The sequence below is a fragment of the Pedomonas sp. V897 genome (assembly GCF_051304405.1).
Lineage (GTDB): Bacteria > Pseudomonadota > Alphaproteobacteria > Sphingomonadales > Sphingomonadaceae > Pedomonas.
This window is the reverse complement of record NZ_JBPPGG010000001.1, coordinates 176,244-286,684: the sequence shown is the minus strand read 5'-3', so window position 1 is coordinate 286,684 and position 110,441 is coordinate 176,244. Positions and strand designations below refer to the sequence as shown.

The following is a 110,441-nucleotide window of genomic DNA, read 5'->3' as shown; positions in this document are numbered from 1 at the left end:
TCCGGGCCTGTATCAGCCGGTTGGCGTGCACTTTCCGCTGTTTCACGCCTGGCGGCCGTAAGGGCGCCAGGCCGGGCGCCCCCACCCCGGCCCGGCCATGCGTCAGCCGCATATTTTGTATGAGTTAAAGTTGCTGAGCTTTGAAATATTGTAGCTGTTGCGTCTGTTGCGTTGCGGTTCGTTTCTTAGCTTGGCTTTTGCAGAAGCAGCGTCGGCCAATCCCCGTTAAGCCGACGCTGCTTCAGCTCCAATCCCTGAGCATTGTAGGCGTTCAGCACGGCCTCCTCCTGGTTGGTCAGCAAACCAGCGAGGATAAGCCAACCACCCGCCGCCATGCTGCCGGCAATGTCCGGCGCCAGATCGATCAGCGGACCTGCCAGGATGTTGGCGGTCACCAGATCGTAGGGCGCGTTGGCGCGCAGCGTGGGGTGGTCAAGCCCGGCCGCGGGGAGGAAGGCGATCTGTCCCGCCGCCTCCCCAACCGGCACCCCGTTCATGGCGGCGTTCTCGATCGCCACATCCACTGAAACCGGATCGATATCGCTGGCGGTCACGCGCACCGTCGGCCAGCACTTGGCCATGGCGAAGGCGAGGATGCCCGAGCCGGTGCCGAGGTCGAGCGCGTTCTTCGGCGTGAATCCGTCCGTCGCCAGCGAGTCGAGCGTGGCCAGGCAGCCGCTGGTGGTGGCGTGCTGGCCGGTGCCGAAGGCCTGACCCGCCTCGATCTGGATGCCGATGAAGCCGGGCTTCAGGCTGTCCCGGGTGTGCTCCGCATAGATGTGAAAGCGGCCTGCCGTGATCGGCTGGAGGTGGCTCTGGCTGATGGCGACCCAATCGGCCGGATAGACCGGCTCGATCACCACATCCTCGCGGCGGGACGACGGCAGCAGCCCGAGCAGGGTCTCGATGTCCGCCTCGGTCGGCTCCTCGGCGAAGAAGGCCTCCAGCAGCCAGTCCTCCGGCTTGTGCGGATCGGGCTCGGAGGTCATCAGCACGGGCGGGAAATCGCGGCCGGCAAAGGCGGCCACGTCTTCCTGAAGCTGCTCGGCTTCCGTCTTGCGGCAGGGAAGGGTGAGTTTCCAGGATTCGGGTGTCGTGTTCTCAGTCATAACCTCGGACCTAGAGCGGAAACCGATGCGTTGGCAACACGCAATCTGGTTCGGATTCTTCAATTTGCAGGCGGGGCCGCGTTTCTGAAGCGCACGGGAAACGCGGCCGGAAAAACGAACGGGAGCGCGAGGGTCCGCGACCCTCGCATTCTCTTTCCTGAATCCCGGAGCCCGCTCAGGCGACAGTGACGAAACTGTCCACCACCCGCTTGGTGCCGGCCTTTTCGAACTCGATTTCCAGCTTGTTGCCCTCGACCGAAAGTACGCAGCCGTAGCCGAACTTCTCGTGAAACACCCGGGCGCCGACGGGAATGTCGGAGGTTCGGGCGGAGATCACCGACTTCTGCACGGGCTTGGCCTCGATGACCGCGCCGCCGCGCCGGCCGAAGGGCTGCTGGCCGCGCCCGAAGGCCTGCGCCCGGCCCCAGCCGGGGCCGCGTCCCGCGCCGCGCTGGAGGTGGGCGAAGGGATCGGTCTCGACCGTCGTCTGCTGCCACAGGCTCGCGCCGCCCGACATGGTCGACTCGAGGGTGATGTGCTCGGGCGGCAGCTCGTCGATGAAGCGGGAGGGGATGCAGGACTGCCACTGGCCATACACCCGCCGGTTGGCCGCGTGCAGGATGGTGGCGGAGCGGCGGGCGCGGGTGATGCCCACGTAGGCGAGGCGGCGTTCTTCCTCGAGGCTGGCGGTGCCGCCTTCGTCCAGCGCCCGCTGGTTGGGGAACACGCCTTCCTCCCAGCCGGCAAGGAACACCACGTTGAACTCCAGCCCCTTGGCGGCGTGGAGGGTCATCAGCGTGACCTTGTCGTTGTCGTCCTGCGCCTCGTTCTCCATGACGAGGGAGACGTGCTCCAGGAAGGCGGGCAGGGTCTCGAACTCCTCGATGGCGCGGGTGAGTTCGTTCAGGTTCTCGAGCCGCCCGGCTGCCTCGGGCGAGCGGTCCGCCTGCCACATGGCCACATAGCCCGACTCCTCCAGCACCAGCCGCGCCACTTCCGCGTGCGGCAGGTCCGGCAACTGGGAGCGCCAGCGGTCGAAGTCGGTGAGCAGGTCGGCCAGCGCCTTGCGCGCGCCGCGCGGCAGCTCGTCCGTCTCGATGATCGCCTGCGCCGCCCGGGTGAGGGAGATGCCCTCGGCGCGGGCGACCGCGTGGACCTTTTGCAGGCTCTTGTCGCCGAGACCGCGCTTGGGCAGGTTGACGATGCGCTCGAAGGCGAGGTCGTCATCCGGCTGGATCAGCACGCGCAGGTAGGCGAGCGCGTCGCGGATTTCGGCGCGCTCGTAGAAGCGGAAGCCGCCGACGATCTTGTAGGGCAGGCCGAGGGTGATGAAGCGGTCTTCGAACTCGCGGGTCTGGAAGGAGGCGCGCACCAGGATGGCGATGTCCTTCAGCGACGTGCCGCGCGCCTGCAGGCTCTCGATGCGCTCGCCCACATAGCGGGCTTCGTCCGCCCCGTCCCAGACGGCGACGACGCGCACCTTCTCGGAATAGTCGTCGGACTCGGTCCACAGCGTCTTGCCGAGCCGGTCCTGATTGGCGGCGATGAGGCCGGAGGCCGCGCCGAGGATGTGGGGCGTCGAGCGGTAGTTCTGCTCGAGGCGGATGATCTTCGCGCCGGGGAAGTCCTGCTCGAAGCGCAGGATGTTGCCCACCTCCGCGCCGCGCCAGGAGTAGATGGACTGGTCGTCGTCGCCGACGCAGCAGATGTTCTTGCGGGACTGGGCGAGCAGGCGCAGCCACAGATACTGGCTGACGTTGGTATCCTGATACTCGTCCACCATGATGTACTTGAAGCGGTGCTGGTACTCCTCCAGCACATCCGGGTGCCTGGTGAAGATGGTGAGCGTGTGCAGCAGCAGGTCGCCGAAGTCGCACGCGTTGAGCACGCTCAGCCGCTGCTGGTAGGCCGCATAGAGCGCGCCGCCGCGCCCGTCGGCGAAGGTGTACTTCTCCGCCTCCGGCAGCTTCTCCGGCGTCCAGCCCCGGTTCTTCCAGCGGTCGATGGCGCCTGCGAGCTGCCGGGCGGGCCAGCGCTTCTCGTCGATCTCGCTCGCCACCAGAAGCTGCTTCAGGAGGCGGATCTGGTCGTCCGTGTCGAGAATGGTGAAGTTGGACTTCAGCCCCACCAGCTCCGCGTGGCGGCGCAGAATGCGCGAGGCGACCGAGTGGAAGGTGCCGAGCCACGGCATCCCCTCCACCGCCGTGCCGATGATCTGGCCGATGCGGTGCTGCATCTCCCGCGCCGCCTTGTTGGTGAAGGTGACCGCCAGAATCTCGCCCGGCCAGGCGCGGCGGGTGGCGATCAGATGGGCCAGACGGGCCGTGAGCACCTTGGTCTTGCCCGTGCCCGCACCGGCCAGCACCAGCACGGGGCCGTCCGTCGTCAGCACGGCCTCCCGCTGCGGCGCGTTGAGGCCATCGAGATAGGGAGCGTTCAGGGGCGGTTCGGAAGTGGGCACGACGTTCATGTTTCGTCCCATAACCAATCTGCCCCCGTGCTGTCACGCCTGTAAGTGGGATTGTTACACCGGGAGGGAGAAGGAGAGGCGGCGCCGGGCCCTATTCCAGATCGATGCGGGTGGCGGCAAGGCGCGTCACTTCCCGCTCGTCGTGGGTGACGTAGAGGATCGGCAGGCGGAATTCGTCGCGCAGCCGCTCGATCAGGATGAGGATCTCCTCCTTGCGCGCCCGGTCGAGCGAGGCAAGGGGCTCGTCCATCAGCAGGAAACGGGGGCTGGACAGGAGCGCCCGGCCGATGGCGACGCGCTGGGCCTCGCCGCCGGACAGGGTGACGGGGCGGCGGTCGAGCAGGGGACGCAGGGCGAGCAGGTCGATCACATGCTCCGGCTCGACGTAGCGGTCGGCGGGCGGCGTCAGGGCGTAGCCGTAGAACAGGTTGGCGCGCACGCTCATGTGCGGGAACAGGCGGCCGTCCTGAAAGATGTAGCCGGCGCGGCGGGCCTCGGGCGGCAGGTCGATCCCCGCCGCGCTATCGAACAGCACCGTGCCCTGGATGACGATGCGCCCGCTGTCCGGCCGCAGCACGCCCGCGATCATGTGCAGGATGCTGGTCTTGCCCGCGCCGGACGGGCCGAACAGCGCCGTGATGCCGGTGCCGGCGGTGAAGGAGACGGCGATGCGCCGCGTGCCCAGCCGCCTGGAGACGCAGACCTCAATGGACATGGTACCGCCTTTTCTGGCGCAGGCGCTCGCTCAGGGATTCGGCGATGAACAGCGCCAGCATGGAAATGACGATGGCCAGCAGCGAGAGGCGCAGCACCTGGCTCTCCGCCCCCGGCACCTGAAGAAAGGCGAAGATGGCGAGCGCGAGGGTCTGCGTCTCCCCGGGAATGTTGGAGGCGAAGGTGATGGTCGCGCCGAACTCGCCCAGCGCCTTGGCGAAGCCGAGGACGACCCCGGCGCAGATGCCGGGCAGGGCCAGCGGCAGGGTGACGGTGAAGAACACCCGCCAGGGCCGCGCGCCCAGCGTGCGGGCCGCCATTTCGAGGCGGGGGTCGATGGTCTCCAGCGACAGGCGGATGGCGCGCACCATCAGCGGCAGGCCCATGATGGCGGCGGCGAGGGCGGCGCCGGTCCAGCGGAAGGCAAGGGTGACGCCCAACAGGGTTTCCAGCAGCTGCCCGACCGGGCCGGTGCGGCCGAACGCCAGCAGCAGCAGATAGCCGGTGACGACGGGCGGCAGCACCAGCGGCAGGTGCACGAGGCCGTTGACCAGCGCCTTGCCCCAGAAGCGGCAGCGGGCGAGCGCATAGGCAAGGCCGAACGCCACCGGCAGGCTGCCGAGCGTCGCCCACAGCCCCACCTTCAGGCTGAGGCGCAGCGCATCCATTTCGGCGGGGGTGAGGGACAGGTCCATGGGTTACCTCACCTCGAAGCCGTGCTTGCGGAAGTGGGCCTTGCCCGCCTCCGACAGCAGGAATGCGCGGAAGGCGCGGCTCTCCGCCGTCTCCTGCCCCCTGATGCCCGCGAGCACATAGCGGATCGGCGGATGCAGGTGCCCGGGAAACGTGGCGGCGACCACCACTTTCGCCGAGGCGGCGGCGTCGGTGGCATAGACGATGCCGGCGTTGGTCTCGGCCCGCTCCACGTAGACAAGGGCGGCGCGCACATTCTCGGCCCGGGCGATGCGCGGCGCGAGCCGCTGCCACAGACCGAGGGCCTCCAGCGCCGCCTTGCCGTAGCGCCCGGCGGGCACCGCCTCCGGGTCCGCCATGGCAAGGCGGCCATCGCCGAGGCGGGCGAGCCAGTCGGGTTTCGCGAGATCGGCCCGGAACGGGCGGGAGGCCGGGGCGATCAGCACCAGCCGGTTGGAGAGAAAGTCCTGCCGCGTGCCGGGGGCGATGAACCCGCTCCGCTCCAGATGGTCGACCCAGTCCTCGTCCGCCGACAGGAACAGGGCGGCGGGCGCGCCGCGCTCGATCTGGCGGGCCAGCGCCGGGGACCCGGCAAAGGCGAGGCGCGGGCGCGGGTGCCCGCTCCGGGCGTAGGCGTCGGCGGCGCTGTTCAGCGCTTCCTGAAGGCTGGCGGCGGCAAAGACGAGGGCAGGGCGGGCGCGCTCCGGCGCGGCCGGCAGCGGCGGGGCCAGTGTCACAAGCGCGATGGCCAGAGCAAGGACGGCCGCAAGGCCGATGCGCAACGTGCGGCCGGAACGGGAACGGCGGTGGATGTCACTCATCAGCCCGATCTATAGAGAGCGCGGGGCCGATGCGCCAGAGCCGCGGGACGGCGGCCGGGGGATCAGGTCAGCAGGCGGCTTCTTCCAGCCGGCAGTGGGCATCCAGCAGCGCCAGGAACCGCTGCCGGTCGATGGGCTTGGGCAGGTAGCCGGTCATGCCCGCCGCCGCGTAGTTGCCGGCCTCGTCTTCCTCCGCGTTGGCCGTCATCGCGAAGATGGGCAGGCTGGCATAGCGCTCGCCCAGCGCCCGGATGGCGCGGCAGGCCTCCAGCCCCGACATCTCGGGCATGCGGATGTCCATGAGCACCAGGTCGAAATGATCTTCCTGCACCGCGCGGACAGCCGCCACGCCGTTATCGACGACCGTGCAGCTGTGCCCCCCGATCTGCAACAGGGTCCTCACCAAGAGCTGATTGACCGGATTGTCCTCGGCAACCAGGACCCGCAACCGCCCTGCCACGGGTGCGGTAGCATTCCCGGGGACAGCCGGCTTCCCTGCCTCGCTTCCCTGAGATGCATACTCAACGAAGTACATCATCGACCTGCCACCCCCGTTGCTGTTGGCCGATAGAAACGAATGCACGCAGCTTAGCCCCCACAAGTTTGGGGATAAGATCATAGGAAACAGTCGTTTACAACCCTTCGGTGAGCGATTCGGTAGCTTTATGTAACGTTCTTATGAATATTTTATTTCTTTTGAAGAAGTCATTTCGTTAATAAAATGTTGATAATGATCCATTCATTTGGTGCTCATGACATAGGTAGTAGCAAGCTGATTCTTGTACCACCATATGTAGCGCTCCGTAAAACGGACCACGCAGGGTCAACAATTTCTTCCGCACGGGGCGTCTCGACGACGACAAGGGAGCCGGACCCGGCCCAGTTCCGGTCGATGAGCCGGGCGAGGGTGGGCAGAACCAGCCCCTTGCCGTAGGGCGGGTCCATGAAAATCAGGTCGAAGGGGGTATCGACCGGCGGAAGATCGGTGGCCGGGCGGTTGAGCACCTGAATGCGGCCGGTGGCCCCCAGCGTCGCGGCGTTCTGCTCGACAAGCCGGCAGGAGGTGCGGGCGCTGTCGACGAAGGTGGCGTGCTCCGCCCCGCGCGACAGGGCTTCGAGGCCCAGCGCGCCGCTGCCCGAGAAGATGTCCGCCACCCGCAGGCCCGCAAACCCGCCCAGACGGGCGGCCACCATGCTGAACAGCGCTTCGCGCACCCGGTCGGTCGTCGGGCGCACGGCATCATCGGGCGGGGACGTCAGCTTGCGGCCCCGCCACTGCCCGGCGATGATCCTCATGGCTTGCGGCCTCGCGGCTTCGCGCCGCCGCGCGGTTTGGAGGCGCTGCGGGGTTTGGGTTTGGCGGCCACCTTCGGCTTGGCCCAGCCCGCCTTGCGCTCCAGCTTGCGGCGGCCGGACGTGCCCGCCTCGGCGTCAGGACGCTCGCCCCGCGCCTCGGAGACCGGCTGGCCGTTGCGGCGCTGGGCCTGACGGGCCTCGGCGGTTCTGGTCTGGCGGCGCAGCGCGCGGACCGGCTCGGCGGCGGGCGCTGCCGCTTCTCCCTCGGGCCGTGCCGCACGCGCGGCGCGGCGGCGGGGCTCGCCCCGCGTGTCCCGGCCCTTCGACGGCGCGGCGGGGGCAGGGGCGCCCTCCGCCTGCGCGGCGGCCTCGCGGCGGCGATGCACCGGGGCGAACAGCTCCTCGCGGCGGCGGGGGGTGATGTCCTCGATCTCGAAGTCGCGGGGCGGCAGCAGCTCGCGCGGCACGCCGGGGATGGCGGCGGCGCTGATCTCCTGCACCTCGCCCTCGCGCAGGCCGTCGAGGGTGAAGGGGCCGTAGTCGGTGCGGATGAGGCGGGAGACCTGAAGGCCCAGATGGCCCAGGACGTTGCGGACCTCGCGGTTCTTGCCCTCGCGGATCTTCACGGCGATCCAGTGGGTGAGGCCGTGGCTGCTCTCCACCTCGGCGTTGATGGAGCCGTAGCGCACGCCGTCGATGGTGATGCCCTCGATCAGGTCCGCCAGCGCCGTGTAGTTGATGCGCCCGCGCACCCGGGCGCGGTAGATGCGCTCCACCGAATTGGCGGGCAGCTCCAGCCAGCGCTTCAGCTCGCCGTTGTTGGTGAGCAGCAGCAGGCCTTCGGTGTTGAAGTCCAGCCGCCCGATGGTGACGACGCGCGGCAGTCCCTCGGGCAGCAGGTCGAAGATGGTGGGCCGTCCCTCCGGATCGCGCACCGTGGTGAGGCACCCCGCAGGCTTGAAGAAGCGCCACAGCCGGGTGGGCTCCACCTCGCCGACCGGGTTGCCGTCAACGGTGACGCCCGCAAGGCTGGTGAGAATGGTGGCGGGGGTTGTCAGCACCGCGCCATTCAGGGCGACGCGGCCCTCGGCGATCATGCGCTCCACATCGCGGCGGCTGCCGACGCCCGCCCGGGCCAGAAGCTTGGCGATACGCTGCGGCTCGTGCGCCTCGAAGCGGGGCGCGGCAGAGGCAGGCGTTGCCTTGGCGGCGGGTGCGGTCTTTGCCCTGGCGACGGGCGCTGCCGGGGCGGCGGGGCGTTTGGTCCGGGGTCGTTGCTCCGCCGAATCGGGACGCGGGCCGGCCTTGCGATCCCGGGCGGGGGCCTGGGGACGGGACGGGGTGGAGACCGGAGGACGGGGCTTGCGCGACATGATGAACGGTTGGCTTTCTAGTTTCTGCGACGGGACGCCTGAGCGGACTTCCATAAGCCGAGATCGGGCGCATGTCTCGAAAAGACTCGATTGACCGGGCCAGATGCGTCTCTATAGTGCGCTGCGCCAAGTCCGGTGCCCCTGTGGTGGAATTGGTAGACACGCTTGACTCAAAATCAAGTGGCGGCAACGTCGTGCTGGTTCGAGTCCGGCCAGGGGCACCAAATCTTCCCGACATGCCTTCCTTATCGGCCGGTGCCCGACCCGGTCGTTGCGTGGCGGCGCGCCTTTCACCTTGACAGCAGGACACCCGGCGGACGGTCTCTCGACCCGCTCGCCCATTTCTGGCAAGTCTGCCAGCCGGTTTCGAGTCATGGAGTAGACAACGGATGCCCGTACGCGCCGAGCTTGCCGAGCAGGCAACCCTGCCAGTGCGCAATCCCCTGCCGGGGTTGGCCGCCATCATCCTGCACATGGGTTGCATCGGTGCGAGCCTGGGCATTCTGGCCCCGCTGACGGCGCTGCGCTTCAAGGATTGGGGCGCGGCCTCGTGGGAAGTGGGCCTCTCCGCCGCCATGACCGCGCTGGCGCTGCTCGTCATGCTGCCGGTGGTGGCCCGCCTGCCGCGCCTCAGCCCGACGGTCGTGATGGGGGCGGGCTGCGCCGTGGGCGCGGCCGCGCTCGTGGGCATGCAGCTGCTGCCCTACGTGTGGGCATGGATCGGCCTGCGGCTGGTCGCGGCCCTCGGCCTCACCATGCCCTGGCTGCTGGGCGAGAGCTGGGTGAACCTGGCCGCGCCGCCGCACCTGCGGGGCCGGGTGGTGGCCGCCTATGCCTCCGCCTTTTTCGTCGGCTTCTCCATCGGCCCGCTCACCATCGACGCGGTGGGCGCCAACGGCTGGCCGATCATCCTCATCGGCATTGCCTTCCTCGCGGGCGCGGCGCTGCCGCTGATCATCGCCCGCCGCTATGCCCCGCCCATCGCGCTGGAGGCGATCCGCAACCCGTGGCCGGTGCTGCGCCGCGCCAAGGTGGTGACGCTGGCCGCCTGCGCCGCCGGCCTGACGGAGAGCCTGTGCTTCGGCCTGTTCGTGATCTACGGCCTCGATCTGGGCTGGGGCACCTCCGCCGCGCTCCAGGCCTATTCGGCGCTGCTGCTGGGCGGTATCCTGCTGCAATACCCGTTCGGCTGGCTGGCCGACCGCTGGAGCAAGGGCCGGATGCTGGCGGTGGTGGCGCTGCTGACGATTGTCAGCGTGGTGGCGCTCTCGTTCGTCACGCTCCAGCCGACCATCGCCCTGTTCTGGTCCTTCCTGCTGGGCGGCGGCGTGCTCGGCTTCTACTCGCTGGGCCTGACCCTGCTGGGCGAGAAGTTCGAGGGCGAGGACGTGATCCGCGCCAACACCGGCTTCCTGCTGGCCTACCAGGGCGGGGCGCTGATCGGCCCCACCACGGGCGGACTGGCCATGACGTTTGCCGGACCGCTCGGCTTCACGGCGGTGCTGGCGGCGGTGGGTCTGCTGCTGCTGGCGGTGACGCAGCTGCGCTTCTTCAGGCGCTGACCAGGACGGCGGGCATGAGCCCGCGCAGGCTGTTGCCGAGGTAGAGGCGGCCGGAGCGCAGATCCTCCGGGTAGAGAACCGCCTCGCGGGCGCGGCCCGTCTCCAGGAGTTCGGCGCGCAGGACGCCCGGCAGGAGCCCCGAGGACAGGGGCGGGGTCAGCAACACGCCGTCCCGCTCCAGAAACAGGTTGGTGAAGGAGCCTTCCGTCAGCTCGCCCCGGGTGTTGAGGAACAGCACATCGAAACAGCCGGTCGCCTGCGCCCGCCGCTGGCGGGCCTCGTCCAGCGCCCGGCGGTGGGTGGTCTTGTGCAGGCGGAAGGGATCGTCCGGGCTGACCCGCAGGTCGGCGAGCGCCACCGTCACCGGCCCCTCCGGCGCGGGCGGCAGGGGCGCGGCCTGCACCGTGCAGCCCCGCAGGCGGCTCGCCAGCAGGCGCACGCGCATGGGGGCGGAGAAGTGCTGCGCCGCCTCCGCCAGCGCGGCGCGCCAGCCCTCCGCATCGACGGCAAAGCCCCAGTAGCGGGCGGAGCGGGCGAGCCGGGCGAGGTGCCGCTCCTGCCGGGCATAGCCGCTGCCGGGATGCCAGGCGAGGGTTTCGATAAGATCGAAAGGCGGCTGGTCGGCGGCGAGGAACCGCCCCTTCAGCAGACATTCCTGCCATTCGGACGCCGGGTCGCTGTCGGCAACCAGACCGCTGCCGAGGCCGATGCGGGCGGCGCCTGGCGCATCCACCATCAGGGTGCGGATTGCCACGTTGAAGCAGGCATCGCCGGGCGCGGCAGGGCTGCCGGGGGCGATCCAGCCGACGCTGCCGGTGTAGACGCCCCGGGGGAAGGGCTCCAGTTCGCCGATGATCTCCATGGCGCGGATCTTGGGCGCGCCGGTGACCGAGCCGCAGGGGAACAGGTGGCGGATCACGTCGAGCGCATCGAGCCCGGGGGCGAGGCGTGCCTCGATGGTCGAGGTCATCTGGTGGAGCGTCGGGTAGGTCTCGACCGAGAACAGCGACGGCACCCGCACCGAGCCGGGCGCGGCCACCCGGGAGAGGTCGTTGCGCAGCAGGTCGACGATCATCAGGTTCTCGGCCTGATTCTTCTCGTCGGCGGCGAGGGCGGCGGCGGCGTCGGCATCCGCGCCCGCGTCGGGGCGGCGGGCGGCGGTGCCTTTCATCGGCCGGGCAAGCAGGCGGCCCTCCTCAAGCGCGAAGAACAGCTCGGGCGAGAGGGAGAGCAGCCAGCGCTCCCCGGTCCACAGCACGGCCCCGTGGCGGGGGCGCTGAGCGTCGCGCAGGCGGCGGTAAAGCGCGAGCGGCGCGCCCTCGAAGGTGAAATCCGCCGGGAAGGTGAGGTTGATCTGGTAGGCGTCTCCCGCCGCGATGTAGTCGCCAACGCGCCGGGCGGCGGCGGCATAGGCCGCCGCGTCGATGCGGGGGCGGGCGGGCGGCGTCGGCGGGGCAGGGCGCTGCCCGCGCCACCAGACTTCCGCCGCCATGGGGTCGATCAGCCGGCAATCGCGGAACAGGCCGAACCAGGCCAGCGGCTCGCCCTCGGGCGCGCGATGGCGGGCGGCGAGGCGCGGCTCGAACAGCAGCCCCGCCTCGTAGGCGAGCCAGCCGCCCACATGCAGCCCCCGGGCGAGCGCGGCGCGCACGGCGGCGAGCGCAGGCTCCAGCTCGGCGGGCGTGCGCACGGCAATGGCCTCGGACAGGCCGGTGAGCAGACGCGACGGCGCGGCCTCCGGCCCGCCGGCGTCATCGAACAGGGCAAACGGCTTCAAGGGTTCAAGCGGCAACATCGGACAGCCCGATAGCCTGCAAGGCCCCGGACGGGCAAACGAAAAGGGCGGCCCGGACGGGCCGCCCCTCCGCCGGGCCGAAGCCCGATCGCTTGCAAGCGCGCCGCTTAGAAGCGGAAGCCCAGGCCGATCAGGGTCTGGTGCAGCTCGACGCCGCGCTCGTAGTTCGAGTAGCGGTACTCGACGTTGCTGAAGACCTTCTCGGTTAGGGCATATTCAACGCCCAGGCCGACGCGGACGCCGTCCAGCTCGATCGGCGAATTCTCGATGCCCTGGTTGGTGTAGCCGAGGAGGCCATACACCAGAGCCTTGTCGGTGACGGTGGAGCCGATGCGCGCAACGATCGACAGGTCACGGCCGACGCCGGTCTTGCCGCTCTCCTGGTACTCGGCGGTGATACCGGTGATGAGCTTGCCGAAGGCGTGGTCGTAGCCGACGTTCACGCCGTAGGTGAAAATGTCGTCGCCCAGGAAGTTCTCATCGGCCATGCCGATGGTGGCGCCGGCGCGGAAGCCGGTGAAGTCGGCAGCGAGAGCCGGGGTGACAGCGGTCAGCGCCAGAATCGACGCAACAACAAACTCCTTCATGTCTTTATCCTTCCGGTAAAGGTTGCGGGGGATGGGCGCCTTCCTGCCGGAGACGTTGCCAAGGTGCAACGCGAGGAATCGTTTGCAAGTAAATTCCGTGGGATAGATGTTGTAATCGGGCAACATTCGGTGATGTTGATGCTACTCCTTTTGTCTGCGCGAGTAGCAAGGGATGGGGCTTGCGGCTTGGAAAACCCCGGAGGGCGGCAAAACAAAACCCCCGGAGCGCGGGCTCCGGGGGCGGAAGGCGTGCCGGGCGCGGGGCGCCCGGCCGTCTGTGGCAGGCGCGTTACTTGCGGCCCGCCAGGACGAAGTTGCGGACGTCCTGCACCAGCTTGTCGAACGACGGGTGGTGCAGATACATCATGTGACCGGCCTCGTAGTAGGTGTAGGTCACGCGCTCCGGCACCAGGCCGTTGCTGGCCAGCGTGTTCTCCGCAGCGAAGAACGGCGTCGCCATGTCGTAGTAGCCGGAGGCGAGCAGGACGCGCAGGTCCTTGTTCTCGCGCATGATCTGGCCCAGGCCCTCGGCCACGTTCACGTTGATGTAGCCGCCGCGCTGCTTGCCGACCCAATCCCAGTTGCGGCCCGGATCGCCGGTCAGCACCTTGTACTCGCGGTCCATCTCCACCTTGAGGTCGGTGGTGAAGTAGTGGTTCAGCGCCGCCGTGTAGCTGGGCGCAATGCCGTAGCCGGACGGATCGTTGTCGAAGGTCTCGCCCGCCGCATCCAGATCCTTGCCGGTGTAGCGGCTGTCGAAGCGGCCCACGGTAAAGCCGCGGTCACGGCCGAACTGCTTCATGAAGCGGAAGGCGTTGATGCGCAGGTTGGTCTGCTCCAGATACTGCTCGGACAGGCCGGTCAGCTCGGAGAGGGTCTTGCGGATGCGGGCCCGCTCCTCGTCCGACAGGCGGTTGCCCTTGAGCAGCGCCGGCGCGTACTCGTTGATGGCGAACTGGCGCGCCCGCTCGACGTGCTGCTCGATCGTCACGTCCGACTTGCCGCGCAGGTTGTGATACCAGTGGGTCGCGGCGTAGGTCGGCAGGAAGCCGATGTAGGGGATCTCGTTGCCGGTCTGGAAGCGGGCGGTCGAGAAGTCGAGAATGGCCGAGATCAGCATGACGCCGTTCAGGCCATAGCCGTTGAAGCCGCCTTCCAGCACCTCGGCCAGCTTGGCGGCGCGGGTGGTGCCGTAGCTCTCGCCGGCGACGTACTTGGGCGAGTTCCAGCGCTTGTGCTGGGTGGTCCAGAGGCGGATGAACTTGGCAATGCTCTCCGCGTCCTGCTCGACGCCCCAGAAGTCCTTGTTCTCGGCCTTGCCGATGGCGCGGCTGAAGCCGGTGCCGACCGGATCGATGAACACCAGATCCGCGATGTCCAGCAGGCTCTTGTCGTTGTTCACCATGTTGTACGGCGGCGCGCCGTCGTCCTGGGCGTCAGACGGCAGGACCAGACGCTTCGGGCCGAAAACGCCCATGTGCAGCCACAGCGAGGCCGAGCCCGGGCCGCCGTTGAAGATGAAGATCACCGGGCGGTTGGTGGTGTCGCTCACGCCCTGGCGCAGATAGGTGGTGCTCCAGATCGCCGCGGTCGGATTGCCATCCTCGTCCCGCAGGTAGGTCTCGCCGGCAATCGCCTTGTAGCGGACGTCCTGGCCGTTGAAGCGGCCGGTGTGCTCGGTGGTGAAGACCTTGGGCTCGGGAATGGCCTTGTCGGCGGACTTCTCCGCAGCCGCTTCCGTCTTGGCCGGAGCCTTTTCGGCAGCGAAGGCCGGAGTGGCGGCGGCCAGAAGGGCCAGCGCCAGTAGCGAGGCACGATACTTCATGTTTTTTTACCCCCTGTTTTACGCTTCGAAACTGCGTGTACACTTTATTCGAAGCAGCGACAGTAATGCCCCTGGAATGACGGGGGCAAGCTGCTTGCGTAACAATTCGTCGGATGAGACGGGGCGTTTGTCTCAGGAATGGCAGGCGCGCGGACGGGATTGAAGCATAAGGACTAACAGCCGGAGCAGGGGCCGCGCCGGGCCCGACGCTCCGCGGATTTCAAGGTTCTCTTGTTGGGGGAAATCGCATGAAACGAATGATTGTGGCGGCCGCGCTGCTGCTGGCCGCGGGCGCCGCGCACGCCGACTATCCGGCCGGCGTGGTGGCCGACGGCCTGCCGCCGATTCCAGCGGAGCTGAAAGCCGGAACCGGCTCCTACCTCGAATATCGCAGCGCCACCTTCCTCGGCTGGCACCCCTTGACGGGCGGCGCGCTCCTCTACACCCGCTTCGGCAGCGTGCCGCACCTGCACGAGGTGAGCGCCCCCGGCGCCGCCCGCCGGCAGATCACCTTCGGCAACGAGCCGGTGGTGAGCGCCTCCTACGCGCCCGGGGGCAACGGCATGCTGGTCTATGCGCAGGACCGGCAGGGCGACGAGTTCTTCCAGCTCTACCGCCTCGACCCCGGCGCGGGCCAGCCGGTGCTGCTGACCGACGGCAAGAGCCGCAACCTGGGGCCGGTGTGGTTCAAGGACGGCTCGAAGATCCTCTACACCTCCACCCGCCGCAACGGCCGGGACTCGGACATCTACGTGATGGACCCGCGCGACCCCGCCACCGACAGGCTGGTGGCGCAGCTCGACGGCGGCGGCTGGTCGCCGACGGACGTCTCCGCCGACGGCACGCAGGCGCTGGTGCAGCGCTACATCTCGATCAACGAGAGCCAGATCCACCTGCTCGACCTCACCACCGGCCAGATGCGCCAGCTCACCCCGAAGGGGGCGGTGGCCTACGGCGAGGCCCGCTTCGCGCCCGACGGCACGATCTACGTGACGACCGACGCCGACGGCGAATTCCGCACGCTCGCCCGGCTTGACCCCGCAACCGGCAAGACCTCCCGCGTCTCCATCAACGACAAGTGGGACGTGGAGGAATTCGACATCGCCAGGGACGGCAGCTTCCTTGCCTATTCGATCAACGAGGCGGGCAGCTCGCGGCTGGTGATCCACCACCTGAGGAAGCGCATCGCCCCGCTCTCGCCCGAGCTGCCGAAGGGCGTGATCTCGCACCTGAAAATCGCCGACAACGGCGAGGTGGGCTTCTCCTTCTCCTCGGCGCGGATGCCGGGCGACGTGCTCTCGGTCAACCCGGACACGCTGGCGGTGACCCGCTGGACGGAGAGCGAGACCGGGGGCGTTGACACCTCCACCTTCGCCGAGCCGGAGCTGATCACCATCAGGAGCTTCGACGGGCTGGAGATCTCCGGCTTCCTCTACCGGCCGGATGCCAGGAAATTCCCCGGCAAGCGGCCGATGATCATGCACATCCACGGCGGGCCCGAATCCCAGATCCGCCCCGAGTTCCAGGGCAACTACAACTACCTCATCAACGAGATGGGCATCGCCATGTTCTTCCCGAACGTGCGCGGCTCGGAGGGCTACGGCAAGACCTTCCTCACCCTCGACAACGGCTTCAAGCGCGAGGACTCGGTGAAGGACATCGGCGCCTTCCTCGACGCGCTGGCGAAAGACCCGCAGCTGGACAAGAACCGCTTCGGAATCACGGGCCGCTCCTACGGCGGCTACATGACGCTGGCCGCGCTCACCCACTATTCCGACAGGGTGCGCGCCGGCATCGAGGTGGTGGGCATCTCCCACTTCGTCACCTTCCTCGAGAACACCCAGAGCTACCGCCGCGACCTGCGCCGCGTGGAATATGGCGACGAGCGCGACCCGAAGATGCGGGCGCAGCTGGAGAAGATCTCGCCGCTGACCAACGTCAACCGGATCAAGGTGCCGCTGATGGTGGTGACCGGCGCGAACGATCCGCGCGTGCCGGCCTCGGAGGCGGAGCAGATCGTCGCCGCCGTGCGCGCCAACGGCGGCCAGGCATGGCACTTCCTCGCCCGGGACGAAGGCCACCAGTTCAAGAAGAAGGAAAACCTCGACGCCCAGTTCTGGGCCAGCCTTCTGTTCTGGCAGACGTATCTGCTGGACTGATGCGAGAGGGGAAGGATTGCAGGAGGGGCTTGCCCCTCCTGCGACCTCCCGTTCGATTCAAGGGGGCCGCGTTCTCCCCGGAGGGCGCGGCCTTCTGAATCGGGCAGGGCGTGCAAGGGGGATTGAGGTCCGCCTGCTCTGATAAGTGCGAGGAGGGCCCGGCCCGTCCCCCCGTTGACAGGGGGCGCGGCCGAGGGCACCTCATGGGCCATGAGCACGCAACCGACCCCTCCCGTTCAGGTGACCGTCATTCCGGTCACGCCGTTTCAGCAGAATTGCAGCCTGGTGTGGGATGCCCGGACCAAACGCGGCGCCTTCATCGACGCAGGCGGCGACATCGACCAGCTGCTGGCGGCCGCCGAACAGCATGGCGTGACCATCGAGAAGCTGCTGGTCACCCACGGGCACCTCGACCACTGCGGCGCCACCGCCGAGCTGGCGGAGCGGCTGGGCGTGCCCATCGAGGGGCCGCACGAGGACGACCGCTTCTGGATCGACGCGCTGGAGCAGCACGCGCGCTCCTACGGCTTTCCGCCGGCGCGCCCGTTCACGCCCGACCGCTGGTTGAAGCAGGGCGACACCGTCACCGTGGGCGGGCAGACGCTGGAGGTGCACCACTGCCCGGGCCACACGCCGGGGCACGTGATCTTCTACCACGCGGGCGTGAAGCTGGCTTTCGTCGGCGACGTGCTGTTCCAGGGCTCCATCGGCCGCACCGATTTCCCGAAGGGCAATCTGGACGACCTCATCACCTCCATCACCACCCGGCTCTGGCCGCTGGGGAACGACGTGCACTTCGTGCCGGGCCATGGCCCCATGTCCACCTTCGGGCAGGAGCGCCGCCTCAACCCGTTCGTCAGCGACTTCGCCCTCAAGTCCAGGGCCTGAGACGCGCGTCGGCGGGAGTCTGGCGCTTTCCCGCCGGTGCGGGCGCGTGAACGTCCCGGCTGCTTGATCGTTTCCCCGCCAGGATCATGCGGGGAAATGAACCATTCGGGGAGACGCGCCGCCCATGCCCGTGCTGCTGTTTCTGGTGCTGGTGGCGCTCATCGCCACCTTCGGCTTCCGCGACACGCTCGCCGCCATTCTGGGCGGGGTGGCGGTTGTGCTGCTGATCGCGCTGATCCTGGCCGCCATTGCCGCCGTGGTGGGCTGGCGGCTGTGGCGGCGCTTCTTCGGCCGATACCGCTAGGGCGTCGCCCGGCCGGAGGCGCGGTTTGGAACCAGTTCAATTCCAGGCCGCAACAATCAGTCAAGATGCTGATTATGCTCGGAAATTTTGACGGCGCTCCGCTGGCGGCAAGCCTGGCTATTCGACCATGCCGGCCTTGCGCCCACCGGGGGAATCTCGCATCCTGAGCCCAAGCCGCACGGTTGGGCTCTCTCGCAAGGGTGCCAGCGTGTTATCTCCGGCAGCGTGTTTTCTCCAGCAGCGTGTTATCTCCAGCAGCGTGTGTCCTGGCAGTTTCGTGTCCTCAGCACCCGGTTGTTCCTGAAACCGTGTTGTTCCTGAAACCGTGTCGTTCCTGAAAACCTGTTGTCCTCAAACACCATCCCAAACGTCCTCAACACCTCCCAAAAGCATGTTGCTTCCCTGCGTTCGGGTTGTTCTGAAGGTTCGGTTTCGTCCCCAAACAGCGTTTCTTGCGGCCTGATCTCTCCCGAGACCGTCCCTGTTTCCAGGGCTGGTGGTCAGCAGACCAGCCCGGCAGGGGCGGTCTCCCGGAGAAGGAAGGGCGCTTTCGGCAGAAGCGAAGCGCGAAGACGCGCAGACCAAGGAAACAACAGACCAAACAGAAACACACAGGCCAAACAGATCGAAAAGGGCCCCGGAAAGAGAAGGACTCCGGAAAAAAGAAAGACCTGAAAACGAGAAGGGCCTGAAAACGGGAAGGTCTGAAGCAGGAAAGACATGAAAACCTGAAAACAGGAAAATCCCCAAAGCGCGGAAAACCGCAGAACAAGGCGCATCAAACGAGGCCATCATAGGCCGGGAAGGGGGAGGCAGGAGGCACAGCTTGTCGCCGCCGCCTGGGGCGCAGTTTGCCGATGCCGCGAGAGGCAGCGGGAGCGATGGCGGCAGGAGCGATACAGCACAGAGGCGATGCCGCGCGGTAGTACGCCGAGATTGCCGGGGCCAGGCGGCTGGCCCCGGACCGTCGGGACGTCCTCGGATCCGGGACGTCCTCAGATCCCGGACGTCCTCAGATCCGGGTGCCCTCGGGGCAGGGCATCCTCAGGGCCCGGGTCAGGGCATCCTCGGAGTCGAGGTCGAGGAGAGGCTCGGAGAGCCGAGCCCCCGAGAGCCGAGCCCGGCAGTGTCGTGTTCGGGAGAGTCGAGCCGGGAGAGCCGGCCCCGGAGCACCAGGCGGGCGCGGCCTCAGAGCTTGCGCACCAGGACGCTCGCCACGCAGATCCACGGGGGCGGAGGCGCGGCGACCGGCTGCACGCCCGGCACCGGCGGCAACACCAGGATGCGGTCCGGCTCGGCGGCGATCAGGCGGCCGAAGGTAAAGCGGCCGCCCGCCAGCGGGGCCAGCACGTCCTTGTGCAACGCTTCGGCATAGCGGTCCGGCGGCAGTTGGCTGAGCCAGATTTCGTCGCCGGCGCGGTAGTCGCCCTGCGCCACATCCACGATCATGCCGACCAGATTGTCCTGCACCAGCGGGGCGGTCAGCACCATGGCCCGGCGCGGCTGCTCCGCGCCGCTCGTGCCGAGCACGGCAAGTACCGGCACATCCGGGCGCCCCGGCAGGCTGACCAGCTCCGAGGGATCGACTCCAAGCGCGGCGGCAATGCGGTTCAGCCAGCCAACAGAGACCGTGCGGGTGCCGGTTTCCAGACGGCCGATGGTCTGGGCAGTCGTCGGCGGGGAACAGCGGGCGGCGACTTCGGCAAGCGTTAAGCCCTTGGCCTTGCGGACCTCGCGGATGCGCGTGTGCATACGACTCTCTTCCCTCACCGCACAGATACTCTTTCTACTATCACCTTTTTGACTGTCCTACAGAGCCCCGAGCCACTAGTCGAGTCGTCATAGTCCTTGACAGAAAATTTCGGCTGGAGGCTGAGATGATGGCACCAACAACTGTAAAGGCTGCGGTTGCATCCACGAAACCACATTCCGGCGTGACGGTCTCCCGGCAGGATGACTCGCCGGTCGCCTGGCTGAGTCGCCACGGCCATCTTTCCAGGCGTCAGGTGCTGGCAGCAGAGCGGCTGCAACAGGATTACCGCAGGGCCCGGCTTTCGCCCCGGACCACCCAGAGCTGGGACATGGTGCCGGCCGTGGGCGGGCGGCGCGGCCCGCAGGAGGTGCTGAACCCGACCGAGGCCATGCTGGACGCCCGCAAGCGGGTTCACGCCGCCATGGATGCGGTGGGGCCGGGGCTGGGCGACGTGCTGTGGCGGGTGGTGTGCGAAGGCGAGGGGATGGACGCAGCCGAGCGGGCGCTGGGCTGGCCCCGGCGCGCGGCCAAGCTGGTGCTGTGCCTGGCACTGGATCGCCTGGCGGACCATTACGACCCGCCGGCCCGTTCCCCTTTTTTGCGTGACTGATAGGAAAAAAGCTATTGACGATCGTCACAATCCTCTGCATAAATCGACTCACGATGGCGAAATGCGCCGAGACGGGCGGCGGTCCCCAGGGACCGGCCGCCCTTTTTCGTGGCCGGCGCAGGTTATCCGGCAGGGAGTCGGCAGGCAGGCGGACAGGCAACCGGCAGGGAGGCATGGCATGAGCGTGCAGGTGGACAGCGAACAGGCGGACGGCGTGGACGCGGACGGCGTGGACGCGGGCAGCATGGACGCGGAGGTTTCTTCCCCGGGGGCGTCTTCCCCGGGAACACCGGCACCCCGTCCGGCGCGGACCCGGGCGGCCGCCACCTGGCCGCTCGAGACTCGGGCGCGGTTCCTTGAGGCGCTGGCCGAGCTGGGTCAGGTGCGGGCGGCGGCGCGGGCGGTGGGGGTGTCGCCGCAGAGCGCCTACCGGCTGCGGCGCAAGTCGCCGGCCTTTGCCCGGGCGTGGCAGGACGCCATGGATCAGGCGCTCGACGCGCTGGAGGAAACGCTGCTCGACCGCGCCATGAACGGGGTGGAAAAGCCGGTTTATTACGGCGGCAAGTCCTGCGGCTCGGTGCGCCAGTATTCGGATGCGCTGGCCATGTTCCTGCTGCGGGCGCGCCGGCCGGAGACCTACGGGCGGAGCGCGGGCGTGGAGACAGTCTCGTCTTCCGGCTCGTCTTCCGGCCCGCCTGCTGCCCCGGCTCCCGCCCCGGCGCTCGCGCCCTCGACGGCTCCGTCCGTCCCGGTGCCAGACCCGGTGATGCTGATCGAGGCCCGGCTCAAGGCGCTGGCCCGGGGCGAGCTGCCACCGGAGACGGCGGGCGGCTGAAGCTGTCACTGATGACACTTTGCCAGAATCGGGTGGCCGGTGGTGGGGCCCCGGGAGTGGGGCCGTCAGGGGTGAGGCCGTGAGTCGGGACCGGCAGGAGTGAGGTTGGAGGCTGGGCCGCCTGTCTCTCCCGGAGGGGAGGGGCTCAGGCGGCACGCTTTCGGCTCAGGGTTTCGGCTGACGCTTTTGCACAATCATTTGGGGGCACGTCATGAACGGGTTCGACGACAGGACCGCATACCGGGACGCGGCGGACGCGAAGGCTTCGCTGGCCCAGCGCCTCGCCCGCCTGCCGGAGGCGGAGCGGCGCGCGCTGTGGCAGACGCTCGGCCCCGGCGGGGTTGCGGCGCTGCTTTACAACTGGCGGTTCTGGGGGCGCCCCGGGCAATTGCCCCCTCCCGGCAACTGGCGGTTGTGGCTGGTGGTGGCCGGGCGCGGCTTCGGCAAGACCCGCGCCGGGGCGGAATGGATCCGCAGCGTTGCGATGGCCCGGTGCGCGCCGTCCGGTGCCCTGCTCACGGCGCCGCTGGTGGTCCGCACGAACCGCACGACTCCGGCACGCGGTCCGGCGGGGTGGTTCCAACCGGCGGCGCGGCCCGATCCCAGCGACTGGCACTTGCGACACCTTGCCGAGATGAAACGGGAGGCGGAGCAGGAGGCGGGAAAGACCGGTGCCGCGTCTGGGACCCCCGCGTCGTTTGGTGTGGAAGGGGCGAGCCAGGATGACGGGTGTCACGAACGACACTTTGCCGCGATTGGAGACGGCCGGGGTGAGGCCGGGAATGCCAATTGTCATGTACGACACTTTGCCGAAGGAGAGGCTGGGACTGGTGACGAGGGACAAAGGGGAGAGGCATCGGGAGACGCCGGGTCTGCTGCCGTGGCTGCGGAAGGGGCGCGTTCGGCATCTGGATGTCGCCTACGACACTTTGCCGAAATGAAAGACGGGGTGGCTGACGAGGGACAGAGGGGAGAGGCATCGGGAGACGCCGGGTCTGTCGCCGTGGCTGCGGAGGGGGCGCATTCGGCATTCGGGTGTCGCATACGACACTTTGGCGAAATGAGAGACGGGGTGGCTGACGAGGGACAGAGGGGAGAGGCGTCGGGAAGTGCCGGGTCTGCTGCCGTGGCCGCGGATGGGGCGCGTTCGGCATTCGGGTGTCACACACGACACTTTGTCGGAGGAGAGGCGGGGTCGGAGTGCGCGGAGAAAGGGGGCGCAGCGTCGGGAAGTGCCGGGTCTGCCGCCGTGGCTGCGGATGGGGCGCGTTCGGCATTTGGGTGTCACGTACGACACTTTGCCATAAGAGTGGGTGGGACGGGTGACGAGGTGCAGGGGGGAGAGGCGCCGCGAAACGCCCGGTTGGCCTCCGCGCGCGGGACGTCCGTATCCACGGCTGGCAGTGCGTCGGATTCCAGGTTCTCAGGACCGGCAGCTCCCGCGGCTCCCACGGCTCCCGCCGCGCCCGCTGTATCTATGGCTCCCGCTGCGCCTACGGCTCCCGCTGTACCCGCAGCACACGCCACCCCCGCAGCTCCCACGGCTCCCGTTGTCCCTACGGCTCCCGCAGCACCCGCCGCGCCCGCGACAGGAGAGGACGGGCCGGTGCGGATCGCCCTGGTGGCCGCCACACTCGCCGAAGCAAGGGCCGTGATGGTGGAAGGCGAATCCGGCCTCCTCGCCATCTCGCCAGCAGAGGAACGCCCCAGATTCGAACCCTCCCTGCGCCGCCTCATCTGGCCCAACGGCAGCATCGCAACCCTCTATTCCGCCGACGCCCCCGAACAACTGCGCGGCGCCCAACACCACTTCGCCTGGTGCGACGAACTCGCCAAATGGCGCAACGCAGACGCCGCCTGGGCCAACCTGCAACTGGGATTGCGCCTCGGCCCCGACCCGCGCGTCATGGTCACAACCACACCACGCCCCACACCCCTCATCCGCAAACTGCTCGCCGATCCCGCCGCCGTCATCACCCGCGGCACCACGCGCGATAACGCCGCAAACCTGCCAGACAGCTTCCTCGACGCCATGACCAAAACCTACGGAGGAACCCGCCTCGGCCGCCAGGAACTGGAAGGCGAACTGCTCGACGCCGTGGAAGGAGCCCTCTGGACCCCAGACCTCATCGAAAACTGCCGAACCGATACCGCGCCAGACTTTACCCGCGTCGTCGTCGCCGTCGATCCACCCGTCAGCAGCGGACCCAACGCCGATACCTGCGGCATCATCGCCGCCGGTCTCGGAACAGACGGAATCGCCTACGTCCTCGCCGACCGATCCCTTCAGGGCGCAAGACCAGAAGGATGGGCCCGCGCCGTCGAGGCCACCGCCGCCGAATTCAACGCCGACCGCGTCATCGCCGAAGCCAATAACGGCGGAGACCTCGTCGGCCTCGTCCTCCGCTCAGTCAACGCAACCCTCCCGGTCCGACTGGTCCGCGCGGCACGCGGAAAAACCGCCCGCGCCGAACCCGTCGCCGCCCTCTACGAACAAGGACGCGTCCGCCACATCGGAACCTTCCCAAACCTCGAAGACGAACTGTGCAGCCTCCTGCCCGGCGGCGCATACGTCGGACCCAGCCGATCCCCAGACCGCGCCGACGCCCTCGTCTGGGCCATCACCGAACTCATGCTGACCCATACCGCCAGCCCGAGAGTCCGGTCCCTGTGAGGGGATTTTTTTCTCACAAGTTTTTTTGAGAGGATTTGTTTTGAAAGGATTTTTGAAAGGGATTTTTTGCAGGGGTCTCGGACCCCTGCACCCCATTCGTTTTGTCGGACGTGCGCGGGAAAGGCGGCGCAGCCAATTTTTTTGAGGAAGATGAGACGAACGTGTCCGGCACTGCCCGATTTTTTCTCACTGTGCGGCGGGAAAGGGCACGGCCGAATTTCTTTGAAAGAACGTCATAGGGACGCACCCAGCCTTTTTGTTGTGCGGCCAGGGAACAAGCGGGCGTGCAGCGCCAACCGAAATCGTCAGGGTCACGAATACAAAAAAAACAATGCCGGGAAAGCGCGGCGGCGGATGACGGGTGCGTCCCGAAAAACGATCGGGGTGCAGGGGTCCAAGACCCCTGCATTTTTTGTTCGCGGCCCTGTGGGCCGCTGGGGACTGAGTCCCCTGCATCTTTTTGTTTGCGGCCCTGTGGGCCGCTGGGGACTGAGTCCCCTGCATCTTTTGTTTGCGGCTCTGTGAGCCGCGGGGGGCAAGACCCCTGCATGTGTTTTCGCATTTTTCACAAGCGGCTCGCGGGGCCGTGGAGACCAGGCAAAAAAAAACGGGGGAGGTTCCCATGGAATTTTCGTTTCTGCCGTGGCGGCGCAAGGAGGCGTCGGTGCGGGAGCGGAAGGCGCGAGGGGCGTCGCCGCTGGCGTTGCTGACGGGCTGGCCGGCGGGGGCGTCGGTGCGCGGTTATGAGGCGCGGGTTCGGGAGAGTTATTTGCGCAATGCGATAGCGCAGCGGGCGGTTCGGCTGGTGGCGGAGAGTGCGGCGTCGGCGGTGTGGGTGAGCACGCCTTCGGGGCACCCGGCGCTGGGGTTGTTGGCGCGTCCCAATCCGTGTCAGCCGGGTGCGGCGTTCATCGAGGCGCTGGCGAGCCATCTGGTGCTGGCGGGCAATGCCTATGTGGAGGTGGTGCCGGGGCCGGACGATCTGCCAATGGAGCTGCATCTGCTGCGCCCCGAGCGGGTGACGGTGGTGCCGGGCCCTACCGGCTGGCCGCAGGAATATCGCCATGCGGTGGCGGGGCAGGTGGTGCGCTATGGTGTGGACCCGGTGACGGGGCGGGGGGATTTGCTGCACATCCGCGCCTTTCATCCGCTCGATGACCATTATGGTTTGTCGCCGCTGGAGGCAGCGCAACTGGCGATCGAGACGCACAACGCGGCGGGGCGGTGGAACAAGGCGCTGCTGGACAATGCGGCGCGGCCGTGCGGGGCGCTGGTGTTCGATCCCGGCCAGGGCGAGACGCTCAGCCCGGAGCAGTTCGAGCGGCTGCGGGCGGAAATGGAAGCGGGGTTCCAGGGGGCGCAGAATGCGGGCCGCCCGCTGCTGCTGGAGGGCGGGTTGAAATGGCAGCCGCTGTCGCTCTCGCCCGCCGAGCTGGATTTCATCGAGGCGCGCAACGCGGCGGCGCGGGAGATCGCGCTCGCCTTCGGGGTGCCGCCCATGCTGCTGGGTCTGCCGGGCGACAACACCTACGCCAACTACAGCGAGGCCAACCGCGCACTGTGGCGCCTGACGGTGCTGCCGCTGCTGACCAAGATTGCGGACAGCCTTTCGGCCTATCTCGGCCACTGGTGGGAGGGGCTGCGGCTGGACATCGACCGCAACGCGATCCCCGCGCTGGCGATGGACCGGGAGCGGCTGTGGCGGCAGGTCGCGGCGGCGGACTTTCTCTCCGCCGACGAAAAGCGCCGGGTGCTCGGCCTGTGCTGCGACGAGGCAAGTGACGGATAATTTTACACGTTCGCTCTTGCCTTCGTGGTCATTAACCATTCAAATTGTTGCAGGGCCGTAGATACGGTCGCTTGGCCCGGAACTTGCGTTAACGTTTCAGGCGCAAGGGCGCGAAGACCGCAAAAGAAAAAACGCAACGACGGGAAGGGTGAGAATCATGGCAGCTTGGCACAGGAAGGTGGCGGCTCTGGCGGGCCTGGGCATGATGGCGGCGTTCGGCCAGCCGGCGGTTGCGGGCCCGCAGGTGGAGTTCGACATTCCCGACGGGCAGGAGGTCAGTGCCGAGAAAATGGCGAAAGCGCTGCTGGAAGCGCTGGAGACGGCCGGCCCTGTGGAGCGCCCGCTGCTGCTCCAGGCGCTGGCGGCGGTGCTGGAAATGTCGCCGACGCAGCGCATCGCGGACGCGAAGGCGGACAAGGCCGATTCGGTGTATTAATCGACCGGTATTTGGTTAAATTTACCTCTGTTACGCAACAATTTACCATGATTTGCGGCGGAATACGGGAACAGCGCCGGAAAGCGGCGGTGCGGGGCTGGATTTAATCTTAAGATTCAGCCATAAGCTGGGACACACCTCCTTGCCATTTTCCCGAGGCCGGGGGTTCAGGGCCGGAGCACGCGCTTCGGCCCTTTTGCGTTTCTGGCGCACAGTTTCCCGTTCCGCCCGCGCGGGGGCAGAGGCCCCCTGAATACGCACAGGCCGCGTCGCACGGCGCATCACACCAGACACACGCGAGAGAGCACGAGCCATGGGCGGGGAACACAATCCGCCGGCAAGCCTGCGGTTTGCCGGATATGCCAGCATTTTTCACGAAGTGGACGCGGGGCGCGACGTGGTGATGCCCGGCGCTTTTGCCCGCGCGGTGCGCGCCGGGGGCGGCGGCGTGCCGCTTCTCTGGCAGCATGAGGCGCGCGAGCCGATCGGGCGCATCGAGCATCTGGCGGAGGACGGGCGGGGCCTGCGGGTAGTGGCGCGCCTTGACCTCGGCTGCCGTCGCGGCCGCGACGCGGCGAGCCTGGTGCGCGGCGGCGCGCTCACGGGCCTTTCCATCGGCTACCGCGTGCGGCGCAGCGTGATGGACAGCCGCCAGCGCGTGCGGCGGCTGCTGGATGTGGAGCTTCTCGAAATTTCCCTGGTGACCTTTCCCATGCAGCCGCGGGCGCGGGTGCTGGGGGTGGAGGGGGCGGTTGCGTCGGCGTCGAAATTGACACCTGTGGAGACGATACATGGACGGATATGAAATCAAGGGCGCCACGGCGCTGGAGGATGTGTTCGGCGCGGCCGGTGCGGACGTTGCCCCGGCGGGCGGCGATGGCGCGGCGCACGCGCCCGCGCACGGCGAGATCGAGGAGAAGATGGCGCAGCTTGCCCGCACCGTCGCGCGGCTCGACCGGCGGGTGGCGGATCTGGTGGGCGCGGCGCGCCGCCCGCTGCTGGGCGAGGCCAAGGCGGCTGGGGCCGATGATGTGCACCGGCAGGCCTTCACCGAGCGCTATCTGCGCAAAGGTCTGGAGACGGGCCTTGCCGGGGCGGAGGCAAAGTCGCTGAACGTCTCGGCCCCGCAGGACGGCGGCTACGCGGTGCCCGAGGCGATCGACCGGATGATCGAGACGCGGCTGCGGGATATTTCCCCGCTGCGCAGCGTCGCCTCCGTGGTGCAGGTGGGCACCGCCAACTACAAGAAACTGGTGGCGACGGGCGGCTTCGCCTCCGGCTGGGTGTCGGAGACGGCGGAGCGGCCGGAGACCGCCACGCCCGCCTTCGCGGAAGTCGCGCCGTTCTGGGGCGAGCTTTACGCCAACCCCGCCGCGACGCAGACCATGCTGGACGACGCGGTGTTCGACGTGGAGACCTGGCTCGCGGGCGAAATCGCACTCGAATTCGCCCAGCAGGAGGGCGCGGCCTTCATTGCGGGGTCTGGCACCAACCAGCCCAAGGGTTTTCTCACCTACCCGATGGCCGCGGCGAAAGACACCGCGCGCCCGTTCGGCACGCTGCAATATGTGGCGACGGGTGTTGCCGGAAATTTCCCCAGCACCGATCCGGCGGACAAGCTGGTGGATCTGGTGCACGCGCTGCGCCCGGCCTACCGGCAGGGGGCGGTGTTCCTGATGAATTCGGCAACGCTCGCCCGCATCCGCAAGTTCAAGGACGGGGACGGCAATTTCCTGTGGCGGCCCTCGCTTGTTGAAGGCCAGCCGGCTACGCTGCTCGGCTATCCGGTGATCGAGGCGCAGGACATGCCGGACATCGAGTCCGACAGCTGCGCCATCGCCTTCGGCAATTTTGCCCACGGTTATGTCATCGCCGAGCGCACGGGCACGCGCATCCTGCGCGACCCCTATTCCAACAAGCCGTTCGTCCACTTCTACGCCACCCGGCGCGTGGGCGGCGCGGTGGTGAATTCGGACGCCATCAAGCTGCTGAAGTTCTCGGCGAGCTGACGCGGCACGGGCAGAAAAAATCGAAGGAAAAAAAGAGGCCGCCCCCGGGCGGCTTTTTTCATGGGCGCTCACGGGGCGCGAGGGGGAGGCCGCGTGCCTTCCCCCCGCACGGCCTGTGAACAGCCGCAGCACGGGAGACGCGGCAATGACGGTCGCATGGCTTGAGGGACCGGCGGTGGAGCCGGTCGGCATCGAGGAGGCGCGCGCCTTCCTCCGCCTCGACGGCGAGGAGGAGGACGCGGCGCTGGCCGCCTTTCTCAAGGCGGCGCGGGAAGTATGCGAGGCCTTCACCGGCCTCGTGCTGATCGCCACCCGGTTCCGGGAGACGCGGGCGTTCGATCCCGCGGAGACGCGGGGCGTGCCGTGGAGCGCGTGGCGCAGCGTCCGCCTCTCGCGGGGGCCGCTGCGCCAGGTCGAGGCGGTGACGCTGATCGGCCGGGACGGCACGCGCACTGCGCTGGGGAGCGCCGACTACACGGTAGAGGAGGATGCGCGCGGGCTCGCCTGCCTGCGCATGACCTTCCTGCCGCCCGCGGGCGCGCGGCTGGAGACGGACTATCAGGCGGGGCTCGGCGCGGAGCCCGCCGGGGTGCCGGAGGCGCTGCGCCTCGGCATCCTGCGGCTGGCCGCGCACCTCTATTCCCACCGCGACAGCCCGGACGACGCCGGGCCGCCGCTGGCGGTTGCCGCGTTGTGGCGCCCGTTCCGCATCGGGAGGCTGGCATGAGGCGCGGGGACGGAACGCAGCGGGACGCCCGCCACAGGGAATTTCTCGGCCGGATGCGCGAGCGGGTGACGTTCGAGGCTTTTACCGGTCTCGACGATGGCCTTGGCGGCATGACGCGCGGCTGGCGCAGCGTCGCCAGCGGCTGGGCCGCCATCGAGATGGAGGCGGTGCGCAGCCGGGAGACCGCGCGGCAGCAACTCCAGCCGGTGCGCTACCGCCTGGTGACGCGCAAGCCGCCGGGCCTGACGCCCGCCTGGCGGCTGCGCTGGCGCAATCGCCAGCTCGCCATCCGCAGCATGGAGGACATCGCCGGCCGGCCCGACCTCCTGCTGATGCAGGCGGAGGAGGAGGCGCTGTCATGAGCACGCGGCTGACGGCGGCACTCATGGACAAGGGCGCGCAAGCCGGGCGGCAGCGGGCGCTCGACGCGGCGGAGGAAATCCGCGCCAATGCCGCCGCGCTGGCGCCCGGGCGGCTGGGGGAGGCACTGGCGGTGCTCCCGGCCGCCGACGGCGCGGACCTGACCGCGCCCGGCTACGCCCGCTTCGTGGAATTCGGCACGCGGCGTCAGGCGGCGCAGCCGTTCCTGCGCCCGGCGCTGGAGCAGGTGCGGGCCCGCGCCCGCTTCGGGGGAGACTGACATGGTTGCACCAGGATGGGCCGTGCAGCAGGCGCTCTACCAGACGCTTGCGGCACACCCGCCGCTGAGGGCGGCGGTGACCGGCATTTTCGACTACGTGCCGCGCAAGCAGGCACTGCCCTACATCACTGTGGGCGAGGCGGTGGAGACGGACTGGTCGGCCAAGGATTTCTCGGGACGCGAGCACCGGCTGAGCGTCCACGTGTGGTCCGGCTATCGCGGCATGGCGGAGGCAAAGGACCTGCTCGGGCTGGTCGACGAGGCGCTGGAGCACATGCCCGCCGCGCTCGACGGGCACCGGCTCGTCAGCCTGCGGTTTCTCTCCGCCCGCGTGATGGTGGACGCGGAGGAGGAGGTGCGCCACGGCATCGCCGACTATCGGGCGCGCACGGTGCGGGAGTAGGGCGCGAGGGATTTTCCCGGCACCGGACAATCAGATTCACGGCAACACGAACGGCGAAAAAAAGAGGGAGGCGGCGATGGCGGCCGAGAAGGGAAGTGCATTTCTGCTGAGGATCAGCAACGGCGGCTCGCCCGTCACGTACACGACCGTCGCGGGGATGCGGACAACGCAACTGGCAATCAACGCCGAGGGCGTGGTGGTAACCCACAAGGGCTCGGGCGGCTGGCGCGAAATGCTGCCGGAGGCGGGGGTGCGGTCGGTGTCGATCGCGGGCTCGGGCGTGTTCACCGGCTCCGCCGCCGAGGCGCGGCTGAAACAGAAGGCGCTGGCGGGCGCGGCGGACGACTTCGAGGTGGTGTTCGAAAGCGGCGAGGCGATGCGCGGGGCCTTCCTCATCACCCGCCTCGACTACGGCGGCGATTTCAACGGCGAGCGCACCTACACGCTGGCGCTGGAATCAACCGGCCCGGTGACCGTGCTCTGAGAGGGGAGGCGCAAGCCATGATGACGGACAGCCGGACTATGGACGTTCAAAATAGCGCCGCCAATCCGCTGCGGGGCGAGGCAACCCTGCGCCTCGGGGGGCGGGATTATCTGCTGCGCCCCACCTTCGCCGCGCTGGTGGCGGCGGAGGCGGAGGCCGGGCCTCTGTTTGCCCTGGTGGAGCGGGCGGCGGACGGGCGGCTGGGCCTTGGCGAAATGACCGCCGTGCTGTGGCACTGCCTCGCGGCGCGGCCGGAGGATCTCACCCGCGAGGCGTTCGGCGAGGCGCTGCTGGCGCAAGGGCTGGCGGCGGCGCTGCCCGTGTTTCGCCAGCTCGCCGTCGCCATCCTCGGCGGGCGGGCACCCTAACGGCCGATACAGACGGCGGAGACCTGGCGGCTTTCGGTGACGTCGAACACCACGTCGATCACCGCGCAGCCGGGGGCGTTGGGCGGCGGGAACACCTGCGCTGTCATCACCATGCGGATGGGCGGATTTTTGGGGTCCTTGTTCAAGAAATAGCGCCCGCGCAGGAGGTGGCGCCCGCCGTGGTCCTCCCCCGCATAGACGCGCAGGTAGCGGTCGCGCGGCGCAGAACCCGGCGGCAGCACCACCCGATTTTCAACGGCAAGCACCGTCGCCAGATCCGGCACCCACGGCTCGACAGCGGCGCGCGCGGGAGCGCGGGCCGGTGCCTGCGCCTGGGCGGCAGGGGCCTGGGCGGCAGGGGTCTGGGCCGGGGCGGCAGGGGCCGGGGCCGCGCCCAGCAGAACGACAACGGGAATGAGCCAGATGCTTCGCATGACACGCCTTTCCGAACGGAGCCGGGCCGCCAAGCCCGGGGGCGAACACGCCAGTCATCCTCCTGAATATTGGTCCGGGGACTTGTCCGCACAAGCGGGGCATTTCGCGGACATTTGCGCCGAGGCAGCGCGGGTGGCGACGGGGCTGCTCGGCTGGCCGCCGCAGGTCTTCTGGCAGGCAACGCCGCAGGACCTGTGGCTGGCGCTGGAGGGGCGGCTCGGCCACGGCGGAGGCGGCGGGGCCGCGTTCGGGCGGGCGGATCTGGCGCGGCTGATGGCCCGGTTTCCGGACGAGACGGCACAGGAGAGCAAAGGAGAGCCCCATGGCTGAGGAACTGGATACGCTGGTGCTGAAAATTCGCGCCGACACCGCCGCGCTCGCGCGGGACGCGGCGGACATGAAGGCCCAATTCGATGCGGCGGCGGGTGACATGGGCGAGACGCTGCGCCGCAACCTCAATTTCGACCTCCTGAAGGTGGGGGCGGACAGCGCCATGCGCGGACTGGAAGATGCGCTCGACCGGCTGATCCGCAAGGGCAAGCTGGGGCTGGAGGACATCAAGGCGCTGGTGCGCAGCATCCTCGCCGACATGGCGCGGGCGCTGTTCCGGGAGGTGACGGGCCGGGGCGGGGGCGGCGGGGGCGGCGGCGCGAGTGGCCTTGTGGGGCTGATCGGCCAGGGGCTCCAGCTTTTCGGCCTCAGCGGGCGGGCGAGCGGCGGGCCGGTGAGCGAGGGCCGCCCCTATCTGGTGGGCGAACGGGGGCCGGAAGTGTTCGTGCCGGAGCAGGCCGGGCGCATCACCCCCGCCTGGCAGGGCGGGGCGGCGCGTGTCGTCAACATTTCCATCAACGTTGCCGCCCCGCCGAACGCCTCGCCCCAGATGATGCAGATGAGCGCCCGGCAGGTGGCGCGGGCGGTGCGCCGCGCGATGGACGAGGCGTGAAATTCCGTCACGGGAATTTTCGACAAAATACGAAAATCGGGGGAGGCGGACATGCCGTACTGGCTGGCGCGCCATGAGGACCGGCTGGCGGAGGACTGGATCAAACGGTTCGACCCGCGCTTCTGGACGGTGAATTTTCCACGCCCTGCCATGGGCAGCGTGGTGACGACCGGGCCGGACAGCCTGCGCGTCGATTGCGTCTTTTACCAGAGGCAGGATCTGGCGGGCCTGATCTGGGAAAGCGAGGACCGGTGGGACCATCCGCTGCTCGCCTACGAGACGGCGCGGGATTATCGCGGGATGACGCTCTCGTTCCGCTGGCGGACCAGCGGCGCCATCGCTCCGTTGAGTGCGGTGTATGGGGCGACGCTCACCATCGAGGGGCGGGACCAGAGGGGCGCGCCGCGCACCTGGTATGTGCGGCTGTGGAACTACGCCACCGGCAGCGCGGCGGATGCCCGCATCACGCTGGATTTCGACCGGCTCGCCGGCGGCTTCATGCTGCCGGAGGAGGCGGACCCGGTGTGGGCGGGGGACATCGACCGCATGTTCTTCTCCATCGTGCCGGAAACATACGACGGCGGCAGCGGCGTGCTCACCCCGCCCGCCGAGGGGACGGTGATGCTGAGCGAGATCCGCTGCGAGGGGAGCGGGGCCAGCATCGGGCTGGGGGATGCGTTCGTGCCGCCGCATCGGCTGCGGATCGCAACCGGGTACGACGACCTCTACCACATGACGCCGGAGCGGGTGCTGCACAACATCGTGGCGCTCGGCTACCGCGACTGGATCAACCACTATGTGGGGATGAGCCATTATTTCCGCCTCGCGCGCGACGCGGCGTCGGGGCGGTTTGTGGCGCAGGGCGCGGGGTCTTCGGTGCTGAACGCGGCGGCGCGGCAATGGCACGCGGATTTCTACGCGCGCAGCCACACGTTCGGCTTCCGCGTCATCACCTCGCTGTCGTTCGAGCTGCTGGACGAGCATGCGCCGGAGGCCTGGAAGCAGAGGGACCACGAGGGCGCGCCCGCCCTCACCGGATGGGACCCGCCCTCGACGCTGCTCTCCCCCTGCAACGGTGCGGCGGTCGATTACCTGAAGGCGGTGGCGCGGGACTTCTGCGCCCTGGCGGCGGCAAGCGGCCTGCCGGTCGATTTCCAGATCGGCGAGCCGTGGTGGTGGTCCGGCCTCGGCGGGGTGCGGCGGCCCTGTTTCTATGACGCGGCGACAACGGCCGCCTACACGGCGGAGACCGGGCGGGCGGTGCCGACGCGCCACCGCTCGGTAACGGAAAATCCGGACGCGGCGCAGGCCCATTACCTCGACTGGCTGGGCCAGAAGCTGGGCGCGGCGACGCTGGCGCTGCGGGACGCGGTGAAGGCGGCGCACCCGGGCGCGCGGGTCGCGCTGCTGTTCTTCACGCCGCAGGTGATCGACGCGGGCGCGCCCATGCTGGCGCGGGTGAACATGCCGGGCGCATGGGCCTTCCCGGCGTTCGACCTGCTCCAGGTGGAGGACTACGACCACGTGACGGCGGAGAACTGGGGCGCGCACGAGCGCGGCATCGCGGTGGTGGACGCCCGCTTCGGCTACCCCCGCGCGGCGCAGCATTACTTCGCGGGCTTCGTGCTGGACGGCGCGGACCGGGCGCAGTGGCGCGCCATCGGCCGCAGCATCGGGGACGCGCGGGACAAGGGCTACGGCGAGGTGTTCGTGTGGGCGCTGCCGCAGACGCTGCGCGACGGCTTTGCCTTTTTCGACACAGCGCAGGAGGACGAGATGGACGGATTTCATGACGTGCGCTTCCCGCTGGAGGTGGGGATGGGCGCCAGCGGCGGGCCGGAATTCTCGACGACCGTGATCGCCACGGCCTCGGGCTTCGAGCAGCGCAACATGAACTGGGCGCAGGCGCGGGCACGCTACGACGCGGGGCTCGGCGTGCGCAGCGAGACGGACCTGGCGACGGTGATCGCCTTTTTCCGGGCGCGGCGCGGGCGCGCTTGCGGCTTCCGCTTCCGCGACCCGTTCGACTACGGCTCGAACGCGGCGGGAGACGGCGCGACGCCCTTCGATCAGGTGCTGGGGACGGGCGACGGGGTGCGCACCGGCTTCCCGCTCGTCAAACGCTACGGCGGGGAGGACGGCCACACCCGCCGCATCACCCGGCCGGTGGCGGAGACGGTGCGGGTGGCGGTCAACGGCGTCGAGCGCAGGGACGGCTGGGCCCTGGGCGCGGCGGGCGAGGTGCGCTTCGCCGAAGCGCCCGCGCCGGGCGCGGTGGTGACGGCGGGCTTCCTGTTCGACGTGCCGGTGCGCTTCGCCGACGACCATCTGGCGGTCTCGCTCGCCGGGTTCCGCGCGGGCGAAATTCCCTCGATCCCGCTGGTCGAGGTGAGGGAAGCATGAGCCGGGCCGTACCCACGGACCTCGCCGCCCATCTGGCCGGAGAGGTCACGACGCTTGCGCTGCTGTGGCGCATCGTCCGCCGGGACGGGGTGATCCTCGGCTTCACCAGTCACGACCGCGACCTGGAGATGGAGGGCGTGACCTACCGCGCCGTGCCGTCGTTCCTGCCCTCGGCGTTTGTCAGCAACGCGGACTTCGAGGCGGGCGACATCGAACTCTCCGGCATGTTGGCAAACGGCGCGGTGACGCAGGCGGATCTCGCCGCCGGGCGGTACGATTTCGCCCGGCTTCATGTAAGCCTCGTCAACTGGGCGCGGCCGGGCGACGGCGTTCTCGCGCTGGCGGCGGGAACGCTGGGCGCGGTGCGCTGGGAGGACGGCGCCTTCCGCGCCGAACTCTCGACCGACAGCGCCCGCTTCGCGCAGCCGGTGACGGAGCGCTTCTCCCCCGAGTGCCGCGCCGATCTGGGTGACCGGCGCTGCCGGGTGGACCTCGCCCGGTACCGGGTGACGGCGCGGGTGACGGGCGCCGCCGACCGCAGCCGCTTCTCGGCGAGCGGGCTCGTGGCGACGCCCGACTGGTACGCCTACGGCCGCCTGCGCTGGATCACCGGCCGCAACGCCGGCCTCGGGGCCGAGGTGCTGGGCAGCGGCGGCGGCGAGGTGCGCCTGCGCGAGCCGATGCGGGCGGACATAAACCCCGGTGACCTGTTCACGCTCACCGCCGGATGCGACCGGCGCTTTGCCACCTGCGCCGGCAAGTTCGGCAACGGCGCCAACTTTCGCGGCGAGCCGCACGTGCCGGGGCTCGACGCCATGCTGGATTATCCGGACGCGCGCTAGAGGGGGCGATCATGACAACGCGGGGGAAGGAGATCGCGGCGGCGGCGCGGGACTGCGTCGGCACGCCGTTCCGCGCGCAGGGGCGGGTGCCGGGGCGCGGCCTCGATTGCGCGGGCGTGATCGCGCACGCCGGGAAGCGCTTCGGGTTCGTGGAGGGCGACGAGACAGGCTACAGCCTCACCGGCAACGGCGCGCGGATCGAGCGGGCGCTCGCCCGGGCGGGCCTCGTGCGGGTGGAGTGCGGCGCAGCGCAGGTGGGCGACGTGCTGGTGTTCGATCTGGGCCGGGGGCTGCTGCATCTGGCGATCCGCAGCGAGCACGGACTCATTCACGCCCACCGGGGACTGGGGCGGGTGGTGGAGCACGGGCTGGACGATAGCTGGCAGGCGGCGCTGGTCGCGGTCTGGCGCTTCCCGGACCACCCGGCAGAGACGGGGGAGGGACGCCATGGCTGACATGGTGCTGGGCGCGGTCGGCGCGGTGGTGGCCGGGCCGATCGGTGCGGTGGTGGGTGCGGCGGTGGGATCGGTCGTCAACAGCACGATCCTCGCGCCAAACCGGCGCAGCGAGGGGCCGCGGTTGCAGGACCTGGCGGTGCAGGGCTCGTCCTACGGCGGGGCGGTGCCGCTGGTCTACGGCACCGCGCGGATCGCCGGGAACATGATCTGGTCCACCGGCCTCAGGGAGCATCGCAGCGAGGAGCGCCAGGGCGGCGGCAAGCGGGGCTCGGTGACGACCGTCTCCTACACCTACACCGCCTCCTTCGCCGTGGCGCTGTCAGGCCGGCCGATCCTCTCGGTGGGCCGGGTGTGGGCGGACGGCAAGCTGATCCGCGACGGCGCGGGGCGGCTGACGGTGGGCGGGCGGATGCGTGTCTACACGGGCAGCGAGCGGCAGATGCCGGACCCGCTGATCGAGGCGGCGCAGGGCGTCGGCAACACCCCGGCCTATCGGGGGCTGGCCTATGTGGTGTTCGAGGATCTGGCGCTGGAGGATTTCGCCAACCGTATTCCGCTGCTCACCTTCGAGGTGACGGCGGATGCGGGGAGCGCGGTCAGCGTCTGCGCCATCGCGCAGGACCTGTGCGCCCGGGCGGAGCTGGCGGCGAGTCTCGGCGCGGGCGCGGACCGGGTGCGCGGCTTCGCCCTCGGCCGGGTGAGCACGGCGGCGGAAGCGCTCGGGGCGCTGGCGGCGGTCGCGCCGCTCTATGCGGCGGAGAACGGGTCGGGCGGGGTGATGCTCTCCGACCGCGCGCCGCTGGGCGGACCGGTGGTGGCGCTGGATCATCTGGGCGCGGCGGCGGAAGGGGAGCCGGAGCCGCGCCAGCGGGGGTCGCGGGCAGGCGAGGCGGCGCTGCCGCGCGAGGTGAGCCTCGCCTACATGGACCCGGCGCGGGACTACCAGACCGGCTTGCAGCGGGCGCGGCGGCCGAGCGCCCCCGGGGGTGGCGACGAACGGCTGGAGGTGCCGGTGGTGCTCGACGCCAGCGCGGCCAAGCAGGCGGCGGAGCGGTTGCTCGCCCGGCGCTGGCGGCGGCGCGAGCCGCTGACGCTGGCGCTGCCGTGGCGGTATCTGGGCCTGACCGCCGGGGACGCGTTGACGCTGGAGGGGGAGACGGGCCGGCTGTGGCAGGCGCGGGAGGTGACGGTGGAGGCGGGGCGGCTGCTGGTGACGGCGGTGCCGGTCTCGCCGGAGGACGAGACCAGCAATGCGGTGGCGGAGCCGGGGCAGGTGGTGCCCCAGCCCGCAACGCCCCACGGGCCGAGCACGCTCCAGGTGCTGGACCTGCCGCCGCTCTCGGCCGCGCTGCCGGCGGGGCCGGTGCTGCATCTGGCGGCGGCGGGCGAGAGCGCGGGCTGGCGGCGGGCAAGCGCGGCGGTGAGCCTCGATGGCGGCTTCACCTACCAGGCCGCCGCCGACATTCCCGCCCGCACGGTGATGGGCACGGCGGTGACCGCGCTGCCGCCGGGCGAGACGGCGTTCTGGGACCGGGTGAACGCGGTGGAGGTGGCGCTGCTCGCGCCGGACATGGCGCTGGAATCGCGCGAGGCGGCGGCGGTGCTGGCGGGCGCCAACCTGTGCCTCCTGGGGCGGGAGCTGGTGCAGTTCGCCCGGGCCGAGCTGCTGGCGAACGGGCGGTATCGTCTCTCGGAGCTGCTGCGGGGGCGGCGGGGCACGGAGGCGTTCGTCGCGGGGCATCAGGCCGGGGAGCGGTTCGTGCTGCTGAGCGGTGCGGCGCTGGTGCCCTTCGATGCGGGGCTGGCCTCGCTGGGGCAGACGCTGCTGTTCAAGGCCATGAGCCCCTACGAGGCGCTGGAGGATGTGACGGCGCAGGCGGTGACGGTGCGGGCGGAGGGCCTCCGGCCGCTGGCCCCGGTGCATCTGCGGGCCGCGCGGGAGGCCTCGGGCGATATCCGCCTCGGCTGGGTGCGGCGCAGCCGCCAGGGCTTCGACTGGGTGGACGGCACGGACGCGCCGCTGGCGGAGGAGACCGAGCAGTACGACGTGCAGATCCTGCGCGGCGGGGCCGCCGTGCGGCAGTGGCGGGTGAGCGCACCCGCGGCGGTCTACACCCTCGCGGAGCAGATGACGGACTTCGGCGCGCCCCCGGCGACGCTGGAGGTGCGGGTGATGCAGGTGAGCGCGCACGTGGGCGCGGGCGCGGCGGCCAGGCGCGTGCTGGCGCTGTGACGCGCCCTCCGGGCGAAGGCGGAAAAAAACGGGGACGACGGGAAGGAGCACATCATGGCGGAGACAACGACGCGGCATGGCCTGCCCCTGCTTCAGGCGGGGCAGGCGCAGAAGGAGGTGACGCACAACGAGGCGCTGGCGATGCTGGACCTCCTGGCCCACCCGGCGGTGGAGGCGCGGGGACTCGCCGAGGCGCCCGCCGCGCCCGAGCCGGGGCAGGCGTGGATCGTGGGGGCAGGCGCGGCCGGCGCCTGGGCGGGGCAGGACAACGGCCTTGCCCTGTGGACCACCGGCGGCTGGCGCTTCGCGGCGGCGCGGCCGGGCATGTTGGCATGGGTGAAGGCGGACGGCCAGTTCGTCTGGTTCGACGGCGCGGCCTGGCAGCCGGGCGCGGTGCTGGCGGCGGGGCTGCCGGTTGGAATCAGGGGAGCAGGCGGGCTGGGAACAGGCGGGCAGGGGATGACCCCGATCGCCGACCCGACGGGCGGCGCGGTGATCGACGCGGAAGCGCGCGCCGCTCTGGTTCAGGTTCTGGCCGTCCTGCGGGCGAATGGTCTCGCTTCGTCTGGCCAGTAACAACCCGGCTACAGTTGTATACGTTCGTTACAAGCAATAATTGCTGGCGTGCCGCTATTCTGTGGCCTTCCTGCAACAGGGTGGCGGCATAAGGCGGCTGAGGCAACCCGTTGCTTCGATTGACCGATCCGGTTTCATTGACCCAACAACCCGTCGTCACTAAGTTCCCCTCCGAAATGTTCACGAAGAAAGGGGACATCATGCGCAAACTGTCAGTCGCAGTCATGATGACTACGACGCTTCTGGCGGGTACCGCCTTCGCGCAAGACGATGCTTGGTACCTTGGCCTCAAGGGCGGCGTTTCGATCATCGAGAACCGCACTTACTCGCAGCGGGACGTCGATGCCGATGCGTTCAAGACCGACCACAAGGCTCCGGGTTGGGCCGTGGCCGGCCAGGTCGGCTATGATTTCGGTGTGTTCCGCTCGGAGTTCGAGCTGGGCTACCAGCAGGGCAAGATGACCCACTTCTTCAATGAGGGTCTGCCGGAGCTGGGTAACACCGACTACTTCTGGGATGGCCGCGGCACCACCCGCGTGACCAGCTTCATGCTGAACGGCCTGTTCGACATCCCGTCCGAAGGCAAGACCTCCGCCTACGTCGGCGGTGGTGTCGGTATCGCCCACCTGAAGGCGAAGAACTATCGCGTCTCCCGCGATGCCGCTGCGTTCCTGAGCGACGGCGACACCGCCTTCGCCTGGCAGCTGATCGGCGGTCTGCGTCGTGCCCTGAGCGACCGCACCGACCTGACCCTGGAGTATCGCTACTTCAAGGCGACCAACGGTGACTTCCGCACCAACGGCGGCACCGCGGTCGAGGGTGGCTTCCGCTCGCACAGCCTGATGCTGGGCGTGGCCTTCAACTTCGGCGCCAAGAAGGAAGAGCCGGCTGCTCCGCCGCCGCCGCCTCCGCCGCCGCCGCCGCCCCCGCCGCCGCCGCCTCCGCCGCCTCCGCCGCCGCCGCCTCCGCCGCCGGTGCCGGGTCCGTTCATGGTCTTCTTCGAGTTTGACAAGGCCGATCTGACCCCGGATGCGCAGCAGGTTCTGACCCAGGCTGCCGAGGCCTTCCAGAAGGGTGGCCAGGTGTCGATCGTGGTTCAGGGTCACGCTGACCGCGCTGGTACGGACGCCTACAACCAGAAGCTGTCGGAGCGTCGCGCTCAGGCCGCCAAGGCGTTCCTGCAGAGCAAGGGTCTGCCGGCCGACGCGATCAAGACCGAAGCGTACGGCGAGAGCCGTCCGCTGGTCGATACCGCCGACGGCGTGCGCGAGCCGCAGAACCGCCGCGTGGAGATCAAGGCCGGTCAGTAAGGCCTGACATCGTCCACGACGACGACAAGACAGGGAAGCGCCCGGCCCACAAAGCCGGGCGCTTTCCTTTTGGCCTCAGCGCGCCCGGGCCGGGTGACGCGGGGCCAAACAAAAAAGCGCCCGCGAAGGGCGCTTTTTTGAAACTCTGTCTCCGGCTCGGCGAACCGGATCAGCGGGGACGTGCGATCAGTGACCGGCGGCCGGGCTGACGCTGGCCACCTCGGCCCCGCCGATGAGACGGGAGAGGGAGCGATAGACCGTGCTTGCCACCGAGCTCAGGCCATAGGGCGCCGCATTCATGGCGATCACGCTCACATCGGCGGCGGTGGTGCAGAACAGGTCCTTTTCCTTCACCGTGGCGTACTTGTTGTAGACCTGCGTGTTGATGCGGTCGAACTTGGCCTGGCCGCCGCGCTTGCGCACCAGCGTGTCATACACCTGCTTCAGCTCTGCCTCGTGCAGGCGAATGAAGGTGTTGTAGCGCGCGGGAAGGGCCAGCATCGGGTCGTGCTGGCACTGCAATGCCGCCACATTGAGGGCGGCGCGCATGTTCCAGATCGCCTCCAGCTCGGTCAGCGAAGCGTTGCTCACGGTCGCCGTCTGCTTGGGGCGCGGCGTTTCCTTGGCATAGGCCTGAGCGGAGACAAGCAGCCCCGCCAGCACAAGAGATGCGGTGATGGTCCTCATTGGCTGAGAAATACCCGAGCCCCGGCTGTCGTCAAGTCTGCTTGCGCGCAAATGAGACAGATTGCGAACCGTTCCGGGAAAAGCCCAGGTGGGCTTGCGCCAAGGGGTTGAAATCCCGCAGCAGCCGCCCCCGCGCGGCGCGGGGGCGGCCCTCAGCCAAGCAGGCGGCCGATCTCCATGGCCACGCCCATGTCGCCTTCCACGCGAATCTTGCCGAACAGGAACGCGGACTGGGCGCTCTTGCGGCCGGAGAGGATGTCGAGCAGGTCCGCGAACTTCACCTTGATGGTACAGTCGGCCGGGCCGTCCTCGTTGGAGATCTGGTTGGGCACGGCGGTGCCGTCGAAACGGATCAGGCCATCGGGGCCGAAGTCGAGCTTGATGACCTTGCGCAGGCCCATGTCATCGCGAACCTTGCCGCGCAGCTTCTCGGTCAGTTCCGCCAGGGTCATGGATGTCTCCACCGCTCGATCTCTCCCGTGTTCAGGGGTGCGCTCCGCACCGTCGTGTTCCGCCGCGCACGCTAATGGCACAGCGGGGTTCGGTCAAAATGGAATGACGCCTGAACCGCAGGGGCACACAACAAGAACTGCAAAAAAAAGAAAGGCCGCCCGGTCGGGCGGCCTCCCTTATCGCGTTTCGCGCGGCTGCTTACTCAGCGGCAGCGTCGGTCGCGTCGGCAGCAGCGTCAGCAGCTTCGCCAGCGGCGTCGGTCGCAGCGGCAGCGTCGGTCGCAGCAGCGTCGGCCGCAGCGGCAGCGTCGGTCGCAGCAGCGTCGGCCTCGGCAGCAGCGTCGGCGGCAACGTCAGCAGCGGCGTCAGCAGCAGCTTCGGTCTGCTCAGCAGCGGCGTCGGTGGCAGCCTGCTCACCACCGCCGCAAGCGGCCAGAGCAACAGCAGCGCCAGCAACCAGAGCGGCCGACTTCAGTTTCAGCAGAAGATCACCCATGTTTGACTCCTTGTTTTGTCAACGAGTGGTTTTGGTTAGCCCGTATTGTCCCCAAACCGCGCGGAACCTTAGCCACTATTTGTCAGCGTAACAAGCGGCTTAATGATCACTGCCTCCCCCTCTTTCCGGGCAATTTGTTCTGGTCCCGTCGGGAAGGAGAGATCCTCAGTCGCAACGCGGCCCTATCCCAACCTTTGCGATAACGCAATAGGAACAATGCTTATCCCTACTAAAATGATTTGGCTAAAAGTGTTAAGGCGGTAACTATCAGAAAAATCCCGAAAATCTGCCGCAGTCTGGCGGCCGGCAAGGCATGGGCAAGGCGTGCGCCGAGGGGGGCGAGGGCGATCATGGGCACCAGCATGAGGCCGAACGGCACCAGTTGGATGAAGCCGAAGTGCGGAGCGGTGCCTGAGTCGACGTTCCAGCCCGAAATGATCCACCCGACAAGACCGGGCACGGAAATGCACAGGCCAAGAGCCGCCGAAGTGCCCACCGCCCGGTGAACCGGCACGGCGAAGGCGGACAGGGTCGGCACGCTGAGCGAGCCCCCGCCAATCCCCATCCACGACGACAGCGCCCCGATGACGAAGGCGATGCCGCCCTGCGCCGGACGGCCGGGCAGGGTGGGGGCGATGACCGGGACCGGGCGTCCCCGCGCCAGGAGCATACCGACGCCCATGGCGACCACACCGAAGATGACGCCCAGCACATGGGTGGGCAGGAAGCCGGCCACCGCGCCGGCGGTCAGGCTGCCGAGGCCGAGGGCCGGGCCCCAGACCTTGAGGATGGCGAAATCCACCGCCCCGCGCCGGTGATGGGACCGGGCGGAGGACAGGGAGGTGGGGACGATCAGCGCCACCGACGTGGCGACCGCCGCATGCATGGCATAGTCGGGCGCAAGGCCCAGCACCGGGGCCAGAAAGCGCACCGCCGGGACGATGATGATGCCGCCGCCGACGCCGAGGAGGCCGGCGAGGAGGCCGCCCAGACTGCCGATGGCCAGGCTGAGCAGGATCAGGGTTACGGACATGGGCACTCCCGCAACGGCGCCCTTGCAGCCAAAAAGGGCGTCCGTTCGTAGCAAACAGGGCGTTAACCGTGCCGTAAGGGCTGCTCGGTCACAGTTCGTCGCACCTCATAGCCGGAACAGACCACACATGCACCAACGGTCGTACAAAACCATCGTCGCCCTGGCCGTCTGCGCTGTCGCAGGCGCCCTGGTGGCGCTGGCGGCCATGGCGCTGGCGGGGCTGGAAATGGGGCGGGCCATTCTCGTCGGCGTGCTGGCGGGGGCGTTGGCCTATGTGCTGCGGCTGATGTCCAGCATCTTCGGCGAGCGGGGGCGGATGATCGCCTGGGTGACCGAACAGGACCGCACCCTGCCCGAGCTGACCGAGCGTCCGCTGCGGATGGAGCAAAACGTCACGGCCCTGATCAGCGAACTGACCGCCGAACAGGCCCGCAAGACGGCGGCCCTGACGGCGGAGCTTGGCCTTCTGCGCACCATGATGGAGCGGCTGGCGAGCGAGGGGCGCTTCGGGGCGCGCGGGGGCGCGGCGGGCGCGTCCGGCGACGGTGCGGGCGAGGGGGAGCGCGCCGCCACCGACATCGCCGCCCTCCTGCGCTCGGCGCTCCGGGAGAGCCGGGTGGACCTCTATCTCCAGCCGATCGTGCGGCTGCCGAACCGGAAGGTGGTGCATTACGAGGCCCTGTCGCGCCTGCGCGACGAGGAGGGCCGGGTGTTCACCCCAAGCGACTATCTGGGCGAGGCGGCGGAGGCCGGGCTGGTCTCCCTCCTCGACAACCTGCTGCTGTTCCGCTCCATCAACCTGATCCGCAAGCTGGGGCCGCGCCGCCCGGGCGTCCGGCTGTTCTGCAACATGTCCGCCGCCTCGCTCGCCGACGAGACCTTCATGACCGAGCTTGCCGAGTTCCTGGGCCAGCAGCCGGAACTGCCCGGACGGCTGGTGTTCGAGGTGGCGGCGGGCGACCTGGAGTGGCTGCCGGAGAGCGCCGTCGAGCGGCTGGAGACGCTGGCGCGGCTGGGCTTTGCCTTCTCCGTTGACAATGTGACCGACGTGAGCGCGCTCGACAGCACGCGCCTTGCCCGGCTGAACGTGCGCTTCCTCAAGATGGACGCGGCGGTTTTCCTGAACGCGCCCATCGGCGCGCCCCGCGAGACGCTCGCCGAGACGCTGGAGCATCAGGGGGTGACGCTGATCATCACCCGCATCGAGACCGACCGCACCGCCGCGGAGGTGGTGGAACTGGGTGCCGCCTGCGGCCAGGGCTACCTGTTCGGCGCACCGCGCCCGGGGCGGGGCGTGGCCGCGCCGCCGCCCGACGTGGCGTCCGCCTCATCGGCACCGGGGGCGTAATTCCAGCTGTTTACCGGCTGGAAAGATGCGTGAGGGCAATCTGGGGTGTCGGGCACTGAGGACGGGGGGGACGGACTCATGCGGTTGAGAGCGCTGGGCTGGGGGATCACCGGTATTCTGGTCGTCTCCGGCTGTTTTGCGGGCGGGGTGGCGCTGGGCTGGCATCTGACCGGTGAGGAACGGCTGGCCGTGCTGACCGGCTTTGCGTTCGCCGCCCTCGGGACGCTCGCCTATCTGGTGGTGGTGCTGGAGCGCTTCTGGTCGGACATGGAGCGGCAGATCGCGGGGGCGGCCGGCATCTCCTCCGTGCTCTCCGGGCGCATCGACTGGCTGGAGCGGGAACTGGCGACGCTGGCCGACCGGCTTCAGGACCACGGCGGCGCGACGACCGCCGAGCTGACCGCCGAGGTTCAGGTGCTGCGCACCATGATCGAGCGGCTGGCCGGCACCCGCCCGGACGGGGCGGACAGCGAGGCCGAAGCCGCCCCCCGGGCGGACATGGTCGCCCTCCTGCACAGCGCGCTCCAGGAAAGCCGGGTGGACCTTTACCTCCAGCCGATCGTGGAGCTGCCCGGCCGCCGGGTGGTGCATTATGAAGGCTTCTCCCGCCTCAGGGACGTGAACGGGGCCATCATCAGCCCGTCCGACTACATCAGCGAGGCCGAACGCTCGGGCCTCGTCTCGGCGCTCGACAACCTGCTGCTGTTCCGCTGCATCAACCTGGCGCGCAAGCTGGGGCCGCGCCGCCCGGGCGTGAAGCTGTTCGTCAACCTCTCCGGCCGGGTGCTGGAGGATCAGCGCTTCCTCAGCGATCTGGTGAAGTTCATCTGCGCCCACCGTGGCCTCGCCATCCGGGTGGCGCTGGAAGCCGCCATGCGGGATCTGGCGCGGCTCCCCGCCGGCAGCCGCGAGCATCTGGCGCGGCTGAGCCGCCTCGGCTTCACCTTCTCCATCGACAATGTGACCGATCCGTTCAAGCTGGACCCGGCGTGGCTCGCGGACATGAATGTGCAGTTCGTCAAGGTGGACGCGGCGACCCTGCTGACCGCGCCGTGCCCGACGGACCGGGCCGCCTTCTGCGCCCGGTTCAGGGAGCGCAACATCACCCTGATCGCCACGCGGGTGGAGGACGAGGAAACCCTCGCGAAGGTGGCGACTCTGGGCGTGCAGCAGGCGCAAGGCTACCTGTTCGGCGAGCCCAAGCCGGCGCGGGCAGACCTGGACGCGCCGGTGCGCCGGTCGGCCTAGGCCGGGGACGATCCCGCCCCGCAGGCCGGGGCGCTGGCAGTGGTGAAGCGCGCCAGAAACGCGGGCAGGTGGCGGACCATGGCCGCATCCACGTCCGCCAGAGTCACGTCCTTGCCGAGCGCCGCGAGGCTGGTGACGCCGAACTCCGGCAGGCCGCACGGCACGATGCCGCCGTAGTGGGACAGGTCCGGCCGCACGTTGAGGGCGATGCCGTGCAGCGTCGCCCAGCGGCGCACGCGCACGCCGATGGCGGCGATCTTCTCCTCCCGCCCGTCTTCCTGCACCACCCAGACGCCGACGCGCCCCTGACGGCGCTCGCCCTTCACGCCGAACTCCGCCAGCGTGTCGATGATCCAGCCCTCCAGCGCGCACACGTAGGCGCGCAGGTCGCGCCCGCGCGCGGCGAGGTTGAGAATGGGATAGACCACCCGCTGGCCAGGGCCGTGATAGGTGAACTGGCCGCCGCGCCCGGTCTCGAACACGGGAAAGCGGTTCGGGTCCACCAGATCCGCCGGCTTGGCGCTGGTGCCGGCGGTGTAGAGCGGCGGGTGCTCCAAAAACCACACCAGCTCGCCCTCGCGCCCCTCGGCCACGGCGGCAGCGCGCGCTTCCATGGCGGCGAGAGCGTCCGGGTAGGGCACCAGGCCGGGGCTGAAGCGCAGCTCCGGGGCGGGCAGTTCCGAGGCCGGGGCTTCAACCGTGTGATCGGAATTTAACGTCTCTCTAACCATCTTGCGTCAGTCTGTCTCGCGAGCAACCACTGGACTGGGCCGAAGGAACCGGGAATGAGCGCCGTTGACAAGGTCAAACTGGAGATCTCTGTCGTTCTTGGCCGGACCAAGATGCCGATCCGGCATCTGCTGAAAATGGGGCGCGGCGCGGTCATCGACCTGGATGCGCGCCATGACGATCCTGTGTGGATCTACGCCAACGACGAGCTCATCGCCAGAGGCGAAATCGTGCTTCTCGGCGAGCGGATCGGCGTGACCATCGTCGAGCGGGTCCGCCGCGCCGCCTGAGGGCTGCAAAGGGCTGGGTGAGGGCTGCGGCTCCGGTCGCGCGGGTCAGGCGGAAGGCCGGGCCCGGTCTTCCAGAATCATGTCCGCCGCCTTGTCGGCGATCATCATGGTCGGCGCGTTGGTGTTGCCCGACACAAGGATCGGCATGATCGAGGCGTCCACCACCCGTAGGCCCTCGACACCGCGCACCCTGAGGCGCGGGTCCACCACCGCCAGATCATCGCTGCCCATGCGGACCGTCCCCACCGGGTGATAGACGGTCTCCGCCGCGTCGCGGATGGCGGCGAGCAGGTCATCCCGCCAGTGCACGGACTCGCCCGGCCACAGCTCGGTGACGCCGAACGGCGCGAAGGCCAGCGCGTTGCCGATGCGCCGGGCGATCATGACGCCCGTCAGCAGCGCCTCGATGTCGGCCTCCGCCTGGAAGTAGCCGGGGTCGATCAGCGGATGCGCCGCCGGATCGGGCGAGGCGAGACGGATCGTGCCGCGCGACAGCGGCCGCAGATGGCAGACCTGGATCTGGTAACCATGCGCCTCGATGGGCTGGGTGCTGTGCGGACTGATCAGGGTGCACATGAGATGCAGCTGGAGGTCCGGCACGGCGATCTGGCGGCTCGATTTCAGGAAGCCGCCGGCCGGGGTGGGGATGTAGCTGGCCACACCCTTGCGGGCCGTTCGCCAGCCAAGGTTGGCCAGCAGCCGGGGAAGCCTGGCGCGGTAGCGCTGGAGCGAGACCGGGGCCTCGCAGGTCCAGCGCAGGGCAACGTCCAGATGGTCCTGAAGGTTGGCGCCGACGCCGGGCGCATGGTGGGCGACCGGAATGCCCATGTCCTGCAGGTGCTCGCCCGGGCCGATGCCGGAGAGCATGAGCAGCTGGGGCGAGTTCACCGTGCCGCCCGCCAGCAGGATCTCCCCCGCCGCGCGGCAGACGATCTGCCTGTCGCCGCGCCGCACCACCAGGGCGGCGGCGCGGCCGTTCTCCAGCACCACCCGCTCGGCAAGGGCCTGGGTCATCACCGCCAGGTTGGGGCGGCGCAGCGCCGGGTGCAGCCAGGCCCGGGCGGCGGACCAGCGCTCGCCTCTGGCGGTGGTGGAATCATACCGGCCCAGCCCCTCCATCACCGGGCCGTTGAAATCGTCCGTCTCGGGCAGGCCCAGCTCGCGCCCGGCTTCCAGAAACGCATCCACCAGCGGATTGGGCAGGGAGCGGGTGGAGGTCTTGAGCGGCCCGCCGACACCGTGCCAGGCGCTCGGGCCCCGCTCGCTGTCCTCGGCGCGCAGGAAATAGGGCAGCACGTCGTCCCAGCCCCAGCCGGTGCAGCCAAGCCGGGCCCAGGTGTCGTAGTCGGAGGGATGGCCCCGGGTATAGATCATCGCATTGATGGAGGAGCAGCCGCCCAGCACCCGGCCGCGCGGCCAGTACATGCGGCGTCCGTTGAGCTGGGGCTGGGGCTCGGTCCAGTACTGCCAGGTGTGCGGCGAGCGGCCTGGCGGCACCAGCTGCACCACCCCCATCGGCATGAGAATCATCGGGTCCCGGTCATCGCCGCCCGCCTCGACGAGCAGCACGCGATGGCGCGGATCCTCGCTCAGGCGGTTGGCGAGCACACAGCCCGCCGATCCTGCCCCGACAATGATGTAGTCCCAGGCCCCCGACTCGACATCCGCCACGTCAAAGTCCCCCCGTCGATCTCCCCGGGATGATTTATATGATATGTATTATGCCTCCGAAACGATTTTCGACGAACCCATCGTTCCCGGGAAAACAGGCGATCAGGCCGTGGTGGCGAGCCCGCCATCGACGGGGATCACGGCTCCGGTGACGAAACTGCTGGCGCGCGAGGCCAGATAGAGGGCGATCCCCGCGATGTCGTGCGGCTGGCCGAGGCGGTTCATGCGGCTGCCGCTGGCCACCTTGTTCAGGTAGTCGTCGCCCAGACCCACCGTCATCTTGCTGAGGAAGTAGCCCGGCGCAATGGCGTTCACCGCGATCCGCGCGGGCGCGAGCTTGGCGGCCAGCACGCGGCTGAGGTGAATGACCGCCGCCTTGGAGGTGCAGTAGGAGGGCGCTTCCAGCTCCGAGACGTGCAGGCCTTCGATGGAGCCCACATTGATGACCCGCGCCCAGTCCTCGTCCGTGGCGGCGGCGGCCAGCAGCGGCTTCAGCTTCTGGGTGAGGAAAAACACCGACTTCACGTTGATGTTCATCACCTTGTCCCAGCCGTGCTCGGGGAAGTCGTCGAACGGGGCGGCCCAGGACGCACCCGCGTTGTTGACGAGCACGTCGAGCCGTTCCTCCCGCGCCGCCAGCTCGCCCGCCAGCCGCTCGACTTCCTCCATGCGGCTGAGGTCGGCGGGCAGGGAAATGCAGGTGCCCTCGCTCGAAAGCTCCGCCGCGAGGGCGTCGCAGGCGTCGGCCTTGCGCGACGTGATGTAGACCTTCGCACCGTTTTGCAGATAGGCCCGGGCGAAAATCTCGCCGAGGCCACGGCTGCCGCCGGTCACGAGCACGACCTTGCCGGCGACGGAGAACAGGTCGGTGATCTTCAGGTTCATGGGAGGCTCCTGCACAAGTGCCGGGGACATGGACGGAAAGAATAGCGCGAATTTATTGCATTTATGACATGAGCGCGTCCCTGTGACTGCTATGAATTCAGAGGGGGCGGACCTGGGGGAAATGGTGGGACGCCGGCGGCCGGCTCGCTTCTTTGGCCGTCCTGGGGCATAAGCGGGGCCTGACCATGAACGGGACGCGGCGAAGGTGCGCCGCAGACCAGGGAGCAGGATGTGACGAAGACCTCCGTATTGTTTGTGTGCCTTGGCAACATCTGCCGCTCGCCGGTGGCCGAGGGCGTGTTCCGGGATCTGGTGGCGCAGGCAGGGCTCGCCGACCGGATCGAGATCGATTCCGCCGGGACCGGCGATTGGCACATCGGCCGCGGCCCCGACCCGCGCAGCTGCGCGGTGGCGGCCCGCCATGGCATCGACATTACCGGCCTGCGGGCGCGCCAGCTCTGCCGGGCGGACTTCGCGCGGTTCCGGTTCATCGTGGCGATGGACGCGAGCAACCTGGCGGACATCCGGGCCGTCGCGCCCGCCGGTCACAGTGCCGAGGTGCGGATGCTGCTGGACTTCGTGCCGGGAATGGAGGGCCGGCCGGTGCCCGATCCCTATTACGGCGGGCCCGAGGATTTCGAGGAAACCTATCGCCTGGCCCGGCTGGGCTGCGAGGCGCTGCTGGAGACCGTGCGCGCCGCGCTGGCGGTGGGGGCCGCAGCGGAAGCCTGAGGTCAGGCGCGGCGGCGCGCGGCGCGGTACGGGCGGCGGCGCGGCCGGCAGGTGGCGGCGATGGTGAGTGCGGCAAGGCCGAGGAGGCCGATCATGCCCGGCTCCTCTACCTCGCCCGGGGGCGGCGGGACCCCGTTGCACGCCGGCAGGACCGGCCCGCCGCAACTGACGAACGAGCCCGCCTGAAGAAAGACGACGGAATCGAAGAACGGATCGGAGGAATCGGCGATCGAGAGGGTCAGGGTGTTGATGGCGTTCGGCACCACCGCCGCCGTCAGCAGAAAGACCCGGGTCAGCCCTTCGAGGTCCAGGTCCGTGACGCCCCCGTTGCGGTTGTCGCGAAACTGGTCGCAATTGGCCGCATTGTTGCCGAGGGCGTCGCCGCAGTTGACGGTGTCGATGGAGACGGGCGTGTCCGTGCCCGGCACCAGCGCGCGGTTGGTGCCGTTCACCTCCGCCGCGAACACGTCGTTGAACCCGATGCCGACCGAGAACTGATAGTCCTGCGAGCCGAAGACGTAGGCGAGGGAGATCGCGTTGCCCTGCGGCGTGAACTCGATGGTGAGCGTCGAGGCGTTGGTGGTGGCGAAGCCGCCGTTGTATTGCTCCAGACGCGGGTTCCCCAGGGCCAGGTTCTGGGTGTTGAACCCGGCGGGCAGGGTGGAGAGCGTGCCGCTGGTGAGCGCAACGCCGCTGTCGAAGCCGATGCCCGAGCTGTTGCCGCCGGTGAACAGCCCCGAGGCGACGGCGCTGCCCGTGTAGGTGGCGGAGTTGATGAGGATGCCGCTATTGGCGCCCAGAAGCGTGGCGGCCAGTTGCTCGGGCGTGGTCGCGGTGAGGTCGGTCAGGACGGGAGCCGCAACGGCAGGCGCCGCCACGCCGATGAGGGCCGCAACAGCCGCAGGTGCGAGCAAACGCATAGGGCATGTCCCTTGTCAGTCGACGTCGTGCTGCTGCGGGCGCTTCGCAGATGAGAAGGCACGCCGGAGGCGTTCCGCATGGCCCGTCGCCTGGGTGAAAGCAGCGGGGAGACCGTGCGGATTGTAGGGACAAACTGGCGGCGGAGCGTCCGGTTCCGCGCCAAAAAGCAGCAGGCGCCGCCACCGGATGGTGACGACGCCCGCCGTCTTCTCGACCTGTCGAAAGGATCGAGGGGGGTCAGTTCTTGGACTTGTCGACCAGCTTGCTGGCGTTGATCCACGGCATCATGGCGCGGAGCTTCTCGCCGGTCTGCTCGATCGGGTGCGCCGCCGCCAGCTTGCGGGACGCCTTCAGCTCCGGCTGGCCGGCGCGGTTCTCGAGCACGAAGTCGCGCACGAAGCGGCCCGACTGGATGTCGGCCAGCACGCGCTTCATTTCCTTCTTGGTCTCTTCGGTGATGATGCGCGGACCGGTCTTGATGTCACCGTACTCGGCGGTGTTGGAGATCGAGTAGCGCATGTTGGCGATGCCGCCCTCGTACATCAGGTCCACGATCAGCTTCATCTCGTGGAGGCACTCGAAGTAGGCCATCTCCGGCGCGTAGCCGGCCTCGACCAGGGTCTCGAAGCCCGCCTGCACCAGCGCGGTCAGACCGCCGCACAGTACGGCCTGCTCGCCGAACAGGTCGGTCTCGCACTCCTCGCGGAAGTTGGTCTCGATGATGCCCGAGCGGCCGCCGCCAACGCCCGAGGCGTAGGCGAGGGCGATGTCATGGGCGTTGCCCGAGACGTCCTGGTGGACGGCGATGAGGCACGGCACGCCGCCGCCCTTCAGATACTCGCCGCGCACGGTGTGGCCCGGGCCCTTCGGCGCGATCATGATCACGTCGATGTCCGCCTGCGGCTCGATCAGACCGAAGTGGATGTTGAGGCCGTGAGCGAAGGCCAGCGCCGCGCCCGGCTTCATGTTGCCCTTCAGGTCGTTTTCCCAGATGGCGGCCTGGTGCTCGTCCGGCGCCAGGATCATCAGGATGTCGGCCCACTGGGCGGCTTCCTTGTTGCCGAGCACCTTGAAGCCGGCGGCTTCCGCCTTCTTCGCGGAGGCCGAACCCGGACGAAGCGCGATCGCGACTTCCTGCACGCCGGAGTCGCGCAGGTTCTGCGCATGGGCGTGGCCCTGGCTGCCGTAGCCGAGGATGGCAATCTTCTTGCCCTTGATCAGATTCAGGTCGGCGTCGCGATCGTAGTAGACGCGCATGTTTCTTTCCTTCCCTTGTTTATTCCCGGCCCTGTTTCCTGGCCGTCTGAAGTTTCCGAAATTCCGAAGTTCCCGGGTGCCCCGTGACTGCTGCGCTTCCCCGGCTCTCAGGGGTGCGTGAGCGTGCTGGTGCCGCGCGCGATGGCAACGACGCCGGTGCGGACCACCTCGGCCAGACCCAGCTCCCGCATGAGTTCAATGAACGTGTTCACCTTCTCGGTGGAGCCGGTCAGCTCGAACACGAAGCTGCGGGTGGAGGCGTCCACCACCCGGGCGCGGTAGATGTCGGCGAGGCGCAGCGCCTCGACCCGCTTCTCGCCGAGCCCCGTCACCTTCACCAGCGCCATTTCCCGCTCCACGTGCGGACCCTGCACGGTGAGATCGGCCACCGAGTGCACCGGCACCAGCCGCTCCAGCTGCGCCTTGATCTGCTCGATGACCACCGGCGTGCCGGAGGTGACGATGGTGATGCGGCTGATCGACTGGTCATGGGTGACCTCCGCCACGGTCAGGCTGTCGATGTTGTAACCGCGGCTGGAGAAAAGGCCAATCACACGCGCAAGAACACCGGCCTCGTTGTCAACGAGGATGCTGAGGGTATGGCGTTCGATGGGGCTGTTCTGATGCAACATGGTTCATTCCTGGCTTTGGCGCGACTCCGTCTCCGGGGACTGCGCCGCCTGCAACGTCAGAAGCGGGGTGAATGCTCCCGGCCGGGTGCGGCCGGGAACCTGGGGACCGATCGCAATCAAACGAGCGCCTGAGCCTCCTCGGACAGCTCGCCCGACACCTGTTCGGGGCCGAGGATCATCTCGTTGTGGCCCGCGCCCGAGGGAACCATCGGGAAGCAGTTCTCCAGCTTGGCCACGCGGCAGTCCACCATCACCGGGCCGGGCGTCTCCAGCATCGTCTTGATGCCCGCGTCCAGCTCGGCGGCGGTCTCGATCCGCAGGCCGGTCCAGCCATAGGCCTCGGCCAGCTTCACGAAGTCGGGCAGGGCTTCCGAATAGCTCTCGGAATAGCGGCCCTCGTAGGTGAGGTCCTGCCACTGGCGGACCATGCCCATGTACTCGTTGTTGAGGATGAACACCTTGACCGGCAGGCGATACTGCTTGGCCGTGGACATCTCCTGAATGTTCATCAGGATCGAAGCCTCGCCCGCGATGTCGATCACCAGCGCGTTGGGGTTGCCGATCTGCGCGCCGATGGCGGCGGGCAGGCCGTAGCCCATGGTGCCGAGACCGCCGGAGGTGAGCCACTTGTTCGGCTTCTCGAACCCGAAATACTGGGCCGCCCACATCTGGTGCTGGCCGACCTCCGTGGTGATGATCGGGCTCTTGTCCTTCGTCGCCTCGTACAGCCGCGCGATGGCGTGCTGCGGCAGGATCACGTCGCCCTCCTGGCGGTAGGCCAGGCACTTGCGGTCGCGCCATTCGTTGATCTGGGCCCACCAGTCCTTGAGCGGACGGGCGGTGAGGCCCTTGGACTTCCAGATGCGGATCATGTCCTCCATGACCCGGCCCACGTCGCCGACGATGCCGATGTCCACCAGAATGTTCTTGTTGATGGACGAGCGGTCGATATCGACGTGAATCTTCTTCGAGTTCGGCGAGAACAGATCGACCCGGCCGGTGACGCGGTCGTCGAAGCGCGCGCCGAGGCAGATGAGCACGTCCGCGCCGTGGGTGGCGAGGTTGGCCTCATAGGTGCCGTGCATGCCCAGCATCCCGAGGAACGCGGGCGAGCGGGACGGGAAGGCGCCCAGACCCATCAGCGTCGAGGTGACGGGGAAGCCGGTGACGCGCTGCAACTCCTGAAGCAGCAGGGCCGCCTGCGGGCCGGAGTTGATGATGCCGCCGCCGGTGTACAGCACCGGACGCTCCGCGTTCATCATCAGCTCGATCGCGGCCTCGATGTCGGCAACGTCGCCCTTGATGGCCGGGCGGTAGGTCTTGTGCTCGATCTTGCCCGGGTTGCGGTAGACCGCCTTGGCAATCTGCACGTCCTTCGGAATGTCGACCACGACCGGGCCGGGGCGGCCGTGGGTCGCGATGTAGAAGGCCTCGTGAATCACCTCGCCCAGACGGGCGGTGTCCTTCACCAGGTAGTTGTGCTTGGAGCAGTGGCGGGTGATGCCGACCGTGTCGCACTCCTGAAAGGCGTCATTGCCGATCAGGTGCGTGGCGACCTGACCGGTCAGCACGACAATGGGGATGGAATCCAGCAGCGCGTCCGTGATGCCGGTGACAGCGTTGGTCGCGCCCGGGCCGGAGGTGACCAGCACCACGCCCGGCTTGCCGGTGGAGCGGGCATAGCCTTCCGCCGCATGGACCGCGCCCTGCTCGTGGCGGGCCAGCACGTGGCGGATGCGGTTCTGCCGGAAAAGCGCGTCGTAGATGGGAAGGACAGCGCCGCCCGGATATCCGAACACGACCTCCACGCCCAGATCCACCAGGGCCTGGACGATGATCTCCGCGCCGGGCATCGGCTCGCCGTACATGTCTCTTACTCCTTCCCGCGCCGTGACATCACAGCAGATAAACTCCTGACGCAGCAGGAAGGCACACGTCGAGCGCACCCCTCCGCTGCAAGGCAAACAGAGGGCTTGGGTATTGTTTCAAACTTTCAAAGTCAAGCCGTTTTCTTGGAATATTATTGCAATTTGCTCGATTTGAGTTTTCAGATCGTGCGAACGGACGAAATTCCAGTCGCGGCACTGATTGCGGAACCAGGTGTACTGGCGTTTGGCGTAACGCCGGGTCGCTTGCTGGGCGGCGGCGATAGCCTCTTGATATTCAAGACGTTTTTCGAGGAAGGCCGCAAACTCGGGCACGCCGACCGCTTTCATCACCGGCAACTCGGGTGCAAGGCCGCGCGCCAGCAATTTTCTGACTTCCTCCACCGCGCCCTGTTCGGCCATCTGCACGAGCCGCTGGTCGCAGCGTGTATATAGTATACTACGTTCCGGCAAGATGACGCAACGGAGGATCGGCCCCACGTCCGGCCGGTCCGCCAGCCCGCCGGTGGTCTCCTGCTGGAACTGGCTGAGCGGCGTGCCGGTGGAGAGGGCCACCTCCAGCGCCCGGGCGATTCGCTGGCGGTCGCGCGGGCCAAGGCGGGCGGCGGTGACGGGGTCGAGCCGGGCCAGCTCGGCGTGCAAGGCTTCCGGGCCCTCGGCGTCCATCCGCCCGCGCACGTCCGCCCGCACGGCCTCGTCGATGTCCGGCACCGGCACGATGCCATGCAGCAGGGTGCGCAGATAGAGCCCGGTGCCGCCGGTGAGGATGGGCAGGCGGCCCGCCGCCCAGGCGTCCTCCACCTCGCGGGTTGCCGCTTCCGCCCACCAGGCGGCGGAGCTGGCCTGGCTGCCGTCCAGCACGCCGTAGAGACGGTGGGGGGCGCGGGCCTCGTCCTCGGGCGAGGGGCGGGCTGTCAGCACGGACAGATCCCGGTAAAGCTGGAGCGCATCGCCATTGATGACGGTGCCGGGGGCCGTTTCCGCCAGCCATAATGATACTGCTGACTTGCCGCTTGCCGTCGGTCCGGCAATAAGCACGAGCGGTTTTCGGGCCAAAGGCCATTGGGCCGGCGTATTTCGGGAAAGGTTGCTCATGTCGATGTTGGTTGCCACGCTCGTCGCGCCCTGGGAAGGGCCCGTGCTCACTTCAACGCATCTCGTCCGGGCGCGGCAGGCCCTTGAGGCCGCCGGCGGGCAGGTCACGGACGAAGCCTGGCTGGAGCCGGAGCGGGCGGCGGACCTGTTCGTCTCCGGCCTGGACCGGGCGCAGGCCCGCGCCGCTGTCGAGGCCGCGCTGGCGGGCGAGACCGTGGACGCCATCGTGCAGGAGGCGGCCCACCGCCGCCGGCGGCTGCTCATCGCCGACATGGACTCGACCATGATCACCATCGAGTGCATCGACGAACTGGCCGACTACGCGGGCGTCAAGGAACAGGTGGCGCGCGTGACGGAAGCGGCCATGCGCGGCGAGCTGGACTTCGAGGGTGCGCTCGATGCCCGCGTCTCCCTGCTGGAAGAGCTGGAGGAATCGGTGCTGGAGCGCTGCTACGCGGAGCGCGTCGCCTTCACGCCGGGCGGGGCGGCGCTGGTCAGGACCATGGCCGCCAACGGCGCGCATACGGTGCTGGTCTCGGGCGGCTTCACCTTCTTTGTCGAGCGGGTGGCGGCGAAGCTGGGCTTTGCCCAGTACAAGGCCAACGTGCTCGGCATCCGCGATGGCAAGCTCACCGGCACGGTGGACCGGCCCATCATCACCGCCGCGGTCAAGCGGCAGACGCTGCTGGAGGAATCCGCCCGGCGCGGCATCCCGCTCGAGTCGTGCCTCGCGGTCGGCGACGGCGCCAACGACATCCCGATGATCGAGGAGGCAGGGCTGGGCGTCGCCTTCCATGCCAAGCCGAAAACCGAGGCAGCCGCCAGCGCCGCCATTCGCCACGGCGACCTGACGGCGCTGCTGTTCGCGCAGGGCTACCGCCGCGAGGACTGGGCGGCGGCGCGGTAAGGGAGATCCGGGCGTTCGGGAGTCTGAATCGGGGAATCGGGCAGGGGGCTCAGGACCCCTGCGCCCCGAGTGCAGGCGACTAAGGCTGGCGACGGAGGCTGGCGAATCAGAAGGTGCGCTTGGCGGCGAGCAGGCGGCGATAGGTGATGAGCCCGCTGCGCAGCAGGCGGGCGCGCCGCGCCCAGAGCTCGGCTTCCTTGCAGACCACATTGACCAGCTGGGCCTGGCTGGGCTGGGCGTAGAGGTGGGCCACGATCTGGTCCGCGCCCGCCCAGGTCTGGTCGATGAGCTGGACGTAGTCGGCCGAGAGATTGTCATCCACCCGCACATTGTAGCCGCTGCGCTGGAGAATCTCCCGCAGCTCCTCCACCTTCACCAGGGTCGGCTTGCGCGGCTCCCGGGCCACCCAATCCAGGTAGTCCGGGTGCTCCCGGGTCTGGTCGCCGGCGAGGAAATAGTCGGTGATGAGGCAGAGGCCATCCTGCTTCAGGCTTTCCTCGATTCGCACCATCAGGTCCTGCTTGTCCTCGACGAGCGAGAGGAAGCTGTCCACCAGCACCCGGTCGTACTTGCGCTCGAACGGCTTGGGCGCGTCGAGGTCGAGGAAGGTGAGGGACGCCTTCTTGGCCATGCCGGCGATGGCGGAAAGCTCGCTGCCGGCGGCCACCAGCGATTCGGAGGTCTCGTAGCCGGTCACCCACACGCCGAAGGCTTCCGCCAGCGTGCGGGCCGGGCCGCCAAGCCCCGCGCCCAGATGCATCATGCTCATCTCGGGCGTGAGGGTGAGCAGCTTGTTCATCGCGATCACATGCTCGGGGCCGCCCGGGCCGCAGAAGCCCCGGCCCCAGATGAGCTGGGCCACGTCGATGCGGTTCTGATCCCACGGGTCGATGGGCAGGATCGGGTCGGGCTCGGTCACCTCGCCCTGAAGCGGGGTGAGGATGGGCGGCTCCGGCTCCTTCTTCTCGGCAGGGGCGGGGGCCGAATCGGTGGCGTTGCGCTTCATCAGGCGCTGGGCCAGTTCCTCGGCGTCATACCCTTCCCACCAGGCCTTCAGGCGCACGGAGAGAGGAATTTTGGTGATCTTCTTGGCGGCGCTCATGGTGGAAGCCCGGAAATCCTGTCAATCAGAGGATGGCTGGGGGACGGCGGTGTCGCCCTCCCGCGCGCCGGTGATCTCGGAGCTGATAACCTGAAGGGCAAAGGTCACGGTATCGTCTCCCTGTATGAAGGCAAGGCTGATGCCGTCTTCCGTACGCCGGGTGACCGTGCCCGGCAGGCTGCCGGCAACCGGGTGTTCCAGACGAATGGCGGTGCCGGGATTCGGCCCCCGCCGCATCTCCAGAAAGGCGCCGGCGGCGGAGATATCCCGCAGGCGGCCGTTCAGCGGCCCGCCCGGCGTGTGCAGAATGCAGGAGCTGCGGGCCCAATAGCGCGGAGCGGAACGCCGATTCGTTCCCGGACTTTCCTGTGTCTGCTTCATGAGCCCCGCGAACCCTCTCAAAACGGCCATACCTTGCTGAAAGATAGCAAACAAACTCTTAATAGCGGCGGGGGGGATGGAGAGCGCAATGCCAATATATTCGGCAAGTCCCTGACTTCTCGCAGGTTTCGAACCGTTACGTGATGGCTTGCACAATCTTAATAGCTCGACTAACCATTATGGCATCACGGGCAACGGGGGGCTCGTGACCGCGGCTTCGGTTGAGCGCTTCTTCAGCGATCCCGAAGCCGCGTTTCGTTTCAGGCCCGCTCCGGTTTCCGGCCTTTTCCGCCCGTTCGCGACAACTGCTTCCCCCGGCGCTTCCCCCGGTCGAGTGGGGACACCCCGCCTGAGGGCCGGGCGGTAACACCTTCTTAATGGTCCGATTCGCATAGTTGCCCCGTACAGCCTCACGAACGGGGGAGGGCATGACCATGCGCGTCGTGGCATTTGCTTCGCAGAAGGGTGGGTCTGGCAAGACGACCCTCAGCGGTCACATCGCCGTCGAGGCCGAGCGCTCGGGCGCCGGTCCCGTCGTGATGATGGACATCGATCCGCAGGGGTCGCTGGCGGACTGGTGGAACGAACGGGAAGCGCCCGCGCCCGCCTTCGCCCAGACCAGCATCAACCGGCTGGCGGCGGATCTGGAGGATCTGCGCAGCCGGGGCTTCAAACTGGCGGTGATCGATACGCCGCCCGCCATCACCGTGGCGATCCAGTCGGTGGTGAGCGTCGCCGACCTGGTGGTGATCCCGACCCGCCCCAGCCCGCACGACCTGCGGGCGGCGGGCGCGACGGTGGATCTGGTGGAGCGCACCGGCAAGCCGCTGGTGTTCGTGGTGAACGCGGCGACCCCGCGCGCCAAGATCAGCTTCGATGCGGCGGTGGCGCTCTCCCAGCACGGCACGGTCGCGCCGGTGATGATCCACCAGCGCACGGACTTCGCCTCCAGCATGATCGACGGCCGCACGGTGATGGAGGCCGATCCCAACAGCAAATCGGCCAAGGAGATCGAGACGCTGTGGGGGTATCTCTCCGACCGGCTGGAAAAGAACTTCCGCCGTACCGTCTTCCAGCCGCGCCAGAGCGCGCAGCTGCCGGTGTCCTCACCCAAGGCGGGGTTCGGCCGCAAGGCCGTCAGCGCCTGACCGCAGGGAGACGAGAAGCATGTACGATCCCAAGCCTGCCGCATCGCTGACGGGCGATCTCCTGGTGCGCAAGGGGCAGGCCCGGCCTGCGCTCAGCCCCGGTCTGGTGCTGGACGGGGAGGACGGCACACCCGCGCCGCGCCGGGTGATCACTCTGCCGCGCCCCGAGCCGTCGCGCCCGGCCGAGACGGCAGAGGCGGGGGCGACCCGTCCGTTCCTCTCGCCGCCGCCGGGGAACGCCACCAATGAGGCGGGCGCCGCCGAGGACAGCCGGACCGCCGCCCGCCGCCGCGTCGCCTTCACCTACCGGCTCGACCCGGAGCGGCACCTGAACCTGAGGGTGGTGGCCATCTACAAGCGCACCTCCGGCCAGAAGATCCTGGACGAGGCGCTGGACCGGTACCTCGAAGAGGTGATGACCGCCGAAGGCTCGCTGGTGTTCACGCGGCCGGCTGCCCGCACCGCCTGACGGCGGCGCGTCTCCTCCCGAAACAGGCCCTCGAAAAGGAACAGGCCGGGCTCAGGCGAAAGCCGGGCTCTGGCGAAAGCTTGGCTCAGGCGATCTTTGCCAGCACATCGATGCCGTCGCGCCACAGGCCGCGCACCCGGCCCTGCACCGCCATGCGGTCGAACGGGGTGTTCTTCTGCACGGAATGGAGCTTCTCGGCCTCGATGCGCCAGGGCGCGCCGGGGTCCAGCAGCAGGAGGTCAGCGGGGGCGCCCACGGCCAGACGGCCGCCCTCCAGCCCGAAGATGCGGGCCGGTGCGCCCGAGAGCTTGTCGAGAAGCTGGTCCAGCGTCAGCGTGCCGTTGTGAACCAGCGTCAGGCTGGTCGCGAGCAGCGTCTCCGCGCCCACCGCGCCCGGGGCGGCCTGGGCGAAGGGGAGGCGCTTCTCCTCCTGGGTGCGGGGGTCATGCCCCGAGGCGATGATGTCGATGGTGCCGTCGCGCAAGCCCTCGATCACGGCCAGCCGGTCCGCTTCCGTCCGCAGGGGCGGGGAGAACCGGGCGAAGGTGCGGAAGCCGGTCAGCGCCACCTCGTTCAGCAGGAAGTGGGCGGGCGTGACGCCGCATGTCACCTTGACGCCCCGCTTCTTGGCCTGCCGCACCGCCTCGATGGCGGCGGCGCAGGTGACCTGCGCGATGTGCAGGCGCGCGCCGGTCGCCTCGGCGAGGCGGATGTCGCGCTCCACCATCAGGGTCTCGGCGAGCGTCGGGTGGGCGGGCAGGCCGAGACGCTGGGCGAATTCGCCCTCGGTCGCGCAGGTGCCCTTGACCAGGCCCGGGTCCTCGGCGTGGCTGATGACCAGCGCATTGAAGGCGGTGGAATATTGCAGCAGGCGCAGCATCACGCCCGTATGGGTGACGGCGCGCCGGCCGGTGGCGATGGCGACCGCGCCGGAGGCGAGGCCGAGGCCCACTTCCGCCAGCTCCTCGCCGAGGAGACCCCGGGTGGCGGCCACGAACGGGCGCACCCGGATGGCCTCGCGGCCAAGGCGGCAGGCGCGCTCGATGACCGCCGGGTCGTCCAGAACCGGGTTCTGGTCCGGCATCAGGCAGGTGGTGGCGATGCCGCCGGCGATGCAGGCGTCCACATCCACCTTGAAGGCGCGGGTGTCGATGAGCGCGGGGGTGAGAACCTGCCCGCCGCAGTCCACCACCGCCGCGCCGTCCGGCACGGTGATGGCGCCGACGGCGGCGATGCGGCCGTTCTCCACCAGCACGCCGCCGGTGGTATCCAGCCCGGAGGCGCGGTCGATCAGGTGGGCGTTGATGAATGCAACCGTGGTCATTTGCCTGCCTCCGTCGCCCAGCCCTCAACGCCGCGACGCTTGCGGGTCAGCACGTCCAGGCAGGCCATGCGCACGGCCACGCCCATTTCCACCTGCTCGGTGATGGCGGAGCGGGCCAGGTCGTCCGCCACCGCCGTGTCGATCTCGACGCCCCGGTTCATGGGGCCCGGGTGCATCACCAGCACATCCGGCTTGGCATGGCCCAGCCGCTTCTCGGTGAGGCCGTAGAAGTGGAAGTACTCGCGGGTGGACGGGATGAAGCCGCCCTGCATCCGCTCGCGCTGGAGGCGCAGCATCATCACCACGTCCGCGCCTTCCAGGCCCTTATCCATGTCGGTGTAGACATCAACGCCCAGCCGCTCGATCTCCGCGCCCAGGAGGGTGGGCGGCGCGACCACGCGCACCCGCGCCCCCAGCGCGTTCAGCAGCTGGAAGTTGGAGCGGGCAACGCGGGAGTGAAGGATGTCGCCGCAGATGGCGACCGTCAGCCCCTCGATGCGGCCCTTGCGGCGGCGGATGGTGAGCGCGTCGAGCAGCGCCTGCGTCGGGTGCTCGTGGCGGCCGTCGCCCGCGTTGACCACGGTGCAGTTCACCTTCTCGGCGATCAGCTGCACCGCGCCCGCATCCTGATGGCGGATGACCAGAATGTCCGGGTGCATGGCGTTGAGGGTCAGCGCCGTGTCCAGCAGCGTCTCGCCCTTGGCGATGGACGAGGCGCTCACGATCATGTTGACGCAATCCGCGCCCAGCCGCTTGCCCGCCACCTCGAAGGAGAGGAGCGTGCGGGTCGAGTTCTCGAAGAACGCGTTCACCTGCGTCAGGCCAGAGAGAATGTCATGGCGCTTGGCGGTGCTGCGGTTGGATTCGATCCAGCGCTCCGCCTCGTCCAGCAGGTAGGCGATCTCCCAGGGCTGGAGCCCCTGGATGCCGAGAAGGCTGGTGTGCGGAAACGGGTGAAGACCCGGCGGGGTCTGATGCGATGCGGGTGTATGCTCGGACATTTGATGCGGGCCTATACCGACTGAACCCCAAGGGGGCAAGGGGGCCTTGGCTGTTGGCTGAGGCGCTACCATAGGCCCCTCCGGCACCATCTGCCAGCGTCAGCGTGCAAATTTCGTGGGGGACGCGGGTGGTTGGGAATTCGTGACGTTTGCAGGAGGGGCGCGGACCCTCCTGGCAACCTCCCTTGAGTTTATCCGGCCGCGTTTCAGGAGCGCGCTGGAAACACGGCCGGATTCCATCCTGACAAGAAAAAGCCCGCGCCCTTCAGGAAGGACACAGCCCTGAAAACGACTGGGAGGTGCAGGAGGGGCAAGCCCCTCGTGCAATCAAGCAATCAAAGATCCGGATCCCCCCTCAGCACGCCGCCGCCAGCGCGTCGATGGCGCCCTGGAGGATGAAGGCGGCGGCGGCCTTGTCCACCCGCTCGGCCCGCTTGGCGCGGGAGAGGTCGGCGTCGATCATGACACGGGTGACGGCGGCGGTGGACCAGCGTTCGTCCCACAACAGGATGGGCAGGGCGGCCTGCGCACCCGCGGCGGTGAGCGCCCGGTCCAGATTGAGGGCGTAGGAGCGGATGGACTGGGTCTGGGGGGAGTCGCTGCCGTCCATGTTGAGCGGCAGGCCGATGACCACGCCCTTCACGTTCTGCTTGGCGAACTGCTCCCGGTACCAGGCGAGATCCTGCGTGAACTTCTTGCGTTGCAGGGTCTCGGCGGCGGTGGCGATGGTCCACATGGCGTCGCAGTAGGCAACGCCGATGCGCTTGTCGCCGATGTCGAGCCCGGCGAGGCGGCCGCCCTGCGGCAGCTGCGCGATGAACTCCTGGAGGGACTGGGTGATCATGGGGCACCGACACCGGACTTGAGGAACGCATCCACCCGCGTCTGCGCGTTGGCGCGGATGTTCGCCCAGAACAGGGCGTAATCGTAAACGTGATAGTTCATCCCCGGCATCACCTGGCGGGCAAAGGGCCCCTGCGGGTTCCGGGTGAGGTGGAGGATGCCGGTTGCGTCACAAGCCGCGCCGGTGAGGCGGGGCTCCACCGCCGCCATGGGCTGGCCCTTCTCGACGAAGGCCAGCGCGCCTTCGTTGGCGTCTGCCTCGACTCGGGTGGTGTCGGCGCGCCAGCTGAGCGGGTTGACACAGACCATGGGCGTGCCGGCGCGGGCAATGCCGGTTGGCCCCGGGGCCGCGCCGTAGGCGGCCACAACGCCGGACGGGTCGGCGGGGTCGCCGAAGCTCTGCCACGAGACGACGCAGCCGGTCGCCTCCGGCGTGGCGCAGGGCTGGAGGCCGAAGGGCTCGAGGTCGGCCGCGATGGAGATGGGCCAGCCGACAAGATAGGCCGCCACCATCTGCGCCCGCGCGGGGGAGGTGGCGATGCGGTGCTGGAGGACGGCCAGCGCATGGAGGCTGCCCTGGCTGTGGGCGGCGAGGATGAAGGGCTTGTCGCCGTGGGCGGCGAGGAAGGCGTCAAACGCGCGGGCCACGTCCTCATAGGCCAGCATGAAGGCCTGCACCTTGTCCGCCTTCTCCGTGAAGAAGGCGCCCAGCGTCGCCTGGCGGTAGCGCGGGGCCCAGATGCGCCCGACGCCGTTGAAGGCCGTCGCCTGGTGGCGGATCATCACATCGGTCAGCGCATTGGCTGCCGCATCCTTCAGCGGGGCGTTCCAGCGCGCCTTGCTCATGTAGGTGGTGGGCGGCACGAAGAACACGTCCACCTGCGGGTAGCTGGCGGGGGCGTAGCCCTCCGGCGTGTCCAGCGACGTGCCGGGGCGGGCCGGGTGGGCCGCCCAGGCCTCCAGCCGGGTGTAGTCGGGCGCCGGGTCCTGCGGGCTCTCGGCGAAGCTGATCTTGGGCTCGTAGGTGAGGCGCATCAGCTTGGGCAGGAACGCCTGCCAGACCACGAACCCGATGACAGCCAGCATGATCAGCCCCGCCACCACCCACAGGAACTTGATGGCAGGCGAAATCTTGCGCTTCGGCGCGGGTGTGGTCGGTGCGGATGTCGTCATGTTGGTGGCCACCTGTCGAGACGGGACTGTGCAACTCCTCTGGCGGCGGCAAGATTGGCAACAACGGTTTCCCGAAACAAGGGAAGGTTTGCGGGGGCGGTCGCACAGACGACCGGGGCGGCGCGGGATGCGATATCAGAACACCTTCTCGCCTGCGTTCGCGATCTGCTACAGGGGTCAGGAAAACGCCCGACGCGCGCGCCAGCCTTGAAGCGCGCGGAGCGGGCGTGCTATCCGCCCCCGGCACGAAGGGAGCCAAGCCATGGCTGTTGATGAAAAGACAGTACGCCGCATCGCGCATCTGGCGCGCATCAAGCTGGATGACGCCGATGTGGAGCCGATGATGAAGGAACTGAACGGTATTCTGGGCTGGGTCGAGCAGCTCGGCGAGGTGAATACCGATGGTGTCGAGCCCATGACCTCGGTGGTGGCGCAGAAGCTGCGCTGGCGCGAGGATGTGGTGAACGACGGCAACATCCAGGAAGACGTGCTCAAGAACGCGCCGGAGGCGCAGTTCGGCTTCTACGCTGTGCCGAAGGTGATCGAATAATGTCTGCAACTGATCTGACCGAACTGACCGTCGCCGAAATGCGCGACGGCCTGAAGGCCAAGCGTTTCTCCGCGGTCGAGCTGACGCAGGCGCACATCCGCGCCATGGAGCAGGCCCGGGTGCTGAACGCCTTCATCGTCGAGACCCCGGAGCTGGCGCTGGAGCAGGCCAAGGCCGCCGACGCCGCCATCGCCAGGGGCGAGGCGGGTCCGCTGGCGGGCATTCCGCTCGGCATCAAGGACCTGTTCTGCACCAAGGGCGTGCAGACCACGGCCGCCTCGAAAATTCTGGAAGGCTTCGTGCCGACCTACGAATCCACCGTCTCGGCCAACCTGCTGCGCGACGGCGCGGTGATGCTGGGCAAGCTGAACCTCGACCAGTTCGCCATGGGCTCGTCCAACGAGACCTCGGCGTTCGGCAACGTGCTGAACCCGTGGCGCGGCAAGAACGGCGAGCATCTGGTGCCGGGCGGCTCCTCGGGCGGCTCGTCGTCGGCGGTCGCGGCCCGCATCGTCGCGGCGGCGACCGGCACGGACACCGGCGGCTCCATCCGCCAGCCCGCCGCCTTCACCGGCATCTCCGGCATCAAGCCGACCTACGGCCGCTGCTCGCGCTGGGGCATCGTGGCGTTCGCCTCGTCGCTGGACCAGGCGGGGCCGATGGCCCGCACCATTCAGGACTGCGCCATTCTGCTCAAGTCCATGTGCGGGTTCGACCCCAAGGACTCCACCTCGCTCGACCTGCCGGTGCCCGACTTCGAGAAGGCGCTGACCGGCGACATCCGGGGCCTGAAGGTGGGCATTCCGAAGGAATACCGCGTCGATGGCATGCCCGCCGAGATCGAGGCGCTGTGGCAGAAGGGCATGGACTGGCTGAAGGCGGCCGGCGCGGAGATCGTCGACATCTCCCTGCCGCACACCCAATATGCGCTGCCGACCTACTACATCGTCGCCCCCGCCGAGGCGTCCTCCAACCTCGCCCGCTATGACGGCGTGCGCTACGGCCTGCGCGTGGTCCCCGAGAACGGCTCGCTGATCGACATGTACGAGGCCACCCGCGCCGCCGGTTTCGGCCGCGAGGTGAAGCGCCGCATCATGATCGGCACCTACGTGCTGTCGGCGGGCTACTACGACGCCTACTACGTGAAGGCGCAGAAGGTCCGCGCCCTCATCGCGCAGGACTTCGAGAACGCCTACAAGAGCTGTGACGTGATCCTGACGCCGACCGCGCCGAGCGCCGCGTTCGCGTTCGGCGCCAAGTCGGCCGATCCGCTCTCCATGTACCTCAACGACGTGTTCACCGTGCCCGCCTCGCTGGCGGGTCTGCCGGCGCTGTCGGTTCCGGCGGGCGTGGACGCGGACGGTCTGCCGCTGGGCCTCCACCTCATCGGGCGCAAGCTGGACGAGGAGACGGTGCTGAAGGTGGGCCATGTGATCGAACAGGCCGCCCAGTTCACGGCCAAACCGGAAAAGTGGTGGGTAAAATGAGCGAGACCAAACCCTATCGCATTCACGGCGCGACCGGTGACTGGGAGGTGGTGATCGGCATGGAAGTCCATGCCCAGGTCATCTCCAACGCCAAGCTGTTCTCCGGCGCCGCCACCGCTTTCGGCGCGGAGCCGAACGCGCAGGTGAGCCTCGTGGACGCCGCCATGCCGGGCATGTTGCCGGTCATCAACGGCGAGTGCGTCCGCCAGGCGGTGCGCACAGGCCTGGCGCTGGGCGCGCAGATCAACAAGTGGTCGCGCTTCGACCGCAAGAACTACTTCTACGCCGACCTGCCGCAGGGCTACCAGATCAGCCAGTTCCAGTACCCGGTGGTGGGCGAGGGCGAGATCGTCCTCGATCTGGAAGGCGGCCGCACCAAGACGGTGGGCATCGAGCGCATCCACCTGGAGCAGGACGCGGGCAAGTCCATCCACGACCAGAGCCCGACCCGCTCCTACGTGGACCTCAACCGCTCGGGCGTGGCGCTGATGGAGATCGTCTCCAAGCCCGACATGCGCTCGCCGGAAGAAGCGGGCGCATACCTGCGCAAGCTGCGCACCATCCTGCGCTACATCGGCACCTGCGACGGCAACATGGAGGAAGGCTCCATGCGCGCCGACGTGAACGTGTCGGTGCGCCGCCCGGGCGAGCCGTTCGGCACCCGCTGCGAGATCAAGAACGTCAACTCGGTGCGCTTCGTCATGGCGGCCATCGAGTATGAGGCCCGCCGCCAGGTGGACATCCTGGAGGACGGCGGCACCATCGATCAGGAAACCCGCCTGTTCGACAACGTGAAGTTCGAGACCCGCTCGCTGCGCTCGAAGGAAGAAGCGCACGACTACCGCTACTTCCCGGACCCGGACCTGCTGCCGCTGGAATTCGATGATGCCTTCATCGAGGAGTGCCGCGCGTCGCTGCCCGAGCTGCCGGACGCCAAGAAGCAGCGCTTCATCGATGAGCTGGGCCTCAGCGAGTACAACGCCAGCGTGCTGACCGCGGAAAAGGAAACCGCCGACTACTTCGAGGCGCTCCTCGCGGAAGCGGCGAAGAAGCAGGGCAAGAGCCTCGCCGACGTGGCCCGCCCGGCCTCCAACTGGGTGACCTCCGACCTGTTCGGCGCGCTCAACAAGCTGGGCAAGTCGATCGAGGAAAGCCCGATCAGCCCGGCACAGGGCGCGGAGCTTATCAGCCTCATCGCCGACGGCACTCTCTCGGGCCGCCTCGCCAAGGACGTGTTCGAGATCATGCTCGAAACCGGCAAGGGCGCGGCGGAAATCGTCGAGGAGCGGGGCCTCAAGCAGGTCTCCGACACCGGCGCCATCGAGGCCGCCATCGCCAAGGTGCTGGCGGACAACCCGGACTCGGTCGAAGCCTACAAGGGCGGCAAGGACAAGCTGTTCGGCTTCTTCGTCGGCCAGACCATGAAGGCCATGGGCGGCAAGGCCAACCCGGCCGTCGTCAACGAACTGCTCAAGAAGGCGCTGAACGGCTAAGCCGCTTCTCCGCTTTCGGACCATCAGGCCGTGCCCTGTCCTCAGGGCGCGGCCTTTTTCTTTTGTGGTTTCTTGTCTTTTGCGAGGGTCTCGGACCCTCGCGCTCCCTTTCGTTTTTTCAGCCGTGCAGGGGAAAGGCCGGGTGCGACCCGGTCAACCCATGAGGAAAGGGCCGCGCCTGTCGTCACGCGCGCGGCCCTGGGGAACGGAAGGGAGGTGAAGGAGGGTCCAAGACCCTCCGTCAAAAGGAAACAAAATAACTCCAAGAAATCAAGCGGGCCGTAAAAGTGCTTTTAGCAATATTGCTAACTGATTTTGGGGATTTGTACGTATCTATCCCGAATTCGTTTCCATGATTAAATGACTTGAATTGTATTTTGATTTCGCCTTAGCCTGATGGTGCTCCGTTTCCGAATTGGGAGGTTCTGAATGGCTCACAAGTTCGAGATTTACAAGGACAAGGCGGGCGAATACCGCGTGCGCTTCAAGTACAACTCCGAGGTCATTTTCGCGACCGAGGGCTACAAGGCCAAGGCATCCGCCCAGAACGCCATCGACTCCATCAAGAAGAACGGGCCGGACGCGCCGGTTGAAGACAACAGCTGAGCGCACCGGCTACCACTACCCCAGCAAGACGCCTCCCGGAGCCCGCTCCGGGAGGCTTTTCGTTTGCGGGGCGATGAATGGCTGAGCGCCGGGCCGCAAAAGACAAGGGCCGCACGCGTTATCCCGCGCACGGCCCTTTAAATCGAACGGGAGGTTGCCAGGAGGGTCCGGGACCCGCCTGCAATCAAGAAACAATCAACTGGAAACCCCGCCCATCTCACAAATCCGGGCCCATGACGCCTCGTCAATCGGCATGACCGACAGGCGCGGCTGGCGGACCAGCGCGAGGCTGGCGAGGGCCGGCTCGGCCTTGATGGCTGCGAGCGTGACCGGCCGGGGCAGGGGTGCGACGGCCTTCACGTCCACGAGGCCAGAGGCCGGGTCGTTGGGGTCCGGGTAGAAGGCGCGGGTGATCTCGACGATGCCGACCACCTGTCGCTCGTTGCCGGTGTGGTAGAAGAAGGCGCGGTCACCGACCGCCATGGCCCGCATGTTGCGAAGGGCCTGGGCGTTGGCGACGCCGTCCCACGCCGTCACGCCGGCTTCCGTCTGCTGTGCCCAGCTCCAGGAGTCGGGCTCGGTCTTGAGGAGCCAGTAGGCCATGCTGTTCCTCCCGTCTTACTGCGCCTGGGCGGCCTCGGCCTGGCGCTCGCGGTCCTGAAGCACCTCGGCGGGGGAGACCAGCTCCTCCTTCAGGCGCCTGGCGCGCTGGGCGCGGTAGACGCCGAGGGCGGTCGGCGCGTCGTTCGGAACCGAGACGCAGGAGGCCAGCGCCGCCTTCATCCAGTTGAAGCGCTGGAGCAGCACCTCGCCCTCGACCGTCTTGGCCGCCGCGCCTTCCGGCAGGCCGCTGGCGGTTTCCATCAGCTTCAGCATCCGCCACGCACCATAGGAGGGGCAGGAGAGGTTGCGCTGCTCGTCCATGTCGCCGAAGCGGGTCAGCACGACCGGCAGGCCGGTGATCTGGTCATCCAGCGCCGAGTCCTCGGTCACGACCAGCTCCACGTGGCTGCCGGTGCGGAAGCCGGTCTTCTCCGCGAACAGGCCGACGATCACGTCGCGCCCGGCGTTGCGGTCCCAGCGGTGCTCGAGGAGGATCATCTCGAGCGCGGTGTCCTTGAGCGGGTCGACCGCATACTGCCGCTTGATGAAATAGGCGGTCTCGGCCAGCGCGCCGGTCAGGCGGGTGACTTCCGCCTTGCCGTCCACAAGGCGCACCAGAACGGGCAGGGGATCGCCCTCCGGGGCCTTGTCGACGCCCTTCGGCAGGGCCGCGACCGGCAGGGACGGCGGGATGGTCACGCCCTCATCCTGCTTGATGACGTTGGTGGGGCGGACAGTGAACCCCGCACCGCCTTGCGCTTTCGTCAGCTCGCCGATGAAGACGGCGGGCGCACCGGTGAGGAAGTTCGCGCCCTCCAGCAGGGGAACGACCGGGCCCTTTTTCTCGGCGGGGTCGCGATAGGTGTAGGCCTTGGGCGCGAAGAAGTCGCCGGGCAGCTTGGGTTCCTCGGGGATCTGCTCGTCCGCCCAGCGCCACCACATGACGATGAGCGCGATCAGTGCTGCCACGATGACGCAATAGATCAGAATGCGTCTGCCCTCGGTATTGCCCATGTGCGTTTTCCGTTTTTTCTCGTTCCGTTCGTGGCTTCCATTCCTGCCCACTTGGAACGCGTGAAGCAACAGTCAACCGGCGGCGCACCCGCCCGGAGCGCGCCCCGCCGGCGTCGGGCCATCAATGAATTGGTATTAAGTCCCTCGCTCCCGGGGTTGGGTAGCGATGCAGGGTGAGAGACGAGCGGCGACGGTTTGAAATTACGGCGCGGCAGCCCATATAGATACCGTTTGCAGAACGACTTGTTCGAATTTTCCTCGATAATTTGGAGGTCAGCGGGGTTCGAGAGTGGGGATTGATGGATATTGCGGCTGATGCGGTTTCGCTGTTTCTGGATCTTGACGGGACGCTGATCGATATTGCGCCTCGTCCCGATGCGGTTCTCGTCCCGGACGAGCTGCACGGCCTGCTCCGGCAGCTGCACCGGCGTCTGGGCGGGGCGGTCGCGGTCGTCTCCGGTCGGCCGCTGGCCGATCTCGACCGCTTCCTGCCCCGCTGCCCGGTGCCGCTGGTGGCGGAACATGGAGCCGTGTTCAAGCTGCCGGCGGGGTACCATTTCCGGCTGGCCGCGCGCTACGCCGTGCCGCCCGCCATGGCCGCTTTCGTGCGGGAGGCGCTGGCCGGGCTCGACGGGGTTATTCTCGAGGAAAAGCAGAGCTGCCTCACCGTGCATTTCCGCCTCGCGCCGGAGCATCAGCCAGCGGTGCGGGCGGTTCTGGAACGGGCGCTCGACCGCTGGCCCGCCTACCGGATCAGCGAGGCGAAGATGGCCCTGGAGCTGAGACCCCGGGGGCTGGACAAGGGCACGGCCGTGCGCCGCCTGATGCGCTATCCGCCGTTCCGGGGGCGCAGGCCCGTTTTCATTGGCGACGACGCAACGGACGAGGACGGCATCCGCGCCTGCATCCTGCTGGGCGGGCAGGGCCTGCGCGTGCCGCAGGATTTCGGCGGCGGGCCGGAGGCGGTGCGGCGCTGGCTCTGGAGCCTTGCGTCGCAAGGCGCGGCGCAACCGGCGCAATATCCGCCGTAAGCGGGAACGGAGGGCCCCCGCGGGGCGTACCAGTACTCTGGCCAGCACCCAGGAACAAACCAAAGGAAGAAAAGGTGGCACGACTTGTAATCGTTTCGAACCGGGTGACCATCGGCGGCAAGAAGGGGCAGGCTCCGGGCGGCCTCGCCACAGCGCTCAAGGACGTGCTGACCCCCGAGACCATCTGGTTCGGATGGAGCGGCAGGAGGACGGAGCAATCCGGCCGCCTGACCCAGCATAACAGCGATGGCGCGCAGATCATCGCCATGGATCTGTCGGAGGAGGACTACAAGAAGTTCTACATCGGCTTCGCCAACAGGACGCTGTGGCCGCTGATGCATTACCGGCCCGGCCTGTTGCAGTTCGACCGGAGCGATTATGACGGGTACCTCAAGGTCAACCACCGCTTCGCCGACGCGCTGATGAGCATCCTGCAACCGGACGACATCGTCTGGGTGCACGACTACCACTTCATCCCGCTCGCGGCCTGCCTGCGGCAGCGCAACTTCGCTGGCCGGATCGGCTTCTACCTGCACATTCCCTTCGCCCCGCCGGCCCTGTTCGCGGTGCTGCCCCCGGGGCGGGCGCTGCTCTCGGCGCTGTGCGAATACGATCACGTGGGCTTCCAGACGGAGGCTGACCTCCATCACTTCCGCTCCTGCGTGCGGGATATCCTGAACTACTCCATCAACAAGGACGGCGTGATCTTCGGGCCGAACCGGCCCTGCATCTCCAGCGCCATTCCGGTCGGCATCGATACGGAAGGATTTGCGCACATGGCCGCCGAGGCGGAGCACCAGGCGGAGGCGGAGCGTCTGCGCGAGAGCATGGGCAGCAAGGCGCTCATTCTGGGTGTGGACCGGCTGGACTACAGCAAGGGCCTGCCGCAGCGCTTCAGCGCCTATGGGCGCCTGCTGGAGAAGCACCCCGAGCACCGCCAGCAGGTGAGCCTCCTCCAGATCGCCCCCAAATCGCGGGATGATGTGAAGGAGTATCGCGACATCAAGCGCCAGCTCGACCAGCTGGTCGGCCAGATCAACGGCCAGCACGCGGATTTCGACTGGGTGCCGCTGCGCTACATCACGCGGGACATGCCCCGCATGGTGCTCGCCGGGTTCCACCGCATCGCCCGCGTCGGGCTGGTGACGCCGCTGCGCGACGGCATGAACCTTGTCGCCAAGGAATTCGTGGCGGCGCAGGACCCGAACGATCCGGGCGTGCTGGTGCTCTCCCGCTTCGCCGGAGCGGCCGCCGAGTTGCAGGACGCGCTGCTGATCAACCCGTTCGACCCGGACGAGATCGCGGACGCGCTGCACGTCGCGCTCACCATGTCGCTGTCCGAGCGGCAGGCCCGGTGGCGGCGCATGTACGAGACCATCCGCCGCAACACCGCCTCGGCGTGGGCACAGACCTGCCTTCAGGCCGCCACCGGCAGCCGGCGCCTCACCATCTCCCCGGCGAGCCGCTACCACTGGCAGACCGACCAGCGCCTGGAAGCGCAGAACGAGGAAACAACCTGGCCGGTGCGTCCGGCCGTCTAGGCCCGCGCCAATTTCGCGGGACCGGACACGGCATGAGCGCGGGAGCCGCGTCTCCCCGTGCTCATGCCGTTTTCGTGTCCGGGCATAAGGCCTTGTGTCCCGCCGCCTTGTGTTCCGCCATGGACCCCGGCCAGCGTCACGGTGTTTCACCATAAAGGTCTGTTGCAGCGCAGGTTCGCAAGGAGGCGTCCGATGGCGGAACAGCAGTCACCGAGGCCGGGGTATCGCGCGGTCATTCTGCCGATCTCGGCCCTGCTGATGGCAACGGCCTTTCTCATCATGGGCAGCGGCGTGCAGGTGCTGGCGCTGCCCATCCGGGCCGAAATTCTCCAGTTCTCCAACATCACCATCGGCCTTCTCGGCACGGGCTACTTCGCCGGGTTCGTGGTGGGGTGCCTGTTCGACCCGCGCATCGTGCAGATGGCGGGGCACATCCGCACCTTCGCCGCGCTCGTTGCCGTCGCCTCGGCAGTGGTGCTGCTCCACGCCATCGTGCGCGACCCGATCATCTGGATCCTGTGCCGCTTCCTCACCGGCCTGTGCTTTGCCGGCATTTCGCTGGTGCTGGAGAGCTGGCTGCACGACTACGCCGACAACACCAACCGGGGCGTGGTCATGTCCACCTACGTCGGCATCAACCTGACCGTGATGACCATCGGCCAGATGATCGCCACCGGCTTCGAGCCGTCCCGCTTCGAGGCGCTGGCGATCTCGTCCATTCTGGTGTCGTTCGCGGCGGTGCCGATTGCCCTGACGCGCTCCGCCCAGCCCGCGCCCATGATGCAGGTGCGGCTGCGGCCGCGCTACCTGTTCCAGCTCTCGCCTGCCGGATTTGTGGGCTGCTTCCTCATCGGCATGGCACACGGGGCGTTCTGGACCTTGACGCCGGTGGTGGCGCGGTCGGCAGGCGGCGGGTCGGTCGGCTACGCCGCCTGGTTCATGAGCGCGGCGGTGATCGGCGGGGCGCTGGCGCAGGCGCCGCTCGGCAAGATTTCGGACCGGATGGAGCGGCGCGTGCTGCTCATCATCATCTGCGGCCTGTCCGCTCTTGTCGGTCTCGTTGTCATTCAGACGCTGGGCTCGTCCTACGCGCACTGGGCGGCCTTCTTCTTCGGCGCGGTGACGCTGCCCGCCTATGCGGTGGCCGCCGCCCACGTGTTCGACTTCACGCCGAAGGAGGACATTGTCGAGGCGTCCTCGGCGCTGCTCATGGTCAATGCGGCGGGCTCGGCCATCGGCGCGCCGGTCTCCGCCGGGTTCATCGACCTGATGGGCGGGCAGGGGCTCTACTGGTTCAATGCCCTCGTGCAGGTGGTGCTGATCGGCTACGTGGTCTGGCGCATGCGCATCCGCGAGGCGCCCTCGGAGGACATCAAGGTGGGGTACGACTTTGCCGCCACGTCGCCCGTTCTGTCCTCCTCCGCCAGTGATCTGGAGCGGGGGCTGGGGAATGGCAGGCGGTAATTAAGTTATTGAAATTATTGTAATTTAATAAAGAAGCTGGGGTGTTTGACTGCTAGACTGCCCTCCGACGGCCGCGCCGCTGCGATCCCGCGGCGGCGTAATCCCGCCGTCGGAAGGAGGTGATCGTTACGCACCATCCATTCATGGCCGTTGTCATCAGCGACCCTACGCTGATGATTGCCTTTGCGCTCCTGGTTCTCCGGATCGTGGAGGCGACCCGCCCGAAATAGGGTAGGGCAATCGGGTTCGGCGCTGAGGCACCGGATCCACCAAAGAGAAAGCCCGGACGCGGCAACGTCCGGGCTTTTTCCTTGTGCAGGTCGTGAGGTGAATCGTTACGCCTCATTCATGGCCGGGGATATGAATACCAGAACAGCCGATCGGGAGTAAGTCACTTCATGGTCTAACGCCCGGCGTGGCAATGGGTGCCCGGCTTATCCGGCGGCCTTGCGCGGACGGCCCGGTCTGCGGCGCGGGGCGGGTTCGGCAGCCTCGGCAGCCTCAAGCGTGTCGTTGTTGGCGGCCTTCGGGGGCCTGGCGGCCGCCACCGGCTTGAGCAGCGGCTTCAGGTAATGGCCGGTGTAGCTGCGCGGATTGGCGGCCACAGCCTCCGGCGTGCCGGTGGCGACGATCTCGCCGCCGCGCGAGCCGCCCTCGGGGCCAAGGTCGATGATCCAGTCGGCGGTCTTGATGACCTCCAGGTTGTGCTCGATGACGACGACCGTGTTGCCCTGGTCCACCAGCGCGTGCAGCACCTCCAGCAGCTTGCGCACGTCCTCGAAGTGGAGCCCGGTGGTGGGCTCGTCGAGGATGTAGAGGGTGTTGCCGGTGGCGCGGCGGGAGAGCTCCTTCGCCAGCTTGACGCGCTGCGCCTCGCCGCCGGAGAGGGTGGTCGCCTGCTGGCCGATCTTCACGTAGCCGAGGCCCACTTCCTTGAGCATGGCCAGCTTGTCGCGGATCGGCGGCACGGCGGAGAAGAACTCCACGCCGTCCTCCACGGTCATCTCCAGCACGTCGGCGATGGACTTGCCCTTGAACTTCACCTCCAGCGTCTCGCGGTTGTAGCGCTGGCCGTTGCAGGTATCGCAGGTGACGTACACGTCCGGCAGGAAGTGCATCTCGATCTTGAGGACGCCATCGCCCTGGCAGGCCTCGCAGCGGCCGCCCTTCACGTTGAAGGAGAAGCGGCCGGCCTTGTAGCCGCGCGCTTGGGATTCCGGCAGCCCCGCGAACCACTCGCGGATGGGCGTGAACGCGCCGGTGTAGGTGGCGGGGTTGGAGCGCGGCGTGCGGCCGATGGGGGACTGGTCGATGTCGATGACCTTGTCCAGATGCTCCAGCCCTTCGAGCGCGTCGTGCGCGCCGGGGATCACGCGGCTGCCGTTCAGCTTGCGGGTTGCGGCGTTGAACAGGGTGTCGAGCGTGAGAGTCGACTTGCCCGAGCCGGAGACGCCGGTGATGCAGGTGAGGGTGCCGAGCGGAATGGACGCGGTGACGTTCTTGAGGTTGTTCGCCCGCGCGCCGTGGATGGTGACGAACTTGCCGTTGCCGGGGCGGCGTGCCTCGGGCAGCGGTACCATGCGGCGGCCGGAGAGGTAGGCGCCGGTGAGGCTCTTCTCCGAGGCCATGATGTCCTGTGGCGTGCCTTCGGCGATGATCTCGCCGCCATGCACGCCCGCGCCCGGCCCCATGTCGATCACGTGGTCGGCGGTGCGGATGGCGTCCTCGTCATGCTCGACGACGAGCACGGTGTTGCCGAGGTCGCGCAGGCGCTTCAGCGTCTCCAGCAGGCGGTCGTTGTCGCGCTGGTGAAGGCCGATTGAGGGCTCGTCCAGCACGTAGAGCACGCCGGTAAGCCCGGAGCCGATCTGGCTGGCGAGGCGGATGCGCTGGCTCTCGCCGCCCGACAGGGTGCCGGAAGCGCGGGAGAGGTTGAGGTAATCCAGCCCCACGTTGTTGAGGAAGCCGAGGCGGTCGCCGATTTCCTTCAGCACCTTCTCGGCGATGGTCATCTGCTTGGGGGAGAGTTGCGCCTTCAGGTCCGCAAACCAGACCGCCGCTTCGGCCACCGACATCTCCGTGACCTCGGAGATGGTCTTGCCGCCCACCTTGACCGCCAGCGCCTCGGGCTTGAGGCGCGCGCCGTTGCACGCTTCGCACGGCGCGGACGCCTGGAAGCGGGACAGCTCCTCGCGCATCCACTGGGAGTCCGTGTCGCGCCAGCGGCGCTCCAGATTGTTGAGCACGCCCTCGAACGGCTTCATCACCTGATAGCGCTTGCGGCCGTCCTGGAACACCAGCGGTACAGCCTCGCCGCCCGTGCCGTACAGGATGATGTCGCGGACCTTCTTCGGCAGGTCCTTCCAGGGCGTGTCCGTCGAGAAGCCGAAGTAGTCGGCCAGGCTCTCCAGCACCTGCATGTAATAGGGCGAGGGCGGGTTGGACTTGGCCCACGGCAGGATCGCACCGCCCGCGATGCTCAGCTCCGGGTTGGGCACGGCGAGATCGGCGTCGAAGTAGAGCTTCTCGCCAAGGCCGTCGCAGGCGGGGCAGGCGCCGTGCGGGTTGTTGAACGAGAACAGCCGCGGCTCGATCTCGGGGATGGTGAAGCCGGAGACCGGGCAGGCGAACTTCTCGGAGAAGACGATGCGCTCCGGCTCGCCGTTCTCGTCGGTCTTGCCCGCCATCTCGGCAACGGCGAGGCCGTCTGCCAGCTTGAGGGCGGTCTCCAGCGAGTCGGCGAGGCGGGTAGCGATGCCCTCCTTCACCACGATGCGGTCCACCACCACGTCGATGTCGTGCTTGAACTTCTTGTCGAGCGCCGGAACATCGTCGATGTCGTAGAACTCGCCGTCGACCTTCAGGCGCTGGAAGCCCTGCTTGCGCAGCTCCAGCATCTCCTTGCGGTACTCGCCCTTGCGGCCGCGCACGATGGGGGCCAGCAGGTAGAAGCGGGTGCCCTCCGGCAGCGCCAGGATGCGGTCCACCATCTGGCTGACCGTCTGCGCCTCGATGGGCAGGCCGGTGGCGGGCGAGTAGGGCACGCCCACGCGCGCCCAGAGGAGGCGCATGTAGTCGTAGATCTCGGTGACCGTGCCGACCGTGGAGCGCGGGTTCTTCGAGGTGGTCTTCTGCTCGATGGAGATGGCCGGCGACAGACCCTCGATGTGGTCCACATCCGGCTTCTGCATCATGTCGAGGAACTGGCGGGCGTAGGCGGAAAGGGACTCCACATAGCGCCGCTGGCCCTCGGCGTAGATGGTGTCGAACGCCAGGGACGACTTGCCGGAACCGGACAGGCCGGTGATGACCACCAGCTTGTCGCGCGGGATATCAACATCGACGGACTTGAGGTTGTGCTCGCGTGCGCCACGGATCGAAATATGGGTCAACATGGTTGTGCTTGTTCCATATTTGTTCGTCGAACTCAAGGGGTCAGACGAAGGGCCCCGAAGGGGATGAGTTGCCGCGTGACGCCAATGCTGCGCCCCTCAGGAGACCGGCAGGGAAGGCTGTCGGATGGCGGGCTTCCGGAAAACCGCGCCCCCCGGGAAAAGTCAAGCGAGCCGGGGCGGCAAGGGCGGCAGGGTGCGGCGCTCCGTGGCCCGCTTCGGATCGCCTGCGCGCGGCGCTGCCGTGTCAGAAGCCCCGGTTCAGTTCCATCATGGGAATGGCGGAGCGGGGGTAGCCCGCGTCCTCGTCCACGCAGAACATCTCGACGCCGTCCCGCACCTCGACCCGGCCGGTGATGGGCCGGACCGCGCGGGTGCGCGCAGCCGCCATCACCTCCGCGACGGTGCGGTACTGGGCGAGCCACTCCAGGCTGAAGCGGGTGGGGACGATGATGAGCCACTTGCCGGCCTCGCCCTCGGCAATGGCCTGCGCCGGGCGAAGCCAGACCGAGTCCACCGACTCGCCGCCGTCGTGGGCGGCCGTCTGGTCCTGCGGCGCGGCGGCGACGTAGAACAGGGTATCGAAGCGCTTGGGCGACTCCGGCGGCGTGATCCAGCGGGCAACCGGCACGGCGCGTTCCGCCGCCAGCCGCAGCTGCTGGTCGCGGAGGAAATCGGCAAACGGCAGGGCACCCGAGGCGATGGGTGCGCGGTTGTGGCTGAGCGCTTCCAGCGCCTTGCCCGGGATCAGCGCGCCGTCGCTGGCCCGGTGGGCAAGCAGCACGCCCGCTTCCTCGTAGGCCTCGCGCAGCGCGGCGACGCGGCACGCCGCCTCGAACGGGTCGAGACCATCGAAGCCTTCCGCCAGATCGGTGTGCAGGAGGGCACTGTCCTGCGTGTCCACCTTGCCGCCCGGAAATACCAGCGCGCCCGAGGCGAAGCCGATGGAGCGGTTGCGCACGACCATGAAGACCTCAAGGCCTTCCGGTGTATCGCGGATCAGGAGAAGGGTGGCGGCGGGGACGGGGCGGACAGGCTGACTCATGACGCGAATAGTGGCAACAGCAACCGGGATATTCAAGGAATGGACCCATTTGCCGCAGAACGCCAGCACAGCCGCGCGGGACTGGCATTTGTCGCAGGGGCAAGTCGGCCTCTCCCCGGACGGGGAAAGGCCTGAACGGCAAGGCAAGAGCGCCGGGGTATGCGGTTACGCGCGCGGGACAGCCCCGCACTGGGCGCGGTCGAGCAGCAGGTGATCGGCCAGCACCAGCGCCATCATGGCCTCGGCCACCGGTGCGGCGCGGATGCCGACGCAGGGGTCGTGGCGGCCCTTGGTGACGACTTCGGTTTCCGTGCCGCTGCGGGTGATGGTGGGCACGGGCGTCAGGATGGAGGAAGTGGGCTTGATCGCCATGCGGACCACCACGTCCTGCCCCGTCGAGATGCCGCCGAGGATGCCGCCCGCATGGTTGCTGAGGAACCGGGGCTTGCCGTCCGGCCCGAGGCGCATGGCGTCGGCGTTCTCCTCGCCGCGCAGGCGGGCAGCGCCGAAGCCGTCGCCGATCTCGACGCCCTTGACCGCATTGATGGTCATCATGGCGCAGGCCAGGTCCGAATCCAGCTTGGCATAGACCGGCGCGCCGAGCCCGGCGGGCACGCCCGAGGCCACCACCTCCACCACCGCGCCCAGCGACGAGCCCGACTTGCGGGCGGCGTCCACCATCGCTTCCCAGCGCTTTGCAGCGTCCGGGTCGGGGCAGAAGAAGGGGTTCTCGTCGATGGCGGCATCGTTGAAGTTGGCGCGGTCGATGGCGTCGCCGCCCAGCTCGACGAGGTAACCGCGGATGCGCACGCTCTCGCCCAGCACCTTGCGGGCGACGGCCCCGGCAGCGACGCGGGCCGCCGTCTCGCGGGCGGACGAGCGGCCGCCGCCGCGATAGTCGCGGAAGCCGTACTTGGTGTCATAGGCCCAGTCGGCGTGGCCGGGGCGGTAGGCCTCGGCGATGTTGCCGTAATCCTTCGACCGCTGGTCCACATTCTCGATCATCAGGCTGATCGGCGTGCCGGTGGTACGCCCCTCGAACACGCCGGAGAGGATGCGCACCTGATCCGGCTCCTGCCGCTGGGTGGTGAAGCGGTTCTGGCCGGGGCGGCGCTTGTCGAGGAAGGGCTGGATGTCGGCTTCGGTCAGCGGCAGGCCCGGAGGGCAGCCGTCCACCACCACGCCCAGGGCGGGACCGTGGCTTTCGCCCCACGTGGTGAAGCGAAACACATGACCGAAGCTGTTCCAACTCATGCCTGATCTTCCATCCGTTGCAGCGTAGTGCCCTGCGAGCAGTTTACTTTCTTTTTTTGCAGGGGTCTCGGACCCCTGCACCCCATTCGTTTTACGGCCGTGTTTCCAGTGCGCTCCGGAAACGCGGCCCTGTTGCCCTGACTTCAGGAAAGGGCCGCAACCTTCATGAAGCGTGCGGCCCGACAAACGAAAGGGAGGTGCAGGAGGGTTATGGACCCTCCTGCAACAAGCCAACAAAGCGCCGTTACGACAGGGCGATGTCCGGTGCGTCCTCGGCCTTCATGCCGATGATGTTGTAGCCGGCGTCGACGTGGTGGATTTCGCCGGTCACGCCTGCGGCCAGGTCGGAGAGCAGGTAGAGGCCGGCCCCGCCCACGTCCTCGATGGTGACATTGCGGCGCAGCGGCGAGTTGAGCTCGTTCCACTTCAGGATGTAGCGGAAGTCGCCGATGCCGGAGGCGGCCAGCGTCTTGATCGGACCGGCGGAGATGGCGTTCACGCGGATCTTCTTCGGCCCCATGTCCATGGCCAGATACTTCACGCTGGTCTCCAGCGCGGCCTTGGCGACGCCCATCACGTTGTAGTGCGGCACGACCTTTTCGGCGCCGTAGTAGGAGAGGGTGAGCAGCGAGCCGCCATTGGGCATCAGCTCCTCCGCCCGCTTGGCAACGGCGGTGAAGGAATAGACGCTGATGTTCATGGTCAGCAGGAAGTTGTCGAGCGTGGTGTCAACGAAGCGGCCGCGCAGCTCTTCCTTGTTGGAATAGCCGATGGCGTGGACCACGAAGTCCAGCGTGCCCCAGCGCTCCTTGATCGCGTCGAAGGTAGCGTCGATGGAGGCCATGTCGGACACGTCGCAGGAAATGAGGAAATCCGAGCCAACCGATTCCGCGAGCGGACGCACGCGGCGCTCAAGGGCCTCGCCCTGGTAGCTGAAGGCCAGCTCGGCACCCTGGTCGGCCAGGGCCTTGGTGATACCCCAAGCCAGGGAGCGATCATTGGCGACGCCCATGATCAGGCCACGCTTGCCTGCCATCAGACCTGTCATTGTCGTGTGTCTCCGTTTTCAAGTTCGGACGTTGCCGCGTCAATGGCATGGCGGGCAAGCGGCGGTCAACTGAGCGTTTCTGCCTTCCGCAGCGTCTCGAGCCGCAATGCCGCATTCAGCTGGGCACCGAGCACCAGGCCAATACCCAGGACATAAAAGAACAGAAGGGTGATGATGATCCCTGCAAGGCTGCCGTAGGTCACATTGTACGAGCCCATCATGCCGAGCGCCTTCGGCAGCAGCTGGGTGGCGGCGATCCAGATGACGGCGGTGAGCAGCGCGCCCGGCCAATGGCGCGCGGGCAGCACCTCGCGCGGGGTGAGCGCCCGGAAGATGCCGTACAGGCCGAACACGAGAATGGCCGGCGCGACGCCGGAGCCAACGATCTGCATGAAGTCGGTGATGCCGGAGAGCCAGGGCAGGTAGACTTCCACCATTTTTCTGGTGGTGTTGAGGACAAACTGCGCGATCACCGACGAAAACAGCACCAGCGCCGAGGCGATGACCAGCAGCGCGGACTGGAGCCGCTTGTACCAGAGCGAGCGGGACGAAGTCTGGTCATAGGCCAGCAGCACCACGACGCGGACGGTCTCGATGAAATTGGCGGCGGTCCAGACCGCGACGATCGCGCCGAAGGTGAGCAGGCCGCGCTTGGTGGAGCCCGCCAGCACCTGATTGATGGGGGCGACCAGCACATCCGCCACTTCCGCCGGCACCGAGTTGATCAGCGTCTGGACGGCCCGCAACCCTTCGTCGGTGCGGCCGAAGAACCCGGCAAGGCTGACGCAGAAGATGAAGAAGGGAAACAGCGTCAACAGGCTGAGGTAAGCGAGGCTGCCGGCGAGAATGCCGCCGTTGTCGTCGAAGAAGCCGTTGAAGGTCTTGCTGACAACCCGCCCGGCCGGAGAGTCAAGCACGGCTGCCGCCAGTTCTCGCCACTTGGTCATAGGCCCTTCCGCGCCAGGGGGCTTCTCAGGACAAGCCCCAGGCACTGCGGGGATTGCGCCGCTTGCCCGCTGCCCAGGTTTCGGCAAAACGCTTCAACTCCGCGTCGGGCTCGCCCACATCGATCAGCACGCGCACCAGCTGGTCGCCCCGGGTGCCGTCCTTGCGGGTGAAGCCCTTGCCGCGCAGGCGCAGCATCTTGCCGGAGGTGGAGCCCGCCGGCACGCTCAGCATCACCGCGCCGTCCACCGTCGGCACCTTCACCTTCGCGCCCAGCACCGCCTCGTCGAGGCGCAGCGGCAGGTCGAGGATCACGTTGTCGCCCTCCCGCGTGAACAGCGCGTGGGGCAGGATATGCAGGGTCACGAGCGCATCGCCCGCGCCGCCCGGGCCGGGGTCGCCCTGGCCCGCCAGGCGCAGCTGCTGCCCCTCGACGAAGCCGGGGGGAAGCTTGATCTGGAGGGTCTTGCCGGTGCGCAGTGTCAGCCGCTGGGGCTCCAGCCGCGCGGCCGCCTCGAAGGGAATGTCGAGCCGGTACTCGTAGTTGCGGCCCTTGGGACGGGGCGCGGTGCGCGCCTCCGCACCCCCGAAGCCGCCGCCGCCGCCGAAGCCGCCGCCGCCAAAGCCGCCGAAACCGGCCCCGCCGCCCGCGCGCCGACGCCCGCCGCCGCCGAAGAACTGGGCGAAGATGTCCATGGGGTCGCCTTCAAAGGCGAAGCCGCCGCCCGCCGAGCCGGAGCCGCCCCGGCTCTGCCAGGCCTGCTCGAACGGCGACCGCGCCGCGCCGTCGGGGCCGATCTCGCCCCGGTCGTACTTGGCGCGCTTGTCCGGGTCGCCCAGAATCGCATAGGCGGCCGAGACCTCCTTGAACCGTTCGGCTGCCTTGGGATTGTCTGCATTCCGATCGGGGTGGAGTTCCTTCGCCAGCTTGCGATAGGCTTTCTTGATCTCGTCATCACTGCTGCCGCGCGCCACCCCGAGCACGCTGTACGGATCTCTAGCCACCGATGCTTCCTCGTCATGCTGTTGCATTAATGCAACGCCGAGCTCTCAAGGTAAGCATTCGGCGCGCCGTTGTGAAGGGCGGCCGGCGAAATCTTCCAGCCCGCCGGGGCACTTACGCGAAGGTCCGCCCTCCGGCCCGGTTCCGCCCGTCTATCCGCGCGTCACGCGCCAGCTGCCGTCCGCCTGTTTGCACGCGGTGCCCGAGCTGCTGGCTGCGCGGCCTTCCCGCAGCGTCACCGAGGTGGTGAAGTCGCGGCATTGCTGGCCTTCGGCGGTGGCGTAGGCGGTGCTGGTGGGCGAGACCGTGCCGCGGTTGCCGGTCTGCGGGTTCGACCAGGCGTAGGACTGGCCCACCGCGCCCTCGTTCAGCGCCTGCTGGGTGACGTTGGACAGCTCCTGCTGGTCGCGCCGGTCGAGCGCCTGGCCGATCTCGCCGCCCAGGTAGCCGCCCGCGATGGCGCCGACGATCAGGCCGATGGTGCCGCTGGTGCCGCTGCCGCCGATGGCCTTGCCCGCCACCGCGCCCACGGCCGCGCCGCCGATGGTGCCGATGCGCTCTCGATCCGCGTTTTCGCACGCAGACAGGGCGAGCGGAACGCATGCGATCAGGAAAAGTCTCTTCATGGTCGTTGCTCCCTCAACTCACAAAGGGGTAAACGCCCAAGGGCAGGATTAGGGATCAGACAGGAAACGTCATGGCCGAGACTCCCCACGCAGAACCCTTCGAGATTTTCCGGGACTGGTTCGCCGAGGCGCAGGAGAAGGAGCCGAACGATCCCAACGCCATGGCGGTGGCGACCGTGGACCCGGAGGGGCGTCCCTCGGTGCGGATGGTCCTGCTCAAGGCCTGGGACGAGTCGGGCTTTGTGTTCTACACCAACCTCGAGAGCCGCAAGGGACGGGAGATCACGGCGAACCCGAACGTCGCCCTGCTGTTCCACTGGAAGTCCCTGCGCCGGCAGGTGCGGATCGAGGGCAGGGCCGAGCCGGTGACGGCGGAAGAGGCGGACGCCTACTTCGCCTCCCGCCCGCGCGACTCCCAGATCGGCGCATGGGCGTCGAGCCAGTCGCGCCCGCTGGACAGCCGGGCCACCTTCCTTGGCCGCATCGCGAAGGAAGCAGCGCGCTTCGGGCTGGGCGCGGTGCCGCGTCCGCCGTTCTGGTCCGGCTTCCGGGTGGTGCCGGAGCGCATCGAGTTCTGGGAGGACCGGCAGTTCCGGCTGCACGAGCGGCGCTTTTTCGTGCGCACGGAGAAGGGCTGGTCCTGGACCTGGCTCTATCCCTGATCGCACGGCAACGGGCCGGAAAGTCCCTCTGAGGAAGGCTTGGGCATGAGCGAACCTGCGGACCTGCGGCACCGGGCCGCCATGGCCTCGGTGGGGCTGGCGATCCTGCTCACCGGCGCGAAGGTGGCGGCGACCATTGCGACCGGTTCGGTCGCCATGCTCGGCTCGCTGGCGGATTCGGCGCTCGACCTGCTGGCCTCGCTCATCACGCTGCTGGCGGTGCACATCGCCTCGACCCCGGCGGACGACAACCATCGCTTCGGCCACGGCAAGGCGGAGGCCATCGCCGCCCTGGTGCAGACCGGCATCATCCTCACCTCCGCCGTCGGCATCGGCTGGCGGGCGGTGGTGCGCCTCCTGAACCCGGAGCCGGTGAGCGCGCCGCTGGTGGGGGTGGGCGTCTCCGTCTTCGCGATCGCGGCGACGCTGGCGCTGGTGCTCTACCAGCGCTCGGTGGTGCGGCGGACGGGCTCCATCGCCATCGGCACGGACATGCTCCACTACCAGAGCGACCTGCTGCTCAACACCTCGGTCATCGCGGCGCTGGGGCTGGAGGCCGGTCTTGGCCTCACCGGCGCGGACGCCGCCTTCGGCGTGTTCATCGCCCTCTACCTCGCCTGGGGGGCGATCAGCAGCGCGCGCCATGCCGTCGACATGCTGATGGACAAGGAATGGCAGCCGGAGCGGCGGGCGCTGGTGCTCCAGCTGGCGGGCTCTCACCCGGAGGTGCGGGGCGTGCACGAGCTGCGCACCCGCAGCAGCGGCATCGACGACTTCATCCAGTTCCACATCTGGGTCCACCCGGGCATGACGCTGGAAGCGGCGCACCGGGTGGCGGACGAAGTGGAGGCGCGGGTGCGGGAGGGATTCCCCCGGGCGGACATCCTCATTCATGTGGACCCGGAAGGACATGTTGAGGAAAATGAACGGGGCATGGAGTTCATTCCCGATCCCGCTCCCGACCAGAAAGACCTGCGCCCATGAGGAAGCTGCCCTTCTACCAGATCGACGCCTTCGCCAACCGGCCGTTTGCGGGCAATCCGGCGGCGGTGATGCCGCTGGAGGACTGGCTCCCGGCCGGGACGATGCAGGCCATCGCCACCGAGAACAATCTGTCCGAGACCGCCTTTTTCGTCAGAACGCCGGGCGGCGCGGCGGACTATCACCTGCGCTGGTTCACCCCGGCCATGGAGGTGGAGCTGTGCGGCCACGCCACGCTGGCCGCCGCCTTCGTGATCCTGACCACCCTGGAGCCGGGGCGCGACCGGGTGCGCTTCTCGACCGAGCGGGCCGGGCCGCTCACCGTGACCCGCACAGGCGACCGGCTGAGCCTCGACTTCCCCGCCCGTGCGCCGGCGCCCATGCCGCCGGACGCGACGCTGGCCGCCGCCATGGGTGCGGCGCCGGACGCGTGGCTCACCTTCGGCAACATGCATCTCCTCGTCTACCCGAACGCGGCGGCCGTAGCCGCATTGCGGCCGGACATCGCCGCGCTGCGCCAGGCCTTCGACGGCTTCGGCATCATCGCCACGGCGCCGGGCGAGGGGGAGGTGGACTTCGTCTCCCGCTTCTTCGCGCCGGGGCTGGGCGTTGACGAGGACCCGGTGACCGGCTCGGCCCACTGCCTGCTCATCCCCTACTGGGCCGGGCGGCTGGGCAAGGACGCGCTGTTCGCCCGCCAGATCTCCGCACGCGGCGGCGACCTGTGGTGCCGCCTTGATGGCGCGCGGGTGGAAATCACCGGCCAGTGCGTGGAAGTGATCCGGGGAGAGTTTGTGATCTAGGGCCTTTGCGTGCGCTAGGGGACCGGTCAGGCGCGTCCCGAAACCGAAGGGCGTGCAGAGGGTCCGCGATCCTCTGCCAGAGCGTTCACGTCTCCCGTAACCATCGTCCGGCGGCGGCATCGTCCTCGGCCCGGGCGGCGACCCAGCGGGCGCCGTCGCCGCCTTCCTCCTTCTTCCAGAACGGGGCCTTGGTCTTGAGCCAGTCCATCAGGAACATGGCGGCCTCGAACGCCGCGTGGCGGTGGGCGGAGGCGATGGCGACGAGCACGATCTGGTCGCCCGGCGCCAGGCGGCCGTGGCGGTGGATGATGGTCCCGCCGAGGAGGGGCCAGCGGCCTTCGGCCTCGCGGGCGATCGTCTCCAGCTGGCGCAGGGCCATGGCCGGGTAATGCTCCAGCGTCATGGCGGCGATGGGCTGACCGCCCGCCATGTCGCGCACAAGGCCGGTGAAGGTGACAAGCGCGCCGATGTCCGTGCGTCCGGCCCGCAGCCGGTCGATCTCGGCGGCCACGTCGAAGTCGTGGGGCTGGATGCGCACCTCGATCATGCGCCGCTCAGCCCCCGGTGACCGGCGGAAAGAGGGCAACCTCGTCGTGCGGGGCGAGGGGGTGGGACTCGTCGGCGTAGTCCTGATTGACCGCGACCCGAATGGCGCGGCGGTCCGCCAGCGCGGCGGCGTAGCCGGGCCCGCGCGTGGCAAGCCAGTCGAGCAGCGCGCCGACCGTCGCAACGCCTGCGGGGAGCGCCAGATCTTCCTCGTCGCGGCCGATCCGCTCCCGCACCCAGGAGAAGTAGAGCAGCTTCATCCGAATCCCCCGGCAGGGCACAGCCCTCAGGTCATGTGCTTGAGGCCGACCCGCAGGTAGTCGTAACCGGTGATCAGGGTCATCACGGCGGCGAGCCACAGGCAGACAAGGCCGACTTCGCGCGCAGGCAGCAGGTTGCCGACCGCACCCTCGAGGATGAGCGCGCCGAGAGCGATCATCTGGAAGGCGGTTTTCCACTTGGCAAGGCGGCTCACCGGCACGGAAACGGACGCGCCCGCCAGAAACTCGCGCAGGCCCGACACCGCGATTTCCCGCAGAAGAATGATGATGCCCGCCAGCACGTTGAGGCCGCTGATCGTCCGCTCCGCGATGAGCATGACGATGACCGCCGCCACCATGATCTTGTCCGCGATGGGGTCGAGGAACTGGCCGAGCTTAGAGACCGTGCCATGCGCGCGGGCGAGGTAGCCGTCGAAATAGTCGGTGATTCCGGCCACGCAGAAGGTCACAAAGGCCAGCAGTGATCCGATCCAGGTCGGCCCCCACAGCATGAAGACAAGCAGAGGCACGGCCAGTATCCGGCTCAGAGTAAGAAGATTTGGCAGGTTTGTCAGCATCGGGCGCACATTAGGCGAGTCGGCAGCGCATCTCAACCATCAGTCGGGCTGACCTGGCAGAAATGCATGAAGCCGTGCCGGGTTGCGGAAAAAAGATCACGGCTGGCCGTCCCCCCGGTCCCGATGGGCGGGGGGTGGGGAGATAATGCTCGACTTGACGTTTACGTTAACGTAAAGCTGGATGTGAAGGAGCAGGTTGCATGAACGAGGCAATGGCGCCGGCAGGGGTTCAGCCGGCCGTGAGAACCTTCCGGGGACTGGAGTATCCCTTCGGCCGGTCGGTGCCCGAGCCGGGCATGCTGACGGAGGTGGCCGAGGGCGTCCACTGGCTGCGGATGCCTCTGCCCATGAGCCTCAATCATATCAACCTCTATGTCCTCGACGGCGGGGACAGCTGGACCCTCATCGACACCGGGATGCGCACCAGCGCCACCAAGGCGCTGTGGGAGCAGCTGCTGGCCGGGCCGCTGGCGGCCAAGCCGGTGGGGGCGGTGGTGGGGACCCATTTCCACCCGGACCATCTGGGGCTCGCCGGCTGGCTGTGCGCGCGGACCGGCGCGCCGCTGCTGATGTCCCGCACCGAATATCTGCTGGCCGCCATGCTCATTCTGGGGGCGCAGCCCGAGCCGCCGGAGGCGGCGATGCGCTTCTACGCCCGGGCCGGGTGGGGCGAGGCGGATCTGGAGACGTTCCGCAAGCGCGGCTGGAGCGGCTTTGCCCGGGTGGTGCACCCGCTGCCGGCATCCTACCGGCGGCTTCAGGCGGGGGACGTGCTCCCGGTCGGCCCGAACCTCTGGCGCATCGTCGAGGGGCGGGGCCATTCGCCCGAGCACCTCTGCCTTGTGTGCGACAGCCTCGGGGTGATGATCGCGGGCGACCAGGTGCTGCCCCGGATCACGCCCAACGTGTCCGTGACGCCCACCGAGCCGGAGGGCAATCCCTTGCGCGACTGGCTGGAGAGCATCGAGCGGCTGCGCGCCCTCGACCCCGGCCTTCTGGTGCTGCCGGCCCACGGCGAGCCGTTCCTCGGGCTGCACACCCGGCTCGACCAGATGGCGGAGGACCACGAGCGCAAGCTTGCCCGGCTGCTGGCCCATTGCGCCGAGCCGCGCCGGGTGGTGGATTGCTTCGAGGTGCTGTTCCAGCAGGTGATCACGGTGGACGATATCATGTCCGCCACGGGTGAAGCGCTCGCCCACTTGCACTATCTGGAATATTGCGGCCGGATTGAAGGCCGGGAGAAGGACGGGGTGATGCTGTACTCCGTCTGCTGAGACTGAGGGAAAGGAGAGGGGTGGCTATGACGGCATGGGAGCGGCCCTGGCTGGCAAACTATACGCACGGTACAGCCTGGGAGACGCCGTTCGAGGCGATGCCGGTGCATCACCTGCTGGAGCGCACCGCCAGCGAGAAGCCGGACGCGCCCTATCTCGAATTCCTTGGCCGCGTCTACACCTACGGCGAAGTGATGGACCTGGTGTGCCGGGCCACCAAGGGCTTCCAGAAGCTGGGGGTGAAGAAGGGCGTGAAGGTGGGCCTGTTTCTGCCCAACTGCCCGCAATATGTTGTCGCCTACTACGCCATCCTCAAGGCGGGCGGAACGGTGGTGAACTTCTCGCCCCTCTACTCGGCGGACGAGCTGGCCGTGCAGGTGGAGGACTCCGAGACGGACATCATGGTCTGCCTCGACGTGGCGAGCCTCTACGCCACCATCAGCGAGGTGCTGGAGCGCACCCGGCTCAAGTGTCTGGTGGTCGGCTCGCTGGCCCGGGCCCTGCCGCCGGTCAAGGGGATGCTCTACCGGCTGTTCCGCCGGCGCGAGCAGGCGGAGGTGCATATCGACTCGCGCCATGTGAGCTTCGAGACGCTGGTGGACAACGACGGCCGCCCCGCGCCGGTGCAGATCGATCCGGAGACGGACCTCGCCCTGCTGCAATACACCGGCGGCACCACCGGGCGGCCCAAGGGCGCGATGCTGACCCACGCCAACCTGACCATCAACGCCCAGCAGGTGGCGGCGGTCGATCCAGAATCCGCGACGGCCGAGCAGCGCATTCTGGGGGCGCTGCCGTTCTTCCATGTGTTCGCCAACACCGTGGTGCTGAACATGACCACGCTGGTGGGCGGCGAGATCGTCATGCTGCCCAAGTTCGAGCTGGGGCAGGCGATCAAGACCATCCGCCGCAACAAGGTGACGGTGCTGCCGGGCGTGCCCACCATGTACACCGCCATGCTGGGCCATGCGGGCCGGCAGCAGGATGATCTGGCGACGCTGCGGGTGTGCATCTCGGGCGGTGCGCCGCTGCCTGTGGAGCTCAAGACCCGGTTCGGCGAGGCGACGCCGGCGACGCTGGTGGAAGGATACGGCCTCACCGAAAGCGCGGGCGTGGTCTCGGTCAACCCGTTCCGGGGCGTCAACAAGGCGGGCTCCATCGGCCTGCCGCTGCCGGGCACGGACATCGTGATCGTGGACAAGGACGACCCGACCAAGGTGCTGCCGCCGGGCGAGGCGGGCGAGCTGACCATCGGCGGCCCGCAGATCATGCGCGGCTACTGGAAGCGGGACAACTCGGACGTGTTCGTGGACGGCCGCTTGCGCACCGGCGACGTGGGGTACATCGACGCGGACGGCTATACCTTCATCATCGACCGCCTGAAGGACATGATCACGGTGGGCGGCTTCAAGGTCTACCCGCGCACGCTGGAGGAAATGCTCTACCAGCACCCGGCGGTGCAGGAGGCGACGGTGATCGGCATCCCCGACGATTACCTGGGCCAGAAGCCCAAGGCCTTCGTGGTGCTGAAACCGGATCAGGCCGGCACGGTGGACGGCGAGGCCCTGCGCGCCTGGCTCAACAGCCGGGTGGCCAAGCACGAGCGGGTGGCCGAGGTGGAGGTGCGGGAGAGCCTGCCCAAGACCATGGTCGGCAAGCTCTCGAAGAAGGAACTGGTGGAGGAGGAACAGGCCCGCCACGCTGCGGCCAGGGCCGCCGCGGCGGCGCGGGAGCCGGAGCCGGCCTCCGCCGGGGCGGGCCGCTCGAAGGGCTAGGCTCCCGGCGGCGCGGCAAGCCTCGGGGCGCCCGCACCCGCATTTCATGCGTTCTACTGGCAGCCGATTGTGGCGTAACTGCCGACCAAGGAGAGGCTGCATGAAGCGCGCATTCTGCGGCGCGGTGCTGGCGGCATTTCTGGCTTTGGCCTCCTGTCTCGGGCCGGAGATGTTCGCCGGCGGCAACAGCATGTTCCTGAAGCTGGGGCCGGCGGCGGTGGGCTTTGGCAACCAGCAGGGATGGCTGGCGCTGAACTCGCTCAACTGGGCGGGCACGCCCTATGCGCAGCAGGGGTATCCGGTGATGAGCTACCCGCAGCAGGCCTACCCCCAGACCTATCCCCAGCAAACCTACCCGGCGGAGACTTACCCCCAGCAGACCTACCCGCAGCAGACCTATCCGACGGAGACCTATCCGCAGCAGGCGTATCCAACGGAAAGCTATCCGCAGGAAACCTATCCGGCGGAGACCTATCCGCAGCAGAGCTATGACGCCAACGCCCAGACGGCGGCCGTGCCCTCGGGGCCGGGCCTTGCCTCCCTCACGACCACCGACCCGGCGGCGACGGCGGCCATTGCCCAGGCGTGCGCCTCGGGCCAGCCGCTCGGCACCGTGACGGTGCGCCAGATGCAGCCGGACGGCAGCTACCGGGATATTCAGCTGAACGGCGTGAACCTGTCCTGCGGCGGGCCGTCAGCGGGCGGCGCGCCGGGCGAGGCGCTTCAGCCGGGCGAGGAAGTGCTGATGACCTTCGACAAGGCGGAGGTGGTCGCCAGCGGCAAGGTGGAGTCGAAATAAACCCGGGTCTAGCGGGTGCGGCGGCGCTGGCCGAAGACGGCGTCCGCGATAAGCAGGAAGATCACGCCGTTGAACAGCGTGCCCCACAGATCGATGGGGACGAGGCTGGGGGTGATGTAGCTGCCGGGGCTGGCGGCGGCGGCGTTCTGGAAAAACAGGATCCAGCCGATGAGCGGCGCGGCGGCGAGCGCGCGGCGGGTGCCGCGCCAGGTCAGCAGCGCGCGGCATTGCAGCCGGAGATAGACCGCGGCCGAGGCCAGAAGAACGACGAAGCTGATCACCATGTACAGCATGGCAATATCTATAAGAGTAAGAAATTAAATTTTTTATGAATAGAACCGCGTAAGCCGGAATTTGTAAAGATTCGATCCCGTAACTTGGCGCCGGGCGCTCTGGCGGTGCGGCAGTTTCTGCATAACGCACTGGAACTCAATCTTTTTTCGACGCGAGGGCGTATCGGGCGAAGGGTGTTCCGGTGCAAAAGACAGGGGCGCGCGGCCCGCAAAACGGTGCCTCAGGGCGGCTGGAGCAGCCCTGGAAGGCGTAAATCCCGGGGCGTCCCGAAAGGCTTGGGGTAACGAAAATCCCCCGGTGTCCGCCCTCCGGTGTCTGCCCTCTGGCGAATCGCGTCGCGGCCGTCCTCCCGTTCAGTTCTATTGCCAGCGAATCGATTTGGCTTAGTGTGCGCGTCAGCAGACTGTTGTGCGGAACGGTGCAGCAAGGGAGGGACGCGTGCGGACAGGCGTTACAGAGGTGGAAGTCGAGGGGCAGGATGGCCCCGCCGGAGTCTTCGCCGGGCGGACGGAGCCGGGGCACTGGTGCTCGGTCTATCAGACGGCGGTTGCCGCGCTGCTGGCGCTGGCGGCGCTGCTGACGGGGGCGAGCCCGGCCGCGGCGGGCGACCGGCCCGGCTTTCCCGCCTTTTCGAGCCGCTCGCCCGTGGTGGCGGTGCAGGGGGCGGCAGCGACCAGCCAGCCGCTTGCCACCCAGGTGGCGCTGGACGTGTTGAAGGCGGGCGGCAGCGCGGTGGATGCGGCCATCGCCGCCAACGCGACGCTCGGCCTGATGGAGCCCACAGGCAACGGTGTTGGCGGTGACCTGTTCGCGCTGGTGTGGGACCCGCGCACCGGGAAGCTCTACGGCCTCAACGCCTCCGGCACCGCGCCGCGCGGTCAGACGCTGGCGCAGCTCAAGGAGAAGCTGCGTGCGCGCAGCGGCGGTGCGGAACCGAAGGCCCTGCCGGCGGTGGGCAGCTTCACGGTGACGGTGCCCGGCGCGGTTGGCGGCTGGTTCGCCCTGCACGAGCGGTTCGGCCGCCTGCCGATGGAGGAGGTGCTCTCGCCCGCCATCGGCTACGCCCGCGACGGCTTCCCGGTCTCGCCGATGATCGCGGACCTGTGGGCCATGAACTTCCGCCGCTTCGAGCGCAACGCCGCCCACATCGAGGAACGGGGCAACGCCGCCGCCACCTACCTGATCGACGGCCGCACGCCGCGGGCGGGCGAGATCTTCCGCAACCCCGACCTGGCGGAGACCCTCAACCTGATCGCGCAGGGCGGGGCGGACGCCTTCTATCGCGGGCCGGTCGCGCGGGCGGTCGATGCCTACATGAAGCGGATCGGCGGCCCGCTGCGCTACGAGGATTTCGCCGCCTATCGGCCGGAGTGGGTGGAGCCCGTCTCCACCAACTATCGCGGCTATGACGTGTGGCAGATACCGGCCAACACCCAGGGCATCATCGTTCTGGAGATGCTGAACATTCTGGAGGGCTTCGACCTCAAGGCCATGGGCTTCGACAGCGCCGACCGGCTGCACGTGATGACCGAGGCCAAGAAGCTCGCCTTCGCCGACCGGGCACGCTACCTGGGCGACCCGGCCATGGCGCCGGTGCCCGTTCAGGGCCTGATCGACAAGGGCTACGCCGCCCAGCGCCGCGCCCTCATCGACATGAGCCGCGCCGCCCCGGCGGAGGTGGACCCGGGCAAGCCGATCTTCGAGCGCACCGACACCATCTACCTGACCGTCGCTGACAAGGACGGCATGATGGTCTCGCTCATCCAGTCCAACTATGCGGGGATGGGCTCGGGCCTGGTGCCGGACGGTCTGGGCTTCATGCTCCAGAACCGGGGCGCGCAGTTCAGCCTGGATGCACGCCACCCCAACGCCTATGCGCCGGGCAAGCGGCCGTTCCACACCATCATTCCTGGCTTTGTCACCCAAGGCGGCAAGCCGTGGCTGTCGTTCGGCGTGATGGGCGGCGCGATGCAGCCGCAGGGTCAGGTGCAGGTGCTCTCCAACATCATCGACTTCGGCATGGACGTGCAGACGGCGGGCGACGCGCCGCGCTGGCGGCATATCGGCGGGCCGGACCCCGGCAACGCGGATGAGGGCGCGCCCAACACGCTGTTCCTGGAGCACGGCTATTCGGACAAGACCATCGCCGAACTCCGCAAGCGCGGCCACGTGATCAAGGTGGGCGGCGAGGACGTGGGCGGCTACCAGGCGATCCTGCGCACCGAGGACGGCGTCTACTGGGCGGCCTCGGAGATGCGAAAGGACGGGCAGGCGGGCGGTTATTGACGCCCGCCGCTGCCGGTGAGGCCCCGGAGATCGGGTCTGGCGGCCTTGGCCAGCGCCTCGTTGACCATGGCCTCCAGTTCCTGCCGGCGGAAGGGCTTGCGCAGCAGCGGCATGTCGGGCGGACGGGCCAGTCTGTTCGCCTCCGACGTCTCTGTGTAGCCGGACATCAGCACCACCGGCAGATCGGGGTGCAGGGCGCGCGCCTGATGGATCACCTCCATGCCGTTGGGGCCGGGGCCGAGCAGCATGTCGGTGATGAGCAGGGCGATCGACTCGTCCGAGCGGAGGCGGTCGATCGCCGCCGCGCCGCTTTCGGCCTCCACGATGCGATACCCGGAACGCCGCAGCAGGGCGGCTGTCAGCGTGCGGATGTCCTCGTTGTTATCGACGACAAGAATGGTCGCGCCCCGGACCGGCGGCAGCGGCCCCCGTTCGGGGCCCCGCGCCAGCGCTCTGACGGCGGCCCGCTCGCGCGGCAGATAGAAGCACACCCGGGTGCCCTTGCCCGGCGCGGAGTCGAGTGTGAGGTGGCCGCCGATCTGCTTGGCGAACCCGTAGACCATGGGCAGGCCAAGGCCGCTGCCCACGCCGACCGGCTTGGTGGTGAAGAACGGCTCGAAGACGTGCTCAAGCACGTCGGGCGTCATGCCGGTGCCGTTGTCGGCCACGCAGATGAGCACATAGTCGGCCGTTTCCACGTCAGCGGGCAGGGACCGGTCCTCGTCCCGGTCCAGCCGGGTGTTGCTGGTGGAGATGGTGATGGTGCCGCCGTCCGGCATGGCATCGCGGGAGTTGACCACCAGGTTGATGATGGCGTTCTGCAACTGCCCGGGGTCGGCCCGGCACGGCCAGACCGTGGGCGCTGCATCGAAGACGAGGCGGATGGTCGGCGGCAGCGACCGGCGCATCAGCTCGGCAATCTCCGCCAGCACCCGGTTGGGGTCGACGAGGCTGATGTCCAGCGACTGCTTGCGGGCGAAGGCGAGGAGGCTCCGGGTCAGCCCGGCGCCCCGGTCGGCGGCGCCCAGCGCCAGATCGACGAAATGGCTCAGCTCTGGGTTGGCGGAGACATGGTCCTTCAGCAGCTCCAGGTTGCCCACGATCACGGCCAGCAGGTTGTTGAAATCGTGGGCGATGCCGCCGGTCAGCTTGCCGATGGCCTCCATGCGATGGGCGGATTGCACCTTCTCGTAGCCGGTCCGCAGCCGGGTGATGTCGGCGGCCGAGCCCACGACGCCGACGACCCGCCCGTTCGGGTCCACCAGCCGCTCCATCTGCACCGACAGGATATGCCGCTCCCCGTCCTCCAGGTAGTCGAGCTCGTCGGTCACGTTGCCGCCTTCGGCGATGACCCGGCGGCGCATGGCATCGAACCGCTCGGCGCAGTGCGGCGGGAACAGATCGTCTCCCGTCTTGCCCATGAGAAACTCGACCGTGTGGCCGAACAGCGGATTGAACACCCAGGTGAACTGCCCCGCCAGATCCAGGTTGAACACCGCGATGTCCGCGCCGTTCAGGGCGACGCGGATGCGCTGTTCGGTCAGGCGCAGCGCGTCCATGGTCTCGATGAGGTCGGTGATGTCGCTGGAGGAGAGGATGAGGCCGCGAATGTCCGGGTCATCCAGCATGTTGCGGGTGATAAACCGCTTCCAGTGGTAGTTGCCCCAGATGTCCGCGTAGCGGAAGGGGTCGAAGTTCACCGGGTCCTTGCCCTCGAGCAGATCCTGCCATTGCTGGTCGAACCGCGGGCGGTCCTCGGGGTGGATGTGAACGCGGAAGTCCGTGGTCCGCAGGGACTCGGGCGAGAAGCCCAGCAGATCGACCAGGGACTTGTTGTAGAACCGCAGGCGGCCGTCCGCATCGGCAACGGCAAGCGTGTCCAGGTTGTTGTCGATGAGGGCGAGGTAGAAGCGGCGGTTCTCGGCAAGCTCGGCCAGCTGCCGCGCCTCGCGCAGGCGCTGGCGGCGCACGTAGACGATGGAAGCGACAAAGGCCAGGATCACGCCCAGACAGAAGGCCGCGATGAGAATGGTCGTCAGGGCATCCATGGCATGGCCGCCTTTTTCTCTACCAGATGGAAGGGAGATAAAACGCGGGATGAAATGAAAGGTCTCCGCCCCGCCTCGCGCCGGGCACGGGGTGACAAAAGCCCCGCCGGTGGCGGGGCTGAAGGTGAAGTGGCAGCAGTGGTGCAGCAGTGGTGCAGCGGCGGCGCGCGGCTCAGACCGTGGGCTGGATCTCGCCCGATTTCACGCGCCGCATATAGTCGTTCACCATGCCCTTCAGCTGGGGCGCGAGCAGGTAGAGGCCGATGACGTTGGGGACCGCCATCAGGAAGAACATGCTGTCGATCAGGCTGACCACCCGGCCCAGGTCGAGCACCGCGCCGAACGGCAGCAGGGCGCAGTAAAGGAGCAGGTAGGCGGTGCGGTTGGCCTTTGAGTGGCCGAACAGGAAGCACCAGGACTGAAGGCCGTAGTACGCCCAGGAAATGAGGGTGGAATAGGCAAACAGAAAGACCGCGACCGCCAGCACAAGGGGGAACCAGGGGGCGACGGTGGCGAAGGCCGCCGAGGTGATGGCCACGCCCTCATGGCCCTGGGTGTAGGTGCCGGCAACCACGATGGCGACGCCGGTGATGGTGCAGATGAGGATCGTGTCGATGAACGGCTCGATCAGCGCCACCAGCCCCTCGGAGACCGGCTCGCGCGTCTTGGCGGCGCAGTGGGCGATAACCGCCGAGCCGATGCCCGCCTCGGTGGAATAGACCGTGCGGCGCATGCCGACGACAAAGGCGCCGATGGCACCGCCCGCCACGCTGTCCGCCGCGAAGGCCTCCCGGATGATGGTGGCGAGGGCGGCGGGGAGGGCGTCCGCGTTCAGCAGGAGGATGGCGGCGCAGCCCGCCAGGTAGAACAGGCACATGGCGGGCACCAGCCGCGACGTGACCTTGGCGATCCAGCCGATGGAGCCGACGACGACCGCGGCCACCGCAACCGCCATGAAGATGCCGTAGGCCCAGCCATTGCCAAGGCCGGTGACCGCGCTCACCTGCGCGTACGACTGGTTGACCTGCAACAGCGGAATGGCGCCGCCAAGGGCGCAGATGGCATAGAACAGGGCGAGGAACCGGCCCGTGCGCTCCAGCCCCAGCTGCGCGAGGCCGCGCGAGAGGGTGTACATCGGCCCGCCGCTCACCGAGCCGTCCGCGTGCTCCACCCGGTAGCGCAGGCCGAGCGTCACTTCCGCCATCTTCAGGGACATGGCGAACCAGCCGATGACGAACATCCAGAAGACCGCGCCCGGCCCGCCGATGCTGATGCCGATGGCCGTGCCCGCGATGTTGCCGAGGCCGACCGTGCCCGAAAGGGCGGTGGACAGGGCGGCGAACTGGCTGACCGTGCCCGGCGCGTCAGGGTCGTGGAAGTGGCCCCGGGCCACCCGCAGCGACAGCGGCAGCGCGCGCAGGTTCAGAAAGCCCAGATAGAAGGTGAACAGCACCATCGGGGCCGCCAGCCACAGGACGATGCCCTCCACCTCGACGCCGAACAGCGGGACCCGGGCAAAGACCCGGGCCGCCAGCGTATCGATTGCACCGGATAGAGCTGAGATGAGGGTAGACACGGAACAAAACTCCTCGCCTCTCGGCTATGTTCACTCAAGGTTAAGCCCAAGGGGCGATACCAGACACCGAAAACGGCGCCTGCTTGGTACGCTTTGGTATTGATCCGCTCTATAACGGCACTAGGAAACAGTGTCAGCGCAGAACATTCGCGCGGGATGGGGCAGGCTCGCGCATCATTCGAGGGAACATCCATGGCACGCAAGTACTTCGGGACCGATGGCATCCGCGGACTGACCAACACGTCGCCCATGACCGCCGAAATGGCCATGAAGGTGGGCATGGCCGCCGGTCACCGGTTCCTGCGTGGCAACCACAAGCACCGGGTGGTGATCGGCAAGGATACCCGCCTGTCCGGCTACATGATGGAAACGGCGCTGGTGGCGGGCTTTACGTCCGTGGGCATGGATGTGGTGCTGGTGGGGCCGATGCCGACCCCGGCGGTGGCGCTGCTGACCAAGTCCATGCGCGCCGACCTTGGCGTGATGATCTCCGCCTCCCACAACCCGTACCATGACAACGGCATCAAGCTGTTCGGCCCGGACGGCTACAAGCTCTCCGACGAGCAGGAGGAGGAGATCGAGGCGCTGATTGACTCGGATCTCTGCCAGGTGCTGGCGGAGCCCGCCAAGCTGGGCCGCTCCCGCAAGCTGGAGGATGCGCGCGGGCGCTACATCCACTTCGCCAAGTCCACCTTCCCGCCGCACCTGCGCCTCGACGGGCTCAAGATCGCCCTCGATTGCGCCAACGGCGCGGCCTACAATGTGGCCCCCTCGGTGTTCTGGGAGCTGGGCGCCGAGGTGGAAGTGCTGGGCGTGTCGCCCAACGGCTTCAACATCAACGACAAGGTGGGCTCGACCGCCCCGCAGGCGCTGGCCGCCAAGGTGGTGGAGACGGGGGCCCACATCGGCATCGCGCTGGACGGCGACGCGGACCGGCTCATCATCGTCGATGAAAAGGGCCGGGTGGTGGATGGCGACCAGCTGATGGGCCTCATCACCGACAGCTGGGCAAAGGCCGGCCGCCTGAAGGGCAACGGCCTGGTGGCGACGGTGATGTCCAACCTAGGGCTGGAGAGGCACCTGGAGCGCCAGGGCCTGCATATGCTCCGCACCAGGGTGGGCGACCGCTACGTGCTGGAGGCCATGCGCGCGCAGGGCTACAACGTGGGCGGCGAGCAGTCCGGCCACATCATTCTCAGCGATTACGCCACCACCGGCGACGGCATCATCGCCGCGTTGCAGGTGCTGGCCTGCATCGTGGAAGAGGGCCGGGCCACCTCCGAGGTGACCCGCGTGTTCGAGCCCTATCCGCAGCTGCTTCAGAACGTGCGCTTCAACGGCGGGCAGCCGCTGGAAAACGCCGAGGTGAAATCGGTCATCGCGGCGGTGGAGCAGCGGCTGAACGGGCGGGGCCGTCTGGTCATCCGCAAGTCGGGCACGGAGCCGCTCATTCGCGTCATGGCCGAGGCCGATGACGAAATCCTGGTCAAGGAGGCTGTTCAGGAGGTCTGTGAGGCCGTAAAGACCCATGCATGACTGACATGCATGACGACGATGTGGCCCGCCCGCGCGGGCGGGTGCTGATTGTTGCAGGATCGGATTCCGGCGGCGGCGCAGGGATTCAGGCGGACATCAAGGCCGTGACCGTGCTTGGCGGTTATGCCATGACCGCCATCGCGGCGCTCACCGCCCAGAACACCGAAGGGGTTTTCGGCATTCATGCCGTGCCGCCCGAGTTCGTGCGCCAGCAGATGACGCTGGTGCTGGACGACATCGGCGCGGACGCCATCAAGACCGGCATGTTGCTGAACGCCGGGATCATCGAGGCGGTGGCCGAGGAGCTGAAGGCGCGGGCGCAGGGCCTGCCGCTGGTGATCGACCCGGTGATGGTGGCCAAGGGCGGGGCAGGGCTGCTGGCGGATGATGCCGTCGAGGCGCTGCGGACGCGGCTGCTCCCGCTGGCGGCGCTGGTGACGCCCAACGTGCCCGAGGCCGAGCTGCTCTCGGGCCGGACCATCGCCACGAAGGAAGACATGATGGCCGCCGGCCGTGCGATCCTCGATCTGGGGCCGAAGGCCGTGCTGGTGAAGGGCGGGCACCTGAAGGGCGAGATCGTGGAGGACGTGCTGATGACGGCCGACAAGGTCATCGTCATCACCGGGCCGCGATTCGACACCGCCCACACCCACGGCACCGGTTGCACGCTGGCCTCGGCCATCGCCACAGGCCTCGCCCAGGGGCTGGAGCTGCACGGCGCCTGCGAGCGGGCCCGCCGCTATGTGGAGGAAGCCATCCGCACCGCGCCGGGGCTGGGCCGGGGCCACGGTCCGCTCAACCACCTGTGGCCGCTGGTGAAGCTGGCATAACCTTAATTTTCAACGGGTTATAGCGGAAACCTAATCCGGGATACGGGCTCAGGCCGGCCCGTCGCCTGACGCAGGGCGCGCCAGTTGGCGGGCGCAGAGGATGTCGGCGACGGTGAGGGCCAGAACCCCCGCGAACGCATAGGTCGCCCAGCGGCGCCGGGGGTTCTCCACCTGAAGCGCGGGCATCAGCGCGGCGAGGTCCGTCGCGTCGCCGATGACGCGGGTCCACATCCAGCGCGCCGGGCGGGGGGTGGAGAGCAGCCCGACGCCGTTGGCGATCTCGCGGATGCCGAAGGACTTGACCAGTTCGTGCTTGTCCGCGCCGATGCCGAGCGCGCGGGCGATCGTGCGGTTGGAGACGATCTCGGCAACGCCGAGGCCGATGCTGAACCAGCCCAGCAGCTTGGCGACACGTTCGGCATCCATGGCTGCAACTCCCTTTCAGGATCTCGCCCGACAGGCGTGTGAGAGCCTCAACGCGGGCGGGGCGCGGGAGTGCCGCGTGTGCGCCTCACTGGCACTTGCGCCAGCGGCCCATGTCCAGATGGAAGTGGTCCTTGTGGTAGGCGTCCGCCTCGGGACCGAGCACGATGGAGAAGTACCGGCAGGCGTCCCGGTGTACGTCCCGCAGGAAGGCGCGGACGGCGGCGTTGCTGCTGGACCAGTCCGCCTTCACCCGGATGCGGCGGCCATCGCCGAGGACGAACCCCGCCACATCGAGCGCATTGGCGCTGGCATGTTCCGAGACGGGCGCCGCGGACTGGCCATTGCGGTTGCGGCAGGCATAGCTGCCGAACGTCTCGATCTTCTGGACGCTCTGGCCGAAGTGCTTGCGGGCGGCGGGCATCACGCTCTCCCGCACCCACAGGTGGTAGCCGGCGATCATCGGGCAGGTGAGGGGCAGCTTGCGGTCCGGCAGCACCAGGGCGTCCAACATGCGCGACGTGTTGGTGACGACGCACTGGGGCGCATCCTGCCAGTCCTTCAGCGGCTCGACCGTCAGGCCCTTCGTCTGCCGGAGCAGCGACTGGCACAGGGCCGGGTTGGCGCGCAGCGCGGCGAGCTGCTGCTGGATAGTGGCGGTGGAGGGCGCGTTGAGGTCGGGCGCGGGCAGCGGCCGGGCGACCGGCGGACGCGGCAGAGGGCGGTGCTTCGACCCGCCGCCGCACGCGGCGAGAGACGCCAGCAACATGACCCCCAAGAGCCGGAGAACGGCTCTGCCCCCGAAAACAGCTGTAACCCGCATGACCCATGCGTAGCGAATCCTGGCCGGAAAGGGAACCGGCGCGCGACGGATCGCCGAGGGGGTGCCAACATGGTTTCCGTGGTCCGCTGCTTCCGAGTCGAGGCGTCGCCGGGCGCGCTGCAGGGGGCCGGTGGCGGCGCGGGCGGGGCGTGAAGGGGGAGTGGCGTGCTATGCCAGCGTGCCCCGGCGAGGCTGTCCGAAAGGAGAGGGTGGAGAATTTAAGTTGCTTAAATTAAACCCCGGAGCAGCCATGGGTCGGGATGAACTGAAAAATTAAAACACGTTTTATATCAAATCTATAAATTATAAATTTCAAGTTCCCTTTGAAGTTTCGGGCAGGGCCGGGCAATGGCGGGAAAAGAGGTCGCCCTGACCGTGTGGCGGGGGGCTCGCCGAAAATTTTCCGTTGACGGGTCGCTTCAAATCTGCGCTTTGGGCGGTGGGCCACGCCTCCCCAACGAGGCGCGTGCTCTCTGGAAGGAGAGAAACATCATGACGACGAATACCCCTGCCGCCACTGCGGCAGCGACCCCTGCCATTCGCCCCACCAATCCGAATTTCTCGTCCGGTCCGTGCGCCAAGCGCCCCGGCTGGACCGTGGACGCCTTGAAGGACGCGCCGCTCGGCCGCTCGCATCGCGCCAAGATCGGCAAGGCGAAGCTGAAAGCCGCCATCGACAAGACCCGCGAAGTCCTCGGCGTTCCCGCTGACTACCGCATCGGCATCGTGCCCGCCTCCGACACCGGCGCCGTGGAAATGGCGCTGTGGTCGCTGCTCGGCGCCCGCCCCGTCACCATGCTGGCCTGGGAATCCTTCGGCTCCGGCTGGGTCACCGACGTGGTGAAGCAGCTGAAGCTGGACGCCACCGTGCTCGAAGCCCCCTATGGCGCGCTGCCGGACCTGACCAAGGTCGATACGGACACCGACGTGGTGTTCACCTGGAACGGCACCACCTCGGGCGTGCGCGTGCCGAACGGCGACTGGATCAAGGACGACCGCCAGGGCCTCACCATCTGCGACGCCACCTCGGCCGCGTTCGCCATGGACCTGCCGTGGACCAAGCTCGATGTGGTCACCTTCTCCTGGCAGAAGGTGCTGGGCGGCGAGGGCGCGCACGGCGTGCTCATCCTCTCCCCGCGCGCCGTCGAGCGGCTTGAGACCTACAAGCCCGCCTGGCCGCTGCCGAAGATCTTCCGCATGACGAAGAACGGCAAGCTGATCGAGGGCATCTTCCAGGGCGAGACCATCAACACCCCGTCCATGCTGTGCGTCGAGGATTATCTGGACGCGCTCGACTGGGCGGCCTCGGTGGGCGGCGCCAAGGGCCTGATCGCCCGCTCGGAAGCCAACTTCAAGGCGCTGCAAGCCTGGGTGGACCGCACCGACTGGGTGGAAAACCTGGCCGCCGACCCGGCCATCCGCTCCTGCACCAGCGTGTGCCTGAAGATCGTCGATCCGTGGTTCGCCGGTCTCGACAAGGAAGCGCAGGCGGGCGTGCCGAAGGCTATCGCCGCGCTGCTGGAGAAGCAGGGCGTTGCCTACGACATCAACGGCTACCGCGATGCCCCGGCGGGCCTGCGGATCTGGTGCGGCGCGACGGTCGAGACCGCCGACGTCGAGGCGCTGACCGCCTGGCTCGACTGGGCCTTCGCCCAGGTGAAGGCCGAGCTGAGCGCCAAGGCCGCCTGACCCAATTCCCGATTTTTCAAGGATCAGGGGCGCGCCGCCTGCATGAGGGTCGCAGGCGGCCACCACCCCGGTGAGGACTCGAATTTTGCCGCGAGCGGGCAGTCGAGTTCCTGAGGCAGAGGACGAAGAAACATGCCTAAGGTTCTGATTTCTGACAAAATGTCGCCGAAGGCCGCGGAGATCTTCCGCGCCCGCGGGATCGAGGTGGACGAGCGCTTCGACCTGACCAAGGAGCAGCTGATCGAGGTGATCGGCCAGTATGATGGCCTCGCCATCCGCTCCTCGACCAAGGTGACCAAGGACGTCCTGGAGGCTGCGGCCAAGGGCAACCTCAAGGTGATCGGCCGCGCCGGCATCGGCGTCGACAACGTGGATGTGCCCGCCGCGACCGCCAAGGGCATCGTCGTGATGAACACGCCGTTCGGCAACTCCATCACCACCGCCGAGCACGCCATCGCCCTGATGTTCGCGCTGGCCCGCGACATTCCCGCCGCCGACGCCTCGACCCAGGCGGGCAAGTGGGAGAAGAACCGCTTCATGGGCGTGGAGCTGACCGGCAAGGTGCTGGGCATCATCGGCTGCGGCAACATCGGCTCGATCGTCGCCGACCGTGCCCAGGGCCTGAAGATGAAGGTGATCGGCTACGATCCGTTCCTGACGCCGGAGCGCGCGCAGGATCTGGGCATCGAGAAGGTGACGCTGGACGACCTGCTGGCCCGCGCCGACTTCATCACCCTGCACACCCCGCTGACCGACAGCACCCGCAACGTGCTGAGCCGGGAGAACCTGTCCAAGACCAAGAAGGGCGTGCGGATCATCAACTGCGCCCGTGGCGGCCTCGTGGACGAAGCGGCCCTGAAGGACCTGCTGGAGTCCGGCCACATCGCCGGTGCGGCGCTTGACGTGTTCGTCGAGGAGCCCGCCAAGAACAACCCGCTGTTCGGCACCCCGGGCCTCATCTGCACCCCGCACCTGGGCGCGTCGACCACCGAGGCCCAGATCAACGTTGCGATCCAGGTGGCCGAGCAGATGGCCGAATACCTGACCACGGGCGGAGTCTCCAACGCGCTCAACGTGCCGTCGCTGACGCCGGAGGAAGCGCCGAAGCTGCGCCCCTACATGAAGCTGGCCGAACAGCTGGGCGCCCTGGCGGGCCAGCTGGTGAGCAACGTGCAGGCGGTGACGGTGGAGTACGAAGGCAATATCGCCGAGCTGAACACCAAGCCGGTGACTGCCGCCATCCTTGCCGGCCTGTTCAAGCAGCACTCCGACACGGTGAACATGGTCAACGCGCCGTTCATCGCCAAGGACCGCAACATCGACGTCTCCGACGTGCGTCATGACCGCGAGGGCGACTACCACACCCTGGTGCGCCTCACCGTCAAGACGGACGAGGGCGAGCGCTCGGTGGCGGGCACCCTGTTCTCCAACCGCGAGCCGCGCCTCGTCGAGATGTTCGGCATCAAGGTAGAAGCGGACCTGGCCGGCCCGATGCTCTTCGTCATCAACGAGGACAAGCCGGGCTTCATCGGCCGCCTCGGCTCGCTGCTGGGCGAGGCGAACGTGAACATCGGCACCTTCCACCTCGGCCGCCGCGCCGCCGGTGGCGAGGCCATCGTGCTGCTCTCGCTCGACAGCCCGGTGCCGGAGTGGCTGGTGGCCCAGCTGAAGGACGTGCCGCACGTGCGCGAAGTGAAGGCGCTGACGTTCTGAAGCGGGACCTTCTAACGCTGGCCTTTGCGGCCTGAAGGGACTAAAAGCCGTTCGCCCGGCCTCAATCGGGCGAGCGGCTTTGGTGTGAATGGCAGGGCCGAGCGTTTATGGCTTGGTCCGAACCAGAATGGGAAAAACTCGCGTGACCGACTCGCTGTCTCTTGGCCTGTTGCCGGAAGGGCTGCGCGACGTGCTGCCGCCGCAGGCGGAAGCCGAGGCGCGGCTGCTGCGAATGCTGCTCGACCACCTGGCCTCCTACGGCTACGAGCGGGTCGGCACGCCTCTGGTGGAGTTCGAGGAAACCCTGACGCGGGGCTTCGGCGCGGCGCGCCCCTCGGACCTGTTCCGCCTGACCGACCCCATCAGCCAGCGCCCGCTCGCCGTGCGCTCGGACGTGACCGGGCAGATCGCCCGCGTCGCCGCCACGCGCCTCGGCCACTACGCCCGGCCGCTGCGCCTGAGCTATGCCGGGCCGGTGCTGCGGATCAAGGGCTCCCAGCTGCGCGCCGACCGCCAGTTCATGCAGGCGGGCGCGGAGCTGATCGGCACCGACAGCCCGGAAGCGGTGGCCGAGATCGCCGGGCTGGCGCTCTCGGGCCTGCTCGGCCTCGGGCTGGACGCGGTCAACATCGATTTCGTGCTGCCGGACCTCATCCCCGGCATCGGGGCGGCGCTGGGGCTTGAGCCGCTGGTCATCGCGGCCGCCGCCAGGGCGCTGGACGCCAAGGACGCCGCCGCCGTCGCCCAGTTGCCGCACCCCGCCGTGTGGCGCGGCCTCCTTGAGGCGACCGGCGATCTCGCCCACGCCGAAGAAGTGATCGCCAGCGTGCCCGGGATGCCCGCCATCGCGCGCGAGCGCCTCGGCGTGCTGGCCAAACTCGCCCGGGACCTGCCGGAGGACGAGCGCCTCGGCGTGACGGTGGACCCCGGCGAGACCCGGGGCTTCGCCTACCAGACGTGGATCGGCTTCTCGCTGTTCGCCAAGGGCATTCGCGGCGAGGTGGGCCGGGGCGGTGCCTACGTCATCCGCAAGCCGGATCCGGGCCAGAACGGCCTGGAGCGGAACGGGACCAGCGAGGAACCGGCGGTCGGCTTCTCCCTCTATCTGGACGGGCTGGTGGAAGCAGGGCAGGGCGTCGAGGTGCTGCCGCGCCTGTACCTCGCCTTCGGCACGCCGCAGAAGGACGTGGAGCGGCTGCGCGAGGAAGGCTGGGCCGTCGTGCGCGGTCTGGAACAGGGCGATCCCCACGAGGCGGCCCGCGCCCAGCGGTGCAGCCATTACTGGGACGGGCGAAAGATTCACATGGTCTAACCAGGCGGGATAGCCAGTCCCGCACGCGCGCGAGATAAAAGGCGCGGGCGTGGAGGGCTGGCGGCCGGGTGCGCCCGGCGTCCCTTCGATTGGCAAGGAAAGAGAGTAGTCATGGCCAACGTAGTGGTTGTCGGCGCCCAGTGGGGCGACGAAGGCAAGGGGAAGATCGTTGACTGGCTGTCGGAACGCGCCGACGTGGTGGTGCGCTTCCAGGGCGGTCACAACGCGGGCCACACGCTGGTCATCGGCGACAAGACCTTCAAGCTGTCCCTGCTGCCCTCCGGCATCGTGCGCGGCACGCTCAGCGTCATCGGCCACGGCGTCGTGCTCGACCCGTGGGCGCTGAAGTCGGAGGTGGAGAAGATCCGCGCCCAGGGCGTGGAGATCACCCCGGAGAACCTGCACATCTCCGAACAGTGCCCGCTCATCCTGCCGTGCCACCGCGACCTCGACGCCCTGCGCGAGGACGCCTCGGGCGCTGCCAAGATCGGCACCACCCGTCGCGGCATCGGCCCGGCCTACGAGGACAAGGTGGGCCGCCGCGCGCTGCGCGTGTGCGACCTGGAGAACCTGGACGCCGCCTCGGGCCAGATCGACCGCCTGCTCGCCCACCACAACGCGCTGCGCGCCGGGTTCGGCCAGCCGGAGATCGACCGCGACCAGCTCATCGCCGAGCTGAAGGAAATCGCGCCGTTCATCACCCCGTTCGCCAAGCCGGTGTGGCAGACGCTGAACGAGGCCCGCAAGGCGGGCAAGCGCATCCTGTTCGAAGGCGCGCAGGGCATCCTGCTCGACGTGGACATGGGCACCTATCCGTTCGTCACCTCGTCGCAGACGGTGGCAGGGCAGGCGGCCACCGGCTCCGGCCTCGGCCCGGCGGCGCTGGACTACGTGCTCGGCATCTGCAAGGCCTACACCACCCGCGTGGGCGCTGGCCCGTTCCCGACCGAACAGGACAACGAAATCGGCCGCATCATCGGTGAGCGCGGCCACGAGTTCGGCACCGTCACCGGCCGGGCGCGGCGCTGCGGCTGGTTCGACGCGGTGCTGGTGCGCCAGTCGATCGCCGTGGGCGGCATCACCGGCCTGGCGCTGACCAAGCTGGACGTGCTCGACGGCCTCGACGAACTGAAGATCTGCGTCGGCTACAAGCTGGACGGCAAGACCATCGACCGCTTCCCGGCACGCATCGCCGACCAGGCCCGCGTCGAGCCGGTCTACGAAACCTTCGAGGGCTGGCGCGAGTCAACCGCAGGCGCCCGCTCCTGGGCCCAGCTGCCCGCGCAGGCCATCAAGTACATCCGCCGCATCGAGGAACTGGTGGAGTGCCCGGTCGACCTGCTCTCCACCTCGCCGGAACGGCAGGACACCATCCTCGTCCGCGACCCGTTCGTGGATTGAGCGATCCCTGTTCGAAGGGATAAAGCCTTCGGCTTTTGGAATGCAGGGGGATTTATAATCCCCCTGCGACCCCCTTACGTTTCAAAGGGCCGTGTCCTTGATGAAGGGCGCGGCCCTTTTTTGATTGGAGGGTCTGGTCTGCAGGAGGGCCTTGGGCCCTCCTGCGCCTTCCTATCAAGGATCGGAGCGCATCTGGCAGCACCGGCCGCCTTCTCTGGACCAGCGGGAAAGCGCGCAAAGGGCGCAGCCCGATAACACAACGTCCAGAGGACGCTGCCCTTCGTCTCACGCACGGCCCGAAAAGGGAAAGGGAGGTGCAGGAGGGTCCGCGACCCTCCTGCAATCATCAGAAATCCGCCAACCCGACCGCTACGCTGCGGTCTGGTTGCGCTGGCGCACCAGCACCTTGTCGATGCGGTGTTCGTCCATGTCGGCCACCTCGAAGCAGAGGTCTTCCCACTCGACCGTTTCCGCCACGTCGGGCAGGTGTTCCAGCTGCCAGAGCAGGAAGCCGGCGAGGGTGGTGTAGTCGCCATGGCCGGAGAGGTCATCGCGGCCCAGCGCCCGTTCCACCTCGTGGATGGCGGTGCGGCCGTCGATGAACCAGGAGCCGTCCTCGCGCTGGACGATGTCCGGCCGCGCCAGTTCGTCTTCCTCCGGCAGGCCGCCGCCGATGGCGGCCAGGATGTCGGTGGCCGAGACGACGCCTTCGACGCCGCCGTATTCGTTGACGACGACGGCGACGTGGATGCCGCTCTGGCGCAGTGTTTCGAATGCCTTGAGCACGCGGGTGGACTCGTGGACCACCGGCGGGGTCTTGAGGCGGGCGCGCAGGTCAAGGGCCTCGCCCTTGAGGCACTGGCCGAGCAGGTCCTTGGCCTCGACGATGCCAATGAACTGATCGAGGTCGCCTTCGCAGACGAGGAAGCGGCTGCGGCCGCTGTCCTCAACCTCCTGGCGGATGGCCTCGATGCTGTCGTTGATGTCGAGCCAGAACAGTTCGGGGCGGGGCGTCATCAGGGCGCGCACGGGCAGGTCCGAGACGCGGATGACCGCCTCCAGCATGTCCTTCTCGTCGCGGTCGAACACGCCGGCCTCGGTGCCCTCGGCGATGAGCGAGCGCACCTCCTGCTGGGAGACGACCTGCTGCTCCTGCGGCTTCACGCCCAGCAGCTTGAGTGCCAGTTCGGTCGAGCGCTGGAGCAGCCACACGATCGGCGCGCCGATCCGGGCGAGCAGCGCCATCGGCCGCGCCACGAAGCGGGCGATGCTCTCGGCATGGTTCAGGGCCATGCGCTTGGGCACCAGCTCGCCGATGATGAGCGACAGGTAGGTGATGAACACAACGACGAGGGCGACGGCCAGGCTGTCGGCATAGCGGCCGACGCCGGGGAGGGCCGACAGCCAGTGCGCCACCGGGCGCGACAGGGCCGCGCCGCCGAAGGCGCCGGTCAGCACGCCCACCATGGTGATGCCGACCTGGACGGTGGAGAGGAAGCGGGTGGGCTCCTCCGCCAGCCGGATGGCAAGGGCGGCGCTCTTGTCCCCTTCATCCGCCTGCACTTGCAGGCGCACGCGACGGGCCGACACGATGGCCAGCTCCGACATGGCGAAAAAGCCGTTCAGAACGATGAGAAGGAGGACGATGACCAGTTCCGTCCACGGGAAGGGGTCAGCCATTGGACCGCTCCCGCCGGCCGCCGGCCGGTCGCCTGATCAGGCGCAGGACGCTGCAATCGGATTTCTGGAAGCCGGAGCGACTGTAACTGTAACAGTAACTGTCACCTTCGGCATCGCCGGACGGGCTATCGGCTGTAAGGCCGGAAGTCTGACCAGGCATGGATGGTGTTTCTCCTGAGGTTGATTGACAAGGGCCCGCCGCCGTCATCAGGCAGCCGGAAGGGCGAGCCCGCAGCGTCGGGGAGGCGGCACGCCGCCTCGCCCTTCCGTTTTCGTGCTGGCCGGCCCCCGGTGCATGCGCCTTAGGCTGCGCCGCGCTGGCGACGGTTCTTCTCCAGCTTGCGCAGCAGCATGTCGCGCTTCAGCTTGGAGAGGTGGTCGATGAAGAGAACGCCTTCGAGATGGTCCATCTCGTGCTGGAGGCACGTGGCCATGAGACCGTCCAGTTCCTCCTCATGCTGTTCGCCGTTGTAGTCCAGATAGCGAACGCGGATGCGGGCCGGCCGCTCCACGTCGCCGTAGACGTCGGGCACGGACAGGCAGCCCTCGGCGTAGGAGGACAGCTCCTCGGACGCCCAGAGGATCTCCGGGTTCACGAAGTAGCGGGGCTGCTTCTGGTCGTTCTCCTGAAGATCGATGACGAGCACGCGGATCGGCTCGCCCACCTGAATGGCGGCGAGGCCAATGCCCGGGGCGTCGTACATGGTCTCCAGCATGTCGTCCATGAACCGGCGCAGGGCGTCGTCAACCTTCTCGACAGGCTTGGACTTGACGCGCAGGCGCGGGTCCGGGGTTTCGATAATCGGTAAAATGGCCATATTCCGCCTTACTGGCACACAAGAGTTGATCAAGAGCTAAGAGCACGGGGTTCAGGGTTCAAGATCAGCCACACGCGCCCGAAGCGCAAGCGCTGAATTTGCAGGATGCCGCCGGTGGCCCGGGAGCGCGGCCCCGGAGCGCGGCCCCCGGAGCTCAGTCCCGGCGTACCCGCCTGCACGGCGGTCATACCGGCAGGCGCGCCTTCAGCGCCTGGGCGAGGGTGCCGTCGTCCAGATAGTCCAGCTCGCCGCCCACCGGCACGCCGTGCGCCAGCTGGGTGACCTTGACGCCGGTCGAGGCCAGCCGGTCCGCCACGTAGTGGGCGGTGGTCTGCCCCTCCAGCGTGGCGTTCATCGCCAGAATGACCTCGCTGATGCCGCCCTCGCTCACCCGCGCGACCAGCCGGTCGATGCCCAGATCCTCCGGCCGCACACCGTCCAGCGCCGACAGCCGGCCGCCCAGCACATGATAGACGCCCCGGAACAGGCCCGAGCGCTCCAGCGCCCACAGGTCCGCCACTTCCTCCACCACGCAAACCGACGTGCGGTCACGCCGCTCGTCCCGGCAGACGCCGCAAGGGTCGCGCGTGTCCACATTGCCGCACACGGAGCAGGTGGTCAGCCGCTCGTTGACGTTGGCCAGCGCCGCCATCAGCGGCACCAGCACCGTCTCCCGCTTCTTCAGCAGGTGGAGCACGGCGCGCCGCGCCGACCGCGGCCCGAGGCCGGGCAGCTTGGCAAGCATCTGGGTCAGTTGATCGATCTCGGGCGAAGCCATGGACGGGAGGTAACCTGCCAGACGACCGGCCGCAAGCCTCGTCTGGCACTGAATGAGACGGTTGTTTTAACCGGAGGGCCGACCGGATTTCAGGCCGGGTTGCCGGCCACAACCCCGAGCCCCTCCAGGGGCCTGCGTCACGCCGAGGGGCCGGTGTAGGTGCAGCCCTCGCGGAAGGAGCCGCGACGGACGGTGACGCGCACCAGTTCGGGCAGGTCCGGCTTCACCCGCTGCCAGATCCAGGCGCAGATGTTCTCGAGCGTCGGCTTCTCCAGACCCGGCACCTCGTTGAGGTACTTGTGGTCCAGCTGGTCGCGGATGCCATTCAGGATGCGGTCGATCTCGCCCAGGTCCCGCAGCCAGCCGGTCTCGGGATCGGGCTCGCCCGCGAAGGCCAGCTCCGCCTCGAACGAATGGCCGTGCACACCCGCATAGATGTGGCCGGGCGTGACATTGGACGCCAGCTGATGCGCGGCGTCGAACAGGAAAGCCTTGGTGATTTCGTAGGGCATGGCGGGGCGTAAAGCAGAAAACAAACTGCGACTCAAGGTGTTCCAACGCCGCAGTGGCCGGAATTCGCGTCAGGCGGGGGCCTCGGCCTTTTGCTCGGCCTCCAGGGCCGCTTCGGCGCTCGCCTCGAAGGCCAGAAGGATCGAGCCATGGCGCGACTTGAAGGCGACGGCAGGGGCGAAAATCTCCAGATCCGCCCAGCGGCCGCCCTCATAGGCGGCCCAGTCCACGGCCTCGCCCGCAAGGAAGGCGCGCATGGCGTCGCGCAGGGCGGAAAGCTCCGCCGCCGAGCGGCCGATGATGCCGCGCCCCACCAGCGAGGCGGCGGCCTGACCCAGCGCACAGGCCCGCACTTCCTGCCCGAAACGGGCGACAACGCCGTTCTCCAGCGCCACGTCCACCGTCACGCGGCTGCCGCAGATGGGGCTGACCTTCTGGACGGTGGCCTGAGGTGCCTCCAGCCGCTCCTGATGGGGAATGGAAGCGGCAAGGCGCAGAATGCGGGTATTGTAAAGCTGGTCGGACATGAAGCCTATGTAAGCATTGATCCGGCGAATGTCCAAAGGGCTATATCCGGGAGATTTTATCCAGGTTTTGCAAGGGGGTCTTGATGCAAGGGGGTCTTGATGCAAGGGGGTCTCGGACCCCCCTGCCCCCAAAACCCCCTTCCTTTTTTTGTCGTTGTTTCCCCACCCTCCTGACCGGCCAGA

The 110,441-nt window shown here is 68.2% G+C and carries 105 protein-coding genes, 1 tRNA gene and 1 pseudogene (1 of these 107 only partly in view); 54 read left to right on the top strand and 53 right to left on the bottom strand.

Going from position 1 to position 110,441, the window contains the following annotated elements; translation table 11 throughout:
- Positions 1 to 61, top strand: the 3' end of a protein-coding gene (locus tag ACSJJU_RS01475) for a hypothetical protein (protein WP_435913368.1). Its footprint begins 125 nt before the window's first position; only the last 61 of its 186 coding nucleotides appear in the window; its start codon lies off the left edge, out of view; its stop codon occupies positions 59 to 61.
- A gap of 124 nt (positions 62 to 185) precedes the next feature.
- Here ACSJJU_RS01475 and ACSJJU_RS01470 read toward each other — a convergent pair whose 3' ends face one another.
- The 8 genes from ACSJJU_RS01470 to ACSJJU_RS01435 form a co-directional block, all read right to left on the bottom strand.
- Entirely contained in the window at positions 186 to 1,109 is a 924-nt protein-coding gene (locus ACSJJU_RS01470; protein ID WP_435913367.1) for a 50S ribosomal protein L11 methyltransferase, read from the bottom strand.
- 175 nt (positions 1,110 to 1,284) lie between these two features.
- Positions 1,285 to 3,579 carry an ATP-dependent helicase gene (locus ACSJJU_RS01465; protein WP_435913366.1) on the bottom strand — a complete coding sequence of 765 codons (2,295 nt, stop codon included), beginning with the start codon at positions 3,577 to 3,579 and terminating at the stop codon, positions 1,285 to 1,287.
- 91 nt (positions 3,580 to 3,670) lie between these two features.
- On the bottom strand, positions 3,671 to 4,294 hold the full coding sequence (locus ACSJJU_RS01460; RefSeq protein WP_435913365.1) for a molybdenum ABC transporter ATP-binding protein: 624 nt from the start codon (positions 4,292 to 4,294) through the stop codon (positions 3,671 to 3,673).
- Complete coding sequence (gene modB, locus ACSJJU_RS01455; protein ID WP_435913364.1) at positions 4,284 to 4,988, bottom strand: molybdate ABC transporter permease subunit; 705 nt, start codon at positions 4,986 to 4,988, stop codon at positions 4,284 to 4,286. The genes ACSJJU_RS01460 and modB overlap by 11 nt, the downstream gene beginning before the upstream one ends.
- A 3-nt stretch (positions 4,989 to 4,991) precedes the next feature.
- Positions 4,992 to 5,807, bottom strand: coding sequence for a molybdate ABC transporter substrate-binding protein (gene modA, locus ACSJJU_RS01450; RefSeq protein WP_435913363.1), 816 nt, complete (start codon positions 5,805 to 5,807; stop codon positions 4,992 to 4,994).
- Positions 5,808 to 5,874: 67 nt separating this feature from the next.
- Complete coding sequence (locus tag ACSJJU_RS01445) at positions 5,875 to 6,342, bottom strand: response regulator (RefSeq protein ID WP_435914357.1); 468 nt, start codon at positions 6,340 to 6,342, stop codon at positions 5,875 to 5,877.
- Positions 6,343 to 6,557: 215 nt separating this feature from the next.
- Positions 6,558 to 7,103, bottom strand: coding sequence for a 16S rRNA (guanine(966)-N(2))-methyltransferase RsmD (rsmD, locus tag ACSJJU_RS01440; protein ID WP_435913362.1), 546 nt, complete (start codon positions 7,101 to 7,103; stop codon positions 6,558 to 6,560).
- On the bottom strand, positions 7,100 to 8,476 hold the full coding sequence (locus tag ACSJJU_RS01435; protein WP_435913361.1) for a pseudouridine synthase: 1,377 nt from the start codon (positions 8,474 to 8,476) through the stop codon (positions 7,100 to 7,102). Before ACSJJU_RS01435 ends, rsmD begins: the two co-directional genes overlap by 4 nt.
- Positions 8,477 to 8,613: 137 nt before the next feature.
- Between ACSJJU_RS01435 and ACSJJU_RS01430 the strand changes: the two genes are divergently transcribed.
- Positions 8,614 to 8,700, top strand: a tRNA-Leu gene (locus ACSJJU_RS01430).
- Between the two features lie 165 nt (positions 8,701 to 8,865).
- Entirely contained in the window at positions 8,866 to 10,038 is a 1,173-nt protein-coding gene (locus ACSJJU_RS01425; RefSeq protein ID WP_435913360.1) for an MFS transporter, read from the top strand.
- Here ACSJJU_RS01425 and pabB read toward each other — a convergent pair.
- The 3 genes from pabB to ACSJJU_RS01410 all read right to left on the bottom strand — a co-directional run bounded on the left by pabB (position 10,028) and on the right by ACSJJU_RS01410 (position 14,245).
- A complete protein-coding gene (gene pabB, locus ACSJJU_RS01420) occupies positions 10,028 to 11,833 on the bottom strand; it encodes an aminodeoxychorismate synthase component I (protein WP_435913359.1) in 1,806 nt (601 codons plus the stop codon). The genes ACSJJU_RS01425 and pabB overlap by 11 nt on opposite strands.
- Positions 11,834 to 11,940: 107 nt before the next feature.
- Positions 11,941 to 12,420: an outer membrane protein gene (locus ACSJJU_RS01415; RefSeq protein ID WP_435913358.1), complete on the bottom strand. Its 480-nt coding sequence runs from the start codon at positions 12,418 to 12,420 to the stop codon at positions 11,941 to 11,943.
- Positions 12,421 to 12,709: 289 nt separating this feature from the next.
- The gene (locus ACSJJU_RS01410; protein ID WP_435913357.1) at positions 12,710 to 14,245 is read right to left on the bottom strand and encodes a S10 family peptidase; all 1,536 of its coding nucleotides are present in this window, start codon (positions 14,243 to 14,245) and stop codon (positions 12,710 to 12,712) included.
- 248 nt (positions 14,246 to 14,493) lie between these two features.
- On the opposite strand from ACSJJU_RS01410, the gene ACSJJU_RS01405 reads away from it, so the two are divergent.
- The 3 genes from ACSJJU_RS01405 to ACSJJU_RS01395 all read left to right on the top strand — a co-directional run bounded on the left by ACSJJU_RS01405 (position 14,494) and on the right by ACSJJU_RS01395 (position 17,596).
- Positions 14,494 to 16,404 (top strand): S9 family peptidase, encoded by a 1,911-nt coding sequence (locus ACSJJU_RS01405; protein ID WP_435913356.1) that lies wholly within the window; start codon positions 14,494 to 14,496, stop codon positions 16,402 to 16,404.
- 210 nt (positions 16,405 to 16,614) lie between these two features.
- Entirely contained in the window at positions 16,615 to 17,292 is a 678-nt protein-coding gene (locus ACSJJU_RS01400; protein ID WP_435913354.1) for an MBL fold metallo-hydrolase, read from the top strand.
- A 124-nt stretch (positions 17,293 to 17,416) separates the two neighbouring features.
- Positions 17,417 to 17,596: a hypothetical protein gene (locus ACSJJU_RS01395; protein ID WP_435913353.1), complete on the top strand. Its 180-nt coding sequence runs from the start codon at positions 17,417 to 17,419 to the stop codon at positions 17,594 to 17,596.
- A 1,188-nt stretch (positions 17,597 to 18,784) separates the two neighbouring features.
- Here ACSJJU_RS01395 and ACSJJU_RS01390 read toward each other — a convergent pair.
- Complete coding sequence (locus ACSJJU_RS01390; RefSeq protein ID WP_435913352.1) at positions 18,785 to 19,348, bottom strand: helix-turn-helix domain-containing protein; 564 nt, start codon at positions 19,346 to 19,348, stop codon at positions 18,785 to 18,787.
- 125 nt (positions 19,349 to 19,473) lie between these two features.
- Here ACSJJU_RS01390 and ACSJJU_RS01385 point away from each other — a divergent pair, with 125 nt between their 5' ends.
- From ACSJJU_RS01385 to ACSJJU_RS01325, 13 genes and pseudogenes are all read left to right on the top strand, one after another.
- Positions 19,474 to 19,959, top strand: coding sequence for a DUF6456 domain-containing protein (locus tag ACSJJU_RS01385; protein ID WP_435913350.1), 486 nt, complete (start codon positions 19,474 to 19,476; stop codon positions 19,957 to 19,959).
- 178 nt (positions 19,960 to 20,137) lie between these two features.
- Positions 20,138 to 20,794 (top strand): hypothetical protein, encoded by a 657-nt coding sequence (locus ACSJJU_RS01380; protein WP_435913349.1) that lies wholly within the window; start codon positions 20,138 to 20,140, stop codon positions 20,792 to 20,794.
- Between the two features lie 1,597 nt (positions 20,795 to 22,391).
- Positions 22,392 to 23,468, top strand: a pseudogene (locus ACSJJU_RS01375) (DNA-packaging protein); the annotation flags it as partial.
- 622 nt (positions 23,469 to 24,090) lie between these two features.
- Complete coding sequence (locus ACSJJU_RS01370) at positions 24,091 to 25,257, top strand: phage portal protein (protein WP_435913347.1); 1,167 nt, start codon at positions 24,091 to 24,093, stop codon at positions 25,255 to 25,257.
- A 157-nt stretch (positions 25,258 to 25,414) separates the two neighbouring features.
- Positions 25,415 to 25,693: a hypothetical protein gene (locus ACSJJU_RS01365; RefSeq protein WP_435913346.1), complete on the top strand. Its 279-nt coding sequence runs from the start codon at positions 25,415 to 25,417 to the stop codon at positions 25,691 to 25,693.
- A 313-nt stretch (positions 25,694 to 26,006) separates the two neighbouring features.
- The gene (locus ACSJJU_RS01360) at positions 26,007 to 26,498 is read left to right on the top strand and encodes an HK97 family phage prohead protease (RefSeq protein ID WP_435913344.1); all 492 of its coding nucleotides are present in this window, start codon (positions 26,007 to 26,009) and stop codon (positions 26,496 to 26,498) included.
- Positions 26,485 to 27,702, top strand: coding sequence for a phage major capsid protein (locus ACSJJU_RS01355; RefSeq protein ID WP_435913343.1), 1,218 nt, complete (start codon positions 26,485 to 26,487; stop codon positions 27,700 to 27,702). Before ACSJJU_RS01360 ends, ACSJJU_RS01355 begins: the two co-directional genes overlap by 14 nt.
- A gap of 145 nt (positions 27,703 to 27,847) precedes the next feature.
- On the top strand, positions 27,848 to 28,429 hold the full coding sequence (locus ACSJJU_RS01350; protein ID WP_435913342.1) for a head-tail connector protein: 582 nt from the start codon (positions 27,848 to 27,850) through the stop codon (positions 28,427 to 28,429).
- Positions 28,426 to 28,791: a phage head closure protein gene (locus tag ACSJJU_RS01345; protein WP_435913341.1), complete on the top strand. Its 366-nt coding sequence runs from the start codon at positions 28,426 to 28,428 to the stop codon at positions 28,789 to 28,791. Before ACSJJU_RS01350 ends, ACSJJU_RS01345 begins: the two co-directional genes overlap by 4 nt.
- Positions 28,788 to 29,069, top strand: coding sequence for an HK97-gp10 family putative phage morphogenesis protein (locus ACSJJU_RS01340; RefSeq protein ID WP_435913339.1), 282 nt, complete (start codon positions 28,788 to 28,790; stop codon positions 29,067 to 29,069). Before ACSJJU_RS01345 ends, ACSJJU_RS01340 begins: the two co-directional genes overlap by 4 nt.
- A 1-nt stretch (position 29,070) precedes the next feature.
- Positions 29,071 to 29,472, top strand: coding sequence for a DUF3168 domain-containing protein (locus tag ACSJJU_RS01335; protein WP_435913338.1), 402 nt, complete (start codon positions 29,071 to 29,073; stop codon positions 29,470 to 29,472).
- 76 nt (positions 29,473 to 29,548) lie between these two features.
- Positions 29,549 to 29,956 (top strand): phage major tail protein, TP901-1 family, encoded by a 408-nt coding sequence (locus ACSJJU_RS01330; RefSeq protein ID WP_435913337.1) that lies wholly within the window; start codon positions 29,549 to 29,551, stop codon positions 29,954 to 29,956.
- A gap of 17 nt (positions 29,957 to 29,973) precedes the next feature.
- Positions 29,974 to 30,324, top strand: a complete 351-nt coding sequence (locus tag ACSJJU_RS01325) for a gene transfer agent family protein (RefSeq protein ID WP_435913336.1) — start codon at positions 29,974 to 29,976, stop codon at positions 30,322 to 30,324.
- Here the strand turns inward: ACSJJU_RS01325 and ACSJJU_RS01320 are convergent.
- The gene (locus tag ACSJJU_RS01320) at positions 30,321 to 30,758 is read right to left on the bottom strand and encodes a hypothetical protein (RefSeq protein ID WP_435913335.1); all 438 of its coding nucleotides are present in this window, start codon (positions 30,756 to 30,758) and stop codon (positions 30,321 to 30,323) included. The two genes, ACSJJU_RS01325 and ACSJJU_RS01320, sit on opposite strands and share 4 nt — an antisense overlap.
- Positions 30,759 to 30,840: 82 nt before the next feature.
- Here ACSJJU_RS01320 and ACSJJU_RS01315 point away from each other — a divergent pair, with 82 nt between their 5' ends.
- The 8 genes from ACSJJU_RS01315 (at position 30,841) to ACSJJU_RS01280 (ending at position 39,524) form a co-directional block, all read left to right on the top strand.
- Positions 30,841 to 31,089 carry a phage tail assembly chaperone gene (locus tag ACSJJU_RS01315; RefSeq protein ID WP_435913334.1) on the top strand — a complete coding sequence of 83 codons (249 nt, stop codon included), beginning with the start codon at positions 30,841 to 30,843 and terminating at the stop codon, positions 31,087 to 31,089.
- Positions 31,082 to 31,702, top strand: a complete 621-nt coding sequence (locus ACSJJU_RS01310; protein WP_435913333.1) for a phage tail tape measure C-terminal domain-containing protein — start codon at positions 31,082 to 31,084, stop codon at positions 31,700 to 31,702. The genes ACSJJU_RS01315 and ACSJJU_RS01310 overlap by 8 nt, the downstream gene beginning before the upstream one ends.
- 51 nt (positions 31,703 to 31,753) lie before the next feature.
- Entirely contained in the window at positions 31,754 to 34,105 is a 2,352-nt protein-coding gene (locus ACSJJU_RS01305; RefSeq protein ID WP_435913332.1) for a phage distal tail protein, Rcc01695 family, read from the top strand.
- Positions 34,102 to 34,947 carry a DUF2163 domain-containing protein gene (locus ACSJJU_RS01300; protein ID WP_435913330.1) on the top strand — a complete coding sequence of 282 codons (846 nt, stop codon included), beginning with the start codon at positions 34,102 to 34,104 and terminating at the stop codon, positions 34,945 to 34,947. Before ACSJJU_RS01305 ends, ACSJJU_RS01300 begins: the two co-directional genes overlap by 4 nt.
- Before the next feature lie 11 nt (positions 34,948 to 34,958).
- Positions 34,959 to 35,402 (top strand): hypothetical protein, encoded by a 444-nt coding sequence (locus ACSJJU_RS01295; protein ID WP_435913329.1) that lies wholly within the window; start codon positions 34,959 to 34,961, stop codon positions 35,400 to 35,402.
- Positions 35,395 to 37,638 (top strand): phage tail protein, encoded by a 2,244-nt coding sequence (locus ACSJJU_RS01290; RefSeq protein ID WP_435913328.1) that lies wholly within the window; start codon positions 35,395 to 35,397, stop codon positions 37,636 to 37,638. Before ACSJJU_RS01295 ends, ACSJJU_RS01290 begins: the two co-directional genes overlap by 8 nt.
- 54 nt (positions 37,639 to 37,692) lie before the next feature.
- Complete coding sequence (locus ACSJJU_RS01285; RefSeq protein ID WP_435913327.1) at positions 37,693 to 38,214, top strand: DUF2793 domain-containing protein; 522 nt, start codon at positions 37,693 to 37,695, stop codon at positions 38,212 to 38,214.
- Positions 38,215 to 38,333: 119 nt separating this feature from the next.
- Positions 38,334 to 39,524 (top strand): OmpA family protein, encoded by a 1,191-nt coding sequence (locus ACSJJU_RS01280; RefSeq protein ID WP_435913326.1) that lies wholly within the window; start codon positions 38,334 to 38,336, stop codon positions 39,522 to 39,524.
- A 186-nt stretch (positions 39,525 to 39,710) separates the two neighbouring features.
- On the opposite strand, the gene ACSJJU_RS01275 is transcribed toward ACSJJU_RS01280, so the two are convergent.
- From ACSJJU_RS01275 to ACSJJU_RS01260, 4 genes are all read right to left on the bottom strand, one after another.
- Positions 39,711 to 40,211, bottom strand: coding sequence for a hypothetical protein (locus ACSJJU_RS01275; protein ID WP_435913325.1), 501 nt, complete (start codon positions 40,209 to 40,211; stop codon positions 39,711 to 39,713).
- Positions 40,212 to 40,363: 152 nt separating this feature from the next.
- Positions 40,364 to 40,663, bottom strand: a complete 300-nt coding sequence (locus ACSJJU_RS01270; RefSeq protein WP_435913324.1) for an SCP2 sterol-binding domain-containing protein — start codon at positions 40,661 to 40,663, stop codon at positions 40,364 to 40,366.
- Between the two features lie 199 nt (positions 40,664 to 40,862).
- Positions 40,863 to 41,159 (bottom strand): hypothetical protein, encoded by a 297-nt coding sequence (locus tag ACSJJU_RS01265; RefSeq protein WP_435913323.1) that lies wholly within the window; start codon positions 41,157 to 41,159, stop codon positions 40,863 to 40,865.
- Positions 41,160 to 41,388: 229 nt separating this feature from the next.
- Positions 41,389 to 42,192 carry a sulfite exporter TauE/SafE family protein gene (locus tag ACSJJU_RS01260; RefSeq protein ID WP_435913322.1) on the bottom strand — a complete coding sequence of 268 codons (804 nt, stop codon included), beginning with the start codon at positions 42,190 to 42,192 and terminating at the stop codon, positions 41,389 to 41,391.
- A gap of 127 nt (positions 42,193 to 42,319) precedes the next feature.
- On the opposite strand from ACSJJU_RS01260, the gene ACSJJU_RS01255 reads away from it, so the two are divergent.
- Both ACSJJU_RS01255 and ACSJJU_RS01250 read left to right on the top strand, forming a co-directional pair.
- Positions 42,320 to 43,540 carry an EAL domain-containing protein gene (locus tag ACSJJU_RS01255; RefSeq protein ID WP_435913321.1) on the top strand — a complete coding sequence of 407 codons (1,221 nt, stop codon included), beginning with the start codon at positions 42,320 to 42,322 and terminating at the stop codon, positions 43,538 to 43,540.
- 78 nt (positions 43,541 to 43,618) lie between these two features.
- The gene (locus ACSJJU_RS01250) at positions 43,619 to 44,788 is read left to right on the top strand and encodes an EAL domain-containing protein (protein WP_435913320.1); all 1,170 of its coding nucleotides are present in this window, start codon (positions 43,619 to 43,621) and stop codon (positions 44,786 to 44,788) included.
- Here ACSJJU_RS01250 and lipB read toward each other — a convergent pair.
- The gene (gene lipB / locus ACSJJU_RS01245; protein ID WP_435913319.1) at positions 44,785 to 45,519 is read right to left on the bottom strand and encodes a lipoyl(octanoyl) transferase LipB; all 735 of its coding nucleotides are present in this window, start codon (positions 45,517 to 45,519) and stop codon (positions 44,785 to 44,787) included. The two genes, ACSJJU_RS01250 and lipB, sit on opposite strands and share 4 nt — an antisense overlap.
- A 54-nt stretch (positions 45,520 to 45,573) precedes the next feature.
- On the opposite strand from lipB, the gene ACSJJU_RS01240 reads away from it, so the two are divergent.
- Positions 45,574 to 45,807: a FliM/FliN family flagellar motor switch protein gene (locus ACSJJU_RS01240; RefSeq protein WP_435913317.1), complete on the top strand. Its 234-nt coding sequence runs from the start codon at positions 45,574 to 45,576 to the stop codon at positions 45,805 to 45,807.
- Between the two features lie 45 nt (positions 45,808 to 45,852).
- Here the strand turns inward: ACSJJU_RS01240 and ACSJJU_RS01235 are convergent, their stop codons facing one another.
- Entirely contained in the window at positions 45,853 to 47,478 is a 1,626-nt protein-coding gene (locus ACSJJU_RS01235; RefSeq protein WP_435913316.1) for a GMC family oxidoreductase, read from the bottom strand.
- Between the two features lie 102 nt (positions 47,479 to 47,580).
- Positions 47,581 to 48,357, bottom strand: a complete 777-nt coding sequence (locus ACSJJU_RS01230) for an SDR family oxidoreductase (RefSeq protein WP_435914356.1) — start codon at positions 48,355 to 48,357, stop codon at positions 47,581 to 47,583.
- Between the two features lie 237 nt (positions 48,358 to 48,594).
- On the opposite strand from ACSJJU_RS01230, the gene ACSJJU_RS01225 reads away from it, so the two are divergent.
- Positions 48,595 to 49,095, top strand: coding sequence for a low molecular weight protein-tyrosine-phosphatase (locus tag ACSJJU_RS01225; protein WP_435913315.1), 501 nt, complete (start codon positions 48,595 to 48,597; stop codon positions 49,093 to 49,095).
- Positions 49,096 to 49,097: 2 nt separating this feature from the next.
- Here ACSJJU_RS01225 and ACSJJU_RS01220 read toward each other — a convergent pair whose 3' ends face one another.
- From ACSJJU_RS01220 to miaA, 5 genes are all read right to left on the bottom strand, one after another.
- Positions 49,098 to 50,015: a choice-of-anchor L domain-containing protein gene (locus ACSJJU_RS01220; RefSeq protein WP_435913314.1), complete on the bottom strand. Its 918-nt coding sequence runs from the start codon at positions 50,013 to 50,015 to the stop codon at positions 49,098 to 49,100.
- Positions 50,016 to 50,253: 238 nt separating this feature from the next.
- Entirely contained in the window at positions 50,254 to 51,273 is a 1,020-nt protein-coding gene (gene ilvC / locus ACSJJU_RS01215) for a ketol-acid reductoisomerase (protein ID WP_435913313.1), read from the bottom strand.
- A gap of 107 nt (positions 51,274 to 51,380) precedes the next feature.
- Entirely contained in the window at positions 51,381 to 51,905 is a 525-nt protein-coding gene (gene ilvN, locus ACSJJU_RS01210; RefSeq protein WP_435913312.1) for an acetolactate synthase small subunit, read from the bottom strand.
- 116 nt (positions 51,906 to 52,021) lie between these two features.
- Positions 52,022 to 53,773: an acetolactate synthase 3 large subunit gene (locus tag ACSJJU_RS01205; protein ID WP_435913310.1), complete on the bottom strand. Its 1,752-nt coding sequence runs from the start codon at positions 53,771 to 53,773 to the stop codon at positions 52,022 to 52,024.
- 117 nt (positions 53,774 to 53,890) lie between these two features.
- On the bottom strand, positions 53,891 to 54,886 hold the full coding sequence (miaA, locus tag ACSJJU_RS01200) for a tRNA (adenosine(37)-N6)-dimethylallyltransferase MiaA (protein WP_435914355.1): 996 nt from the start codon (positions 54,884 to 54,886) through the stop codon (positions 53,891 to 53,893).
- A 4-nt stretch (positions 54,887 to 54,890) separates the two neighbouring features.
- Between miaA and serB the strand changes: the two genes are divergently transcribed.
- Positions 54,891 to 55,793 carry a phosphoserine phosphatase SerB gene (serB, locus tag ACSJJU_RS01195; RefSeq protein ID WP_435914354.1) on the top strand — a complete coding sequence of 301 codons (903 nt, stop codon included), beginning with the start codon at positions 54,891 to 54,893 and terminating at the stop codon, positions 55,791 to 55,793.
- Between the two features lie 106 nt (positions 55,794 to 55,899).
- Here the strand turns inward: serB and ACSJJU_RS01190 are convergent, their stop codons facing one another.
- Both ACSJJU_RS01190 and ACSJJU_RS01185 read right to left on the bottom strand, forming a co-directional pair.
- Complete coding sequence (locus ACSJJU_RS01190) at positions 55,900 to 56,895, bottom strand: methyltransferase domain-containing protein (RefSeq protein ID WP_435913309.1); 996 nt, start codon at positions 56,893 to 56,895, stop codon at positions 55,900 to 55,902.
- A gap of 21 nt (positions 56,896 to 56,916) precedes the next feature.
- The gene (locus ACSJJU_RS01185) at positions 56,917 to 57,276 is read right to left on the bottom strand and encodes a PilZ domain-containing protein (protein ID WP_435913308.1); all 360 of its coding nucleotides are present in this window, start codon (positions 57,274 to 57,276) and stop codon (positions 56,917 to 56,919) included.
- A 434-nt stretch (positions 57,277 to 57,710) separates the two neighbouring features.
- On the opposite strand from ACSJJU_RS01185, the gene ACSJJU_RS01180 reads away from it, so the two are divergent.
- Positions 57,711 to 58,424: an AAA family ATPase gene (locus tag ACSJJU_RS01180; protein ID WP_435914352.1), complete on the top strand. Its 714-nt coding sequence runs from the start codon at positions 57,711 to 57,713 to the stop codon at positions 58,422 to 58,424.
- A 19-nt stretch (positions 58,425 to 58,443) separates the two neighbouring features.
- Positions 58,444 to 58,893 carry a hypothetical protein gene (locus tag ACSJJU_RS01175; RefSeq protein WP_435913307.1) on the top strand — a complete coding sequence of 150 codons (450 nt, stop codon included), beginning with the start codon at positions 58,444 to 58,446 and terminating at the stop codon, positions 58,891 to 58,893.
- Positions 58,894 to 58,978: 85 nt separating this feature from the next.
- Here ACSJJU_RS01175 and ACSJJU_RS01170 read toward each other — a convergent pair whose 3' ends face one another.
- The 4 genes from ACSJJU_RS01170 to ACSJJU_RS01155 all read right to left on the bottom strand — a co-directional run bounded on the left by ACSJJU_RS01170 (position 58,979) and on the right by ACSJJU_RS01155 (position 63,234).
- Positions 58,979 to 60,217 (bottom strand): dihydroorotase, encoded by a 1,239-nt coding sequence (locus ACSJJU_RS01170; protein WP_435913306.1) that lies wholly within the window; start codon positions 60,215 to 60,217, stop codon positions 58,979 to 58,981.
- Complete coding sequence (locus tag ACSJJU_RS01165) at positions 60,214 to 61,218, bottom strand: aspartate carbamoyltransferase catalytic subunit (protein WP_435913305.1); 1,005 nt, start codon at positions 61,216 to 61,218, stop codon at positions 60,214 to 60,216. Before ACSJJU_RS01165 ends, ACSJJU_RS01170 begins: the two co-directional genes overlap by 4 nt.
- A gap of 355 nt (positions 61,219 to 61,573) precedes the next feature.
- Positions 61,574 to 62,062: a Holliday junction resolvase RuvX gene (ruvX, locus tag ACSJJU_RS01160; protein WP_435913304.1), complete on the bottom strand. Its 489-nt coding sequence runs from the start codon at positions 62,060 to 62,062 to the stop codon at positions 61,574 to 61,576.
- Positions 62,059 to 63,234: a DUF3089 domain-containing protein gene (locus tag ACSJJU_RS01155; RefSeq protein WP_435913302.1), complete on the bottom strand. Its 1,176-nt coding sequence runs from the start codon at positions 63,232 to 63,234 to the stop codon at positions 62,059 to 62,061. Before ACSJJU_RS01155 ends, ruvX begins: the two co-directional genes overlap by 4 nt.
- A 262-nt stretch (positions 63,235 to 63,496) precedes the next feature.
- Here ACSJJU_RS01155 and gatC point away from each other — a divergent pair, with 262 nt between their 5' ends.
- The 4 genes from gatC (at position 63,497) to ACSJJU_RS01135 (ending at position 67,370) form a co-directional block, all read left to right on the top strand.
- Positions 63,497 to 63,784 carry an Asp-tRNA(Asn)/Glu-tRNA(Gln) amidotransferase subunit GatC gene (gene gatC, locus ACSJJU_RS01150; protein ID WP_435913301.1) on the top strand — a complete coding sequence of 96 codons (288 nt, stop codon included), beginning with the start codon at positions 63,497 to 63,499 and terminating at the stop codon, positions 63,782 to 63,784.
- Positions 63,784 to 65,271: an Asp-tRNA(Asn)/Glu-tRNA(Gln) amidotransferase subunit GatA gene (gene gatA, locus ACSJJU_RS01145; protein WP_435913300.1), complete on the top strand. Its 1,488-nt coding sequence runs from the start codon at positions 63,784 to 63,786 to the stop codon at positions 65,269 to 65,271. Before gatC ends, gatA begins: the two co-directional genes overlap by 1 nt.
- A complete protein-coding gene (gene gatB / locus ACSJJU_RS01140; RefSeq protein WP_435913299.1) occupies positions 65,268 to 66,764 on the top strand; it encodes an Asp-tRNA(Asn)/Glu-tRNA(Gln) amidotransferase subunit GatB in 1,497 nt (498 codons plus the stop codon). The genes gatA and gatB overlap by 4 nt, the downstream gene beginning before the upstream one ends.
- 429 nt (positions 66,765 to 67,193) lie before the next feature.
- The gene (locus tag ACSJJU_RS01135; protein ID WP_435913298.1) at positions 67,194 to 67,370 is read left to right on the top strand and encodes a YegP family protein; all 177 of its coding nucleotides are present in this window, start codon (positions 67,194 to 67,196) and stop codon (positions 67,368 to 67,370) included.
- Positions 67,371 to 67,565: 195 nt separating this feature from the next.
- Here ACSJJU_RS01135 and ACSJJU_RS01130 read toward each other — a convergent pair whose 3' ends face one another.
- Together ACSJJU_RS01130 and ACSJJU_RS01125 are read right to left on the bottom strand one after the other, a co-directional pair.
- Positions 67,566 to 67,973 carry an EVE domain-containing protein gene (locus tag ACSJJU_RS01130; protein ID WP_435913296.1) on the bottom strand — a complete coding sequence of 136 codons (408 nt, stop codon included), beginning with the start codon at positions 67,971 to 67,973 and terminating at the stop codon, positions 67,566 to 67,568.
- A gap of 15 nt (positions 67,974 to 67,988) precedes the next feature.
- Complete coding sequence (locus tag ACSJJU_RS01125) at positions 67,989 to 68,987, bottom strand: hypothetical protein (protein WP_435913295.1); 999 nt, start codon at positions 68,985 to 68,987, stop codon at positions 67,989 to 67,991.
- 299 nt (positions 68,988 to 69,286) lie between these two features.
- Between ACSJJU_RS01125 and otsB the strand changes: the two genes are divergently transcribed.
- From otsB to ACSJJU_RS01110, 3 genes are all read left to right on the top strand, one after another.
- Positions 69,287 to 70,018 carry a trehalose-phosphatase gene (gene otsB / locus ACSJJU_RS01120; protein ID WP_435913293.1) on the top strand — a complete coding sequence of 244 codons (732 nt, stop codon included), beginning with the start codon at positions 69,287 to 69,289 and terminating at the stop codon, positions 70,016 to 70,018.
- A 74-nt stretch (positions 70,019 to 70,092) separates the two neighbouring features.
- Complete coding sequence (locus ACSJJU_RS01115) at positions 70,093 to 71,559, top strand: alpha,alpha-trehalose-phosphate synthase (UDP-forming) (protein WP_435913292.1); 1,467 nt, start codon at positions 70,093 to 70,095, stop codon at positions 71,557 to 71,559.
- Positions 71,560 to 71,751: 192 nt separating this feature from the next.
- Positions 71,752 to 73,023 (top strand): MFS transporter, encoded by a 1,272-nt coding sequence (locus ACSJJU_RS01110; RefSeq protein WP_435913291.1) that lies wholly within the window; start codon positions 71,752 to 71,754, stop codon positions 73,021 to 73,023.
- 434 nt (positions 73,024 to 73,457) lie between these two features.
- On the opposite strand, the gene uvrA is transcribed toward ACSJJU_RS01110, so the two are convergent.
- The 7 genes from uvrA to ACSJJU_RS01075 all read right to left on the bottom strand — a co-directional run bounded on the left by uvrA (position 73,458) and on the right by ACSJJU_RS01075 (position 82,336).
- Positions 73,458 to 76,418: an excinuclease ABC subunit UvrA gene (uvrA, locus tag ACSJJU_RS01105; RefSeq protein WP_435913290.1), complete on the bottom strand. Its 2,961-nt coding sequence runs from the start codon at positions 76,416 to 76,418 to the stop codon at positions 73,458 to 73,460.
- Positions 76,419 to 76,662: 244 nt separating this feature from the next.
- Positions 76,663 to 77,460, bottom strand: coding sequence for an NUDIX hydrolase (locus tag ACSJJU_RS01100; protein ID WP_435913289.1), 798 nt, complete (start codon positions 77,458 to 77,460; stop codon positions 76,663 to 76,665).
- Between the two features lie 165 nt (positions 77,461 to 77,625).
- Complete coding sequence (aroC, locus tag ACSJJU_RS01095) at positions 77,626 to 78,714, bottom strand: chorismate synthase (protein ID WP_435913288.1); 1,089 nt, start codon at positions 78,712 to 78,714, stop codon at positions 77,626 to 77,628.
- Positions 78,715 to 78,958: 244 nt separating this feature from the next.
- Positions 78,959 to 79,762: an enoyl-ACP reductase FabI gene (gene fabI / locus ACSJJU_RS01090; protein WP_435913287.1), complete on the bottom strand. Its 804-nt coding sequence runs from the start codon at positions 79,760 to 79,762 to the stop codon at positions 78,959 to 78,961.
- Positions 79,763 to 79,827: 65 nt separating this feature from the next.
- Positions 79,828 to 80,709, bottom strand: a complete 882-nt coding sequence (locus ACSJJU_RS01085) for a YihY/virulence factor BrkB family protein (RefSeq protein ID WP_435913286.1) — start codon at positions 80,707 to 80,709, stop codon at positions 79,828 to 79,830.
- Positions 80,710 to 80,734: 25 nt separating this feature from the next.
- A complete protein-coding gene (locus ACSJJU_RS01080; protein ID WP_435913285.1) occupies positions 80,735 to 81,712 on the bottom strand; it encodes a DnaJ C-terminal domain-containing protein in 978 nt (325 codons plus the stop codon).
- A gap of 150 nt (positions 81,713 to 81,862) precedes the next feature.
- The gene (locus ACSJJU_RS01075; protein ID WP_435913284.1) at positions 81,863 to 82,336 is read right to left on the bottom strand and encodes an RT0821/Lpp0805 family surface protein; all 474 of its coding nucleotides are present in this window, start codon (positions 82,334 to 82,336) and stop codon (positions 81,863 to 81,865) included.
- A gap of 71 nt (positions 82,337 to 82,407) precedes the next feature.
- On the opposite strand from ACSJJU_RS01075, the gene pdxH reads away from it, so the two are divergent.
- The 3 genes from pdxH to ACSJJU_RS01060 are packed head-to-tail and all read left to right on the top strand — an operon-like array spanning position 82,408 to position 84,782.
- Positions 82,408 to 82,998, top strand: a complete 591-nt coding sequence (gene pdxH / locus ACSJJU_RS01070; protein ID WP_435913283.1) for a pyridoxamine 5'-phosphate oxidase — start codon at positions 82,408 to 82,410, stop codon at positions 82,996 to 82,998.
- 45 nt (positions 82,999 to 83,043) lie between these two features.
- Complete coding sequence (locus ACSJJU_RS01065) at positions 83,044 to 83,982, top strand: cation diffusion facilitator family transporter (RefSeq protein WP_435913282.1); 939 nt, start codon at positions 83,044 to 83,046, stop codon at positions 83,980 to 83,982.
- Entirely contained in the window at positions 83,979 to 84,782 is an 804-nt protein-coding gene (locus tag ACSJJU_RS01060; RefSeq protein ID WP_435913281.1) for a PhzF family phenazine biosynthesis protein, read from the top strand. Before ACSJJU_RS01065 ends, ACSJJU_RS01060 begins: the two co-directional genes overlap by 4 nt.
- 85 nt (positions 84,783 to 84,867) lie before the next feature.
- Here the strand turns inward: ACSJJU_RS01060 and ACSJJU_RS01055 are convergent, their stop codons facing one another.
- Genes ACSJJU_RS01055 through pgsA form a run of 3 tightly spaced genes read right to left on the bottom strand, consistent with a single transcriptional unit; the run spans position 84,868 to position 86,163 of the window.
- Entirely contained in the window at positions 84,868 to 85,329 is a 462-nt protein-coding gene (locus tag ACSJJU_RS01055) for a molybdenum cofactor biosynthesis protein MoaE (protein ID WP_435913280.1), read from the bottom strand.
- 7 nt (positions 85,330 to 85,336) lie between these two features.
- Positions 85,337 to 85,588, bottom strand: coding sequence for a molybdopterin converting factor subunit 1 (gene moaD, locus ACSJJU_RS01050; protein WP_435913279.1), 252 nt, complete (start codon positions 85,586 to 85,588; stop codon positions 85,337 to 85,339).
- A 26-nt stretch (positions 85,589 to 85,614) separates the two neighbouring features.
- On the bottom strand, positions 85,615 to 86,163 hold the full coding sequence (gene pgsA, locus ACSJJU_RS01045) for a CDP-diacylglycerol--glycerol-3-phosphate 3-phosphatidyltransferase (RefSeq protein WP_435914351.1): 549 nt from the start codon (positions 86,161 to 86,163) through the stop codon (positions 85,615 to 85,617).
- Between the two features lie 203 nt (positions 86,164 to 86,366).
- On the opposite strand from pgsA, the gene ACSJJU_RS01040 reads away from it, so the two are divergent.
- From ACSJJU_RS01040 to ACSJJU_RS01030, 3 genes are all read left to right on the top strand, one after another.
- Positions 86,367 to 87,440, top strand: a complete 1,074-nt coding sequence (locus ACSJJU_RS01040; RefSeq protein WP_435913278.1) for an MBL fold metallo-hydrolase — start codon at positions 86,367 to 86,369, stop codon at positions 87,438 to 87,440.
- A 26-nt stretch (positions 87,441 to 87,466) separates the two neighbouring features.
- The gene (locus tag ACSJJU_RS01035) at positions 87,467 to 89,215 is read left to right on the top strand and encodes a long-chain-fatty-acid--CoA ligase (protein WP_435913277.1); all 1,749 of its coding nucleotides are present in this window, start codon (positions 87,467 to 87,469) and stop codon (positions 89,213 to 89,215) included.
- A 100-nt stretch (positions 89,216 to 89,315) separates the two neighbouring features.
- Positions 89,316 to 90,014, top strand: a complete 699-nt coding sequence (locus ACSJJU_RS01030) for a hypothetical protein (protein ID WP_435913276.1) — start codon at positions 89,316 to 89,318, stop codon at positions 90,012 to 90,014.
- A gap of 8 nt (positions 90,015 to 90,022) precedes the next feature.
- Here ACSJJU_RS01030 and ACSJJU_RS01025 read toward each other — a convergent pair whose 3' ends face one another.
- The gene (locus ACSJJU_RS01025) at positions 90,023 to 90,307 is read right to left on the bottom strand and encodes a hypothetical protein (protein WP_435913275.1); all 285 of its coding nucleotides are present in this window, start codon (positions 90,305 to 90,307) and stop codon (positions 90,023 to 90,025) included.
- A 439-nt stretch (positions 90,308 to 90,746) separates the two neighbouring features.
- On the opposite strand from ACSJJU_RS01025, the gene ggt reads away from it, so the two are divergent.
- Positions 90,747 to 92,594, top strand: a complete 1,848-nt coding sequence (gene ggt / locus ACSJJU_RS01020) for a gamma-glutamyltransferase (protein ID WP_435913274.1) — start codon at positions 90,747 to 90,749, stop codon at positions 92,592 to 92,594.
- Here ggt and ACSJJU_RS01015 read toward each other — a convergent pair.
- Positions 92,588 to 94,642 carry a PAS domain-containing protein gene (locus tag ACSJJU_RS01015; protein WP_435913273.1) on the bottom strand — a complete coding sequence of 685 codons (2,055 nt, stop codon included), beginning with the start codon at positions 94,640 to 94,642 and terminating at the stop codon, positions 92,588 to 92,590. The two genes, ggt and ACSJJU_RS01015, sit on opposite strands and share 7 nt — an antisense overlap.
- A gap of 172 nt (positions 94,643 to 94,814) precedes the next feature.
- Complete coding sequence (locus ACSJJU_RS01010) at positions 94,815 to 96,218, bottom strand: alanine/glycine:cation symporter family protein (protein ID WP_435913272.1); 1,404 nt, start codon at positions 96,216 to 96,218, stop codon at positions 94,815 to 94,817.
- Between the two features lie 192 nt (positions 96,219 to 96,410).
- On the opposite strand from ACSJJU_RS01010, the gene glmM reads away from it, so the two are divergent.
- Positions 96,411 to 97,754 (top strand): phosphoglucosamine mutase, encoded by a 1,344-nt coding sequence (glmM, locus tag ACSJJU_RS01005; protein ID WP_435913271.1) that lies wholly within the window; start codon positions 96,411 to 96,413, stop codon positions 97,752 to 97,754.
- The gene (gene thiD / locus ACSJJU_RS01000) at positions 97,751 to 98,584 is read left to right on the top strand and encodes a bifunctional hydroxymethylpyrimidine kinase/phosphomethylpyrimidine kinase (RefSeq protein WP_435913270.1); all 834 of its coding nucleotides are present in this window, start codon (positions 97,751 to 97,753) and stop codon (positions 98,582 to 98,584) included. Before glmM ends, thiD begins: the two co-directional genes overlap by 4 nt.
- A 48-nt stretch (positions 98,585 to 98,632) precedes the next feature.
- Here thiD and ACSJJU_RS00995 read toward each other — a convergent pair whose 3' ends face one another.
- On the bottom strand, positions 98,633 to 99,010 hold the full coding sequence (locus tag ACSJJU_RS00995) for a hypothetical protein (RefSeq protein WP_435913269.1): 378 nt from the start codon (positions 99,008 to 99,010) through the stop codon (positions 98,633 to 98,635).
- Positions 99,011 to 99,095: 85 nt separating this feature from the next.
- Positions 99,096 to 99,776, bottom strand: coding sequence for an extensin-like domain-containing protein (locus ACSJJU_RS00990; protein WP_435913268.1), 681 nt, complete (start codon positions 99,774 to 99,776; stop codon positions 99,096 to 99,098).
- A gap of 546 nt (positions 99,777 to 100,322) precedes the next feature.
- Between ACSJJU_RS00990 and ACSJJU_RS00985 the strand changes: the two genes are divergently transcribed.
- From ACSJJU_RS00985 to ACSJJU_RS00970, 4 genes are all read left to right on the top strand, one after another.
- Complete coding sequence (locus tag ACSJJU_RS00985; RefSeq protein WP_435913267.1) at positions 100,323 to 101,519, top strand: phosphoserine transaminase; 1,197 nt, start codon at positions 100,323 to 100,325, stop codon at positions 101,517 to 101,519.
- Positions 101,520 to 101,651: 132 nt separating this feature from the next.
- The gene (serA, locus tag ACSJJU_RS00980; protein ID WP_435913266.1) at positions 101,652 to 103,232 is read left to right on the top strand and encodes a phosphoglycerate dehydrogenase; all 1,581 of its coding nucleotides are present in this window, start codon (positions 101,652 to 101,654) and stop codon (positions 103,230 to 103,232) included.
- A gap of 142 nt (positions 103,233 to 103,374) precedes the next feature.
- Positions 103,375 to 104,544, top strand: coding sequence for an ATP phosphoribosyltransferase regulatory subunit (locus ACSJJU_RS00975; RefSeq protein ID WP_435913265.1), 1,170 nt, complete (start codon positions 103,375 to 103,377; stop codon positions 104,542 to 104,544).
- 111 nt (positions 104,545 to 104,655) lie between these two features.
- Positions 104,656 to 105,945, top strand: coding sequence for an adenylosuccinate synthase (locus ACSJJU_RS00970; protein WP_435913263.1), 1,290 nt, complete (start codon positions 104,656 to 104,658; stop codon positions 105,943 to 105,945).
- A 369-nt stretch (positions 105,946 to 106,314) separates the two neighbouring features.
- On the opposite strand, the gene ACSJJU_RS00965 is transcribed toward ACSJJU_RS00970, so the two are convergent.
- From ACSJJU_RS00965 to ACSJJU_RS00945, 5 genes are all read right to left on the bottom strand, one after another.
- Entirely contained in the window at positions 106,315 to 107,625 is a 1,311-nt protein-coding gene (locus ACSJJU_RS00965) for a hemolysin family protein (protein WP_435913262.1), read from the bottom strand.
- A gap of 302 nt (positions 107,626 to 107,927) precedes the next feature.
- Positions 107,928 to 108,443: a peptide deformylase gene (gene def, locus ACSJJU_RS00960; RefSeq protein ID WP_435913261.1), complete on the bottom strand. Its 516-nt coding sequence runs from the start codon at positions 108,441 to 108,443 to the stop codon at positions 107,928 to 107,930.
- A 184-nt stretch (positions 108,444 to 108,627) separates the two neighbouring features.
- On the bottom strand, positions 108,628 to 109,221 hold the full coding sequence (gene recR, locus ACSJJU_RS00955; RefSeq protein ID WP_435913260.1) for a recombination mediator RecR: 594 nt from the start codon (positions 109,219 to 109,221) through the stop codon (positions 108,628 to 108,630).
- A 137-nt stretch (positions 109,222 to 109,358) separates the two neighbouring features.
- Entirely contained in the window at positions 109,359 to 109,757 is a 399-nt protein-coding gene (locus ACSJJU_RS00950) for a 6-pyruvoyl trahydropterin synthase family protein (protein WP_435913259.1), read from the bottom strand.
- A gap of 45 nt (positions 109,758 to 109,802) precedes the next feature.
- On the bottom strand, positions 109,803 to 110,258 hold the full coding sequence (locus ACSJJU_RS00945) for an iron-sulfur cluster assembly scaffold protein (protein WP_435913258.1): 456 nt from the start codon (positions 110,256 to 110,258) through the stop codon (positions 109,803 to 109,805).
- Between the last annotated feature and the right edge of the window lie 183 nt (positions 110,259 to 110,441).

Excerpts from the sequence above, each read along its gene's own strand:
- ACSJJU_RS01470 (WP_435913367.1), bottom strand. The coding sequence starts at position 1,109 with ATGACTGAGAACACGACACCCGAATCCTGGAAACTCACCCTTCCCTGC.
- ACSJJU_RS01465 (WP_435913366.1), bottom strand. The coding sequence starts at position 3,579 with ATGAACGTCGTGCCCACTTCCGAACCGCCCCTGAACGCTCCCTATCTC.
- ACSJJU_RS01460 (WP_435913365.1), bottom strand. The coding sequence starts at position 4,294 with ATGTCCATTGAGGTCTGCGTCTCCAGGCGGCTGGGCACGCGGCGCATC.
- modB (WP_435913364.1), bottom strand. The coding sequence starts at position 4,988 with ATGGACCTGTCCCTCACCCCCGCCGAAATGGATGCGCTGCGCCTCAGC.
- modA (WP_435913363.1), bottom strand. The coding sequence starts at position 5,807 with ATGAGTGACATCCACCGCCGTTCCCGTTCCGGCCGCACGTTGCGCATC.
- ACSJJU_RS01445 (WP_435914357.1), bottom strand. The coding sequence starts at position 6,342 with ATGTACTTCGTTGAGTATGCATCTCAGGGAAGCGAGGCAGGGAAGCCG.
- rsmD (WP_435913362.1), bottom strand. The coding sequence starts at position 7,103 with ATGAGGATCATCGCCGGGCAGTGGCGGGGCCGCAAGCTGACGTCCCCG.
- ACSJJU_RS01435 (WP_435913361.1), bottom strand. The coding sequence starts at position 8,476 with ATGTCGCGCAAGCCCCGTCCTCCGGTCTCCACCCCGTCCCGTCCCCAG.
- ACSJJU_RS01425 (WP_435913360.1), top strand. The coding sequence starts at position 8,866 with ATGCCCGTACGCGCCGAGCTTGCCGAGCAGGCAACCCTGCCAGTGCGC.
- pabB (WP_435913359.1), bottom strand. The coding sequence starts at position 11,833 with ATGTTGCCGCTTGAACCCTTGAAGCCGTTTGCCCTGTTCGATGACGCC.
- ACSJJU_RS01415 (WP_435913358.1), bottom strand. The coding sequence starts at position 12,420 with ATGAAGGAGTTTGTTGTTGCGTCGATTCTGGCGCTGACCGCTGTCACC.
- ACSJJU_RS01410 (WP_435913357.1), bottom strand. The coding sequence starts at position 14,245 with ATGAAGTATCGTGCCTCGCTACTGGCGCTGGCCCTTCTGGCCGCCGCC.
- ACSJJU_RS01405 (WP_435913356.1), top strand. The coding sequence starts at position 14,494 with ATGAAACGAATGATTGTGGCGGCCGCGCTGCTGCTGGCCGCGGGCGCC.
- ACSJJU_RS01400 (WP_435913354.1), top strand. The coding sequence starts at position 16,615 with ATGAGCACGCAACCGACCCCTCCCGTTCAGGTGACCGTCATTCCGGTC.
- ACSJJU_RS01395 (WP_435913353.1), top strand. The coding sequence starts at position 17,417 with ATGCCCGTGCTGCTGTTTCTGGTGCTGGTGGCGCTCATCGCCACCTTC.
- ACSJJU_RS01390 (WP_435913352.1), bottom strand. The coding sequence starts at position 19,348 with ATGCACACGCGCATCCGCGAGGTCCGCAAGGCCAAGGGCTTAACGCTT.
- ACSJJU_RS01385 (WP_435913350.1), top strand. The coding sequence starts at position 19,474 with ATGATGGCACCAACAACTGTAAAGGCTGCGGTTGCATCCACGAAACCA.
- ACSJJU_RS01380 (WP_435913349.1), top strand. The coding sequence starts at position 20,138 with ATGAGCGTGCAGGTGGACAGCGAACAGGCGGACGGCGTGGACGCGGAC.
- ACSJJU_RS01370 (WP_435913347.1), top strand. The coding sequence starts at position 24,091 with ATGGAATTTTCGTTTCTGCCGTGGCGGCGCAAGGAGGCGTCGGTGCGG.
- ACSJJU_RS01365 (WP_435913346.1), top strand. The coding sequence starts at position 25,415 with ATGGCAGCTTGGCACAGGAAGGTGGCGGCTCTGGCGGGCCTGGGCATG.
- ACSJJU_RS01360 (WP_435913344.1), top strand. The coding sequence starts at position 26,007 with ATGGGCGGGGAACACAATCCGCCGGCAAGCCTGCGGTTTGCCGGATAT.
- ACSJJU_RS01355 (WP_435913343.1), top strand. The coding sequence starts at position 26,485 with ATGGACGGATATGAAATCAAGGGCGCCACGGCGCTGGAGGATGTGTTC.
- ACSJJU_RS01350 (WP_435913342.1), top strand. The coding sequence starts at position 27,848 with ATGACGGTCGCATGGCTTGAGGGACCGGCGGTGGAGCCGGTCGGCATC.
- ACSJJU_RS01345 (WP_435913341.1), top strand. The coding sequence starts at position 28,426 with ATGAGGCGCGGGGACGGAACGCAGCGGGACGCCCGCCACAGGGAATTT.
- ACSJJU_RS01340 (WP_435913339.1), top strand. The coding sequence starts at position 28,788 with ATGAGCACGCGGCTGACGGCGGCACTCATGGACAAGGGCGCGCAAGCC.
- ACSJJU_RS01335 (WP_435913338.1), top strand. The coding sequence starts at position 29,071 with ATGGTTGCACCAGGATGGGCCGTGCAGCAGGCGCTCTACCAGACGCTT.
- ACSJJU_RS01330 (WP_435913337.1), top strand. The coding sequence starts at position 29,549 with ATGGCGGCCGAGAAGGGAAGTGCATTTCTGCTGAGGATCAGCAACGGC.
- ACSJJU_RS01325 (WP_435913336.1), top strand. The coding sequence starts at position 29,974 with ATGATGACGGACAGCCGGACTATGGACGTTCAAAATAGCGCCGCCAAT.
- ACSJJU_RS01320 (WP_435913335.1), bottom strand. The coding sequence starts at position 30,758 with ATGCGAAGCATCTGGCTCATTCCCGTTGTCGTTCTGCTGGGCGCGGCC.
- ACSJJU_RS01310 (WP_435913333.1), top strand. The coding sequence starts at position 31,082 with ATGGCTGAGGAACTGGATACGCTGGTGCTGAAAATTCGCGCCGACACC.
- ACSJJU_RS01305 (WP_435913332.1), top strand. The coding sequence starts at position 31,754 with ATGCCGTACTGGCTGGCGCGCCATGAGGACCGGCTGGCGGAGGACTGG.
- ACSJJU_RS01300 (WP_435913330.1), top strand. The coding sequence starts at position 34,102 with ATGAGCCGGGCCGTACCCACGGACCTCGCCGCCCATCTGGCCGGAGAG.
- ACSJJU_RS01295 (WP_435913329.1), top strand. The coding sequence starts at position 34,959 with ATGACAACGCGGGGGAAGGAGATCGCGGCGGCGGCGCGGGACTGCGTC.
- ACSJJU_RS01290 (WP_435913328.1), top strand. The coding sequence starts at position 35,395 with ATGGCTGACATGGTGCTGGGCGCGGTCGGCGCGGTGGTGGCCGGGCCG.
- ACSJJU_RS01285 (WP_435913327.1), top strand. The coding sequence starts at position 37,693 with ATGGCGGAGACAACGACGCGGCATGGCCTGCCCCTGCTTCAGGCGGGG.
- ACSJJU_RS01275 (WP_435913325.1), bottom strand. The coding sequence starts at position 40,211 with ATGAGGACCATCACCGCATCTCTTGTGCTGGCGGGGCTGCTTGTCTCC.
- ACSJJU_RS01270 (WP_435913324.1), bottom strand. The coding sequence starts at position 40,663 with ATGACCCTGGCGGAACTGACCGAGAAGCTGCGCGGCAAGGTTCGCGAT.
- ACSJJU_RS01265 (WP_435913323.1), bottom strand. The coding sequence starts at position 41,159 with ATGGGTGATCTTCTGCTGAAACTGAAGTCGGCCGCTCTGGTTGCTGGC.
- ACSJJU_RS01260 (WP_435913322.1), bottom strand. The coding sequence starts at position 42,192 with ATGTCCGTAACCCTGATCCTGCTCAGCCTGGCCATCGGCAGTCTGGGC.
- ACSJJU_RS01255 (WP_435913321.1), top strand. The coding sequence starts at position 42,320 with ATGCACCAACGGTCGTACAAAACCATCGTCGCCCTGGCCGTCTGCGCT.
- ACSJJU_RS01250 (WP_435913320.1), top strand. The coding sequence starts at position 43,619 with ATGCGGTTGAGAGCGCTGGGCTGGGGGATCACCGGTATTCTGGTCGTC.
- lipB (WP_435913319.1), bottom strand. The coding sequence starts at position 45,519 with ATGGTTAGAGAGACGTTAAATTCCGATCACACGGTTGAAGCCCCGGCC.
- ACSJJU_RS01240 (WP_435913317.1), top strand. The coding sequence starts at position 45,574 with ATGAGCGCCGTTGACAAGGTCAAACTGGAGATCTCTGTCGTTCTTGGC.
- ACSJJU_RS01220 (WP_435913314.1), bottom strand. The coding sequence starts at position 50,015 with ATGCGTTTGCTCGCACCTGCGGCTGTTGCGGCCCTCATCGGCGTGGCG.
- ilvC (WP_435913313.1), bottom strand. The coding sequence starts at position 51,273 with ATGCGCGTCTACTACGATCGCGACGCCGACCTGAATCTGATCAAGGGC.
- ilvN (WP_435913312.1), bottom strand. The coding sequence starts at position 51,905 with ATGTTGCATCAGAACAGCCCCATCGAACGCCATACCCTCAGCATCCTC.
- ACSJJU_RS01205 (WP_435913310.1), bottom strand. The coding sequence starts at position 53,773 with ATGTACGGCGAGCCGATGCCCGGCGCGGAGATCATCGTCCAGGCCCTG.
- miaA (WP_435914355.1), bottom strand. The coding sequence starts at position 54,886 with ATGAGCAACCTTTCCCGAAATACGCCGGCCCAATGGCCTTTGGCCCGA.
- serB (WP_435914354.1), top strand. The coding sequence starts at position 54,891 with ATGTTGGTTGCCACGCTCGTCGCGCCCTGGGAAGGGCCCGTGCTCACT.
- ACSJJU_RS01190 (WP_435913309.1), bottom strand. The coding sequence starts at position 56,895 with ATGAGCGCCGCCAAGAAGATCACCAAAATTCCTCTCTCCGTGCGCCTG.
- ACSJJU_RS01185 (WP_435913308.1), bottom strand. The coding sequence starts at position 57,276 with ATGAAGCAGACACAGGAAAGTCCGGGAACGAATCGGCGTTCCGCTCCG.
- ACSJJU_RS01180 (WP_435914352.1), top strand. The coding sequence starts at position 57,711 with ATGCGCGTCGTGGCATTTGCTTCGCAGAAGGGTGGGTCTGGCAAGACG.
- ACSJJU_RS01175 (WP_435913307.1), top strand. The coding sequence starts at position 58,444 with ATGTACGATCCCAAGCCTGCCGCATCGCTGACGGGCGATCTCCTGGTG.
- ACSJJU_RS01170 (WP_435913306.1), bottom strand. The coding sequence starts at position 60,217 with ATGACCACGGTTGCATTCATCAACGCCCACCTGATCGACCGCGCCTCC.
- ACSJJU_RS01165 (WP_435913305.1), bottom strand. The coding sequence starts at position 61,218 with ATGTCCGAGCATACACCCGCATCGCATCAGACCCCGCCGGGTCTTCAC.
- ruvX (WP_435913304.1), bottom strand. The coding sequence starts at position 62,062 with ATGATCACCCAGTCCCTCCAGGAGTTCATCGCGCAGCTGCCGCAGGGC.
- ACSJJU_RS01155 (WP_435913302.1), bottom strand. The coding sequence starts at position 63,234 with ATGACGACATCCGCACCGACCACACCCGCGCCGAAGCGCAAGATTTCG.
- gatC (WP_435913301.1), top strand. The coding sequence starts at position 63,497 with ATGGCTGTTGATGAAAAGACAGTACGCCGCATCGCGCATCTGGCGCGC.
- gatA (WP_435913300.1), top strand. The coding sequence starts at position 63,784 with ATGTCTGCAACTGATCTGACCGAACTGACCGTCGCCGAAATGCGCGAC.
- gatB (WP_435913299.1), top strand. The coding sequence starts at position 65,268 with ATGAGCGAGACCAAACCCTATCGCATTCACGGCGCGACCGGTGACTGG.
- ACSJJU_RS01135 (WP_435913298.1), top strand. The coding sequence starts at position 67,194 with ATGGCTCACAAGTTCGAGATTTACAAGGACAAGGCGGGCGAATACCGC.
- ACSJJU_RS01130 (WP_435913296.1), bottom strand. The coding sequence starts at position 67,973 with ATGGCCTACTGGCTCCTCAAGACCGAGCCCGACTCCTGGAGCTGGGCA.
- ACSJJU_RS01125 (WP_435913295.1), bottom strand. The coding sequence starts at position 68,987 with ATGGGCAATACCGAGGGCAGACGCATTCTGATCTATTGCGTCATCGTG.
- otsB (WP_435913293.1), top strand. The coding sequence starts at position 69,287 with ATGGATATTGCGGCTGATGCGGTTTCGCTGTTTCTGGATCTTGACGGG.
- ACSJJU_RS01110 (WP_435913291.1), top strand. The coding sequence starts at position 71,752 with ATGGCGGAACAGCAGTCACCGAGGCCGGGGTATCGCGCGGTCATTCTG.
- uvrA (WP_435913290.1), bottom strand. The coding sequence starts at position 76,418 with ATGTTGACCCATATTTCGATCCGTGGCGCACGCGAGCACAACCTCAAG.
- ACSJJU_RS01100 (WP_435913289.1), bottom strand. The coding sequence starts at position 77,460 with ATGAGTCAGCCTGTCCGCCCCGTCCCCGCCGCCACCCTTCTCCTGATC.
- aroC (WP_435913288.1), bottom strand. The coding sequence starts at position 78,714 with ATGAGTTGGAACAGCTTCGGTCATGTGTTTCGCTTCACCACGTGGGGC.
- fabI (WP_435913287.1), bottom strand. The coding sequence starts at position 79,762 with ATGACAGGTCTGATGGCAGGCAAGCGTGGCCTGATCATGGGCGTCGCC.
- ACSJJU_RS01085 (WP_435913286.1), bottom strand. The coding sequence starts at position 80,709 with ATGACCAAGTGGCGAGAACTGGCGGCAGCCGTGCTTGACTCTCCGGCC.
- ACSJJU_RS01075 (WP_435913284.1), bottom strand. The coding sequence starts at position 82,336 with ATGAAGAGACTTTTCCTGATCGCATGCGTTCCGCTCGCCCTGTCTGCG.
- pdxH (WP_435913283.1), top strand. The coding sequence starts at position 82,408 with ATGGCCGAGACTCCCCACGCAGAACCCTTCGAGATTTTCCGGGACTGG.
- ACSJJU_RS01065 (WP_435913282.1), top strand. The coding sequence starts at position 83,044 with ATGAGCGAACCTGCGGACCTGCGGCACCGGGCCGCCATGGCCTCGGTG.
- ACSJJU_RS01060 (WP_435913281.1), top strand. The coding sequence starts at position 83,979 with ATGAGGAAGCTGCCCTTCTACCAGATCGACGCCTTCGCCAACCGGCCG.
- ACSJJU_RS01055 (WP_435913280.1), bottom strand. The coding sequence starts at position 85,329 with ATGATCGAGGTGCGCATCCAGCCCCACGACTTCGACGTGGCCGCCGAG.
- moaD (WP_435913279.1), bottom strand. The coding sequence starts at position 85,588 with ATGAAGCTGCTCTACTTCTCCTGGGTGCGGGAGCGGATCGGCCGCGAC.
- ACSJJU_RS01040 (WP_435913278.1), top strand. The coding sequence starts at position 86,367 with ATGAACGAGGCAATGGCGCCGGCAGGGGTTCAGCCGGCCGTGAGAACC.
- ACSJJU_RS01035 (WP_435913277.1), top strand. The coding sequence starts at position 87,467 with ATGACGGCATGGGAGCGGCCCTGGCTGGCAAACTATACGCACGGTACA.
- ACSJJU_RS01030 (WP_435913276.1), top strand. The coding sequence starts at position 89,316 with ATGAAGCGCGCATTCTGCGGCGCGGTGCTGGCGGCATTTCTGGCTTTG.
- ACSJJU_RS01025 (WP_435913275.1), bottom strand. The coding sequence starts at position 90,307 with ATGCTGTACATGGTGATCAGCTTCGTCGTTCTTCTGGCCTCGGCCGCG.
- ACSJJU_RS01015 (WP_435913273.1), bottom strand. The coding sequence starts at position 94,642 with ATGGATGCCCTGACGACCATTCTCATCGCGGCCTTCTGTCTGGGCGTG.
- glmM (WP_435913271.1), top strand. The coding sequence starts at position 96,411 with ATGGCACGCAAGTACTTCGGGACCGATGGCATCCGCGGACTGACCAAC.
- thiD (WP_435913270.1), top strand. The coding sequence starts at position 97,751 with ATGACTGACATGCATGACGACGATGTGGCCCGCCCGCGCGGGCGGGTG.
- ACSJJU_RS00995 (WP_435913269.1), bottom strand. The coding sequence starts at position 99,010 with ATGGATGCCGAACGTGTCGCCAAGCTGCTGGGCTGGTTCAGCATCGGC.
- ACSJJU_RS00990 (WP_435913268.1), bottom strand. The coding sequence starts at position 99,776 with ATGTTGCTGGCGTCTCTCGCCGCGTGCGGCGGCGGGTCGAAGCACCGC.
- ACSJJU_RS00985 (WP_435913267.1), top strand. The coding sequence starts at position 100,323 with ATGACGACGAATACCCCTGCCGCCACTGCGGCAGCGACCCCTGCCATT.
- serA (WP_435913266.1), top strand. The coding sequence starts at position 101,652 with ATGCCTAAGGTTCTGATTTCTGACAAAATGTCGCCGAAGGCCGCGGAG.
- ACSJJU_RS00970 (WP_435913263.1), top strand. The coding sequence starts at position 104,656 with ATGGCCAACGTAGTGGTTGTCGGCGCCCAGTGGGGCGACGAAGGCAAG.
- ACSJJU_RS00965 (WP_435913262.1), bottom strand. The coding sequence starts at position 107,625 with ATGGCTGACCCCTTCCCGTGGACGGAACTGGTCATCGTCCTCCTTCTC.
- def (WP_435913261.1), bottom strand. The coding sequence starts at position 108,443 with ATGGCCATTTTACCGATTATCGAAACCCCGGACCCGCGCCTGCGCGTC.
- recR (WP_435913260.1), bottom strand. The coding sequence starts at position 109,221 with ATGGCTTCGCCCGAGATCGATCAACTGACCCAGATGCTTGCCAAGCTG.
- ACSJJU_RS00945 (WP_435913258.1), bottom strand. The coding sequence starts at position 110,258 with ATGTCCGACCAGCTTTACAATACCCGCATTCTGCGCCTTGCCGCTTCC.